The following is a 115,343-nucleotide window of genomic DNA, read 5'->3' as shown; positions in this document are numbered from 1 at the left end:
ATCGTCTTTCCCGCAAGAGAGCTTCCGAAATGATGCTGGATCTTTTGAAAAAGCACTTGCTTCTGTTCATTATTGCGATCGTCTACCGCCTGCAGCAATTTGGGATCGAACCCAGCTTTATTTGCCATGCCGATGAGTGCTTTGACGTCTTTAGGAAAGCACGATCCACCGTAGCCTGCGCCAGGGTAGATGAAGTGAAATCCGATACGGTGGTCACTACCAATTCCCAGCCGTACGTTCTCAATATCTACGTCCAAACGTTCAGCTAAGTTGGCTACTTCATTCATGAATGAAATTTTCGTCGCCAACATGGCGTTAGCCGCGTACTTGGTCAGTTCTGCATCGCGGACACCCATATATACGATGCGCGGATGGTTGCGGACGAAAGGCGCATAGAGCTCCGCCAAGACTGACTTACCTCGCTCGCTGTCGGCTCCGATGACTATTCGATCGGGACTCATGAAATCATCGACGGCTACGCCCTCCTTGAGAAATTCCGGATTCGAGACGACGTCGAAGTCCACTTGGACGTTTCTCGCAGATAACTCTTCCTGGATAGTTGCTCTGACCTTGTCGGCAGTTCCCACGGGGACTGTCGACTTGTCGACTATCACTGCATAACGCTCTAGGTGTTGACCGATCTCTTTAGCAACGTTCAAGACGTATTGAAGATCCGCTGAGCCATCTTCTGCCGGAGGCGTACCTACGGCAATAAAGCACAGATTGGATGTCTTCATTGCTTCGGGCAAGGACGTGGTAAATCGAAGCCTACCGGCCTTGTAGTTTTCCTCGACCATCTGGCCTAGACCAGGTTCGTGGATTGGCAAGATGCCTTGCTTAAGGTTGTCGATCTTCTTTTGGTCAACATCTACGCAAATGACGGCATTGCCCATTTCGGCAAAACATGCTCCGGTGACCAGCCCCACGTATCCCGTGCCAACAACGCAAATATCCATGCCTAACCCCAAGTAAAACAACAAACCAAAAATGCAAAAAAGACTTGATCACCTACCGATCAAGTCCTTGAATCCGATTACCGAAGAAGACCCATTGCCGCAACACTGCTGAGAAAAATCCTATCGGTAAATCTTCGACGTCCGTATTTCATCATGCAGAGGCAGAACTTTAATCTTCGCCAAAAACCATCTTTCTCTTCAAGAAGTTTACTCATCAAGCGAAGAGAATGGTCCTGTCTTGCCATCAAGTCGCATGCAATGAGGGCAAGTCGAATTTGCTTTGTATACCACCCAGAAGTGATGAGCTTCATTCTCTTTTTTAGCCCCTGCAGGCCTCTCGCGCCAATTTCATTGCCGCCGTGCTGCCGATATTCCATGTGAGGGGTCTGATCAAAAAACCATTTACCCCCACTAGATCGCACGATAAGGTAGGTCAACCAATCATGGTAGTGAAATTGACTCAGTACCTCGAAGTTGGCGCGCAGCTGCTTTTGTACATTCCGAAAATTTTCGCCCGGAAGAACAAAAGTACAACCTTGCCCTGCTCCTTCAAAAATAAAATCTATCGCCCTGGTCTGCGGGGACTGAGTCAATAGCTTCTGTCTTCCATCTGCCCAGAAAGCATTCACTGCGCAGGAATACCCATCGGCCTTTTCCTGGGTCAGCCAAGCTACTCCTTGGCTTAGTTTATCTTTATGCCAGATATCATCCTGATCACTGAACGCTACATAGTTAACGTCCTCCAGCTCAGCCGAGAGGATTAGCTGGTAAAAATTCCCAGCTGCCGATGCAGTGGGAAAATCTGAGTGAATAATGCGGATTCGAGCATCGGATTCTGCTTTCTTTTCCAAAAGCTCCAAGGTCGAATCGGATGATCCATCATCCCGCACATTGAGCGTTACATCGACGCCCTGCTGATTTAATACGGATTCAAGCTGCTCTTCGAGCCAAGGGCTGCCATTATAGGTTGCCATCAGCACCAAGACGCGTGGCGTCATTTTCATCTCTTTCGTTTCCACTGACTTAATAGGATCCGCGCCGAGTCAAAACAACAATTGCGGTTTTTGCCAAAATAACAAGATCACCAAACACCGTCCAGTTCAATGCGTAGTCGGCATCTAATTTCACCCGTTCACCGTAGCCCAGGTCGTTGCGGCCGCCTACCTGCCAAGGCCCAGTAATGCCGGGCTTGACGCTCATATAGTATTTGGCTTTGGTGCCATAAAACTGTTTCAGCTCACTATCCACAACAGGCCGCGGGCCAACAAGACTCATCTCACCTCGTAGTACGTTCCAGAACTGCGGCAACTCGTCCAAACTGGTTTTTCGGATGAAACGGCCAAACTTTGTCACACGAGGGTCGTCACGGAGCTTGAAATCGCGCTCCCATTCGATTTGAAGCTCTGGATTCTTCGCCAAGTGATGCTGCAATACCTCAGCAGAATTCACCACCATGGATCGGAACTTGAGACAATCGAAGTCCTTCCCCTCAAGACCCACGCGACGGTGGCGATAAATTGCGGGGGTTCCGGTCGTGTAGCGCACGCACAACCAGACTCCCAAATAAATCAACCCGTGCGAGACTAGGAACAATAGCGCGACTACGACGTCGATTGCTCTCTTAGCTTTTTTCTCCCAAATAGAATGGCTCGAGCTTCGTCTCGAATTCTGGCTGATACCTGGGTCGGAAAAATTAATTTCAAACCCATCTACAGTTTCTTCTTTTTCACCCATACATTGGCCTCGTTTGTTTCAACCGCAGCTACGCGGCACAGCCTTATTAGCGTCCGATTGGCTGCTTAATCCAGATATAAGAAGCGCGGTTTGGCGGGTCTTGCCGGCAATCATTGGATCTCCCTTGGAGCTAATTGCTTGAACTCAAGAAGAAGTGTCTAAGCTGTCGGCTCTATGTAAATTTCGGCGCAAATCTCCCTCCTCGCATCAATTTCTGCGAATTTCATGAGAGACGAGAAAGATTGCGCCGGCTGCGGGGTGGGTTTGAAGCGTGGCCGGCCACGCTATAGATCGGTACCTATCGGTATCGCACTCCCACTTCACTGCCCAAGTTCACTACCTGAGCCGAAGGCAGAATGAGGCTGACCACACGGTTCCACTTCACGAGCGGCACCGGGTCGATGTAGACCACGTCTTGCGCCTCCAGGCTGAACTGCCTGGCCAGCACCATGGCGGCTGGGTTCTTGGCGTCCAGGTGGAAGATCGCAGGCAAACCGGTGGCACCCTGGCGAATCACGTAGATCTGGCCGGGGTTGGAGGTGGTGAGCACCGGGCCGCCCGCTTCGCCGAGGGCCTCATTCAGGTTGAGGCGGCCGTTGCTGCGCACCGTGAGTGCCGATGGGCGCAGGATTTCGCCCATCACATACACCTTGGCGTCTTCGCGGTTGGCCACGCGAATGGTGTCGCCGTTCCTCAAGGGAATGTCGTTGCCGTCGCGGCCGGCCTCGCGCAGGCGCGTGAGGTCGATGTCGATGGACTTGCCGTCGCGCACCAGAGTGACGGCCGAGCGGTTGCCGTTGGCGGTGATGCCGCCAGCGCGGTTGATCGCCTCGCTCAAAGTCATGGGCACGTCTGTGAAGATCTGCGAGCCAGGTACCCGCACTTCGCCCTCAATATAGGCACGACGGCTGCGGAAGGACTGGATGCGCACGGTCACTTCAGGCTCGCGCACCTGGGTGACGATGAGCTTGGAAATCAGGTCGCCGGCCTCGGCCTCGGTGAGCCCTGCCACCCTGACGCGGCCAACGTACGGAAAGGCGATTTCGCCCGACGAATCGACGATGAAGCCTGGCGCCACGCTCACACCGGTGGGATCGGCCTGCTGCGAGATGACCGCGCCGGCGTTGGGCAGCAGCTCGGGGTGGTCATACACGATGACGCCGACCACGTCTCCAGGGCCGATGGTGTAGCGCTGCGGCTTGCCGAAAAGGGCCTGCACTTCGGGCGGCACGTTCTTGGGCGCGGCCTTGGCCAGCGTGCGCACCAGGGCTGGCGTGATGGGAGTGATCCGGTCCTCGGGCGCTGCGTCTGGCAGGTACTGGAACTTGGACGGCAGGTCTTCAGCGACCTGGTACGGCTCCACGGTACCCATGCCCGGCACGACGGCGCACCCCTGAAGCAGGGTACCCAACATTACAGCGGCGGCCCATGCCGCCGCGTTTACTTCTCGTCTCAAAACCGACCCCCTCGTTGTTGCTTCAGCTCGGCCGACCGGCCCATCGAGGTCCAGCTTGTTGCTGAATACCTCATCACGTACCGATATTTTATCTTTTGTTGCTAAACGTTTGTATTCAACAAGTGACGCGGATCACTTTTTCGAAGATATCTCACGCTTCTTACCTTTTGCTACCCATTTCATGCAAAAAATGTGATGGATGCCCTTGCTCGGACAACATTGTTACTTAGAGGAAGTTACGCGCGGTAGAGCGAAGAAACCGGCTACTTGTCATCACTCATATTGGGTAGACCGGCGGCTTTTTTGTATCGCGCCAGGGATTGACACTGGCACTCAGCGGGCGGTCAGGTGCGGCATGTCCAATGCTCCAAAAAGAGCCTTTCGGGAGGGCATTTGTTGTTTATACCCATGTACACCATCGCAATTGACACCGGAATCTTCGTAGCTGGCGCCTTCCTGGGCGTCCTGTTCATGTGCCTGCTCCACGTTTCGAGGTCCGACGACTGATGCCGCCGGCCCGGCTTCATCGAGCCGGGCATGTAACCGTTGTTGCCGCGCATCACCACGGGACACCCCTCGTGACAGCCTGCTCAGGCGCCGTTAGGCCTTTTTCCCTACGGAAATCTGTGATGAAGTTGGCAAAAGCGCTTTTAAAATGTGAGCGGCCATCTGTGACAAGCAGTACTTCCAGCTACATTTTGTAAGCCAGAAGCAGCCGCTGATCCAGCGTAGCAAGCACCGGCAGTCCCAACGGACTGCCGTTCCTCGTTGTCGATTGCTTCTGCTCGCCCGCCTCCATGCGGGTCTCGCAGCCAGAAGGAATCCGGCAGGTCCCGGTGCTCTCGGCCCCTCTGTAGGGGCCACCTTCCAGCCATTTTTCAGGCCGTTCCTCGCGGACGGGCTACCCACCCCACGCGTGCAACCACAACGCGACGGCTTGAAGCGCATCTGTTGACTTTTTGAAACCAAAGTATCAATAATTAATGGTTGAGAACTATTTAGTTACTTAGCCGGGGGCGAGTTCAGCCCTTCTTTCCAACATCTTTTCTCTAACCAGTTGGCGTTCACCATGAAAAAACTCTCCCTCATCGCAGCAGCAGCCCTTGCCGTTACCACCAGCGCCGTCCTGGCAGCCACGAACCCGGCCACTTCGACGTTCCAGGTCCTGATCACTGTCAACAAGGCCTGCTCGGTGGTCGCGGGTACCGCTTCCAACATCGACTTCGGCGCGGTCGATTCGTCGGCCACCAACCTGTCCGCCAGCAGCAACATCAGCGTGACCTGCTCCAAGACGACGCCCTACAACATCGGCCTGCAGCCCTCGCTGGCCACCAGCACCACCGGCGCCGGCGTGATGAGTTCCGTGACCACTTCGGACACGGTCGCCTACCAGCTCCGTTCGGGAAGCGCCACCGGTCCGGTCTGGGGCAGCACCGCCACGGCTACCGATGTGGGCAACGGCGTGGCCGGCACCGGCACCGGTGTGGCGCAGACGATTCCCGTGCATGCCACGGTTGCCAGCGCCAACGTGACACCTGGCGCCTACGCCGACACGGTGACGGTCCTGGTCAACTACTGATCGATTGATCGACAGCCCATGCGCCACCTGCTGCTTCGCTATACCGCTGTTCTCGCGCTTGCCCTGGCGCAGGCGGCTGCATCGGCCAGCGGGCTGCAGGTGTCTCCGGTCACGCTGACGCTGCAGGCCACGCAAAACGCCGAAGGCCTTTGGCTCAGCAACACGGGCGACACGGTGGTGCACGCGCAGGTGCGGGTGTATCAGTGGACGCAAGAGAACGGCACCGAAAAGCTGACGCCCTCGCGCGAACTGCTGGTCAGCCCGCCGATGGTGCAGTTGGCCGCCTCCGACCGGCAACTGATCCGCGTGATTCGCTCGGGCGTTCCTGCGAGCACTGTCGAAGGCTCGTATCGGGTGATCATCGACGAGCTGCCGGTGGAGGTGAAGGAGAAGAAGGGCCTGCAACTGGTGCTGCGCTATTCGGTGCCGATCTTCATCGCGGCCGCGGGCGCCCAGTCGCCTGCGCCCCAGCTCGCATGGTCGCTGCGCCGCGAAGACGGCAAGGCGGTGCTCGAGGTGGCGAACAACGGCGGCATGCATGCGCAGCTTGCCGACGTGGAATTTCTCGACACGATCGGCCGCCGCACGCCGGTGCATGCCGGCCTGCTGGGCTACGTGTTGCCGGGCGCGCGCATGCGCTGGCCGCTGAAGACTTCCGCGGAGGCCTTTGCCCTCGGCGGCATCCTGGAAACGAAGATCAATGGCAACGCGACGCAGGAAAACATCCCGCCGCTCCCACGCGCCCGCTGAGCGCCTGCTGCCACTGCTGCTTCTCTCCGGTCTGGTGTCTTTTGCCGCTCAGGCTGAGAGTGCCGCAGCCGGCGCAAGCGCACAGGTGGCCGCCTCCACGGAGGGCGACCTGGCCGGCCCGGGCGGCAGCGACCTTTATCTTGAACTGAGCCTCAATGGCAATCCGCGCGGCCTGGTGCACTTTGGCCTGCGCGGGCAGGAGCTGTGGGCCAGTGCGGCCACGCTGCGGCAGCTGGGCTTCGTGCTGCCGGCGGGCGTGTCGGATCCGGTGCGGCTCAAGAGCCTGCCCGGGGTGCAGGTGAAGTACGACGCGGCGGTGCAGAGCGTGGCCATCCATGCCACCGCCGATGTGCTGCGCCTGCCCACGACGGTGGTCGACACATCGACGACCATCGTGCCCAAGGCCAGCGCTTCGCCCGGCCTGCTGCTCAATTACGACCTGTATGGCACGCAGGGGCGCGGCAATACGTCGAGCCTCAATGCGCTCACCGAACTGCGCGCGTTCAACGGGAGCTCGGTGCTCAGCAACACGCTGATGTCGCGCGCGGCCCGCAACGATGGCGAAGGCTGGCAGCACGATTCGGTCCGGCTCGACACCACCTGGAGCAAGTCATTCCCCGAAGACATGCTGACCCTTCGCGTGGGCGACACCACCACGGCCTCGCTGCCATGGTCGCGCTCCACACGAATCGGCGGCATCCAGCTGTCGCGCAACTTTGCGCTGCAGCCCTATCGCACGACCACGCCGCTGCCGGCCTTCCTGGGATCGGCCACGCTGCCTTCGCAGGTGGAGCTGTACATCAACGGCATGCGGCAGTACACCGGCCAGGTGCCGGCGGGGCCGTTCCAGCTGAAGACGGTGCCCAGCATCAACGGTGCGGGCAATGCGCAGGTGGTGTTGACCGATGCCTTCGGGCGCGCGACGACGCTCGATTTTTCGCTGTACGACACGCAGCGGCTGCTGGAGGCGGGCCTGTCGGACTGGTCGGTGGACCTGGGCATGGTGCGCAAGAGCTACGGCCTGCGTTCGTTCGACTACGGCAACGAAGCCGCCGCCACCGGCACCTGGCGCTACGGCGTGAGCAACAGCTTCACGCTGGAAGCACACGGCGAGGCCACCAAGGGGCTGGCCAAGGGCGGCGTCGGCGGTGCCTTGCTGCTGGGCCAGAGCGGCGTGCTGACGGGCGCGGTGGCGCAGAGCAGCTACGGCGCCGAGCAGGGCTCGCTGCTCAACCTGGGCTACAGCTGGCGCGACAACCGGTTCAATTTCACGGTCGAAGGCACCCGCACGCGCGGCGAGTACCGCGACGTGGCATCGCTGTACGGCAGCGCGCCGCCACGCGGATCGGGCCGCGCGTCGATCGGCTACACCACCAACGGCTTCGGCAGCTTTGGCCTGAGCTATCTGTACCTGCGCTATCCGGCGCAGGAGGCAACGCGCCTGGCAAGCGCGTACTGGTTCATGTCGCTGGGACGCAGCGCCTCGGTGAATGTGAGCCTCAACCAGAACCTGGACAACCGGCGGGAGCGCAGCCTTTTCGTGGGCTTCACCTGGGCGCTGGACGGCAAGGTCACGACCAGCACCGGCGTGCAGCGCGATGGCGACCGCACCACCTTCTCGGCCGATGCGCAAAGCTCGACGCCAAGCGAAGGCGGCATCGGCTGGCGCGCCGGCCTGCGCCAGGGCGGCGGCCAGAACGGCGGGCAGGCCGAGCTCGACTACCTGGGCCGCTACGGCCGCGCAATGGCGGGCATCAGCATGATCGGCGACAGCCGCTATGCCTACGCCGGCGCCACGGGTTCGGTCGCGTTCATGGGCGGCCAGCCCTTTGCGGCCCGGCGCATCGACGATGCCTTTGCGGTGGTCTCCACCGACGGCATCGCGGACGTGCCGGTGAGGCTGGAGAACCGCGACATCGGCACCACCGACAGCCACGGCATGCTGCTGGTGGCGCCGCTGCGCGCCTACCAGAACAACCAGCTGTCGATCGACCCGATGCAGCTGCCCGCCGACGTGCGGATCGAGCGCGTGAAGACGGTGGCCACGCCAAGCGACCGCGCCGGCACGCTGGTGCGCTTTGGCATCACGCCGATCAATGCGGCGGCGCTGCTGCTGGCGGACGAAGCGGGCAAGCCGCTGCCGCTGGGCAGCCGCGTGCGCGTGAACGGCGGCACCGGCGAGCCGGCGCTGGTGGGCTTTGACGGCGCGGTGTACCTGGAGTCGCTGGAGCCGCGCAACACGCTCGAGGTGCAGACGCCCGCCGGCCGCTGCCGGGCCAGCTTCGACTATCGCAAGGACGGCGCGGGGATTCCGCAGATCGGGCCGCTGCGCTGCATCAGGGAGGGGAAGACGCCATGAGCTTTTCTTTGAGCCGCACTTTGCGGGCGCTGCGCCTGCCGTTGTTTTGTGGGTTGCTGTGGTGGGTGGGGGTGGGGAGTGCGCAGGCGGCGATCAGTTGCACGGCGTCGATGTCGGCCCTGAATTTCGGGCCGGTGGAACTGGTCGATGGAGGCACCCCGCCATCCTCCACGGCCACACTGGACTACACCTGCACCAATACCGGCAACTCCGCCGAGGTTGCGACGATCTGCTTCAACATTGGCGACGGCGACGAAGGTCTCACAAACTTCAATCCGCGCGTCATGAAGAGCGCCGCCGGAAACTCCCTGAAGTTCCAGCTCTATCACCCGACGGGCAACACGATCTGGGGTTCAACCGGCAACACGGCGGTGCCGAATCCCTACATCGCTACGTTGAGCGTTCCTCGCCGAGTTTCTGTTTTTACGCCAGGAACTGCATCGGGAACCGCCCTCATGCGTGGGGTGTTGCTTCCGTCCCAGGGCGGGGTACCTCCAGGCGACTACCGGGACAACTTCGGCGGAATTCACACTTCGATCAGGCTCTCGTCGAACTGCGGCACCTCGGCCTCGGACAACTTTCCCTTCGTGGTTACTGCGACCGTCGCCAAGAGCTGCCTGGTCACGGCCGACCCGCTGAACTTCGGCAGCATCGACGGCCTGCCGGGCATGGGCAACAGGGACCAGACGAGCACGATCAACGTTACCTGCTCGACGTCCACCGCCTACCAGGTCGGGTTGTCGCCATTGAATGGATCGACCGCCGGTGCTGGCGCAATGGCGCCGACGGGGGGCGTGCCGGGCAACACGGACACGGTGCCCTACCGCCTCTACCGCGATGCCGCTCGCTCGATCCCCTGGGGCAACGTCTTGAACAACAACACCCTCACGGGCACCGGCACGGGCACGGCCCAGGCGCTGACCGTGTACGGCCGGGTCCTTGGCAGCAGCGTGAACGTGCGGCCGGACAGCTATCGGGACACCGTGACGGTCACCGTGACCTACTGACGCGCCAGTGCCAGGCGAGGGGTCGCCGCCAAAAAAAAGCGCAGGCGGCCTTAATTTTCCGGCTACTCTGCCGATAACCCAGGTTGGGGCATCGATGCGATGCCCTCCACCGAGGTTGCGACGAGAGGAGGTCCCATGTCCGGAAACATGTCCCGAGCGGGTTCGGCCGGCCTGCTGCTTCCACCGCGCGCCGCACGCGCGGCGGCCGCCGTCGGCATGCTGCTGCTGTTGCCGCTGCGGCTCGGTTCCGCCGAGCCGACGCACGGCCCGCAGAGCGCCACGGCGCGCTTCAACGTGACGATGATCGTGCTCCCGACCTTCAAGGTGCTCCAGGTCACGCCGGTGAATGGCGGGCATGAGTACCGCGTCTGGACCAACATGAAGTCGGTGCTCATCAAGGGCCGCGAGTACCGCTTCGACAAGGTCGGCGAAACCGCCTTCACCGTGGCCGGCACCACCGCCGACGGCCTCGACACCCTCGACCCCACCTGGCGCGGCGCCATCGGCGCGATGGCCGCCATCACGGCCCGCGCCGGGCCGCAAACGGCTGGTGCTGCTGCTGCGGATGGAGACGGGAGCAATGCGATGAGGGTGACGGTGATTTACTGAGCGTTCATTTATTGAAGCGTTCGTCGCAACGCACGCAGCGGCGCTGTGAGGCGCCATGATTTCGACGTTTGGTGCGCCTTCAGTTCGCAGCGGATGGCATTCAGGGCGCGTTCAACTTCCGCTACCCGGGCGTTTGCCGCTTCCAGCTCCAAGGTTTTCGCCTGGACTTCGACTTTCAGTTTTGCCACGTGCTCGCTGAGGTCAGGCATTGGCGGAGCCAAGCCATGCTGCATCCGCTTCCAGCTGTCGGCAATGGCCTCCGGGTCGGTCGAGGGGCGTAGAAATACCGAGAACTCGAGCGAGTTGTACGGGGTGTCGCAAAACCCGGCGCACTCGAAATCCAGCAGCCCATACCGAGCCGCCTCGATCATCAGGGCCGCACAGCTTTGCGGCGTGAACACCCAACAGTGAACGTCGTGGTAGTTCTCCGTCGTCAACGCATCCTGCACCATGTCCATGGCCACCTCGAACGAGTGGCAGTGTTCGAGCTGTGATGGATCGAGCGGCCCTTTCCATGCCTGGTTGACATCCACATGCCGCGCATACGTCACGTGATCGAAGATGTTGGCCGGTAGCGGTCTTCTGGCACGGCGCGCATATGCATCGATCAGGTCCTGCAATGCAGTTTCCCGGCGCAGGTAGTCGAAGGTAAACCTCTTGTCCGGAACGACAAGGCGGATCTGGCCTCCTGGCTTGAGCACCGCGCGAAGTTCCTTCAGCCAGGTAATGAGATCGGGAACGTGCTCCACGACGTGCGAAGCAATGACGTAGTCGACCTGGCGCCCTGCGCATTCGAGCAAGGTATTGGCACCCCAGACCGCATCGACTTCCACGATCTGATCCACGTCGATGCCGTGCCCGACACCATACTTTTTTCGTAGCGCCCCGGTATCGACGTGATCGACGTAGACGACATCCGTTTCCGACTTGTGGAAAAAGGGGCTGCACAGAGCTCCAATTTCAAGGACGGTTGAACCGGGCGTCGGGATGCCCGCTCGCACGATGTCTCGAATATTCAAAGCTGCGCCCTCGCCAAGAAAGTCGAGCAGCGATTTTGGCGCGGTTGGCTCGGCCGAGCGCCGTGCGTTTCGACTGCTCACATCCCGTATGCGTCAGGCCACACGGCGACCGGTTGGATCAGGCGGCGAGCGCAAAGCGCTCATCGTTCCTCGTCTTTTCGGCTTGGCTCTGCTCGACGAACTTGGCCCGCTTGATCTTCACCTTGTGAAGCTTGCGCGCCTGCCACAAGTCGTGCTCCGCCTGCATGCGCAGCCAGGTCCCGGGCTCTCCAGTCAGCCACTCGGCGAGCCGTATAGCCATTTCTGCACTGATCGCAGCGCGCCCGTTGAGGACACGCGACAGCGCGGTGCGAGACACCTTCAACTGCTCAGCAGCTTCCGTTACCGTGATTCCCATGGCCGGAAGCACGTCTTCTCGGAGGATCGATCCGGGGTGCGGAGGGTTGTACATGTTCACCATATCGGATCCTTTCAGTGGTAATCCTGATAATCGACCAGGATGGCATCCCCACCCTCAAACGTATAGGTCAAGCGCCAATTTCCATTCACGGAGACTGCCCAATGTCCCGCGAGATCGCCGTTCAATGGATGCCACCCAAAACCCGGAAGGTTCATGGCCTCCGGGATTGAAGCGGCATGTAGAACAGCCATAAGCCGCAGCAGCTTGGGCGCGTGATGAGGCTGAATGCCACTCTTCTTGCCCGTCAGAAAAAATTCCTGAAGCCCCTTGTGGCGCCACGTTTTTATCATGTGCCATTGTAGCGCGTAACGCTACAGGCATCAAATTGCCGATCCAAGCCAGTGCTTGCTCGACGGCTCCGAACTCAGGGAGTAGACGGTCCTCTCCAGCCTCTATGCGGATCTGGTGCGGCGTCGCTCAATCCTGCAGCGCCGCGTCTGAACCATCCTGATGGGCGACTTGAAAACTGTCAGAAGTTCCACCATGCTTCTGCCACTCAGGATTTATCGCAATGCAGACTCTCGCCAAACAAGTGATGGAGCACGCCGCCGGGTTGCCGGAAGGCACGCCCTTGGTCGCGAAGGAACTGCTGCACCTGGGGAATCGAGCCGCCGTGGACCAGGTTCTGTCCCGCCTCGTGCAGCGCGGCGGGCTGCTGCGCGCGGGCCGCGGAATCTATGCCCTGCCAGTCGAAAGCCGCTTCGGCTCCCGGGCGCCCTCGGCTGCCAAGATGGTCGAGGCATTGGCGAGCCAGCGCGGGGAAACCATCGTGCCGCATGGTGCGTCTGCCGCCAACGCGCTTGGTCTCACTACGCAGGTACCTGTGCGGGCGGTTTATCTGACGTCGGGGCCAAGCCGTCGCTTGAAGCTGGGAGCACAAACGGTGGAGTTGCGGCATGCGCCGGTGTGGCAGTTGATCCTTCCGGGCCGCGCCGCGGGCGATGTGGTGCGGGCACTGGCATGGCTCGGGCCGGAGAAGGCCGGCAAGGCGCTGCGTGCGCTGCGCGCCAAACTACCGCCAGCCGAGTTGAAGGAGGTGGCGTCGGCACGTGCGCGCCTGCCGACCTGGATGGCCCAGGAGGTCAGTGCGCTGGTGCCGCATGACTGAGTTCTTCGAGCTCCCTGCCGACGGGGTCGATGGATAACCCCGCTGAGCCGACAGCAGCCGCGACGGCCCCCCTCGGATCATCCTGCGTTGCGAGGCACAGGCGTATTGAGCAACTGCTGCTCCCAAAGATACGCGATGCCGCTGCCGGCGAAGTGCTGGATGAGAATCTCGGTCAGCTCCTCGACATGCTCGGTGCGCGCCCAATCGCGTTGCCATTCGCCAGTGAGTGCCATCACGGTCATCACGTTTGCGCCGGCCGCGATCATTCGCTGGATGGCAACTTCGTGAGACTCCTTCGAGATCCCGCCCGACGCGTCGGTGATCACGGTCACGTCCCAGCCTTCGCCGGCGGCCTGGATGACAGGCATTGCGACGCAGACCTCGGTCCACAGGCCGGCGATGATCAGTTGCTTGCGGCCAGTCGCCTTGACGACGCTCACCACATTTTCGTCCTGCCAGGTGTTCACCCAGGTGCGATCGATGACTTCCTGGTCTGGAAATACGTCGGTGATCTGCTTGAAGAGAAGTCCGCCGCGCGCCGCGATCACGCTGGTGAGAATGGTCGGAACATTGAAGGCTTTTGCCAACTTAGCCAGCGCGGTCGTGTTGTTCACCACGGCCTGCGGGTCGTGGCTGTTCAGGTTGGAGAGCTGGTAGGGCTGGTGGTCGATAAGAACGAGTACCGAGTCTTCGGGACGAAGAAGCGAAGCCAGGCCGTTGCGAAAAGTCATTGATGGATCCTTAGTTTCGGTTGTGAACGGGACGTTGCTTGCCCCGAAGCAGGATTCTGTTGTTCCCCTCTTTGATGCGGTAGTACCATTTCGCGGCGAGCTGTGTCGCGCAACGGGGAACACCAAATTGGATATCGAAGAGCTGCAGACATTCGTGGAAGTTGCCGATGCCGGCGGGGTTTCGTCTGCTGCGCTGCGGCTTGGGGTGTCCAAGTCGATCGTCAGCCGTCGCCTCTTGCGGCTTGAAGCGGAACTGGGTGTGCAGCTGCTCGCGCGATCCACCCGCGGGGCCGCGCTCACTGAAGCCGGGGCCACCTTCCGGGACCATGCAGCCAGGGTCTGCACCGAGATCAATGTGGCCAGGGAAGCGATCCTGCCCGCCGGCGACCTTCGCGGCCGCTTGCGCGTTGCGGTGCCGTTTTCCTTGGGCCCGACTCACTTCGCTCCCATGCTCGCGGAAATGGCGCGACGCCACCCCGGGCTTCACATCCAGACTTGCTACAGCGATCGCTTCGTCGATCTCATCGCGGAGGGTTACGACTGCGCGATACGGGTCGGCTATCTACAGGACTCCAACCTGATCGCAAGGCGCATCGGCCCGGTCCATGGAAAGCTCGTCGCGAGTCCGGCCTATGTCAAGGCGCATGGCTCGCCCGAGACACCGGAGGAGCTTGCCGGCCATCAGGCCCTGATGCAGGGAACCGAGGCCTGGCAGCTCACGGATGGCGACAAGGTCATCACGGTTCGCCCGCAGGGGCGCTTCAAGGCCGACAACGGCACGGCCCTGGTCGCCGCTGCGACAGCAGGACTCGGGATCGCCTACCTGCCCGATTGGCTCACCGATGAACATGTGGCTTCCGGGGCACTCGTGCAGGTCATGACACGCCATCCGCCACCGCAGGCAGGTGCCTATGTGGTCCGGCCGCCGGGCCAGCATCCCGCACGGAAGATTCGGGTCCTCACCGAACTCCTGATCGAGTATTGCGACCCGTCTCCGCATCCGGCCCCTGCGCCGCTCCGGCATTGAAGGAAGCAACTCACTGCGAGTCGATCCTGGCCTGCAAACCCGCAGGCTTCAACCGGCTCGAAAGAAAATCCAGAAACGCACGGTGCACAGCGGTACTGTGCCGGCGCTGCAGGTACACGGCGGACAGCCACATGTCGCTGCGGACGAATTCCGACAAGACGGGCACCAGTCGACCGCTCTCGACATAAGGTTTCAGCACGACCGACGGCAGATAGACGACGCCGGCCCCCAACAGTGCTGCCTGGATCAGGGGGCCAGCTTCCGTGGCATCCAGCCTTCCACGGATCGCGACTTCGACTGGCTGGCCGTCGGCCTTGAAGTGCCATTTCGGCAGCGGATTCAGATGGGTATTGAACAGCGCTGCGTGTTGCGCGAGCTCATCGGGATGAACGGGCACGCCATGCTTGCGCCAGTACACCGGGGCCGCGCAGACGCTGAGTTCCATGGCCACGAGCTTTCGAACAATCAGGTTCTCGTTGGCTGACGCGCCGAAGCGAAGCGCGATGTCGATGCCCTCTTCTGCAAGATCGACCATGCGGTTCGTGAGCACAAGACTGATGCTGACCTCCGGATAGTGGCCAAGAAAGGTGTTGATCAGCGCCGGCAGTTCCGTCAGCTCCATGCCGAGCGGTGCCGAAATGCGCAGCCGCCCGCTTGGGACCCGCGCGCGGTCTTGAAGCTCGGCGCGTGTCACGTCGGCCAGTTCCAGTATCGGCCTGCTCCTGTCGAGCAGCAGCAGGCCTGCGTCCGTGAGGCTGACCGCGCGATTGGTCCGGTTCAGCAACCGCACGCCGAAGCGGTGCTCGAGGGCCGCGATGTATTTGCTGACGGTCCCCCGCGACAGCGCCAGGTGCTTGGCGGTGCGGGAGAAGCTTCCGGAAGAGGCCACCTCGCTGAAGGTGCGCAGGAGATCCAGGCTGTCCATGATTGTTCTCCTACAAAGCTTTCGTCCGGTCGATGTTCAGGCGAGGCCGAGTTTTTTTCTCAGGCTCGCGTCCACCGGTCCCGCAGGCATGAAGCGGCGCAGCTTCGTCAGCAAGGACGCCTCCCCCGGCGGCGTGCAGCGCATGCGCCATGGGCCGAGCGCCGCCTCGACGATGGTGCCCGCCACGCCGTGCGGCTCGGGCGCACTGTTCACGCTGTCGGCCACGGAGAGCGCCACCAGGTCGCGTTCGCGGTCATAGCCCGCGATCCGCACCTTGGTGCGCGGTGCGTTGGCATCGAGGTTGGTCCGGGTGAAGGCCGGCTGCACCAGCGTCGCGCGAATGCCGAACTGGCGCACCTCGTGGTCCAGCGATTCCGACAGTCCTTCCACCGCGTGCTTGGTGGCCGCATAGAGCCCCATGTACGGGGCGGGAAGCACACCGAGCACCGAGCTCACGTTGACGATCCGCCCGCGGCGCTGCTGGCGCATGTACGGCAGCACGGCGCGCGTCGTGCGAAGAATGCCGAAAACGTTGGTGTCGAACAGCTCCGCGGCCTCGGCCGTCGCGGTTTCCTCGACCGCGCCGATCATCATCATTCCCGCGTTGTTGACCAGCACGTCGATGCGCGTGGCCTGCTCGATGACGGATTCGATGCCCGCCTGGACCGAGCCTTCTTCGCGAACATCCATCTCGACGAACTCGACACCGGGCAGCGCAGGTGCCTTGCGCAGGTCGCGCGCGGTGCCGAACACGCGGCAGCCGCGCGCCACGAACATTTCCGCAGCGACGCGCCCGATGCCCGAGGACGCGCCCGTCACGACAACAACTGATGAACTCGACATGGCAATTCCTTCGATCTCTTGGTGAATGGTGATGAGGCGCGTCAGTGCGCGGGCTGGGCGGCGTTGCCTGGTTTGATCCTGAACCAGATCGAATACATCGCCGGCAGGAACACCAGCGTGAGGATCGTTCCCGCGAAGGTGCCGCCGATCAGCGTGTACGCCAATGCGCCCCAGAACACTGAGTGCGTCAGCGGAATGAACGCGAGGATCGCTGCCAGCGCCGTCAGGATCACGGGCCGTGCACGCTGCACGGTCGCCTCGACGACCGCATGGAACGGATCGAGCCCCTCCTGCTGGTTGTGGTGGATCTGCCCGAGCAGGATCAGCGTGTTGCGCATCAGGATGCCCGACAGCGCGATGAGCCCGACGAGCGCATTGATGCCGAAGGGCTGCTGGAACAGCAGCAGGGTCGGCACCACGCCGATCAGCCCGAGCGGGCTCGTGAGAAACACCATGACCATCGCGGAGATCGAGCGCACCTGGAAGATGATGATGAGCAGCGTGACCGCCAGCATGATGGGGAACAGCGGCAGCATCGCCGCGGTCGCCTTCTCCGATTCCTCGATGGAGCCGGCCTGCACGATGCGGTAGCCGGCCGGCAGCTTCTGCACCAGGGGCTGCAATTGCGCGGTGATCGCGGTCGATACGTCGGGCGGCTGCAGCCCGTCGGCGATGTCCCCCTGCACCGTGATCGTGGGCATGCGGTCGCGCCGCCGCATGATGGGTTCTTCCATCCGCACCTCGACCTCGCCGACCTGCGACAGCGGAATGCGCTGGCCGCCGGCACCGGCGAGCGTGAAGTCCGCGAGCTTCGCGGGATCGAGCCGGGTGCTGCCGGCCGAACGGGCCACCACCTGCACGGTGCGGATGTCCTCGCGCACGGTGGTCACCGGCGCGCCGCTCAACAGGAACTGCAGTTGCTGCGCCACGGCGCTCGAACTCAGCCCGACAGCCTGCAGGCGGTCCTGCTTCAGGGTGAAGTGCAGCGTGGGCGTGCGGGTGCCCCAGTCGGTGTTGACGGTGCGCATCATCGGGCTGGCATCCATCACCTGCCGCACCTCGGCCGCGATCCTGCGCAGCTCGTTCGCATCGGGTCCGCTGACACGGTAGGCCACGGGGAACGGCGAGTACGGCCCGAACACGAGTTGCGTCACGCGCACCCGCGCCTCGGACGCGAGGCCGTCGGCAATGGCCTGGCGCAAGCGGTGCTTGAGCGCTTCGCGCTCCTCCTGGCTGGCCGTGCGCACCACGATCTTGGCGAAGGACGGGTCGGGCAGTTCGGGCCCCATCGCGAAGTAGAAGCGGGGCGCACCCTGCCCGATGTAGGAGGTGACGATCTGCGCCTCCGGCTGCGTGGACAGCCAGGCCTCGACCTTGGCCGTGGCATCGCTGGTCTGCGTGATCGAGGTGCCGTAGGGCATCTGCACTTCGACCAGGACTTCGGGGCGGTCGGAGATCGGGAAGAACTGCTTCTTGACCACGCCCATGCCGAGGATCGACACCACGAAGAGCCCGACGACGGCGCCCGCCACCAGCCACTTGCGCGCAATGACGCGCGCCAGCACGCCCCGCAGCCGGTTGTAGCGCGGCGTGTCGTAGATGGCGGCATGGCCGCCTTCGATCTTCTTGAAGTTGGGCAGCAGCTTGACGCCCAGGTAAGGCGTGAACACCACGGCGACCACCCACGATGCGATCAGCGCGATGCCGACGATCCAGAACATGTTGCTGGTGTACTCGCCCGCGGTCGACGGTGCAAAACCGTTGGGCATGAAGCCCACTGCCGTGACCAGAGTGCCCGAGAGCATCGGCGCCGCCGTGTGGCTCCAGGCATAGGCGGACGCGGCCACGTGGCTGTAGCCCTCCTCGATCTTCACCACCATCATCTCGATGGCGATGATGGCGTCGTCCACCAAGAGGCCGAGCGCGAGGATCAGCGAGCCGAGCGTGATGCGGTCGAAGTTCTTGCCGGTCGCGGCCATCACCACGAAGACCACGGCCAGCGTCAGCGGCACGGCGGCAGCCACCACCAGGCCCGCGCGCCAGCCCATGCTCAGGAAGCTCACCAGCATGACGACCAGCAGGGCCGCGAAGAACTTGACCATGAACTCGTCGACCGACGCGCTGATGTTCACCGACTGGTCCGTGACCTTGGTGAGGCCAAGGCCCAGCGGCAGCTCGGCATTGATGGCGCGGGCTTCCACGTCCAGCGCCTTGCCCAGGTCGAGCCCGTTCCAGCCTTCCCGCATGACCACGCCGATCAGCAAGGCGGGCTCGCTGCCGTTGCGAATCATGAAGGTGGCCGGGTCTTCGTAGCCGCGCCTGACCGTGGCCACGTCCGACAGCTTCAAGGTGCGGCCCTGCGCGATCACCGGCGTGTCGCGGATCTTCTGCAGGGTGTCGAATGCGCCGTCCAGCCGAATGAACACCTGCGGACCATTGGTTTCCACAGAGCCGGCCGGGCTCAGCGCGTTCTGGCCGTTGAGCGCCGCGAACACGTCCTGCGGCCCGATGCCCAAGGTGGCCAGCCGATCGTGCGCGAACTCGACATAGATGCGCTCCGACTGCTCGCCCGCGATGTTGACCTTCTTCACGCCCGGCACATGCAAGAGGCGCTGGCGCAACGCCTCGGCGTCGCGCACCAGCACGCGCTGTGCTTCCCCCTTGGCCTTGAGCGCGAACAGGGCGAAGGTGACGTCCGCATACTCGTCGTTGATCATCGGCCCGATCACGCCGGCCGGCAGGCTGCCCGCTTCGTCGCCGAGCTTCTTGCGCGCCTGGTAGAACTGTTCCTGCACCTGGGCCGGCGGTGTGCTGTCGAGCAGCGTCAGGGTCGTGAACGCCAGGCCGGGCCGCGTGTAGGTTTCCGTGCGGTCGTAGTAGCGCAGCTCCTGCAGGCGCTTCTCGAGCTTCTCGGCGACCTGGTCCTGCATCTCCTGCGCCGTGGCGCCGGGCCAGGCGGTGATGACCGTCATCACCTTGACGGTGAAGGCCGGATCTTCCGCGCGGCCGAGCTTGAAGAACGCGACCAGCCCTGCCAGCGAGATCAGGCAGATCAGGAACAGCGTGATGGATCGCTCGCGGACGGCCAGCGCCGAGAGATTGAAGCGGCCTTCGCTCATGGGCGGGCTCCGCCCGCCGCGGCGGTCGCGGTCGAGGCCGCGACACGCACCTTCTCGCCTTCGCGCAGCAGGTGTGCGCCAAGCGCGACCACCTGGTCGCCCTGCTTGAGCTGCCCGGCCACCAGCGCACGCTCGCCGTCCAGCCGCTCGACGGCCACCGGCTGCCAGCGCACCGTTAGCGGATCGCCGCCGATGACCCAGACGCCTGTCGCCTTGCCCGTGTCGAACAGCGCGGCGATCGGCACTTGGACGCCTCCTGCCGGTACGGACTTGCCATCCGCGATATCAACCGTCACCGTCGCGCCCAGCGGTGCGCTGGCGAGCGCGCCTTCGAGCACGTAGCGCGCTTCGAAGGTGCGCGTGAGCTTGTCGGCCGCATCGGAGAGCTGCCTGAGCCTGACGGGCACGGCAGCGCCTTCCTTGCCGAACAGCGTGGCCTGCCCGCCGGAGCCGATGGCCGGGCGCAGCGTTTCGGGCAACTGGAGCACGGCCTCCCTGCGCCCGGCCTGCGCCACGCGGACCACCGGCTGCCCGGCGTTCACGACCTGGCCAGGCTCGGCCAGCGTCTCGAGCACCGTGCCGTCCGCATCGGCAACGAGTTCCGAATAGCGATTCGAATTGCGCGCGACTTCCGATTGCGCTTCGGCTGCACCGAGCTGGGCCTGCGCGGCATCCGCGGCAGCCTTGGCCTGGTCGTATGCCGAGGCGGAAATGGCGCCGGTGCCGCGCAGATCGCGGTAACGCGCTTCCTCGTCGCCGGCCTGCTTGGCGCGCGCCCGTGCGGCGCTGACCGCCTCCTGCTGCACACGCGCCGCCAGCCTCAGGTCGACCGGGTCGATGCGCATGAGCAGTTGCCCGCGCTTGACCGTCTGGCCCGCGTCGACCAGGCGCTCCAGCACCTTTCCGGAAACGCGAAAGCCCAGGTCGCTTTGAACCCGCGCGGCGACGGTGCCGGTGAACGAACGCGATGCCGACGCGGCGGCCTGGACCGTGGCGGCGCGCACCAGCGGCGTCTGGGTGCGCGGATCGGGCAGGGCCTTGTCGTCGCAGGCGGCCAGCGCGAACGGCAAGGCGCAGACGAAGGCGGATGTGAGGAAGCGGCGCGTGTGCATGAGGGGCCCATTGACGAATCGATCAGGGCCCCGATTCTGATAACAGTGACCAATTTAGTCAATGGTCACAAAGAAATTAATGTTTCAAGGCGACAAGCTGCGCAGCACCAGGCCCGACAACTGGGCTGGCGCCTGGTCCGTGTAATGGGAGCTCAGCTGCAGGATCACGGGGTTGATGTAGGGGTGCATGACCAGGTAGATGGCCGCCGCCGTCTCGTCGATGGGCGTCTTGCGCTCGAAGTCGCCCGACTCGCGCCCCTGCCTCAGCAGCTCGAGCAGCATCTGCCGGATTGACTCTTCATGCGCAATGGCCGACGGCCAGCGCTCGTTGGCCGCCGAGATCGCGATCTCGTAGAGCTTGCGGTCCTGGAAGAACAGCCGAAGGCCCGAATCGACAATGGCCTTGAACATGCGGCGTAGTTTCTCGGGCGGGCTTTCGACCCCGTCGACCGCTGCGCGGATGTCCACCTGGATCTCGCGCAGGCAGTTCGAGCAGATCATTTCGCCGATCGCCTGCTTGGACTCGAAGAACTTGTAGATGTAGGCCTTGGAGAAGCCGATGGCCTTGGCAAGGTCGGAAACCGTGGTCTTCTCGTAGCCGTACTGGCTGAAGTGCTCGGTGGCCGCCACGACGATCTGCGCCCGCACGTCGTGATCGGCCGGGCCCCGCGCGGCAGGCGGAGAAGAAGTTGCGTTGTTCATGCCGGGAGCTTAGCGCCTGGACAAACAAACGACAACAAGTGACCAAATTGAATTATAGTCACTCACTTTCTTTTGCCTTTCCGTCCACCACCCGGAGCAATCCCATGTCCCACCGTACGCTTGCCCTGCCCCTGCTGTTCAGCCTCCTTGCGGGCTGTGCTGTCGGGCCTGACTATGTCCGGCCTGTCCCGAACCTGCCGGACCGCTTCATCGGCGAGGCCGCGCTCGGCCAGCGATCGGCCACCGCCAACGCCGAACTGGTGGCGTGGTGGAGCGGCTTCGGCGATGCGCAACTGGCCGGCTATGTCGAACAGGCGCTGAAGCAGAACCTCGACCTTGCGCAGGCTTCCGCCCGCGTGGCGCAGGCCCGGGCCGGGCTTGGTGCGGCGAATGCGGCGCTGCTGCCTTCGGGCAATCTCGGCGCGCAGGCCGCCAGGGCCTACCAGTCGGTGGAGACGCCGCTGGGCCAGGTGCTGAACGCGCAGCCGGGTTTCGATCGCTACGGCAACGCCTACGAAGCGAACCTCGGCGCCAGCTGGGAGCTGGACATCTTCGGCGGGCTGCGCCGGGGACGCGAGGCCGCGCTGGCCGACTACCAGGCATCGGAGGCCGGCGCGGCCGCCACGCGCCTGGCCGTGGCTGCGCAGACCGCCGACATCTACATCACCTTGCGCGGCCTGCAAACCCGCCTGGACATTGCACGCCGGCAAGTCGCAACGCAGCAGGAACTGGTGTCGAAGATCGACCTGCGCTACGGCAAGGGGCTCGCCGCAGAGTTGCAGTTGCGCCAGGCCGAAGGTGCGCTGGCGCAGGTCCGCGCGTCGGTGCCGGCGCTCGAGGCGGGCGAGGCCGCGGCCATGAACGCGCTCGACGTGATGCTGGGCACGGCGCCGGGTGCGCACCGCGCCGAACTGGCCACGGCAGCGGCCATTCCCGTCGCACCGCGCATCGGCGTCGCCGGATCGCCCGCCGAATTGCTGCGGCGCCGGCCCGACCTGATCGCCGCCGAGCGGCGCCTGGCGGCATCGAATGCGCGCATCGGCGTGGCCGTGGCCGAGTACTACCCGAAGCTGTCGCTCGCGGGAACGCTCGGCAGCGCCACGTCGGTGGCCAGCGGCAACCTGTTCACCGGGGGCGCGAGCCAGGCAGCCGCCCTGCTCGGCCTGCGCTGGCGGCTGTTCGACTTCGGGCGCATCGATGCGCAGATCGAGCTTGCCAAGGGACAGGACGCGGAGCTGCTCGCGGCCTACCGGCTCGCCGCGCTGCGTGCGACTGAAGACGTGGAAAACGCTTTCTCCGCTCTGGTCAAGCGCGAGGAACAGGCCACCGTGCTCGCGCAAGGGGAGGCATCGCTCGGCCGTGCGCGAGGGGCATCGTTCGCGGCCTATGAGCGAGGCGTGGTCAGCCTGATCGAAGTGCTGCAGGCGGACGAGAGCCTGCTGCGCGTGGCCGATGCAAGAGCGCAGGCGCAAACGGAATCGGCGCGCGCGGCGGTCAGTGCATTCAAGGCGCTGGGTGGCGGCTGGCAGGCGAGCCAAGGAGCAGACCAACTCCCTAGAGTCAGCGGCCCCAAGGACGCCACCGGCCTAGCGTCGCGGCGACAAGGCACCCGATGACGATGCCCATGGCGTCGGCCACCAAGTCGGACACCTCGGCCGAGCGATTCGGTGTGAACGACTGCAGCACCTCGATCAACACGCCGTAGCCGACGAGCAACGGCAGCACGATGCGCTGATGCGACGGCCATGCCTCGCGCCCAAGCCAGGCCAGGACCCCAAACGCCAGCAGATGGTTGGTCTTGTCCCACCCCGTCGAGGGCAGCGGCACTGTGATGGGCATCAGGGCCAGGACGAGGATCACCGCGGCGGTGAAGAAAAAAGCGAAGCGCCAGGTGCGCGAGTCGTCGAGTAGGCCGAGCATGTGGGTCGAGGTGATTGGCGAGTGATTGTCGCCTCGCAGGGCCGCTCGCAGCCGAGACCGGCAATCCGGGCCCAGAGATCGACACACCAAAGAAAAACGGGTCAGAGCTTGTGGCCCTGACCCGTTGATCTATCTAGCAATTTGGTCGTGTGAAACCGATCGAAAGATGGGCTATGCACCGCATGAATACTGGCTCATGCCAATTCATAAAAACTTTTGTACCCCCTTTTGTACCCCCTCCGTGAGTTCCTCTCGTCTAGTCGATTTTTCGCAACATTCTTTGGGTCTTCTCGACTGAACCGCCAGACTTATGGACTGCTGGCCGCTCGACACAACGGCACGGCATAGCGGGGCGGCATGCGTCACAGGCCATGCGACCTAGAATGTCGGCAGGCTCTCCAGATTGTCCCGCGTCGACTTGTCCTTCTTGGTTTTCAAATATTCGGTCTCGACCGGCATGATTTCCAGTTGTGCGCCCGTCTGCCAGGATTTGTCAGCTTTCTGGATGATGGTCGTGAACTTGCTCCCCGCCTTGATTTTCTCGACCGCCTGCGGACGCGTCATTTCGACAGGCTTGCCCGAGCTGAATTTTCCTTCCGCGCCAACTTCAAACACTTTGAGGTGCTGGATATGAGTCTCGTCACTGTTGTAGCGAACGTGGCTGACGTAGTAGTTGCTTGCCATAAGAGTTTTGCTTTCTTTGCTGAGTAACTTGCCTTTGCGGTCCGCGCGAAGTGCGCTGCTTTCTCCCGCCGACGCGCTTCGCTCGCTAGAGAGTCGCTGGATTGACCGTGGACGGTGCTGATGGGCACCCCCATTGTGTAGGTAGGCAGATGCGGTCTGGCGCGAAGGGAGTGATTTTTTTCGCTGACAGTCACTTAGTGCGTCTACGCGCTTCTGCGCCGGAGCGCACTATGGACGTGGATTGACTGGTTTGGCGATGAAATTACCTCAGAATTACCCCACGCGAGTAGCTCAAAAACTGAGGCATAGCCAAGCGTATGGGGGCGTACTTAAACATGGCTCGCCACTACGCGCTGTACCTCGCCTGAGCATCTGTCGTGACTCCACAGAGAGCGCGAATGTAACCGTTGAAAGCCGCGTGATCCCGGGTTCGCATAGCGCGGCCTTCAGTTGCAGCATCAACGCGAGAAGAGGTCGCGAATCCTCTCGAACGGAAGGCCGGTTTCCGCCGCACGCCGAACCTTCCGGTCGATCGCGAGGTTGAGCGGCAGTTCGCGATCAAGCGCATCGAAGAGGTCGAGACCATCCATGCAGACGACGCGCTTCCCGCGTCCGAAGGCGACCAAGCCCTCTTCGGTGAAGCCGCTGTTGCTGACGAACAGCCCTCGCGCCCACGCTGCCTTCTGCTCTAGCTTCCCCTGAAATGCGTGCAGATCGGCAGCGCTGGTCTTCGCCGATTCCCACTTCGCTTCGAGCAGATAGGTCTCACCCTGCAAGACAAAGCTGCCGTCGATCTGCTCACCCTTGTTCCGAAAGGGCTCGCGGGCCTCCAACCCATAGAAATTGAAGGCATCACGCAGCCATACCTCGAATGCGTAGCCTCGCGGGTGCGGCTCCATTGCAGAAAGATCCATCAGCCGTTGCTTCAATGCGAGAACCTTCGGCAGGTCAAAGGCCGCCTTAGGCGGCTCGCCCGAAGGAACCGCATCGGGCTTGCCCTGCATGCGGTTCAAAAGCGAGAAGAATCGCCCCTCGGCATCTGACACCCATTCCTCACGTTCGCGATGCTTCCGAATCCCTTCGCGGTAATCCCACAGGGTCCGCAGCGTCTTGACCGACGTGGGCAAGTCGACCTTGTTCAAGTAACTCCGAAGTCGCTTGGCCTTTGAGGTGCCATGTGCCCGGTAAGCTTCATGGTCAATGTCGACGTTCAATTCTTCTGCGAAGAAGCGCCCCATGCTGTGGTCGGAGAAGTCGAGGACATAGCCGCTGTTCATCTCGAACAAGTCGTCGAGAAACTTCATGTCCAGTGATCGAATATTTGACATTCAGGCAGCTCCTTTGAGCTTGAGCAGGAATTCCCCCACCTTGGACAGAGCCCCGACCCGGGCGATCAGGTTGCCTAACGCGGACAGCGCGGAAAGGTCGCCTTCGGCGTTCAAGCGCTTGATGACATCGTCCACATACTGCTCCAGCTCGGCGGCGACAAGAACCGGATCTGTGGTCTGCTCATCGATGCGATAGATCGAAACGTCCTCGATGTTCTCCCCATGCACGCGAAAGAACACCATGCAAGGCGGGACCGCTTGCTCCTCAACCCCCAATGCCTCCATGAAAGTTTTGTTGAAGCTGCGCCAGTGAGCCTCGATTGCACGATCATGCAGATAGAAGAGCGTGATGTCTTTGCCGGTCTTCTCATGCAGCAGCTGGAAACCATGAGCATCGCTCAGGGCGCGACGCACGACGCCATTCGTCATGTCATAGAAGACGAATGCAAATGCTCTGGCGCGTCCTGCCTGCAAGTGTTCATGGCAGATTGCTTCAAACCTATCGATGAATGCCGTGTAGCCCATGCCGATTCCTCGGTCGCGTTCCTGAATTTGAATCGGGTGCACATCTTCTCCAGGTAATGGAATTGCCGGGCTCGCATTTTCTCGGTCACTCGGCACAAGCCCAACGCGCAGCCCCCAGCTTCGGAGGTCTGAGTGCGGCCCGCAGATGTAGGCCGTCCAGAAATCTCCTTCTGGACCGAATGAGACTCATCGCTTAGGGCCCACAGCTCCTTGGGTAATATGCCATCAAAAGATTGAAGACCTTTAGATGCTCATCGCCGCAAACATTTCCGCTTCCCATACCCGAGAATTCTGCGCCTACTTGGTTGCAGACACGGCACCCCTGATAGCGCCGTGCCGCCCGCTGCTCAACAAACCGTACAACGACTGCTTCAATGTCGTTTCAGAGCAGGTCGCCAGACACGGTGGGCAGCAGATCATTGGTTGGGCGATTTGGGAGTTATCCGGGGTTTTCATCGAGGCAGAGTTTCATGCCGTCTGGCAATCGTCAGAAGGGGAACTGCTCGATGTCGTTCCACGCGTGAGTCCGTTCACCCACATCAGTTTTCTGCCAGATGCGAACCGCAGCTACAAGAACCGGCAAGTCGACAACATCCGCAGACAACTCGTCGATGACAATGACGTCAAGCAGTTCCTCTTCCTAGCCCGACGACGCTTCGAGATCCTGAATGCCGGTCAACGCGCTCTGCAGCACGAAGTGCTGCTGCCGAAATCGGAACTGCGTGAGCTGGAGCGCAATGACAAGCTGGCCATACGCTTGGAACGACGCATCCACAAGAGGTACGAATCGAATTTCTAGACGACCAATAGCTGTGGCGCATGGCCAGCGACCGAACGCGCGAAGTACCTTCGCGCATGTCAAATGGCGATCTCCTGCACGCCAGCCTGCGCAAGTAGTTCGAACAGGTCCGCCACCTTCTCGCGCGGCCCCCGCTCCTGGCAGAAAAGGAAAAGTGCGCGCTGCTTGGCGCGCGACAACGCGACAAAGAAGGTAGCGATACCCTCTGGATTGCCGGGGACGTAGCTCCACCAAGCCCGATCGTCCAGGCCCAGGAACGCGATGGTGTCGTACTCGAGGCCTTTGCTCTTGTGCACAGTCATCAAAGGAACTTGCCCAATGCCGGCGAACGCGGCGAGACAAGCTGGCCAGTCCTGCGCCGTCTGGGCGCAGTTGGCGAAGTGCTGCGCGAAGCCTTCGGCCATGATCTGTAGCAGATCTCCATGGGCGTACTGCAGAAACGTCCGCGAGATGGCATCTCCGTCCAGAAACTCGAACACCTTGATCACCAGGTCCACCGCGCTCGCTCGACTCGGCGAAGTAGCGGTCATATCGCTGCGCAGGCCCGCCAGGAAGCGCACGAGCTTCGCCTGGCTCCGGTCTGCGCCCGCTTCGTCATCGAGATCGAGCGCACGAAGGACCTGAAGCGCACCGGAGGCACGTTGCCAGGCAGCGGGCTCTCGTCGGCTTGCTCCCAACCGAAGAAATGCGAGCACGACCTGGCTGATCTCGTCCGCGAGCAGATCTTGAACCGTCGTGCGTCCCAGCGAGCGGCTTTCGTTGCGAATACTCAATCCGGCGGCCGCAAAGGCCTCGCCCAGTTCTCCTTCGAAAACGTCCGCAGTTTGACGCACCAGCAACGCGTAGTCGCGAGGCTGCTTGCCGCGCTGCGCCATGTCGGATGCAATCCATTGCGCAAGATGGCTTGCCTCGGCCTCACGCGTGCGACTTGCCCAGATCTGGGCCACATCGCCATCCACCTGGCGCATGCCCTGCGCCTGGGTTGGTACAGCACGGGCATCCAGCGCTAGCGCTACCACGTGATGGATGCGCACGAGATCCGGCGATGAGCGGAAGTTGAACAACAGCGGAAATCGCTGCGCCTTGAAATCGGCCTCGAACCTCTCGAAAGCATCGGTTCGCGCGCCCGCCCACCCCATGATGCGCTGCTTGTGATCCCCGACGGCCGTAACCGTTGCATGGCCCGCAAAGGCGGACAAGAGTAAGTCGTACTGCGCGTAGGTCGTATCCTGGAACTCGTCCACGAATACGAATGGGTAGGTCGTGCGCATCGCCGTGCGAATGTGTGCGTTCGACCGCAGCAGCAACTCCGCAAGGCGGTTGATACCCACAAAAGTCAGCGTGGAGCGACCAGCGCCAACTAGTTGCTGGTGCCACCAGCGGCCGACGGCAAACTCGACGCCGCTTTGGGGGGCAATCCGCTCTACCTCCAAAGTTCGACTGCCCACGACTTCAGGCTCGAAGGTGAGCGGGCCAAGTCCAGCGATTTCGGCCTGCCAAGCTTGCGGCGCTGCTAAGCGCGCGCCATTGAGGAACTCATCTATCTGACGCCGTGTCGGGAAGGCAAGATCGTAGGGCTTGGTCGGCCGGCGCGACATAGGGATCGCAGACAGGAAACGGTCCACCAGCCCCTTCGTGAAGGCATCGAAGGTCATCGACACGAAACGGCTGGCCAGTTCCGGCGGGCAACGCTGACGTACGCGATCGGCGAGGTTCGCTGCCGCATCGCCCTTGAAAGAGATGGCTAACACCCGGTAGGGCGGCGGGCACAACCCCGTCTCCAGCAGGTAAACCGCCCGCTGCGCCAGGAACTCGGTCTTTCCGGAGCCCGGGCCGGCAACGACGGAGGCAGAGCCGACATGTCTGAGCGCCCACCAGGCTTGGGGTTCCAGATCGGGGATACCACGCGGACGCCAGGCATCCGGTGCAACGCGCGCCATTGTCAGATGCCGCCCGGCGCCATCGGCTCAACCTTGGCGCGCACATAGCTCAGCAGCGCCCGTAGTTCCTCGGGGGCGCCTGCAGCGAGTTGCGGTGCCGGCACGGTCGAGAGCACCCGCACGTGCGTCGTTGGCTTCCCTCGACCGAGGAACAGATAGCGGTACCAGCGTAGTGCAATATCCCAAGTTGCTGGATAAGTGCCAGGCGCCCCATCTTCGCCGAGCACAGCATCCCTAGGGTCCCCCCTTCCGGAAGGCCCGCGTTCTCCGGCCTCCAGCACTTGGTATGCCAAAGGAAAGGCATTGAACATGGAAAGGTCCAGATCGAGCGGGTACGAAAAAAAGACGCCCATTCCACGTAACCAATTGGTCCAGTTCTCGAGGCCTGCTGCGTTCACCGCCGCGTATTGGTCAAACAGGGCAAAGTTCGCCTGCGGACCTTCGGGCTGCAACTCGCTGCCGAACACCTGTCGCGGATAGAAGCCACAAGCCAGAAGTTGCTCGCAAGCTGTCTTGATCCGCCCCCACCCTCCTCCGCTCCGGCCCCAGTCCAGGTCGAGCAAGGTCGCATGCGGAATGTCGAGATCCGTGAGCAGGCGCCACAGATGGTTCACGTGCCGACCACCCAGCGGAACAATGGCTACGAAGGACCGGTCGATCGGAAAACCCATCGCTGCCGCCAGCCTCGGCAACACCACCTCTTCGGTTGCGCCCTCGCCCAGCACCACAAAGCGCGCAAAGTAGAGTTCGGGATAGCTCCTAACGGCCTCTCGCACGAATTTGGATGCCTCCTCCACGCCAGGAGGCAACTGCAGCGCGCGAACCATCGCCGTGCGGTCCAACGGATTCAAGCGGAAATGCCGCACGCCCTCGGGCTCGATGCGCGCCAAGATGCTCGCGGAGTGGCTTGACACGATGGCTTGCGCCCGATGGCCGTGGGTGAGTTCCTGAATCTGACCCACGATGCGCGACAGGTAGAACGGTGCGAGTGTGTTCTCCGGCTCCTCGACCGCGATCAGTGTTAGGGCGGGAAGCGAGACCGTGTCGACCAAGAAACCTGCAGCGGCCGGATCGGCGGCCGCCTGCGCTTCCACGTCTAGGATCGCCGCCGTCATGGCAAGGTGGAACAAGGAGCGCTGCCCATCGCTGAGGTCGTCAAGACCACGCTCACGACCCAACTCATCCGGGAAGAACATGACCTCCACTCTGCGCACGAACTCCTGCCAGCGCACGTCCACAGGCCGAAAGACGGGCGTGGTGTCCGTACCTGCCGAATGAACCTGCTGCCAGCGATGGCTGACGGCCGCGGCGATGCGGCCGACAGCAGCTTCGCCGGCGAAGGCGCCGTTCATCGTCGCTCCGGCGTGGGCCAGTGCGTCCTTGACGCCCTGCGACCAGTTGATCGCGCGCCACAGGCGCCCCTTGAGAAAAGCAGTGACCTGAGAGCCGCCGTCTCGCGTGGCTGGCACGTAGATCATTTGAATCCTGGCCCGATCCACGGCTTTCAGTTCGAAGCACTCGTCCTCTTTGAATGGTCCGAAGGTGCGCACCGCCAGCAGCTTCTGCTCCACCGCGCCCTCCAGCGAGCCGTCGTCCGTCCAGGTCGCCTGCAGCCGCAGGCGGCACTTGAGGTGGCCTTGCTCGTCGGCGGCCATTTGCTGGAAGAACTCTGGCACCGCTGCGAGGTTCGCGTTCGCTTCGAGCTCAGGGAATGCGACGATGGCCTCGACGTACAGGCTGCGCTGCGGCGCGGGAACGAATTCGTTCACAGGAATGTGGAAATCCTGTCGGCGCAGGCGACGTTGGTCCGCCGTTACGCCAAAGAGTCGAGCCAGGGCCAACAGGACAGCGGTCTTGCCGGCGCCGTTGACGCCAATGAAGGCGGTGAGGCCGCGCTCTAGCGCAATGGTGCTTTCCTGTGGGCCGAAGCATCGAAAGCCGCTCAGGTGCAATCGCTCGATGTGCATGCAGAATATGGCTGTAGCCGGATGTGATTTCAGCTTCGAGTATGACCGAGTCCCAAGGCGCCAAGACTCAGTCCACTGGAGCGAGCAACGCTATGCCGCTGCACGGCTTGCGTCCGCATCGTGACCAGACTCAAGGACGTTTCCCCTGCCGGTAGCCATACTTCAAATCACAGCGTCAAGTCGAACGAAACACTCTGCGAATTTGCCAGCGCCCCTCATTCATCTGCAACTCGAAGTCATCCCGGAAAGCCCTGCGACCAACCTCCTCCGCCGAGGTGATTGCCATCTCGAAACCCGAAGCGTCGATCCAGTGCACGCCGCTAGACCGACGGATCGGATGCACGCTGTATTGCCCTAGTCGGCCATCAGTACCAGTCAATTGTGCCCAACGCGGTGTATGCGTGAAAGGCGCGTTGTTGGGGGTACCAAGACTACGCTCCCATTTAAGAAAGTATTGGGGATCAATCCAATCCTCTCCCTCAATGTCGACGTACTCGGTTTCCATCCAAAATTCGAACTCGCGCCGGCGCTCTGCAGCTTCGTCGCGCGTACCGGCAAGGCCTTGGGCAAGGGCAAACGCAACAAAAGGGTCCAGCGTGCCCCAACGCAGCAACTCCCTAGCCCAAAAACCGAACCAAGGAAGGCCCGTGGTCTGCTTCCAATCCTCAAGCGATGGCACGGAGGACGGGGCAGTCGCTCCATCCGACCACGCGCGCGCCACCACGGCGCCAACCGTCACGCCCAGCCGAAACTCGAAGTTGTCCGACACAAAGCGCTGCCAGGCGCGCAGGTCCTCTGGTTCAGGCGACTCGGCATGACGGCTTCTCATCCACCAAGCCAGCGGTGTCGCCCACTCACGAAGCAGTGCAGCATCAGTCACCGTATCGCGACCACGAAACCCAAATCCCTGATCCTGCGCCACCAATTTCCCAAGCTTCACGAACACATCAAAGCGAGCCCGCATATCGTCTGTGCCATAGTCCTCAGCGCTCTCTAACACCGCATGAATCTTCGGCGCAATGCGTTCGAATCTTCGGCCAATGTGGGGCGAGAATCCGTATTGATAGAGACGCTGGCGTTCATCGGCATCGCTGTAGAGGTTATCGATCAGCCCATGCCCTCTTCGCACAAATGCCTGTTCAAGCCAAGCCTCCTGAGTGGCAACTGCATGGCTAAAAGACCGTTGCCAAACCCGACGAAGTAGGGCTTCAATTTCAGCATCAGAGTGCTGCTGCTCCTCAGCCAGCGTAAGTTCCTCAATGGCTGTTAGCAGGATACCGTCCAGCTCATCAAGGCTGTCGGCAAACCGCGCTCTTTCTTCAGTCTGGCCCATCCCTGCTTGGTCGCTAATGTCCTCAGGCCCGGTCACTTCCAGCCACTCCAGGAACCGCTCCCCACGCAGGCCAAGCAATCGGCCAGCGCGCTCAGCGAGCATTTCAAGCAGTAGCGCCATAGGGCTTAGTATTTCTTCGCCAGATTGATCGTCTTCGCCCAATGCCTCGAGAAGATTATCGTAATGTGATCGCATCTCCCGGATCTGCCGACGTTGCAAGGACAACTGTGCACTGGCAGTCGTGGACGGCTGTGTTGGAATGGCCACGAGAGTCATCCCCTCCATGCCCTTCGTAGCGCCGGGCCTGCCAGCGCGACCAGCGAGATTGCGAAACTCCGCCACGGACAAAGGAGACAACGTTGACCGTTGCGCCACGCTGTCGAACACTCGCCTTGTCAGGGAAGGAACGAAGATCAGATCGAAGGGAAGATTGACGCCTTCAGTCAGCGTGGCCGTCGCCACTGTGATAGGACAAATTCGTCGGTCAATCAGCTCCGTCATGAGGCGGCGCAGTCGTTGAGGCATCTGACCGTGGCTCGTGGCAATCCCGTGGTCAAGAAGCACAACCTCGTAAGCATCCTCGCCGCAATAGTCCACACAGGTGGCCCTGGCCTTGTCAAAAAGCGACCGTGCGGCCGATTCTTCAGGTACCGTAAATTTCGGAACTCCGGCCCACAAGTCCAGCTCAAGCGCTTCCTTGAACCACTTCATCGTCTGCTCGGGCTGTTGGGCGACCGAAATCAAGACTCGACGGTCTCCTTCCAGAAGGTGCATGGCAGTCCATAGCACGTTCAATTCGTTGTAGCGATACACACTATTGCGCATCGCGGCAGGCAGTTGAGGCATGGCTGGCGTACGCAACGGGATATAGACCGGATCATCCCGTCCGCGCACATGGAGCATGGCACCATTCATGATGTCGATCTGCATGCGACCGGCGCTGCCGGGAGTTCCTTCCAGCGTTCCAATGAGTTGGCGGGTGCTTCGATAGGTTGTCCCGATTGGCTCCGCGTCAGCATCGCCTTCGATCCATCGCGCCACGGGTGTGGCCGCGCCTCCCGCAACCGCAGTTAGCGCAACTCGGGCAATGTCTGGCGCCTGTACGAGTAAACGCGACACGAAGCTCTCAAGGCGCAATGCACGGCTACTGTGCTCCGCAAAATCGATGAACGATCGATCACGATCCTGAGCCACGACTTGGTGGGCTTCATCGACAATCAACAGTCGAAGCCGAGCAACGATCAGGCTGCCTACATATCGCATCAATGCGTCCGCCTTCTCCACCGTAGCAATCAGCACCGTTGGGCGGTTGGCGTTGAGCCAGTAGTCTGTAATGCCCCAATCGGTTCCACCGTACAGGCCCGTCACGACGAGATCCCTCCCTAGTTCGCTGACAAGCTTGGTTTCCACTTCACCCGCGAGGGCCCTGGATGGAACCAGATAGAGCGCCAGCGGGCCGGGCGACTCTTCGTCGCTCGCCAACATCAACTCTTTCACCAACGCCAGATTCGCAACCAATGTCTTTCCGGAGCCGGTCGGTGTGCACAGGGCGAACGAAGATGTCTCGAGCAAGCGTTCAATCCCGCGCATCTGCGACGACCACAGAATGCCTCGACCTCGTCCGAACTGGTCGCGGGCAAATCTCCGCAGCCTGGATGTCCGATCCGGGTTGATTTTCGCCAGCAGAGAAATCGGCCCGTAAATGCTTGCAGCGCTGTAGTCCTCCGCCACCGCGGTCAATAGCGAAACCAGCATGGACACGTCGTCATCCAAAGCGCGCGTCGCGATCTTGTCCAGCGCTTTCAATTTGGAGAGGCCACGCTGCATGCGGTCCACGTCCCCCTGCCTCAGAGTTGCAGCAATGAGTCCCACGCTGCGCACCATTTCCACGATGAAGTACCACTCCTGGCTTTGGGAGTCCTCACGATTGAGCAGATGCATCGAGGCACCACGTCCGGTCAGATCCTGATGTTCATGCCAAAACGCCAGCACTTCATCAATGACACCGTTGAAGTCCCCCCTCAGAAATTTCGAGAAGAGACGGATGCCAGCATCCGGCGTCTCGATCTGGCTAAGCAGCCCATTAGCCATCGCTGGCAATCCGCCCAGTTGGAATGCCGCAGCAGCCAGCAGTCCTATTGGCGCGAAACTGTGCGACAAAGCTTCTGCACGAGTAAGCCACTCAAGCAACTCGGCAGCTCGCCTGTAGCAATCCTTGGCTTCGGCCGAGGCCGGACCATCCAGTTCACGGAAGATCTCTGCAGCGTGCATCAGCCGTCGTGCGTCGGCTAGCAGCTTCTCCGATTCACTTTCGCGCCATTGAATGGCCGGCACATGCCAAGTAACCTGCAAACCACGGACGAAAGCGCGGGCCTGATCGCGCGAGAGTCGGTTTTCTGTCGCCAGACCGCGACGTAGCTGTTCCGCAAGTTCCCGTCGCTGGTCTTCGAAATCGGCCATGCCTCAGATCGCACTCCACAGGCAGTCGTAGATATCCTCGATCAGCTTGTCGCCCTCGCTCAGAAACAGTTCGACGACTTGAAGATCGTGAGGGGATTTGTACTCCGCAGGCTTTAAATTCCAATCAATCAAAGGAACGCCTTCTCCGCGTGACGGGTAGTCATTCCCACAAATGAGCACTAGATTGGTTCTTGGGATCGGTGTCGGGTGGTCGAGCAGCAAGGCCTGGTCGATCGAGTAGATCGCTGCTGCAAAGCCATCGGGGTCGCGCTCCTTGAGCAGTTTTTGAAGCTGGCGCATGCCGTGGGGCAGGTTCTTGTCGCGCTCGTTGAATTGATGCCAGATCCCCTTGCCAGAGTGAACCCTTTTTCCCTTCCCGTCGTCGACCTTCGGCCCTAACAACAATGACTCCACGACAGACCCACTCAGTACCTTTCGCCACTTCGCCTCTCCGGCGAGGTATCGCTCCACTTTTCCTTCTGCATCCAACGCTATGGCCAAAAAATCAGATCCGTGACGCCCCATGACTTCCCTCGTCAACGATGGATCCCTAGCCAATGCGAACAGATAGCTTTTCACGTCCTCGTGGTTGCGAAACAGGAAGATCGGAATTTGCCATTTGTGGTCACCGACGTATGCGTAGTGCTGAGTGACCATTCCCGCCATGACTTCTCCAAATAGCCCTCGGCGGGTCTTGGAAGGGAGGCAGTTGGGATAGATCGCATGCGCGCCAGAGGCGCCCGCATCTGGATGAAGATCAATGCCAATCTCTTCGTGAAAACGCTCTCTCGCGTCAAGGTGCGCCGATTCAAAGTACGGCCTGAACGTCTCGATTAGCGCAGCATCGCTCGCACCTAGCTGCTCCAGGAGCAAGTGCCCGTAGTTGCCCGCCGTCGAAGGATATTGCTGCAGCCATTTGTCGAGGGTGTCTCCGGGAACTTCGCACGTGTGCATGGGGTTTCGTCTCCAAATCGGCGCTTGGGCCCAACCGAAGGCTCTCAGCACCCGGATGGTAACTGAGTGTAATCACGTGCTAGTTGGGCAAATCCGATCAGGCTGATTCCAGCCGCTCGCGCGCAGCGAGCAATGCGTGCGGCGGTACCGGTTCGTGCAGCCGTGAGCAATCAGCGGTCTGATCCATCAGTATGCTCGCGCTCACCGGTGATCTTCTAACGCGGTACCGGGCACGATCTTCTCGCTCAGATCAGAGGAACTCGATCAGCAGCTGGTAGCCCACCATCTACGTGCCTAGAAATCGAACTCACGGTTGGGCCCTTGGGCCACATCGCCCCATATCCTGTTCGGCAGTTCATGGCGGCTGAAGAACACCAAGTGGTAAAGCGGCCGATTTCCTTCGTCGCGCACCAGAGGCATCCGCCGACTGATAGAAAAACCAAGGCCACGTACCAGACCACACCAGTAGTCAAAGAATGCCTCGTCGGCATCCCCGCGCACAAACGCGAGAGGATCAACATGCTGCCGCCAGCCGGGCGCAGCATCATCGAAGCGCGCACGCTCGGGGTTGTATTCCATCAGGACGTTGCGTCGAAGATCCATGGTGCTGAAATGAACAGCAAAATCGACATACTTCAGCTTCGCCAGCTTTTCGATCACCTTGAACGAAAGGTACTGGAGGTTGTAGGGATCCAGATACGCGAGGCAGAGCGCGCCCTTTGGAATCGTCCCGAGCACTTGATCCACCGTGGATTCGGCGGCACCCGGGAAAGCAGTGGCCGGCGCCCCCATGGCCCGCAATCGCTCTGCACAGGCCGATGCCCGAGCGGCATCCAGATCACCGACGAGGCAAGAGGTGAAAGCAATATCGTCGCGCAGAGAATGCTGCCATGCGACCTGAGCACCCCCGGGGCGCGTCATCGTCTCGCCTTTGACCTGAATACGGCCAGGGCCACAGAACAGATCGACGTACACACGCTGCTTGAACTTCTCCCTCGCGCGGCGCGTACCCTCCACGTACTTGGCGAGGAAGGTGTGCTTCATCTCGGGAACCCAGCTGCCAACACCATCGCCGGCACGACCATGTTCCACCGGAAGATGCGGCAACGGATCAGCATCGTGCGCGAGACGAAAACTCATTTCCCTAGCCCTACCGGAGAACTAAACAGAGAAGTTTGCCGGTTTCGTTCGATCCAATCCGTATCCCGCATGTATCGCGCAAGCCGCCGAACCGTTCCGTCCTCGGAGCGAATGACGATGTCTCTCTCACCAGACAACCGTTCCAGCGCGTCCTTGTACATGAGCGAGGTACCTGGGGACGTATTGCAGGTCGAGGCATAAAGCTCGCCAATCTGCACAGGCTGTCCTCGCCTAAAAATATTCTCAGCCAAGTGCTGTGGCAAAACGCCGGCGGACAGGCTCTGCGCCACGTCGTCGAACACGAATCCTCCTTTGAACTTCTGACGGAAGCCCATCATGTGGGTCGCAAGCATCTCAAGGCCTGCACCACCGTAGTGGATGGAATCGTTCTGGTGTTCCCAGTGCACCTGCTTCATCACATCTTGCGCACGTGGATGCCGCGAAAGATGGACAAGCCAGTACTCGCCTTGACCACTCCCCTCTCCGCGAATGAAGAATGGTGTGAAGTATTCAGCTCCGCAATCCTTCACCAAGGCATGATACAGAGCGGCTTGAATGAAGCGTCGCCAATCCGCCGAGTCCTCTTCCTTGATTTGCTCGATCGTTCGACCTCCCAGCGCTGAGCGGATGTCGATGGCCAGCTTTCCAGAGACCTTGTCCGTGAACTCATCGTTGGTGTAGGTGGCAAAAGCGGAGACATGAAACGTCAGGACCACCTCACTCTTCGGTGATTCAGCAAATATCTTTTGAATCAACGGTGCAGGCACATCGCTGTACCCATACTGATCAAGAAAGAAGAGCGCCGTGTGTGCTCGGGGGGTATGAGCCTCGATCAACCGAAACACGGCTGGCGATGCTGAGACAAAGTCGTCATGAATAACGTGAATGGATTGGCCAATTTGTGCACCGTACCCTCTGTCACGCAAGACCTGTTTCAGGTGCGACAAGGCCCGAGCATCCTTGTCGATGAAGATGTACCGCACATCTAGATCAATGGGCTTTGTTCTCTCGGCGTTGACCCGAACACTGGCCTCCCGGACCGCATCCAGCATACGCAACGGAGAACCAAGGATTTCCGTACCCATCCCTTTGAGCGTGTAGAGACCGCCCCCACAGAACCCATCCACCAGCGTGATACGCAGGCGCTCTCGTCCCCGCGCGTTGAGCGTGCGCTGTTCGAAATACCGAATCAGGTATCCAACCAGCACTTCATGCTTCGTCACACTATGCGGATCGATCTCCGCCGGTCCGTTCCTCCAATCGTAGTGACTCTGTGCCAAAAGCAAGCCTTTCTGCGGTGCTGGAAGGGATCAAGGTTACACGGTGTTTCCCGTGCTTGGAAACTGATCCCAATGGCGGCCACCCAAAGAACGGCCAGCCTTGCCTTTTCCGACAGCGGCGAGTTTGACCTCTGAGCCATCGCGTCTGACGATGTGGATCGGGGTACGGCCTGTCACGGCGTCAGCGGCTTGCTCAATGGGTGCCCAGTGCCCCCATTGCTTGAAATGGAAGGCGACGCCGGCCGCATTGCATTGTTTGCGAAGATCTTCTGGCCATTGCGGATCCATGGGACGCGAACCCGGGCCAGACTCACCGCCAGCAATCACCCAATCCACGCGCGTGCCGCCCTCCCCTACCTTCAACCACTGGCGCAGATCCAGTGGCCCAAGCAGAGGCTCGCACGACAGGAACCGGACTGCCGGCGTATCGAACTCAAGAAGGTACTTCAGCCGTTTGCCTGCGGCATCCTGGTTTTCGACGGTCGCACCCAACCAAACGTTGGAAGGCAGCTCATAGCCTTTTGGCAATTGCTTGCGCACCAGGTGGATTCGCTTGGTCAGGAGCAGCCAATCAAGATGAGGCGTTGCCGCGATGAGGTCCAAGAGACGGAGCCGATGCGGAACCAAATCCTTGCGGTTCTCGAAGACATCCGCCATGGAAGCACAAAACACACGCCGCCTGGTCTTGCTCTCCTTGGCCTCCCGGTCCCACTTCAGGGGCTCCTTCCAATGGGCATCGCCAAAAAAACGTCGCTCCGACTTGGCGCCCCAAACGTCTTCACCGAGACGCTTCGCCCAAGTCTCGGCATAGCAATGGTCACACGCATCGGACACGCGCACGCAACCCCACCATGGATTGAAGGTGTGGTGCGTCCACTCGATACGGGTGTCTTTTCCCATTGGTCACTCTCTTGGTGCATTGTAACAATGCACTGTTTTTTTGTACAGTATAGACATGCTGTCATGGGAAAGCACGGAACCCACAAGTTGGTGCGTCAAGTCCTCGACCTTCACATGACACCAATGTGTTGATGGATCCTGTCCACCAGCACCTCGAATTCCGGCTGCCCCTGGTAGTACAGCGCGGCTGTCTTGCGGTATTCCTGAGCAAAGCGCTGGCGCTGCTCGGCGTCGGCCAGCACAAAAGCAGGATTGCGGGCAATGGCCTGTTCGTCGCCGGTGCGGAACCGCTGCGCCTTGCGCGTCTGGTAAGCGGGCGTCCTCATGAAGGCCTGAACCTCCTCCAGCCCTAGCAGACAGTACACGTCGTAGTAGTGCCGCAGGAAGTTGGCGGGGAACACCTGTGTTTCGTCCAGTCGGCGGTACTTGGTGGAGATCGTCTGCAGCTTCTCGACGAAGGTGTGCGTGGGGGCATAGCACGGTACGCCCACAGCACGGTTGGCGCCCACGGCCACTCCGCGCTCCGTAGCCACATCCAGCGCCCACGACGAGATCGTGACTGGCCGATTCGGGGCGGTGTCATCGAACCCGAGTTCCAGCAGGATGCCATCCTTGACACCAGCCAGCGTGGGAACACGCGATGCGTAGATCAAGCGAATGCCGGCACTGCGCATCTTGTCGTCGTCGAACTGCGTATCACGCTCTACGATGTCGATACCCGGGATGTGGATCCGTGCTGCCAGCGCGTCGTAGTACGCACGCCGTGATTCAACATGTGCAGGCTTGTCCTGATTGCGTCCCGTCTTCACGTCCATGCCGTCGGGCGGTTCAATGCGGATGTCGATGTCTTCGGAAAAGCGGTGGATGACACCGAACCCCTTCGACAAGGACGTGCCACCCTTCAGCTCGAACTGAAAGCCCTGCGCTTGAAGGCCCCACAGGCAATGCATGATCCAGTAGTCCTTCTCGACCAGCACGGGATCAAGGCTGCGCTCGTCTGCGACCACTGCCAGCAACTGATCGAAGTCCCGTCGTTCGTGCAGGAACTCAGCCACCCGCCCACTCCCGCAGGCGCTTGCGAGTGGCCACGCTGCCAAAGCTGTCGGCTGCGCGCTGCAGACGGCTGGGATCGAATGAAAGAAGTTTGCTGCGCGCCTGACGCAAGACCGCATCACGGTCTTCCGCCAGTTCGTCCAGGTTGTTCAGCAGGTCCACGTATAGGAACTCCGGCGTCAGCTTCCTGGGGAAGCGCGGCTTCATCCGGAAGTCGAACTGCCGGTTGCCGAGTTTGAAGACGCCGTGGCGCTTGTGGTTGTAGACCAGCGTGTGGTTGTAAAGCTGGGTTGTACCCAGACCCACAGCGTTGTAAGCCGAGGGAGAGAACACCAGGAAATCCTTGTCGCGCAGGAACCCGCCCACAACCTGCTCATCGGCCGGTGGCAGCGGACCAAAGCTGGACTGTTTCGGTGCGTGGTACAGGCCTTGGGCCAGCTTCTTCAGCTTTCCGGTAGCCACCAGTTCACGCAGATGCCGATCCACCGCAGTGGACAGGCGTGCGAGATCCTCCCGGCGGTAAACGCGCCCAGCTTGAAGCTCGCCTGCGAGGTGCGCGGCAGCGCCTCGCAAAGAGGCTGCAGGAGATTGGACAGCGGTAAGCATGGCTAATTTCTCATTGAAATTTCATGCATTTTAGCGCTTTTCGGTAGCTTGCCTCCTCGTGCTCCTGAATCCCCTATCCCGCGCCATGAATGCCTCGAGCATGTGCGGCACCAGCACCGCGGCATCGACCCGCTCGCCGTAGGTCTGCGCATGCAGCGACGCATAGCGGTCCAACGTCGCCTTCAACTCCGCCGACAATATGACGGTGAGCTTGACCGGCTCGCTCTTTGGGAGTGGTCCGAGGCGCAGCTTGGCCGTGCTCATTGCGAAGCTCCTTGCTGAAAGAACAGCGGCTGGTACGGCCGCAGGATAAGGTCCTTGCTCACCATCACCCGCACCGGAAACCCCGGTCGGATCATCAGCGTCGGCTGAATGCTCGCATTGCGCTTGGTGATTTCCTGACCCACCTCGTTCACCGTGTCCTGCGCCCCCCCGCGCACGGCGATCACGAGGCGGTTGCCGTCCTGGTCCGTCCGGTTCTGCGGTGCCGCCAGCTCGGCCCCCACGCCGAGCAGCGTCGACAGCGCCGCGCCGGCCAGGATGCGGTCCCAATGCCAGTCGACGCCGTCCTCCAGCCCGGCATAGCCGGCCGGATCAATCCCCGGCAACCGGTCCAGCGCCATCGACGACGTGTCCGGCAGGATCAGCCGCGTCCACACCAACAGCACACGCCGCTGCCCGAACGCCACCTGGCTGTCGTAGCGCCCGATCAGCCTCGAGCCCTGCGGGATCAGCAGATAGCGCCCCGTGGCCGTGTCGTAGACCGCCTCGGTCACAGTGGCGCTCACCTGCCCCGGCAGGTCGGAGTTGATGCCCGTCACCAGCGCCGCCGGGATGATAGTGCCCGCCATCACCTGGTACGGCGAAGCCGGGAACTGCAGACTGCCCGGATTGCGCGTGCCCGTGTCTCCGGCGTTCGCCAGAAACGCTTCCTTGCGGTCCTGGCGGTTCTGTGCCGCCACAGGGTCGGCCGGCGAAGCCACGGCTGGGCTCATCGCGCCCATGGCATTGAGCGGCTGCTGACCCGCCGTCATCCCGGATGGATCGACGCCAATTGCGGGCATATCCCTCTCGACGACCATCCCCCGCTTCGCAGCGGCACCATCGCCGCTGCGCCGAAAGAACACCGAGGACCGCGCCGCCTCCTCGGCCGCCAACCGCTCGGCCTGCGCCGGATCGACGCCTTGCCCCACCCTCGCCTCCATCGGCTGCTGCGCCTTCGCCATGGCCGACCCGAGATCTCCCGGCAGCGGCGGCCCCAGCACCGGTGGCGCCGGCTTCGGCGCCGGCGGCATCCCGGCATAGTCCTTCGGCAACTGGTCCAGCCCATCGGCCCGGGCCACGCGGTCCACGTTGTACAGCTCGGCGGCCGGATTGCGCTCGCGCTTCTGCGACTGCAGCGACCACATCGTGCCACCCAGCACAGCTGCGGCCAGGGTGCCGGCGCCGACCGCCAGCATGCGGCGGTTGAGCCGCACGACCGGCCTCGGCTGCGCGCGCAGGGCTACCGTCTCCGGCGCGACCTTGGGCGGGGTCTGGGCCGATTGGGGCGGCAAGCTGTCTTCCACACTCATGACCCATCGCTCCGTGCACCCTGTACGCTGCCGATCGCGCCATCCGTGCGCTCGATACGCACCACCTCGGCCTTGCCGTCCTTGAAGCCGCCCAGCCGCAGCTCCGCCGCGCCGAACAGCCGGTCCACCACGTAGTACGGCGAGCGGAATCGATAGTTCACGAGCTGCCCTTCGCCCTGCGGCCCGATCACGAACAGCGGCGGCAGCTCGCCCTGCGCGATGCCGCCGGGAAACTGGATGTAGACCTTCTGCCCGTCGTCGAAGGCGCGCAGCGGCTTCCACGAAGGCGCATCGCCGCTGATCGCATAGCGGAACCGGATCTGTTCCACCGACAGGCCCGCATCCACCGGCGCCGCGGCCTGCGCCTCCCTCGCCTGCTTCTGTAGTGCCAGCATCCGATCCTTCGGATAGTCCCACGACACCGACGCCATCCAGGCCTGCGGCGTCGAGGACAGTTCCAGCAGGTAAGTGCGCTGGTTCGTGGTGATGACCAGGTTAGTCTTCAGGCCCACGCGCGTGGGTTTCACGAGCACGTGGACTCGCTGGTTTGCACCGCTGCCGCTGACCGTGTCGCCCACGATCCAGCGCACCGTGTCGCCCGCCGAGACCGCCACCAGTTCCTCGCCCTCCTGCAGCGCGACGACGGTCACGCGACCCGGACTGGTGTAGACCTGATACAGCGCGCCGTCCGTATACGGCCAGACCTGGATCGCGTTGACGTAGCCCTCGCGCGTCGGCGCGACGCGGGCCTCCTCGTTGGCCCGCGACACCCGGACTTTCTCGTCAGCGGGTTCCGGCGCCGGCTTGGCTTCCGACTCGCTCGGCAGCGCCTTCATCTGCCCGGGCAGCGGCAAGGGCCTTGGCACCTCGACCACCTCGACGGGCGGCGTCGGTTCCGGCACCGGCTGCGCGGCGGCGGCCACCGGCTCGTCCAGCGAGATTGCCGGCGGCGGCTTGCCCTGTGTGGCACAGCCGGATGCGCCCATGAAAGCGGCCGCCACCGCGACCCGCAGGATCGGCGCAAATGCGCAGTTACGGAAATCCGTCTTCATGGCTTGGTTCCTTTCACTGTGTCCGTCGCATCGAGCTCGCGGCTCCAGGACAGACCGTTGACGTAGATGCCCAGCGGGTTCCTGCGCAGCCGTTCCTCGGTGCGCGGCGCCTGCAGCACAATCGCGAGCACCGCAGTCCAGCGCTCCAGCCCGGCCGCTTCGCCGTTGACATAGCGCCGCTCCGTCCAGCGCACCTGGAATGACGAATCGCTCGCGCGCACCACGCTGTTGATCTGCACCGCCACCGAGCTCTCACCGATGCGCGAGAACGGATCGTTGGCGCGCGCGTAGTCGTTCAGCGTCGCAGCGCCACGATCGGTCGTGTATTCGTAGGCCTCGAGCCAGTTCTGCCGCACCACGATCGGATCGATCGAGAGCGAGCGCACGTCGGTGATGAAGCGCGCCAGGTGGTGCGCGATCTGCGCGTCGCTGGGCTTGTAGGGCGTGGCGGCTTCACCGACCGCGCGTACCTGGCCAGCGTTGTCGACCTCGACGACGTAGGGCGTCACGATGGACTGCGCCGAGCGCCAGACCAGCCCACCGGCCATCAACAGGGCCAGCGAGAGACAGCCGAAGGCCATCAAGCGCCAGCTCTTCGCCTGCACGCGCGCGCTGCCGATGCGCTGGTCCCAGACCTGCGTCGCAGCTTGATAAGGGGTGACGGGCTCGGGCGTGTCCGAGTACCGCACCAGGGGTCGCTTGAATCGCATCGATGGATCTCCAAAAAAAAGCCGGATCAGGCGCTGGAGTCGTCGCGCAGGCTCGGGCCCGTGCCGCTGCCGCCGTGGTCGCCCGAGCGCAGGACATGCGCCGTCGTGGAGGCCGCATGGCTCAGTTGCTGCTTGCGGCGCATCTGCCGGGCCCATGCCGGTTCGGGGGTTGGTCCGCCGGCCTCGCCCGCACCGGCAGATGCCGAATTCCCCGCAGTCGCAGGCGCAGCGGCATCGGCCACGAAGCTCGCCACGCGGTCCTTCACGGCCCTGGCGCTTGACGCGACGCGCTGGCCGACGGCGCCGGCACCGGTTTTCGCGAGATGGGCGAGGCCGGCACCGGCCGCGCGCACACCGCCACCGCTGGATGTCGCGGCGCCCGCCAGGTAGGCCGACTTCGCACCGCTCGCCAGGCCGCTGGCCGAGTGCGCAGCCGCCGCGCCGCCGCCGATGGCGGCCCGTGCTGCACCTGGCGCCATGCGCGTGCCCGCGGCCACGGCGGAACCTGCAGTTGCCACGGCCGCGCCGCCGGCGACGACCAGGCCCGCCGCCCCCAGGGCCGTACCGGCCGCCGTGCCGGCGCCGAGCTGCGGCGCGCCGGACACAAGTCCCGTCGCGATCCCCGGTCCGAAGATCCCCAGGCCCAGCATCGCGAGCGCCGCCAGCATGACCGTCAGTGCATGGTCGATGGACGGCTCGGCCCCGGACGGCGTACGGAACTCCGCAAAGAGGCCGGTGCCGATCCCCACGATCACGGCCAGCACCAGCACCTTGATGCCCGAGGACACCACGTTGCCCAGCACCTTCTCGGCCAGGAAAGCGGTCTTGTTCCACAGCGCGAAGGGCACCAGCACGAAGCCCGCCAGCGTCGTCAGCTTGAACTCGATCAGGGTGACGAAGAGTTGCACTGCGAGCACGAAGAAGCTCACGATCAGCACCAGCCAGGCCAGGAACAGCACGGCGATGGTGTCCAGATGGGCGAAGGTTTCGGGGAAGCCCGTCATCTCGCCGATCTGCTCCATGATCGGCCGGCCCGCCTCGATGCCGACTTGCGCGAGCCGGCCGGGCTGCAGGAACTGCGCCTGCGTCAGACCGGAGCCCGACGCCACCAGGCCGAGCCCCGCGAAAGAGCGGAACAGGACGCCGGCCAGCTGGTTGAAGTGGCCGATGATGAAAGCGAACGCCCCCACATAGAGCACCTTGCGGATCAGCCGCGCGATCACGTCGTCGCCCTGCCCCGTCGCGTGGCTCATGGCCCAGAACAGCCCGGCCAGCGTCATGTCGATCACGACCAGCGTGGCCGTGAGGAACGCCACCTCGCCGTGCAGCAGCCCGAACCCCGAATCGATGTAGCGCGAGAAGACGTCGAGGAAGCGATCGATGACAGCGACATCGTCCATCGCGTCAGTCCTTGGCGCCCGCGCCGATCGGCGATGAGGCGGGAGCGGCCGGCGGCGGGACCGGGTCGCTCGCGTACGGCGACTGGCCGCCACTCACGAAGCGCTGCCGCGTGGCCTCGGCCACCGCCTGGCATTGCGCATCGCCCATCCGGGCGTGGTCGGCCTTGCACTGCGCGCGCAGATCCTTCAGCCGCTCGGGATTCGCGACCAGGGCTTCGACGGACTCGATCGCGGGCCGGGAAGGCTCGGGCTTGCCACAGCCGGCGAGCAACAGGACGGCGACGGCCGTAGTGATAAGGAGCAGGTTCTTCATTGACGTCCCCTCAGCTGCCATAGAAATTCACGCTGTAGGGCGTGTACGGCGTGCCGCTGCCCATGAAACGCCGGCGCACCTCGCGCGCGCGCTCCTGCACCGCCACCTGCCGCGCCTGCTCCAACGCCGCGGCGCGGTCCTGCGTGATCTGCAGCTGCTGCGCCTGGATCGCCTGGCGCGACTGCAGCGCCAGCAGCTGGTTGGTCGCCTGCATCGCCTGCAAGGCGCCCGTAGCGGACTGGCTGCGATTCACGAGATCGGTCAGCGCCCGTTCGTCGGAAGCGAAGTTCTGCATCGCCTGCGACTGCACCTGCGTCGCGGTGCGCAGCGCTTCCAGCGAGTTGCGCCAGCGCTGCCGCGCATCGCCGGCCATCTGCGCACCGGACATCGCCGCCGAAAAGGACTCGGGATACAGCCGCTTGAACTCGTCCTCCATGCGCGAAACGTTGAACGCCAGCCCCTGCGCCTGCTGGATCAGCTGGTTCGTCGCTGCCAGCGTCGACTTGAGCTCGGACAGCGCACTGAAGTCCAGGCCCTGAAGGTTTCTCGCCTGGTTCCGCAGCATCTGCGCCTCGTTCTGCAGCTGCTCGACCTGGTTGTTGATCTGCTCCAGCGCGCGGGCCGCCGTCAGCATGTTCTGGATGAAATTGGACGCATCGAACACGGTGTCGCCGACACCGAAGATGGCATGCGCCGGCGGGGCCACACCGAAAGCGATCGCGCTGACCGCCACCAGCGCGGCGATCCGAGGCTTGAGGGAAGACTGGAGGTTCATGGCATTGGCTCCTGCGGGGTTGAGGAAAGAGATGGGGATGCAGATGGAAACGAAGGAATGAGGTCGGCCGCCCAGCCGAGCCCGCGGTGCCGCAGCCAGGTGGCCGCGAAGACCGAGGGCATCCGTGCGAACGGCGAGGCCCCGACCGAGGCCAGCACGCGGTCGAGCTCACGCTGGTCCTCGGGCGAAGCCGCGCCGGCGAAGGCCAGCGCCACCGGCCCGAGCCCGAGCTCGAAGACCCGGTTGCCCAGGCGCGATTGGTAGTAGTAGTCGCGCTTGGGCTGCGACGTGGCGACGATCTCGACCTGCCGGCGGTTGAGCCCGAAGCCCTCGTAGATCACGCGGATCTGCGGCTCCGTGGCCTGCGGGTTCGGCAGGAAGATCCGGCTCGCGCAGCTCTCCACGATCGCCGGCGCGATGCTGGAGTTCTGAATGTCGGCCAGGCTCTGCGTGGCGAAAATGACCGAGACGTTTTTCTTGCGCAGCGTCTTGAGCCACTGGCGGATGCGCGCGGCGAACACCGGGGCGTCCAGGAACAGCCAGGCCTCGTCGAGGATCAGCAGCGTCGGGGCGCCGTCGAAGCGTTCGTCGAAGCGCGCGAACAGGTAGCCCAGCACGGCCAGCACGGCCGCCTTGCTGTGCATCAGCTCCTCCATCTCGAAACACTGGATGGAGGATGCCCCCAGCCGGTCCCGGTCCGCGTCAAGCAGCCGCCCGTGCGCACCGCCGAGCACGTAGGGCGCCAGCGCCTGGCGCAGGGCATTCGACTGCAGCAGCACCGCGAGCCCCGTCATCGTGCGCTGCTCGGGCGGCGCGGTGGCGAGACTGGCCAGTGCCGACCACACCATCTCCCGCTCGGCCGGTCCGACCTCGAGGCCCTCCTGCCGGAGCCGGCCTTCCACCCACTCTGCCGCCCAGGCGCGGTAGCCGTCCTGGTCGATGCGCGCGAGCGGCTGGAAGGCGATCTCGCCATCCGTACCGAGGTCGTAATGCTCACCGCCCAGCCCCAGGATCGTGGCGCGCAAAGAGCGCCCCATGTCGAAGGCCAGGATGCGCGAGCCGGCATAGCGGCGAAACTGCAGCGCCAGCGTGGCGAGCAGCACCGACTTGCCCATGCCGGTCGGCCCGACCACGAGCGTGTGCCCGACGTCCCCGATGTGCGTGACCAGCCGGAACGGTGTGGCGCCATCGGTTCGCGTGACGATCAGCGGCGGGCCATCGAGATGCGCATTGCGCTCGGGGCCCGCCCAGACGGCCGACACCGGCATCATGTGCGCGAGGTTCAAGGTCGAGACAAGGGGCTGTCGCACGTTCGCGTAGGCATGCCCCGGGATCGACGACAGCCAGGCCTCGACCGCATTGAGGGTCTCGGGGATCGTGACGAAGCCGCGGCCCTGGATCGCGCGCTCGACCGCGCGCAGTTTCTCGTCGGCAACGGTGGCGTCGGCATCGAGCACGGTCACGGTGGCCGTCACATAGCCGAAGGCCACCTGGTCGCTCCCGAGTTCCTGCAGCGCCGCGTCCGCATCCCCCGCCTTGTTCGAGGCATCCGAATCGACCAGCGCGCTCTCCTGCTGGAAGATGGTCTCGCGCAGCAGCGCCACAATGCTCTTGCGCTTGGCGAACCACTGGCGGCGCAGGCGCACGAGCTCCTTCTCGGCCTCGGCCTTGTCCAGGCACAGGAAGCGCGTGCTCCAGCGGTAGGCGAAGCCCAGGTGGTTCAGGTCGTCGAGCAGCCCCGGCCAGGTCGCGGTCGGAAATCCGCGCACCGACAGCACGCGCAGATGCAGGCGCCCGAGCATCGGCCCCAGCCCGCCTGTCAGCGGCTCGTCGGCCAACAGCGCATCGAGGTGCATCGGCACCTCGGGCACCGCGACCGCATGCCGGCGCGTGGAGACGCAGCTGTGCAAATGGGTCAGCGTCTGCGCATCATTGAGCCACTCGATCTCGGGCATCACGCCTTCGAGCAGGCCGAGGAAGCGCTCGGTCTCGGAGACGAAGGTCTCCAGCCGCCCCTTCCAATCCGACCCGTCCGATGCCCCCGATCCATTCTGGACGTCTGTTCCTGCGCGCTCATAGAGCAGCCCCGCGGCGCGCGCCTTCGACTCCTCGGGCGGCAGATACAGCAAGGTCAAGTGGTAGCGGCTCTCGAAGTGGCTGGCGTCCTCCTCGAAGGCGGCGCGGCGCTCCTCGTCGACCAGCCAGGACAGCGCCTCGGGGAACGACGACTCGGGATAGCCGGCCGCCTCGCACCGCTCGGCCTCCACGAACAGCGCCCAGCCCGAGCCGAGCCGGCGCAGCGCGTTGTTCAACCGCGCCGAGGTGGCGACGAGTTCGCCCTGCGTGGCACTGTCCAGGTCTGGCCCGCGGAACCGTGCCGTCCGTTGAAATGAGCCATCCTTATTGAGCACGACTCCAGGGGCGACCAGCCCGGCCCAGGGCAGCCAATCGGCCAGCAGCGCCGGGCGTTTGCGGTATTCGGCGAGGTTCAGCATGGCGTCTCCCCTCCCCGCATCACGCATCCAGCAGCTGACGCTGCTTGATGTGCCGCGCGAAGACCTGCATGAACTGCGGGTCCAGGCGCGCGCCCCAGATCGCCAGTGCGTGGCTGACGACCCAGAGCGCAACACCCGGTAGCCAGAGCTGCAGCCCGAGACCGACCGCGGCGGCCAGCGTGCCATTGGCGATCGCCACGGTGCGCGGCGCGCCGCCCAGCAGGATCGGCTCGGTGAGGGACCGGTGCAGCGGAATCTCGAAGCCGGGCAAGGAAGCGGCTTGCGTATTCATTGCAGCGTCTCCGGGCCAAGCGACGTCCGGCCAGTTCGCGGAACACCGCGGAACCGGCTTTGCCGGGCCGCTGGTGTTGCCCCCGGGCGGGGGTTGGCGGACCGACACGAAGTGCGGGGAGACTGGGGGCGAGCGTCAGTCATCCCAGCACCGCCCCGCCCGAGAAGCTGAAGAAGGTCAGGAAGAAGCTGGACGCGGCGAACGCGATCGACAGGCCGAACACGATCTGGATCAGTCGGCGGAAGCCCCCCGATGTGTCGCCGAAGGCCAGCGTCAGTCCGGTCACGATGATGATGATGACCGCGACGATCTTCGCCACGGGTCCCTGGATCGAATCGAGGATCGACTGCAAAGGCGCCTCCCAGGGCATGTTCGAGCCTGCCGCCTGCGCGGGCAGCGCGACAGCTAGCAAGAGCGTTATCGCCACAGCCGCGTGCAGAAGCGGCTTTGCGGAAAGACGTGAAATCGTCATGACGGTTCTCCAGAAGACGACGGGGTTGGGGCAGGACGAAATGAAGAGAGCAGCGGAAAACCAGGTACCGCCGAGATATCGAGCTGGTAGCCCTCGCTGTCGTGGCCGACGACGCGCGCGATCTCGCGCACCCGCCGGGCGCGGCCGCGCCCGGCGATGAAGACGATGACGTGGACCGCCTCGGCTATCAGCGCGCGCGGGACGGTCATCGAGACTTCCTGCACCAGTTGCTCCAGCCGCATGAGCGCGCCCAACGCGGAGCCGGCGTGCACGGTGGCAATGCCGCCCGGATGTCCGGTGCCCCAGGCCTTGAGCAGGTCCAGCGCCTCGGCGCCGCGCACCTCGCCCACCACGATGCGGTCGGGCCGCAGCCGCAGGGTGGCGCGCACGAGGTCGGCCATCGTGGTCACGCCCGGCTCGGTGCGTAGGCTCACGTGGTCGTCGGAGCGGCACTGCAGCTCCACCGTGTCCTCGAGGATCAGCACCCGGTCGCGGGTCTCGGCAATTTCGTCGAGCAGCGCGTTCGCTAAGGTGGTCTTGCCCGTACTGGTGCCGCCGGCGACCACGATGTTCAGGCGCTCGCGCACCGCCTGCCGCAGGAACGCGGCCTGGTCCCCCGTCAGGATCCCGTCGGCCACGTATTGCGCCAGGCTCATGATGCGCAGCGCCCGCTTGCGGATCGCGAACGAGGGCGCACGCACCACCGGCGGCAGCACGCCCAGGAAACGCTCGCCGGTCTCGGGCAGTTCGGCCGAGAGGATCGGCGTACCGGCATGCACCTCGGCGCGCACGTGCGCCGCGACGAGGCGGATGATGCGTTCGGCCACAGGCGGCGGCAGCGCCGGGCCGGTCGGCGCGCGGCCGGAACCGAGCCGATCCACCCACAGCGAGCCATCGGGGTTGAGCAGCACCTCGACGACTTCCGGGTCCGCCAGCGCCGCCGCGATCTCCGGCCCCATCGCCGTACGCAGCATGCGGATTCGCCGGGCCACCGGGTTGTCCGCGGCGCCTGGCGACAACCCGGAAGAACGATCAGACGGCTGGACCATCAGCGGCCTCCTCCGGTTCATCCTGCCCTGCGTGCGTTGGCGCCGCCTCAGGCTCGATCTCCTCATGGACTTCCCTCACCAGGCTGCGCCCGCGCTGCAGGTGCCGGCCGAGTTGCTCGATGAACTGGGCGAAACGGGCCCGCCCCTGCGCCCGTGCGACGTCCTGCTGGCCTTCGGGCACTGGGATAGAGACGCTGAGGAAGTAGCGGACATAGAGCGCCACCGTCTCGATCAGGATGTTCTGGTCACGCTCCAGCCGGTCGAACTGGCGCGAAAGCCGATCCAGGCGCTTAGCGATCGCCGCCTCGCGCTGGTCGCCGCCATCGGGCGACAGGAACGAAGCCAGCGCAGCCGCGATCACGGCCGACTTCGACACACCCTTGTGCACTGCCAGCCGATCCAGGCGTTTGGCGTGCTCCGGCTCGATGAAGATATTGAGACGAGCTCGGCTCATAGCGCTATCCCGTCATCAGGGTCCAGCGCCGCGAGGCGCGCAGTCCGCGTGAGCTGACGGTCCACATCGCGCGGACGCAGCGGCACGTCGTCCTCGTCATCGAGCACCAGCAGCCCGTCGTCCTCCGGCAGCGTCAGCGTGTCGCGCGTGAGCTCCAGTTCGGGCTTGAGCTGGTGGCCGCCCTCGTCGGCGAAGCCACCCGCATCGGCTGACGACAAAGGCTCGAGCGCGGTCACCGGCGCTAGCCCGCTCCAGTCGTCCGGCCGTGTCGCAGGACGATCCGCGTAAAAGCCGTCAGCCAGTGCCGGTGGTGGCAGCACACGCCGTGTGAAGTTGCAGTCCTGGTAGTAGCGCAGCTTCCTGGCCTTGATCGGCGGATGGCCCGAGACCATCACCACCGCCTCGTCGGGAGGCAACTGCATCACCTCGCCCGGCGTGAGCAGCGGCCGCGCCGTCTCCTGGCGCGAGACCATCAGATGGCCCAGCCACGGCGCGAGCCGGTGCCCGGCGTAGTTGCGTTGCGCACGCAATTCGGTGGCCGTCCCCAGCGCCTCCGAGATGCGCTTGGCCGTGCGCTCGTCGTTGGTGGCGAACGCGACGCGCACATGGCAGTTGTCGAGGATCGAGTGATTCGAGCCATAGGCCTTGTCGATCTGATTGAGAGACTGCGCGATCAGGAAGCCGCGAAGGTCGTAGCCCGCCATGAACGCCAGTGCCGACTCGAAAAAGTCCAGCCGGCCCAGCGCCGGGAACTCGTCGAGCATCAGCAGCAGCTTGTGGAGGCGCGCGATGCCGTCGGAGCCGTCGAGCGATTCGGTGAGGCGCCGGCCAATCTGGTTGAGGATGAGGCGGATCAGCGGCTTGGTGCGGCTGATGTCCGAGGGTGGAACGACCAGGTACAGCGAAACCGGGTGCTTCGCCGAGATCAGGTCGGCGATGCGCCAATCGCACCTCGAAGTAACTTCGGCGACAGTGGGATCGCGGTACAGCCCCAGGAAGGACATGGCCGTGGACAGCACCCCGGAGCGCTCGTTGTCGCTCTTGTTCAGCACTTCGCGGGCGGCCGAGGCGACAACCGGATGGACTGCATCGCCCAGGTGCCGCGTTGTCATCATGCGACGCAGCGTGACCTCGAAGGGACAGGCCGGATCGGACAAAAAGTTGGCGACGCCGCGCAGCGTCTTGTCCTCGCCGGCATAGAGCACGTGCAGGATGGCGCCGACCAGGAGCGCGTGACTGGTCTTCTCCCAGTGGTTGCGCCGCTCCAGCGCGCCCTCGGGATCGACCAGGATGTCCGCGATGTTCTGCACGTCGCGCACCTCGTGGGCCCCGCGCCGCACTTCGAGAAGCGGGTTGTAGGCGGCCGAGCGCGCATCGGTCGGGTTGAACAGCAGGCAGTGCGAGAAGCGCGCGCGCCAGCCAGCCGTGAGATTCCAGTTCTCACCCTTGATGTCGTGGATCACGGCCGATCCGGGCCAGGACAGCAGCGTCGGCACGACCAGTCCGATGCCCTTGCCGGACCGCGTGGGCGCGAAGGCCATCACATGTTCAGGACCGTCATGACGCAAATAGGCGCCGCTCTTGTCCGAAGTCCTGCCGAGGAACACACCTGCCGACCTCGTCAGGCCGGACTTGGCGACCTCCTCGCACTCAGCCCAGCGGGCAGAACCATAGGTCGTGACGCGCTTGGCAAGACGTGAACGCCATACTGCCATGCCGATAGCGGCACCTACGGCGAACATACCGCTCGTTGCGGCGATTGCCCCACCTTGCAGGAACACGTGCGGCGCGTAGGCGTCGTAGAAGTACCACCACTCGAAGATCTTCCAGGGTTCATAGACAGGGACGCTGCCCAGACCAAACCATGCAGACCCCAGTCGCGGCTGATAGCCAAGTACAGCTGCCGTCCACTGCGTGGCCGTCCAAACGCCGCCCACGGCAACGCCTGTGACGACAGCAATCTGGCCAAGCAGGATCCCAGTGTGAGCGCTCAATGCTCTGTCCCTTGTCGCGTCGAATCGAGATGCCATGCCTGTCTGCTTCCTTTTGCGCCCGCTTGCGCCGCACATGCGCATGCAGCCATCGCACGCACCGCATGAGTCTGGATTGGAAGCGCCGCGCACGGCACCCAAACGGGAGTAGCGCAGCGTAGGCTGGCGGAGGCTCAGAACGAACGCAGGTGGATGGTCCGACGTCTTGGCAGTTGAAGACCCACGACGTCAGCCTTCCAGACGGGCGGGAAGCATCGGCGTTGCAGTACGGCGTGTCCAATGCCTATGGCGCGGACTAAGGTCGCGACTAGCGAGGTTTCGTAAGCACTACGACAAAGTACTGACGTGGGCTAGAAAACGCCGCACTGGCTCGGGGGTTCCAAAGCGCTGCTGCTTGTGCAGCACGTAGGTGATGACGTGCTCTTCCTCGACCAAAGGGAGGAACACGATCTCACTGCGGTGCAGCGTCTGCGCTTGGCCAACATCCGCCAGACCTACCCCGACTCCCGCGGCGATGCGAACGATGTAGCCCTGGGAGTTGCAAGCGACACCGGCTATGTTTGTGCGATCGCTGTGCTTGCGCACGATGCTGCGCATCTGCGCATGCAGCCCGGGCATGCGCTCCTCGCTGCACGAAATCAGCGGGAAGGCTAGCAACTCCCGCATTGGAACGGCACGTCGAATTGTCAGTTCATGGGTACGAGGAAGCATTGCCATCAAGCGATAGCGCCAGGCGGGTACCTGGACAATGGCCTCGCCATCCGGAACACCGAAGGAAAAGCCTATATCCACATCCTCATGCTTGAGGGCAAACGCAAGTTCGCGGGCGGGCATCTCCGAAAGTTCCAGAGCGATCTCAGGCACCGCTGCTTGCCAGCGTGTGAAGCACTCAACGAGCATCGGATGCGCAATTCCATCAGCAACCCCCACCCGCAAAGGAGCCCGGTGCAGCGCATGCGTTCGACGCACTACGCGCTTGACACGCTCCAAGCGGATAAACAGTTTTCGGGCCTCAACCAGCAACTGCAATCCAGCAGGTGTAAGCGCAAGACGCCGCGGCGCGCGCACTAGCAACTGCACGCCCAACCTCTCCTCAAGATCGCGCACAGCGCGCGATAGAGGAGTTTGATCGATATGAATGCGCTCAGCTGCACGAGTGAAGTTCAACTCTTCTGCCACAGCTATGAAGTAGCGCAAATGACGCAACTCAATCATTGAGCTCGAAGTCTCCAACGTGTCGTGTGGATGCATACGTCGTTAGTCGACATTCTCCACGGCGGCAGTTCTGGGGGCATCCAACTGCGCGTGCATGTTGGCTTGGCCCAATCGTCCCTTTCAAAAGTCGTAGTAACCGCCTCGCCCGCCGATACTGGCAAACTGATGTGCGTAGCAATGCGATTCAATCGCTCAACCGGAACACTCAGCAAGCCATGCTACACATGAGCAGCGAGCCAATCACAAATAAGTGGCGTTGTTCTAAACGCGACATTGTGGAAACAATGGACCCCTGCTTCTACTAGGCAGTACTCCGCGTTGGCTCCAATTCGATCTGCAATTTTCTTTGCAGCGGCCGCAGGAATTCCTGCATCGGCCTGGCCATGCATGACAAGGACAGGGCAATCGAGGCGATCACACCAGCCTTCAAGTGTGAAGCCACGAGCGACCTCACGTGCCGCAGCGATCGTTTCAACTCCAACGATATGGGCGAAGCGCCAACTGCGAATTGGGTCGTCCCAATTCATCACACCCATGTCGAAATAGCCGCTGACGGAAATGCACGCCCGAATCCTTTGGTCGGCTGCCGCGGAGTTGACCGCGAGCATGCCGCCGAAGCCGAAGCCGACGACGCCAATGCGACGTGGGTCGATGCCCTCCTCCGCCTGCACGTAGTCGATGACAGCAGAAACGGCTTCGTGGTACGAAGGCCCCATCGGCATCCAATCGGACACCTCGCCTTGGCCGGGGCCGTCGAAAGAGAGCGTTGCCATGCCTCGTGCGAGAAACTCCCTCTCAATCGCGAAGTGTTCCTCCTTGGACGAGTCGGAGCCGCAAACAAGCAGAGCCAGTGCCACCCGAGCTCCCCCCGGTGGCGACCGCAGAACCGCAGGGATCGTCCTTCCGTTGTACGGAATTGCGAGCCGCATGCCGGGGACCGGCTGCATCGGTAAAGCTCTGGTGTAGCAGGCAACTTTTGCCGCTGCAGCGCGCTTCTTTTCATCGAGATCCTCAAAGTGAAGATACTGAGCGAAGTGGTACGCGAGGGCAGCCTTTGTGAGAAGCTGCCCGGCACTCACCAAGTTCCCCTGCACGGCCGCCGCGTCGCCGAGTTCCTCAAAGTCGGCGCCTACAGCCGTCCAAACCGGAAACCAGTCGCTGTTCGAAACGATTCTTTCCATATTCGCCCGCACCAGGGAGCAATCAAGCCCCTGGTTTGTCATTCGGAACAAAGAGTGTCCGGCGGCCTTGAGCGCGAGGTAGTCTGTTTTCATGCTTCAGAGCTTCAAAACGGCACGGTGCCCTTAACGATGGTCCTATAGAGCAGCCGGCGCTGAGGAAGCGCGTAGTCGCCCACCCCTTGATGCAAGGTCAGCGCGTTGTCCCACACAACGACATCTCCTGGCGCCCATGTGTGGCGGTAGATGAAGCGGGGCTGGCGCGTGAAGGCGTACAGATAGTTAAGGAGGCGTTCGCTTTCCTCCTGTTCCATATCAAGGATTTCAGTGGTGAATCCCTCGTTCACGAAGATGGACTTCTCTCCAGTAGTGGGATGCGTCCGAATTACAGGGTGAACCACGGAGTCTTCCAACCGGGACTCGGTGTCCTTGTTCATCTTGTTGAAATGGCTGGCCCGTTGGCTTGGCTTCTTCTTCGAGGCTACGAATCGGGCCTTCCGGCCTTGCAACTGCTCCTTGATCTCTGCCGGCAGCGCATAGTAGGCTGCCGCCGTGTCGGCGAAGTCCGTTGGCCCCAGCACCCTACCGCCCTTTACCGGCACTTCGAGGGCGTAGAGAATGGACACGCGGCTGGGCGTGCGCGTATAGCAAAGGTCGCTGTGCCAATATTGGGCGGCATCCACGGCCCCAATCTGGCGACCGTCTTCGACGATGTTCGACAGCACGAAGACCTCTGGGTTGTCGGGCTTGGCGAACTGGGTCATTGCATGGATGTCTAGTTCCTTGCCAAAGTACTTGCTGAAGTGCAGCATTTGGCCGTCGTCGATTCGCTGATTGCGAAACACCAGAACTCGATGTTGATGCAGCGCAGCCTCGAGATCCCCGAGCCACTCTCCCTCAGGTAGCAGCCCCAGATCAAAGCCCTCAACAACGGCTCCAAGGGGTGCCGCAAGGGGACGTACTTCAAATTCGCTTTTCGTCTCGACAGTCATGATTCACTCCGGTTGAATATTGGCATCGCTGGCCACCTTTTTGTACACCCCAATCTCCCTGGCGATTTGCGCCTTGAAGACAGCAGGACCGACATTCAGGATCGGGTCGTACCCGTTCACTTTGAACTTTTCCTGAACTTCTGGACGCGACAGAAGTTCTTGCAGCATCGAATTCCACTTCTGGACGATCTCATCCGGAAGGTTTGCGGGCCCGAGCAGCCCGACCCATACCTCCGTCTCGAACCCCTTGACCCCCTGTTCGGCAAAGGTCGGAATATCGGCGGCAAAGGGAAGCCGCTTCGCGCTCGCCACACCCAGGGCCCTGACCTTGCCTGCCTTGATCTGGGTGAGCGCAGCCGCCGACCAGGTCGAGTCAACCTCGCCAGCAATGGCCGCCAGCAACGATTGATTCGAGCCCTTGTATGGAACGTGCAGGAATTTCGCGCCGACGATGGTCCCGAAAAATTCGCCAGCCATGTGCGGGGCTGTTCCGTTGCCAGAACTTCCAAAGGAGACGGCGCCAGGTTTTGACTTTGCCGCAGCAATGTAGTCGGCAACGGTCTTGTAGGGCGAGTTCGCGGGAACAACCAGGATATTGGGCGTGGATGCGACCAGCGTGATCGGCGAAAAATCCTTGACCGCGTCAAACTTCAAGGTGGTCCGAAGTGCCGGATTAATCGTGTGATTGTTGGCTGTCATCAGCAAGGTGTAGCCGTCCGCTTTGGATCTCGCAACCAGGTCATTGGCGATCATTCCTGCGGCTCCGGGCTTGTTGTCGATGATCACCGGCTGCTTCAGAATCTTCGAAGCTTCCTGGCCAAGCTCTCTAGCGAAGATGTCAGTGATACCTCCAGGCGCGAAGCCGATGACGATCGTCACAGGTCGACTGGGATAGCTTTGAGCATGGGCGGCGAACGGCACGAGCAACGCAACGCTCGAAGCAATAAGCGGTAGTGCCAGCAAGCGCCTGAGTCGTTGCCCCAACCGAGCTGAAAGTGCCGTCGAGGGTTGTAGAAGAGTTCTCATGATCGATGTCCTAACAGTTCAATTCAATGTCGTGATGGCAGATGCAAGCAGTCATACAAAGAGCCCAGAAACAAAGCCGCCAGCCTCATTCGGATTGGCCGGTTCGCGACTTCGTTCTCGGAGCGCGCCAGAAACTCCATGGTTGAGAGCTGCAAAGTGGCAAGCAATAGTGACGAGGGAAGGAGTTTCAGGGGCGGGTCACCTTTGGACATCATTTGAGTTGCAAAGCGCTCGTAGAGCCCGCAACCACTCAAGCCTTGTTCAGCAATCCTTTCCCAATTGCTGACAAGAAATCTTGTCAGCTTGGGATGAGCAGCAAAGAAGTCGAGGGCACACAGCAGCAAGCCATTCAGCTCCATCCGCTCCAATCCCGAGTTGTCAGCCCAAAGATGGATGTTGGACATGACCTGCGTTTTTGCCGCTTCGAAAAGGCCTTCCTTATCGTGAAAGTAGTAGTAGACGAGCTTCTTGTTCAGGCCAACGGACTCGGCCACGCCATCGATCTTGATGTCCTCGAATCCCAATCGTCCAAATTCGGCCACTGCCGCCTCAAGCAGCCTGGCCTTGGTTCTTTCCTTGTTTCGGGTGCGTGGCGGGGCAGCGGTGCTCATACGGGTAATCGATGGTGGCGGTGCATGGATCGCGGCATGGGGGGTATGCGGCTTTTCACCGCCGCATGGCCGAGGCCGCGGACCATGCGCCCTGCGCAGACGGGTGCGTCCTCCGCCCTTCCATGCGCCAGCGGCAGCTGGGCATATGCCGCACGCGTCCGCGCGCAGCGCTAGCAACGAACTTCTCAGCGGCCATCGGGCATGCATCGAAAGGACAGGTGCGGCTCAAGTCAGTGCTCGAGATCAGTCGCGGTGACGTCCTTGACCTCGCCCTTGACGTTCATCCGACCTTCATACACCGGTCGAGCGCCCGTGGTTGGGCCCTGATACTGAACAAAGAACAGCGTGCCGCCGGTTTCGGTGGTCATCGCCTCCTCATAGTGCGGATCCGCATGGAACGCCACCGTGCCCGGACCGTAGACCTTGCCGCCCATATTGAACTCACCGTCGATGACGTACCAGACCTGGGCGAAATCGTGCTTGTGCAAGCGGAAGCCCGCACCGGGCTCGTAGTGCAGGAAGCCCGCATTCGGTTCTGTCGGGCGGTCCGCGTTGGTGTGAAACAGGAACTTCGTCTTGTTCTTGAACCGACCCATCTCCCAGTCCATCGAATCGGGAGTCCGATATTCAGGGGGGTTGTGCTGGCTGAGATCAAGCTGAACCTCATTGGACATGTCATCTCCTTTGGAAAATCGCCTTCAGGCGTGTTGCAGAATTTGGGGAATGCGCGCGGCGGGCGGCGTGTTGCGGGAGCGGCCACAGCGGACCAGCCCATCGATCACTACCATGCCAACGCCGGGCAAGTCGCCGGCGGCAATGCTCTCTAGCAGGTTGGACTTGGAGGAATGCTGCGCAGTGTCGAGAAAGACGAAGTCGGCGGCGCGACCGACCTCAATGAAGCCGCAGTTGAGATTGCGTATGCGCGCGGTGTTTCCGGTCGCAAAGCAAATGGCCTGCTCGGCGGGCACCTCGCCAATGCTCGATAGCATGGCGATCAGCCGCAGGATGCCTGTGGGCTGCACACCGGACCCTGCAGGAGAATCGGTGCCCAGGATGACACGGTCCAACTGCCGCAGTTCCTTGGCCGAGCGCAGCGCAAACAGCGCGGCAAACTCATTGCCGTTGTGAACGATCTCGATCGCTCTGCCGCATCCCTCGCACAGACAGCGGATCTGCTTGGTCGACAGGGCGGTGTGACCGCCGTTGATGTGGCCGATGATGTCGGCATCGGCTTCCAACACCATCTCAGCGTCGACGTAGCCGGAACCGGGCACGGAGGGGCCGCCGGTGTGAATGGTGGACTGAATCCCGTACTTGCGTGACCACTCAACCATCTTGCGTGCGGTCGGCCCGTCCTTGACCGATCCCAGCCCGATCTCGCCAAGCAGGGTCACACCCGCCGCGGCGAGTTCCCGGAAATCCTCTTCAACCATGCCGTGTTCAATGACCGGAGCACCCGCGAGCAGCTTCACGCCTCCGGGGCGGCTGTTCGCGTAGGCGCGCTGGGCGGTGATGGCCAACGCCTTGATGCCAACGATATCGCGCGGCCTTCCCGGAAGATGAACTTCACCGGCCGAGATCATGGAGGTGACTCCGCCGTTCATAAACGATTCAATCCAGCCGATCTGGTTCTGCCTGGGAGTCCAGTCGCCGAAAACCGGATGCACGTGGCTGTCGATCAGCCCCGGGGCGAGCGCACAACCATTGGCATCGATGACCATGTCGGCTTGCTCACAGTCCAAGTCACCGAGCCGGCCGATCTCGACGATCAACCCATCTTCACAAAAGACGGCGTCGGCGTCCTTGATCGGTTCGTTCAGGTCACCCGTCAGCATGAGGCCGACGTTCTTGATGAGTAGTTTTCCAGCGGGGGCGGATGAAGATTGATCGTGCATGTTCTTAAAGGGAAAGGTACTGGCTGCGAATTTGCTTGTCAGCGATCAGCTCTCGCATGTCGCCCGAGAAGCGAACTTGACCCCGCTCGAGCACATAGGCACGGTCGGAGACCAGGTTTGCGAAGTGGATGTTCTGCTCCGACAGGAGCACGCTAAGGCCCTGCCGCTTGAGTTGCTGAATCATGTGCGCCATCTGCTCGACAATCACCGGCGCCACGCCCTCGGAGGGCTCGTCGAGCATGACCAGATAGGGGTTGCCCATCAGCGTCCTGGCCACGGTGAGCATCTGCTGCTCGCCCCCGCTCATATGGCCGCCCGGACGCTGCGGCATTTGCCCGAGGTTCGGAAACATCGCAAAGAGTTCAGCTGTCGTCCACGCGCGCATACCTTCGCGGGGCATTTGAGCGCCCACCGTCAGGTTCTCCATGACGGTCAGCTCGCTGAAGATGCGGCGCTCCTCCGGCACGAAGCCCAGGCCCAGACGGGAGATCTGGTGCGACTGGAGCATGGAGATCTCGTGGCTCCGAAAGACAACGGAGCCGCTGCGCCTGCGCACCAGGGCCATGATGCTTTTCATGGTCGTGGACTTCCCGGCGCCGTTGCGCCCCATGAGTGCCACGACCTCGCCCGCGTTGACATGCAGGTCGATGCCGAAGAGGATCTGCGCCCGACCGTAGTAGGCGTTCAGGGCCTTGACCTCCAACAGGGTTTTCGTCGTCATGCCGTGGCTCCGTCCAAGTCTTCGCTGGTGAACGTCTTTCCGGTGCCGAAGTAAGCTTCCTGCACCTGCGCATCTGCTCTGACCACCTGCGGGTCGCCCTGCGCGATGAGCTTGCCGCGTGCCAGAACAATCATCCGGTCCGCATAGCCGAACACCACATCCATGCTGTGCTCGGTGAACAGCGCCCCGATCCGCTGTTCGATCACCAGGCGCTTGGTCAGCGCAATCAGTTCGTTGCGCTCCTTCGGCCCCATGCCCGCGGTGGGCTCGTCCATCAACAGCAGTTTCGGCTTGTTGGACAACGCAATCGCCAGTTCCACCCGTTTGACGTCGCCATAGGCCAATACGCTGCAGGGCCTGTCCGCATGGTCTTGCATGCCCACCTGCTCCAGCAGCGACAAAGCCTCTTGTCTGTAGGAGTGCGACATCGCCTGCCATGCATGAAACACGCTGGACCTGTGCGAATGCAGTGCAAGCTGTACGTTTTCCATGACGGTCATGGAACCAAACGTCGCTGCGATCTGGAACGTACGGCCGACGCCATGGCTCCAGACCTGCCTTGGCGATTTGCCCACGACATCAACCCCGTCCAATATGACTTGCCCGCTGTCGGGCTTGAGCTGGCCATTGAGCATATTGAAGCAGGTGGATTTGCCCGCGCCGTTGGGTCCGATCAGCGCTAGCAGTTCACCTGCCTGCACCTCGAAGGACACATCGCATACCGCAGCCACGCCCGCGAAACGCTTGCTCAGATGGCGTACCGATAGCAAGCTCATGCCTTGACCTCCAAGGCCGACACCGGCTCCGCGACAGGCCCCTTGCGCGAGCGGGACGTTCTGAACGACTCGACCATCGCCTGCAACGAGCCGACAATCCCGGCCGGGAACACGATGACCAATGTGAGAATGATCAATCCCAACAGCGCACGCCAGTAGTCCGTGCTGCGAGCCACCGTGTCTTGCAGCCAGACGAAGACCGATGCACCGACAATGGGCCCAGCGATGGTCTGCACCCCGCCCAGGAGCACCATGACCAAGCCGTCAATGGACTTGGCCACATGGACGGCCTCTGGCGAGATACTGCCCTTCGCGAACGCGAACAGCGTACCGGCCAAGCCGCCGAATGTGCCGGCAAGAACGAAGGCTGCCCACTGCACGCGCTTGCAATCGATCCCGATTGCGCCCGCGCGCAACTCCGAGTCACGCACGGCGCGCACGGCGAAGCCGAACGGCGAGAACAGAGCCCGTCGCATGTACCAGATGCCTCCGAGGGCGAGCGCGAGCGAGAAGTAGTAATAGGCCGTGGTCGAACGCAGCCATTGCGGCGGCCGCAAACCAATCAGCCCATTGCTTCCGCCAGTTACCGCATCCCATTGGTAGACGATGGCCCAGACCAGTTGTCCGAACGCCAGGGTCAGCATGGACAGATAGACGCCGGAGAGCCGGACGCTGAACCAACCAAAGACAACCGCGCCGACCGCCGCGCCGAGGACGCCCAGGGGAAGCGCGGTCATCATGCCCAGACCCGCCGACTTCACGAATACCGCTGCGACATAGGCGCCCAGCCCGAAATACGCCGCATGGCCAAAGGAGTGCATGCCACCTGGCCCCATGATGAAATGCAGGCTCGCCGCGAACAGCATCGCGATCAGCACGTCGACGCCAAGAACCATCAGGTAGGGGAAACTGCGCTCAAGCGCGGGCAGCGCAAGCAAGACCACTGCCGCAACGATCGCAGCGTGGCGCATCCGCTCAGAGGCGGGGCGCAAGACCGGCTCCTGAGCAGCTGCCACCGAATTCGTGCTGGAGGGCCTGCCCAGCAAGCCGTGCGGGCGGAACACGAGGACGACCGCCATCACGACAAACTCCACTACGAGGGTGAACTTGAACACCGGCAGCGCAACTCCGAACAGGGTGATCGTGCCAAGTGCGATGCATAACGCCTTCAACTCGCAGATGAGGAGCGCAGCGACAAAGGCGCCCGGGATGGATCCCATCCCGCCGACCACGACCACAGCGAATGCTGTGCCAATGGTGTCCATGTCGAGTGCCAAGTTGGCGGGCATGCGCGGTCCTTGCAAGGCGCCTCCGAGGCCAGCCAGCAGGCAGCCCAACGCAAACACCGCAGTGAACAGGCGTCCCTGGTTGACGCCGAGCGCGCCCACCATCTCTCGATCCTGTGTAGCGGCACGCACCAGCACGCCCCAACGGGTGCGCTTGAACAGGAGCCAAAGCGCACCGAGCAGCGCCGGCCCCAATGCGATCATGAAGATGTCGTAGGAGGGAAAGAGCGTGCCCAAGATGGACACGGCGCCTTCCAGCCCGGGCGCTCGCGGCGCGAACAACTCGTCAGCACCCCATAGCCACAGCGCGGCATCCTTGATGATGAGCACCAAGGCGAACGTGGCCAACAGTTGGAACAGCTCCGGAGCGCTGTAGATCCGGCGCAGGATGGTCAGCTCAACGAGTGCACCTAGGAGCCCCACCAGCAGCGCCGCCAACAGGGTGCTGATCCAGAAGCCGAGCGCACCGCCCCCAATGGCAGTCACCAGGCTGTAAGCCAGGTAGATGCCGACCATGAAGAATGAGCCGTGCGCGAAATTGACGATGCGAGTGACGCCGAAGATCAGCGATAGGCCCGACGCGATAAGAAAGATCACCGATGCGTCGGCCAATCCATTGATCAGCTGAGGAAGAAGGCTCTGCAAGGTCATGGCCAGGCCTACTTGGCGGGACGCAGCTTCGAAACTTCGCTGTCCGACGGCACGACACTCGCGCCGTCGATGTAGCGGTAGTCAACCATATAGCCCTTGCCATCCTTCAATGCGACTTTGCCGATATAGGCACCCATGGTCGACTGGTTGTCTTGGGCACGGAAAACGACCGGCCCCATGGGCGTGTCGACGCCTAATCCCTTGAAGGAGGTCACCACCGCCTCGGGATCGGCCGATCCGGCCTTACGCAGTCCTTGCGCGAGGGCATGCAGCGTCGAGTACCCGACCAGCGAGCCCATGCGCGGGAAGTCGCTGAATTTCTTCCGATAAGCCTCCACGAATTTCTTGCTCTCCGGCGTACCGAGGGAGTACCAGGGGTAGCCAGTCACGATCCATCCCTGCGGCGCCTCGGCGCCGAGCGGATCCAGGTACTCCGGCCGGCCGGTCAGCATGGAATAGACCTGAACAGAATCAAACAGCTTGCGGCTGTTGCCCTCACGAACGAACCTACCCAGGTCGGCTCCGAAGAGGACGTTGAAGATCGCGTCCGGCTTGGCATCGAGCAGCGCCTGCGCAATGGCACCCGCATCTACCTTGCCCAGCGGCGGCGCCTGCTCCGCAACGAATTCAACGTCTGGCTGTTGGCTCTTCAGAAGCTTTTTGAACGTAGCGGCTGCGGATTGCCCGAGTTCGTAATTGGGGTACACGAGCGCCCATCGCTTCTTATTCTGTTTGGCTGCCTCGTTGGCCAGCATGGCGACCGACATATAGGTGGATGGGCCCAGCCTGTAGACGTAGCGATTGCCCTCGGACCAGATCACACGGTCTGTGCCGGGCTCGCCAAAGAGATAGAGCACCTGACGGTTTTTCGCGAAGTCCCCCAGGGCCACAGCCACGTTCGAAAGGAAGCCTCCGAAGTACAGGCGGACGCCTTCACGCGAGTACAGCTCTTCGGCCACACGAACGGCATCGCCGGGGTTGCCGTTGTCATCGCGCGAGATCACCTCGAGCTTGCGGCCAAGCACTCCTCCCGAGCCGTTGATTTCGTCCAGCGCCAATTGCCAACCGCGCTTGTAGTGGTCGAGGTACGAGGGCGTGACCTTGTAGCTGTTGACCTCACCAATCTTTATGACGCCCTGCGCATGAGATGCGCCAGCGACCGCCACAGCGAGTGCGGCCAGCCAGCTCCGCGAGAAGAAGTTCATGATGCCGATCCTTCAAAAAAAGTGCAGAACATATTAAATATGGATCCATCCGCAGGTTCCATGCCAGTCTACGCCTAGCTTTCTACGACTCGCTCTCGGGTTAACCCTCATCATAAGCGCAGAATCGCAATTTCTGGATCCATTTTTTAAACGGTGGGCCCCAGTCTGCGCTTAAATGCCACGACTCCGTGCGCTGCCTTCAATCTTTGGCTGCATTTTGGTGCTCAGCACACACCGAACGCACCCACATCGGCACGAAATACGCAAAGTCGGGCCAGCATTGCCAGGCATGCGTTTTGCTTTTGCTTTTATGGATCCAACCAAGATACTTAAGGATGCACTATGCGAAAAACCATATACACCACCTGCACACTCGACTGCCCTGACGGCTGCGGAATCCGCGCCCACGTCGAGGACGGTCGGATCGTGAAGCTCGAGGGCCATCCGGAGCACCCCATCACGCGTGGCTATCTGTGTGGCAAGACTTACCGGTTCCCGGAACGCGTCTACAGCGAGGAGCGTCAGCTGTACCCCATGCGTCGGGACGGCGGCCATCGAGCGGGGGCGTGGGTACGGATAGGCTGGGAGGAGGCGCTGGCGCTGGCAGCGGACAGGATTCGCCGGTTCATTGCGCAGGACGGCAGTCTTTCTCTCATGCACTACCAGCGCACTGGCTCATGGGGCGCAACCAAGCATCTGAGCCGTCGGTTTTGGAATCTCCTGGGTGGCGTGACAACGACCAGCGGCTCCCTTTGCAGTGGGGCCGCGCGCGCCGGACAAGCCATGGACTTCGGCATACGGCTTGGTCACGATCCGTCGGATCTCGTCAACAGCAAACTCGTGCTCCTGTGGGGACGGAATCCCATGGCGACCAACCTACACACCGTACCCCTACTCAAGGAAGTCCGCGCGGCGGGCGGCAAGGTCATCCTGATCGACCCAGTGCGCAGCGAGTCCGCGACGATCTGCGATTCCCATATCCAGCCTCGCGTGGCGCGTGACGCCGAGTTGGCTCTGGCGATGGCAAAAGCCGTCCTCGACGCGGGCCTGGAAGACAAGGGGTTCATTGCAAACCATTGCACCAACGTCGAGGCTTATCTTCAGCTTCTGGAGCGGCACTCGATGCACGATCTATGTGAAGCTTGCGGTCTGTCGGAGGACACGGTGCGTGCCCTGGCCGTGGAGTACGCCACGGCGCGTCCCGCAGCCATCCTGTTTGGCTGGGGCCTCAATAAGTACAAGCATAGCGCCGAGATCTTCCGCTGTGTGGACGCCCTGGCCGCCCTGTGCGGCTACATCGGTGTGCCTGGGGGGGGCGCCACCCTGGGGTTCCAGACCCAGCGCCACTTCGACAAGAAGGTCGAGGCTGCGGATCGGGCCACCGCGGCGCGAGCCATCCCAGAGCCTCTGCTTGGCCAATGTCTGCTCGATACGCAGGACCCGCCCGTGCGCATGATGTTCGTCAATGGCGGCAATCCGATCAACCAGTCGCCGAACTCGAACCTTGTGGCGAAGGCCTTCGACCGGCTGGAGTTCACGGTTGTTGTAGACATGTTCCTGAACGATACGTCGGACTACGCGGACCTGTTTCTGCCCACCACCACCTTCCTGGAGGAGGAGGATCTCCTGGTCTCCTGGGGCCACAACATCATCGGCGGCGTTAATCCGGTCATCGCCCCGGTCGGCGAGGCTCGCTCGGATCTCTGGATCTTCCAGGAGTTGGCCAAGCGCCTCGGCATCGGCGAAGAGATGGCAGGTTCTCCGCGCGAATGGCTGCAGCGCATGCTCAAGCCGATGGAGGCGCAAGGCCTGTCCGTCGAGCGCGTCATGCAGGGGCCGGTGCGCTGCCCGACGGCACCACAGGTCCCGTTTGCGGACAAGAAATTTCCGACCCCGTCAGGCCGATTCCAGTTTATCGACGACATCGAGCTACAGCAACGCGAGGTGCAAGGCTATCCCCTCACCTTCGTAACCAACTTCAGCAAAACATGGCTGCTCTCACAGATGACCTCCGCCGAGCACCCGGGACCCTTCGTGCGCATTGGCACCGACACCGCCGAGCGGTACGGCGTGAAGGACAAGGACGAGATCATCGTCCGGTCCGCGGTCGGGCAGTTGCGATTGACCGCGAATGTCGACGCACGCGTCGGCCCCGGGATGGTGGTGATGCCGGTGGGAACCTGGATCAAGCGCGGGGGTGGTGCGAACGTGCTGACCGAAGACGTGCTGAGTAACTTCGGCGAAATGGCCGCCTACGGCGATACGCGTGTCGCCATCGAACTCGCCAGCCCTGCCCTCTAAACCCACGAATTGGAGATCCGAAGTGACCGTCGTAGTGACCGAAAACTGTGAAAACTGCCGCTTTGCAGAGTGCGTGGCAGTGTGTCCCGTGGCATGCTTCCACGGCGACGAGAAGATGCTGTATGTCGACTCGGACACATGCGTGGATTGCGGCGCGTGCGTTCCAGTGTGCCCTGTCAAGGCTATCTATTTTGAGCACGACCTGCCCGCGCCGATGTCGCACTGGCTGGACATCAACCGCGAGCGCGCATCCATGCTCCCCAGCGTCACGGAGCCGTCCGAGGCCTTGCCAGGCGCATGGGAAAAGCGCGCGTCGCTCGGCTTCTGAGGCAGTCCGTGCAGAGTACCTTCACCTCACCTCCCGAGATTGCCATCGTCGGCGCCGGGCCGAGTGGCTTTTATGCAGCCGAGGCACTGCTCAAGCTGGGCATCAACGTGGCACTGATTGAGCGGCTTCCCGCCCCCTTCGGTTTAGTGCGCTACGGCGTGGCACCGGATCACCAGAAGCTCAAGACGACCGTCGCCGCGTACGAGCGCATCGCGCAATCTTCGCGCTTGCACTTCTTCGGCAACGTGCAGGTCGGCAGGGACGTCAGTGTGGACAACTTGCGCAAGATGTTCCATGCCGTAATCTTCGCCCATGGCGCGCACGGCGACCGTACGCTCGGCATCAGCGGAGAAGATTTGGGGGGCTGCCATGGGGCATCGGCCTTCGTCGGGTGGTACAACGCCCACCCGGACTGCCGGGACCACGCCTTCGATCTGAGCCAGCCCGCTGCGGTCATCCTCGGCAACGGGAACGTTGCCCTTGATATCGCCCGCATTCTTGCCAAACCGGTCGAGGCACTGGCCGCCTCCGACATTGCGGACCACGCCCTACAGGCGCTGGCCGCAAGCAATATCCGGGATATCCATATCGTCGGACGACGCGGCCCTTCGCAAGCCAAGTTCTCCGCCAACGAGCTGAGGGAATTGGCGCAGATCGAGGACTGCTCCATTCATTTTGATGCACGGGATCTCGCCGAGGCAAACCCGCCCAACTCCACCGTCGCGTGGCTCAGCTCGCTCGCGCACAGCGCCGTGGACAGCCATCGTCGCCGGATCCATTTCCATTTCTTCAAGCGGCCCGTGCGTGTGGAGGGTACCCAGCGCATGAGCTCAATGGTGCTCGAAAAAACCCTGGCCTGCGAAGCGGATCCGTCGAGGGTTACGGGAACCGGGGAGGAGTGCCAGATCCCGGCCGGCCTTCTCTTCAAGGCAGTGGGCTACCGCGGCCACGCCATCCCAGGCCTGCCGTTCGACCATGAGCGGGGCGTGGTACCAACACTTCAGGACAGAGTATTGGGAGACGAAGGGCAGGCGATCCCACGCCTCTATGCAACGGGGTGGGTCAAGCGCGGGCCGTCCGGTGTGATCGGCACAAATCGTGCCGACAGCGTTGCAGTGACGCGCCGAGTCGCGGAGGACCTGGCGGCGGAACATCTCGGCGATGTTGGAGGCGTGCAGGCCTTACAAGACCACTTGTGCGGACGAACGATCATTGCCTTCAAGGACTGGCTTCGAATCGACCAGGCCGAAATCGCGGCCGGCCTCGTAGCATCCAAACCCCGTGAAAAATTCACGCGCGTCCAAGAGTTACTTGCGGCTGCGCAGTAGAGGCTCCTATGCATCCAACTATCCCGCACGATCTCGAGAGTTCCGATCACGACGCTCCGGAGCTAAGTCGCCCGGACTTCCCAACGGTGCCAGCAAGCCTGACAACATTGCTCACGCGGCGCTCGGCTGGTCCCCGCCACCTAGCGCTTCCTGCTCCAAACGATGCGCATCTGACGGTCATGGCACTGGCCGCTCTGCGCGCCCCCGACCACGGCGCATTGACGCCCTATCGCTTCACCGTCGTCGAATCCGACTCGGTCGACCTGCTTGCCGACCTGTTCGGTGAGGCCGCCCGAGCCGAGGGCGCGTCGAGCGAAGCTGCCGCCATTGAGACCGAGCGCGCGCGCCGAGCGCCCTTGACCATCGCAGTGATTTCCAACCTTTCCGTCGAGCGCCCCATCCCGGCGCACGAACAGTGGATGGCCGTCGGCGGCGCGATCACGAACTTCTTGAACGCGGCGCATGCCCTCGGCTTTGCGGGCAAGATGCTGAGCGGACGCAAGGTCCTCAGCCCCTGCCTTGCGCGCACCTTCTGCAAGGAGGGCGAGTATCTCGTCGGCTGGATCGTTCTTGGCACACTAAATTCGGGGTGGACTCCCCCGAAAGCTCGGCACCCGCATTCCATCCTGTCCAAATGGCCTTGTTCGCAGCGCCCCGGCGCTCAGGATCGGGCGTGAGCCTGGTTCTCCAGCCAAGCAGCCACGAACTCACCGGACTCCACCACGTGCGCCGACATCGCCTGCCGCGCGGCCATGTCATCGCGCGCCTCCAACGCGGCGAGGATCGCCTCATGATGCGCGATGTTTTTTTCCATCCGGTGCTTGTACATACCAAGCGCCGAAGAAGCGATCACGCCGCGCGAGGAGCCCAGTTCGAGATCCGCAATGATCTTTTGCAGGTACGCGTTGCACGACGCCTGAAAGATGATCGCGTGGAACTCGCTGTTCGTGGTGACCCATTCCTTACGGGCCGCCTGGTAGGCGCTCGTTTCAGCGTGACCCGCGGGACTGTCCGCCCGCAGGCGGTTCAGGTCCGTGACAGCCTGCACAAACCGCTCGTGAATCCTCCTCAGCTCGATCAGCTGGTGGTCGGTGATCCATTGCGCGGCTAATTGCGCCGCCAGGCCCTCCACCTCCGAGCGAACGCGATAGATATCCCTCACGTCCTTGGAACTCTGGGACTTGACCACCGCGCCGGTCTGACTCTGATCGACGATCCCCCGAGCAGCAAGCTGGGACAACGCCTGTCGCACAGGCGTGCGACTCACTTGGAAAGTGTTTGCAAGTGCCACCTGCTTCAACTTCTGGCCGGGCAGGTATTCGCCCGTTGCGATCTTGTGCTGGATCTGATCTGCGAGCTGATCGACCAGCTTATCTTCTGCCGAAAAAGCCATATTGCCTTTGGTTGTTGCGATTATTTCGCACCATTTTAGCTGGAATGGGATCCACAATAGATGTTTTCGGGACCCCGGCCTGCGAAGAGGTCGGGTTCCGTTTGCCAGGCCCTTGGGACCTACGGGAGAGCACATGACCTCACTGCACCTCAGCCACTATGCCTTGCTTCAGGTCGGGCTCGATGCGGGTAAGCAGGAAATCGAGCAGGCCTATCTCCAGCGTCTCGCACGCCTTCCCAGGGGCCGTTGGCGCCGCCAGTTGTGGTTGTGGGCTACTGGCGAGGACGAGCAAAGCCTTCAGCTTGCCCGAGACACTCTCCAAAACCAGAGCACCAGGAAACACTATGACCGGAAACTGGCCTTGGAGCGCTGGCATTGGATCCCGATGACGTGAATCAGTGATTGGTGGTCCAAAGCATACCTGCGCGTCACGATGCTCGGTCAGCTCTCCGCAGCTGGAAATGCCCGACAACCCACCCGAATCTGATGGCAACTCCGCGCCAGACCCTGGCCCGAACACCGGATGCAGCGACAACGCCGGGCCTGAAAGACGGCAGCGTTGGTTCGCCAATCACTGGCGCGCCGAGTGAGAGAGTTGAAACACTCGTGAAATCCTCCGCGACTTCCACGACGCCGCATCACCTCGTACCGCCGCGCCGAACGGCTGTGGAGCCCCGCCGATGGCAGGGTAGAAGACACCTTGAATCCCATGCCGAGCGGGCAGCACACACCACGCTCGCGCTTAGCCGCGACCATCCGTTCAAGGACGCGGGGCCTAAGACCAATGTAATCCAACTCGGATCCATAGCACGGATCCGTCACCTAGGTTTACAGACCAAAGCCCGACATGGAGGGTTTACCCCAGCGACACCCTAGCTACAAATTGGTATAAAATCCAATATACGTTTTTATGGATCCATATCAATCTAGGATGTATCCGGCAAATTCAGAAGCTTTCAGGCAGCCAGGAACGGCATCGCAGCAGCATCCATCGACAGCGCACTCGCTGAATGGCCCCTCGATCCTTCTGCCGCCGTCCTTTTCCCGAAATCATTCGCCAGCCCATTAGTTCGAAGCAAAGGAGATCGCAATGAGTGAGCAAGTTCAACTGGACCTGAGCAGACACAACCCGCCCGAGTACAAAACCCCCGACTCGATGGAGTGGGAAATGGGCCGCTTCAAGAACAAGACGAAGTTCCTGTTCCACACCAACGCGGATCGCCCGACGGAACCGAATGCGGGCTTCTTGCACTATGAGCCCGGCGCGGGCTTCCGCTTGCACAAGCACGATTTCGCCCAGGTCTGGTACGTCATCGACGGTGAGTTCAATATGGGCGGCAAGGTCTACGGTCCGGGCACGGTGGCGTTCCATGCGGATCCGCACTATGAGGAGGCGATGACCACCGAAACCGGCGGCACGCTGTTCTTTGTTCAGTATCAGGGCCCAACCACGGGCGCTCGACCGGTGTACGAAGGTCGGATGAACGTCAAGGGCGAGGTCAAGGAAATCACTGCGTCCGACCTGGAGCGCTGAGCGCTATCACACATGGTTAAGCAAATGGACGTCATACCTGTCATCGACATCGCTCCCTTCAGAACAGGTTCGAGCGAGGACAAGGCCCAGGTCGCAGCAGCCGTCAAGGCCGCCTGCGAGGACACTGGATTTTTCGTGATCACCGGCCATGGAGTCGACCCCAAGACGGTCACTTCTCTTCAGGAAGATTCACGCAGGTTCTTTGATCTTCCCTTCGAATACAAGAACACCTATAAGAAGACTGAAGGTACGGACTACAAAGGCTACAGCGCGAAGGGCATCCGCACGATTGGACGCGCGATGGACAGTTCGCTCAAGCCTTCGCTTGTCGAAAGCTTCGCCATCGGCATGCCGGATGTGCCTGATGAGCCATATTTCCAAACGGCCGCGGCAGGAACGGAGTTCCTTCCGAACAAGTATCCGGATCGTCCGGCGGGCTTGGAGAAGAGCTTTCGCACTTACTACTCGGCGATGCGCGAGGTCGCGGACGTGCTGATGACGATCTTCGCTGAAGCTCTCAAGGTCGCACCTAGCTATTTCCTCGGAAAGCTGGATCGGCAGATCAGCATCTTGCGAGTCAACAACTACATGGCGCTGGAATCACCACCAGCACCCGGAGAAGAGCGCTCAGGGATTCACACCGACACGGGTGCGTTCACGATCCTGAATATCGACGATGTTGGCGGCCTGCAAGTCAAGGCCAGCCAAGGCGGCTGGATCGACGTGCACCACGTCCCGGACGCATTTGTGATCAACATTGGCGACACGCTCATGCGCTGGACCAACGATCACTGGAAGTCGACCCTGCATCGAGTATTGACGCGGCCGGATGAGAACGGGCGCACGCCTCGACGGATGTCCATCCCGTTCTTCTGCCAGCCCAACTACGATGCCGTGATCGAATGCGTGCCGGGCTGCAGTTCGGCCGAGGACCCGCCCAAATACGCCCCGATCACCTCAGGAGAGATCCTGCGCGCCCGCCACGTTTCGTCCTTCGGCCTGGACAAGGCCAAGGCGACTGAGGAGGCCTGACCATGCTGGTCGAGCAGCGCACGTTCAATTTGCACCCCGGCAAGGTCCCGCCCTACCTCGCCTTGTATCGCGATGAAGGCCGTGCGATCCAGGAGAGGTACCTTGGAGAGTCCCTCGGGGTCTTCGTCACGGAATGCGGTCCGCTGAATCAGGTCACTGTGCTTTGGCGTTTCGACTCCTTTGCACACCGAGACGAGGTACGCAGTCGCATGAAGGTCGACCCCGAGTGGAAGGCATATCTCGGCAAGATTCATCCACTCATGGTGTCAATGGAGAACCGAATCCTGGTTCCAGCAGATGTCGGCAGGCATGTGGAATCTTCTTCTACAAGAATCATCTGAGCGAAATAGCAATGAAGCAATCCAAACGAAATTGGTGTCGTGCGGCACTTGCCGTTCTCGCCTCGACCATGATGTCGGCTCCGGCATTTGCGCAGAATCAAGTGACCCTCGTCGTGCCCTACGCACCTGGTGGAATCACCGACATTCTGGCCCGATTGATCAGCAAAAAGTTGGGCGACGAGTTGCAGTCCACGATAGTCGTGGAGAACAAGCCTGGCGCAGGCACTGCAATTGGGGCGGCATACGTTGCCAAGGCTCCGCCCGACGGTCGTACGATTCTTCTCACCACCGTATCCACGACCATGATCATCAACCCGTTGATCATGGAGAAGCCTCCTTACTCTCCGCAGGAACTCGTGCCGGTGGCGCCGATTGCGTCCGCTCCCTTCGTGCTGTTGGCGCCGGCCGGGTTTACCGCTTCCAATCTGCAAGACCTTCAGGCCATGAGCAAGAAGGGACAGAATCTCAACTGTGCCACGGTCGGACCCGGGTCGACCGGGCACCTCACCAATGCGATGTTCCGTCAGCTCACCGGCATCAACTGCACGGACATTCATTACAAGGGAAGCGGTCCGGCCACGACCGACGTCATCGCTGGCACGGTGCAACTTTACTTCGACGGGCTCTCTTCGGCGGTCCCTCGCGTCAAGAGCGGACAGTTGAAGGCGATCGCAGTCACTGGCAGCAAGCGCAGCCCTGCCTTGCCTAACGTTCCCACAGCTGTGGAGCTGGGCTTTCCGAGGTTTGTGTCGGAGAGCACTTTCGGTATGGTCGCACCTGCTAAAACGCCGCAAGCAACTCTGAAAAAGCTTCATGCTGCGATCTCCAAAGTGATTGCGGAGCCCGAGATTCGAAGCAAGTTGTCGGAGCTTGGTGCGGAAGTCGAAGCGTCGGCCGGCGTTGCCGAGTACCGCCAACAGATCGCCACGGACGCCGCTGCCTGGAAGGCGATTGTCGGGGGAATGGATCTGACTTCCTTGCGATGATCCAATGTCGAGGTGCGGGTTGACACTGGAACTGGGCTCACGCGGTCAGCCATGACTCTCTCAATATTCATGGGACTGAGAGCCAAGGGACATCTTGGCGATGAGCAAACCGTCTTTCATCCCAGACCACACGCACAATCCTCTCCGAGATCGCAAGGCCTGTTCGGCAAGTGACGCCTGAGTCTGGGGCCGTCGTGGCAGCGCGGGTTCAGCTCGAAGATGCCGGTGATGGCTGCGACGCAGAGCAAGGCGCTTAGCTCGCTTCATGCGGTGTCGGTGCTGGAGATCGACGTCGCCGCGCCGCGGAACCTTGGGACACAGCAAGCCTCAGGCGATGCGAACGCCGGTCGTCTTTCGCGACCCGCTACGCAGAGGCTTTTCCGAATCAAACACTCTGCGCATTGCATCGCGCAACTGCGCACGCAGCCAGATGTGCGCGTTGTCGGTATCGTACCGTTGATGCCACGCCTGATACACGGGCACCGGTGCCATCTTGAGCGGCAGAGGCAGGGTCTGAAGCCCCAACGCAGTCACGACCGAACGGCACATCCGCTCGGGCACGGCTACCACGAGATCGCTGTGCCGCACGAACATCAAGGCGGCCGCGCTCGTAGGTGCAGATGCGACGACCCGTCGGCGCATGCCGATTGCAGCGAGTGCCTTGTCGACCGGATCGCTGAGCCGACCACGGCGTGACACCGTGAGATGCTCCGCGCTCGCATAGCGCGCCAGAGCGGCCTTGCCGCTCGTCAGCGAGTGACCACTGCGCACGGCGAGCACCAGACGATCCTCGCCGATGGTCTCATGGCGGATTTCAGGCTGGGCAGGCGCGGCCGCTCCGACCTCCAGATCGACCTGCCCGTGACGCAGGTCGTTGGTGTCATTGGCCGCTTCGGCCAACAAGCGCAGTGCCACCCCTGGTGCTCGGGCCTGCACGATGGCCAGCAACGCGGGACCGATTGCGGTGCTGATCGCGTCGTGGCACTGCAGCGTGAAGGTGCGCTCGAGTTGCTCCAGATCCAATGGCCGCTGCGGTGCGAGCACAGCGGTCGCCTGCTGCACCAACGCATGCACCTCACTGCGAACTGCCATTGCATGCGGTGTGGGCGTCATGGTCCAGCCCGTACGCACAAGGATCTGGTCGCCAGTGGCACGGCGAATACGCCCGAGCGTGCGGCTCATGGCTGGTGCCGACACATGCATGCGCGCCGCTGCGCCGGCCACGCTGCCCTCCTCGAGCAGGGCATCGAGTGCGCTCAGCAAGTTCAAATCCAATTGCATTGAGGTAACTCCATTCCTACCAAAGATGCATTCGAGGTTAACTGATATTGTTTCGGCCATTGAATATTCGAGGAGCTTCGATGCCCTTAGCCACTAATACTCCGACGACCGACCAACTGCTGCTTCCCGTCGCCATCAGAGCCGTTCATGCGGCCGGCGCACGATTGCTCCAACGCTTCGGCCACGCAGCACCGCTCGCCACCTTTGACGATGTCGTGACGGCCATCCATGCCAACGACGCTGCCTCGCTTGACAGCCTGCGTGATGCACTTCGCGCGGCGCGACCCGGCGCGGGCTGGGTCGAGGACGAACTCGAAGGAGGCGCCCTGCCGATGGGCGAGTGGTGGATCACCGATCCGGTCGAAGGCAACATCAACCATGTGCACGGTCAATTCGACTGGGGCGTGACGGCCACGCTGATCCGCGACAACGTTCCGGTGCTGACTGTCGCGCATGTGCCGCTTGAGGGACGCACCTACACCGCCCTGCGCGGCGGTGGCGCCTTTGTTGACGGCGTGCGGCTTCGGCCGTCGGCCAAGACCGAGTTGCGCAGCGCCATGGTGGCAACCGGCCAGGCCCGCCCCGGCGAGAGCAGCGAGACTCACCGTCGCATCGGCCGATCCGTGACTGCGATGCTTGGAACGGCTCTGGTGGTGCGTGTCACCGTGCCCGCGACCTTCCAGTTGGCGATGGTAGCCGGAGGGCGGATGGATGCGTTTTGGCAGCATAGCAATGTGCGCTCGGGTCTCGTGTCAGGCGCCCTGCTGGTCCAGGAAGCCGGTGGCGTGGTCAGCGACCTGCACGGAAGGCCCTGGGGCCTGGACAGCGAGGACTTCCTGGCGACCGCGCCAGGACTGCATGACGAGGCAGTACGGACGCTCTCAGTCGTCCCCTGAGGCTCGCTCCATCCCTTTCATCTTCTCTCATTCCACACATCGTGAAATCCATGAACAACATCAGCATTCTCGGCTCGGGCCGCGTCGCCAGCGCACTTGCACGCAAGCTCGTCGCCAGCGGCCATGACATCACCATCGGCTCGCGCGATCCCTTCGCCTCAGCCGCCAAATGGACCGGCCCCGCAGTGCGCCACATGGATCCGCGCGCGGCGACCGCAGGCGCGCAGATTGTCCTCAACGCCACGCCAGGCGACAGCGCGCTAGCGCGACTGGGTGAACTGCGTGCCGAACTCGAAGGCAAGATCCTCATCGACATCTCGAACGCCTCGGCGCGCGGGGCCGACGGCATGCCTGCCGGGCTGCTCTACACGGATGGCAGCCTGGGCGAACGCCTCCAGCAGGCTCTACCCGGCACGCGCGTCGTGAAGACGCTGAACACCATGTTATTCAGCGTCATGGTCGACCCACGCAGTCTTTCCGTTCCGGCGAGCGTATTTGTCTCGGGCAACGACGAAAGCGCGAAGACGACAGTAACGGTACTGCTCGGCGATCTGGGCTGGCCCGTCGACTGGATCGTCGACTTGGGCGACATCACAAGCGCGCGCGCCACTGAAGCTCTGATGCTCATGGTCCCGCACGTGCTGCGTCGATACGGGTTCAAGCCTTTCGCATTGAGCCTTGCTCGCTGAGCGCTGCCCAAGCCACGCCTCGCTGCGCAAATAGACGTTCAACATGCAGGTGCGGATCGATAGCGCTAGCCCAGTCGCGATCTCCCTGCATTTCGCACACGCGCCCATCGAAGAAGTTCGCCGCGGGTGGTCTGCTGTATTTGCTATCCCCTTTTTTCTGGAGAAACGACTTGAAGATTGTTATGGTCCTGACCTCGCACGATCAACTCGGCAACACCGGCCGCAAGACCGGTTTCTGGCTCGAGGAACTGGCAGCCCCGTACTACGCGTTCAAGGCGGCTGGTGCAGAGATCGTGCTCGCCTCGCCCAAGGGCGGCCAGCCACCGCTGGACCCAAAGAGCAACGAGCCATCCTTCCAGACCGACCTGACACGGCGCTTCGAAGCCGATGCACAAGCGACGGCACAACTCGCCACCACCGTGCGCCTGGACAGTGTTTCGCAGGCCGACTTCGACACGGTCTTCTATCCAGGCGGTCACGGCCCGCTCTGGGACCTGGCCGAAGACAAGCACTCGATCGCGCTGATCGAATCGTTCATCGCTGCGGGGAAGTACGTGGCCCTCGTGTGCCACGCGCCGGGTGTGCTGCGTCATGTGAAGCGCGCCGACGGCAAGCCGCTCGTCGACGGCAAGAACGTGACCGGATTCACCAACACCGAAGAGGAAGCAGTGGGCCTGACGAAGGTGGTGCCCTTCCTCGTCGAAGACGAGCTCAAGACCAAGGGCGGCCTGTATTCCAAGGGTGCTGACTGGGCGTCCTATGTCGTCGCAGACGGGCTGCTCATCACCGGACAGAACCCCGGGTCCTCTGCCGAGGCAGCTCAGTTGCTGCTGAGCAAGGTCGGCAGCTGAGGCCTCCACCCAACCGGGGTCTCTACCGATCCGAAGCAGTACCCATGCAAAACGATTTCATGCCGACAAACCCCGCGCGCCGACACCTGTTGGCCAGCGGCACCGCTGCCGCCGTTGCCCTCGGCCTGCCCATGGCAGCCTGGGCAGCGAGCAGCACCAGTACATCCCACAACACCGTTCCCCTTCCATTCAGCCAACAAGAGCGCAAGACCATGAGCACGATCACCACCAAAGACGGCACGCAGATCTACTACAAGGACTGGGGTCCCAAGACCGCGCAGGCGATCGTGTTCCATCACGGCTGGCCGCTGAGCGCCGACGACTGGGATGCGCAGATGCTGTACTTCCTCGGCCAGGGCTTCCGCGTCATCGCGCATGACCGCCGTGGCCACGGCCGCTCGTCGCAGACGGACACCGGCAACGAGATGAACACCTACGCCGCCGACGTCGCCGCACTCACTGCCCATCTCGATCTGAAGAACGCCTTTCACGTTGGCCACTCCACCGGTGGCGGCGAAGTGGCGCGCTACGTTGCGCTGCACGGTGACCGCGTCGCCAAGGCAGTGTTGATCGGTTCGGTGACACCCATCATGCTGAAGTCCGCAGCCAACCCCGGCGGCCTGCCGATGGAAGTGTTCGACGGCTTCCGTGCGCAGCTGGCCGCCAATCGCGCGCAGTTCTATCAGGACGTGCCGGTCCCCTTCTATGGCTACAACCGTCCCGATGCCAAGGTGTCCGAGGGCATCAAGGCCAACTGGTGGCGCCAGGGAATGATGGGCGGTGCCAAAGCCCACTTCGACTGCATCAAGGCCTTCTCCGAGACCGACTTCACCGAAGACCTGAAGAAGATCAACGTGCCCACCCTCGTGATGCACGGCGACGACGACCAGATCGTGCCCATCACCGACAGCGCCTTGCTCGCGGTCAAGCTGCTCAAGAAGGGCTCGCTCAAGGTCTACCCGGGGCTGCCTCATGGAATGTGCACCACGCACGCCGCACTGATCAATGCTGATCTGCTCGCCTTCTTCAAGGCCTGAACTCAACAGCTGCCCGGCCTACGCAAACCCATCTGGCATTCACTGGGGATTTCTCATGACGATCCACAACATCCTTTCATCCGTCGCACTCGCCACCGCAGCCTTTCTCGGCGGCAATGCCTTCGCAGCTGACTTGCCGTCGGTCGTTCTCGTCCACGGCGCGTTCGCCGACGGGTCCGACTGGGCCAAGGTGATCCCGCTGCTCCAGGCCAAGGGGATCCATGTGACGGCGGTGCAGAACGGTCTCGAGTCGCTTGCCGGCGACGTGGCGGCCACCCGTCGCGCCATCGACAACCAGAAGGGCAAGGTGGTGCTGGTGGGACACTCGTGGGCCGGCACCGTGATCACCGAAGCAGGCGAGAACGACAAGGTGGCCGGACTGGTTTATGTGGCGGCCTTCGCGCCGGACGCGGGCGAGTCGACCGCCGAACTGGGCAAGGACTATCCGCCGTCACCTGGCGTCAAGCGGCTGGTGGCCGACGCCAAGGGCTGGCTCACGCTGCCGCCCCAGGCGGTCGCCGAGGACTTCGCTCCCGACGTGCCGCGCGCGCAGGCCGCGGTCATGGCCGTCACGCAAGGCCCGCTCCAGGCCAAAGCGCTTGATGACAGGACGACCGTCGCCGCGTGGAAGGCGCGCCCTTCGTGGTTCATCGTCAGCGCCAACGACCGCATCATCTCGCCCGACCTCGAGCGCGCCATGGCCAAAAAGATCGGCGCGACCACGACAACATTGCCGACGAGCCACGTGCCGCAGCAGTCGCGCCCCAAGGACGTCGCGGCCGTGATCATCGCGGCCGTCAACGCCAGCTCCAGGTGAGCGTGCCAAACCGCGCAATAGTACTGCCATGACCGATCCCCGCCCAAAGACCCCGCTGACCACCGCCTTCGGCACCCCCGTGGTCGACAACCAGAACAGCCTCACCGCCGGCTCGCGCGGGCCCCTGCTGATGCAGGACGTGTGGCTGATCGAGAAGCTCGCCAACCTCAACCGCGAAATCATTCCGGAGCGCCGCATGCACGCCAAGGGCTCGGGCGCCTTCGGCACCTTCACCGCCACGCACGACATCACGAAATTTACCCGCGCAAAGCTCTTCTCGGCCGTGGGCAAGAAGACCGAGATGTTCGCCCGCTTCACCACCGTGGCCGGCGAGCGCGGCGCCGCCGACGCCGAACGCGACATCCGTGGCTTCGCGCTCAAGTTCTACACCGAAGAGGGAAACTGGGACCTGGTGGGCAACAACACGCCGGTGTTCTTCCTGCGCGATCCGCGCAAGTTCCCGGACCTGAACAAGGCCGTGAAGCGCGACCCGAAGACCAACATGCGCAGCGCCACCAACAACTGGGACTTCTGGACGCTGCTGCCCGAGGCGCTGCACCAGGTCACCATCGTGATGAGCGACCGCGGCATTCCGGCCAGCTACCGCCACATGCACGGCTTCGGCTCGCACACCTACAGCTTCATCAACGCGGACAATGAGCGCTTCTGGGTCAAGTTCCACTTCAAGACGCAGCAAGGCATCAGGAACCTGACGGACGCCGAAGCCGCCGCCGTGGTGGGCGGCGACCGCGAGAGCCACCAGCGTGACCTGTTCGATGCGATCGAGCGGGGCGACTTCCCCAAGTGGACGCTGTACGTGCAGGTCATGCCCGAGGCCGACGCCGAGAAGGTGCCCTACCACCCCTTCGACCTCACCAAGGTGTGGCCCAAGAAGGACTGCCCGCTAATCGAGGTGGGCGTGATGGAGCTCAACCGCAACTCCGAGAACTTCTTCGCCGACGTGGAACAGAGCGCCTTCGCGCCCAACAACCTGGTGCCGGGCATCGGCGTGTCGCCCGATAAGATGCTGCAGGCGCGCATGTTCGCCTACTCGGACGCACAGCGCTACCGGCTGGGCGTGAACCACCACCAGATCCCGGTGAACGCCGCGCGCTGCCCGGTGCACAGCAACCACCGCGACGGAGCCATGCGCGTGGACGGCAACTACAGCGGCCTGCCCCACTACGAACCCAACAGCTTCGGCCAGTGGCAGGAGCAGCCCGACTACCGCGAGCCGCCGCTCAAGCTGCGCGGCGATGCGGACTTCTGGAATTTCCGCGAGGACGATGCCGACTACTACAAGCAGCCCGGCGACCTGTTCCGGCTGATGAGGCCCGAGCAGCGCAAGGCGCTGTTCGACAACACCGCGCGCGCGATGGGCGATGCGCCGGAGTTCATCAAGCGCCGCCACATCGACAATTGCACCAAGGCCGACCCGGCCTACGGCGCGGGGGTTGCTCAGGCACTGTTACTTTGAGGACACGTCCAGTGTGCCGTCTTCGGTGGCTAGTCACCAACTGGGCAAACCGGCTTGCGCCGACAGAGTGAGCATGAATCCCGGGGTGAGCAGCGCTCGGTCAAGACCTTGCGGCTACATGCCGGACAGCCTCTCCTAAGCGGGTCGCGGCTGTCTGCAGTAGCCTCCGGTCGTAGCCAGTGAATCCGATGTCCAGCCCTGAACGCCCGCCCCCCTCAAGATACAGGGGACTGATCGGACGGACCACGACACCCCGGCGCAGGGCTTCCTGTGCGACCTCGCGGTCGTCGATTCCCTCGGCCAAGTAGGCGACAAAGCGCATCCCGCACTCGGGCATGTTCACCGTCGCCAGGTTGCCCAATGCGTCCCGCAGGCAGGGCACGATCTCATCCAAGATTGATCGGTAGCGTTGCCGCATGCGTCCGACATGACTGGTGAAGAAGCCCTCTCGCATGAACTCTTCAAGCACACCCTGATGCGCAATCGGCGGGCCGCGATCGCTCAGATGGCGAGCGCCGCGATAGGCCTGCACCAAGTCCAGCGGAATCACCATGAAGCCGGTACGCAGCCCCGGAAACAGCACTTTGCTCAACGTCCCAACGTAGATGACCCGCGCCGATTGATCGAGTCCTTGGAGGGACGGCAATGGATTCCCGGTGTAGCGGAACTCGCTGTCGTAGTCGTCCTCGATGATCCATGCGTCAGCCCGGTTCGCGGCGTGCAGCAAGTCGTAACGACGATCGATGGCCATCACCGCACCGGTGGGGTACTGGTGAGAGGGCGTGACGAATATGGCGCGGGGTGCGGGCTCCTTCTCGACGGCGATATCGACCCTCAACCCGCTTTCATCGACCGGCACGGGAACGGCGATCACATTGGCCGACCGGAGCGCGTGTTGCGTCGCCTGGTAGCCGGGGTCCTCGATCCATACAGATTCGCCCGGATTGATCAGCACGCGGATCGAAAGATCGATCGCCTGCTGCGCGCCCGAAGTGATGATGATTTGCTCCGCCGTGCAATTCACCGAGCGAAACACCCGAAGGTACTCTGCAACGACCTGTCGAAACGACTCCCTTCCGAACGGATCACCATAGCCCAGCACGTCCGGCGCGATCGATCTGGCCTGCCTGACGGTGATCTGCCGCCAGGCTTCGATCGTCGGCAGATCGACCGAACAGCGCCCCGGACTGAAGGGGCGATCGATCAGCGGGACACTGTCGCGCAAGACCTCGTGGAAACGATAGCCCGCATCCGACAGCCGTCGCAGCGACGCGGTGTTGCCGACTGGTTGATGAACTGTCCCGGCCTCGGCCTGGCCCGGCAGATTGGTTGCGATGAATGTGCCGGAACCCTTCCTGCCTTCTATGTAGCCCTCGGACAACAATGCGTCGTAGGCTGCGACCACCGACGTGCGGGAGACGTGCAGCCGCTCCGAGAGTTGGCGCGACGAGGGTATGCGGCTGCCCGCCGGCAGGACCTGCGCCACGATGGATTGCCGGAGCTGAAGATAGATCTGGCGGGCAATGGGAACGACTGCCGCTCGATCGACTGCGATGTTCAGTAGCTCCGCCCACTTTGTCTCTTTGTTTCGCTTCATCGTCTTTTCGGACCGCAAAAAATATCTGCGATGCTAAGTTGCATTTTGGCAGGAGCATCTTGGGCCCCGGAAAGGACCTCATTCTTGGCACTCGGTCGATGTAGCTAGCAGCGAAAATCGTGCCAAGCGCCCTCCCGACCCACCTTGTGAAGCGAAAGGCGGCCGCGGCGCTGGACACCGGCGTGCGCTCCGTTGCATGTGCAACACCCTTGCCGTTACATCTTCCTGCAGACGCTCGGCCGATCGGCGGCCCTGCTCCGATGCCGCGATACCCCGCAACGTGCACGGAGAGGAACAGGTGGTCCGAAGGAAGCGCACGCGAGTGGCTATATGAGAACGAACGCATCAACGGCTTAATCCAGCCGTTCCTCCTGTGGCAAAGCCCTGCCGATGCCACGCCAACACGTTCGAACTCAAGGTAGCCCCATGAAATTTCGCATCCCCTTACCGCATCACCTGTTCGCCATTGCCGCGTCCGTGCTCATCGCAGCATCTGGAACCGCCCATGCACAGGAGAAGACCCTGCGTGTGGTTCCAGGCACGAACCTGTCCGTGCTCGATCCCATCTGGACTACCGCATCGCCGGTACGCATCCACGGATTCATGATCTACGACACGCTCTTCGGCACCGATGAGCATGGCCAGGTCAAGCCGCAGATGGTGGACAGCTGGACGACGAGTCCTGACGGCAAACTGTGGACTTTCACGCTGCGCAAGGGGCTCGAGTTCCACGACGGACAGCCCGTTACCGGTGAAGACGTGAAGGCATCGCTGGACCGCTGGTCAAAGCGAGACAACATGGGACAGACGCTGTACTCCTTCGTCGAGAAAGTCGATGTTCCGAAGCCAGACACCTTCCGCATCTTCCTCAAGGAGCCCGCGGGATTCATGCTCGAGGCGCTGGGCAAGCCGTCGTCGAACGTGCCTTTCATCATGCCCAAGCGCGTCGCATCGACGGACCCGTTCACGCAGATCGACGACTACGTGGGCTCGGGCCCCTACGTTTTCAAGCGCGATGAATTCAAGCCGGGCGACAAGGCTGTCTACACCAAGTTCGCCCGCTACGTACCGCGCAAGGAGCCGCCATCCGGAACCACCGGCGGCAAGAACGTCTTCATCGACCGGGTCGAGTGGAACCTGGCATTGCGCGATCCCCAAGCGCAGGTCAACGCGCTTGTCAACGGCGAGGTCGACATGATCGAACAGCCTGCCTTCCAATCGTATGCCGCGCTCGCCAACGACAAGCAACTCAAGCTGGTCACCGGCAATACGCTCGGCTCACAATTCATCGTGCGCTTCAATCATCTGCAGGCGCCGTTCAACAACATGAAGGTTCGCCAGGCGGCCGCCGCCGCGCTGAGCAACCAGGAGGCATTCCTCAAGGCACAGGTTGGCATAAAGGAGTACTCCAAGCCTTGCGTGGAAATGTTCGTCTGCGGTACGCCGTACGGCACCGACAAGGGTGCACAGCTGCTCGCCGGTTCAAACATCAAACGCGCGCAGGAGCTGCTCAAAACCTCGGGTTACGACGGCACGCCGGTCGTCATTCTGAAGCCAACCGACCTCCCCTGCTGCGACAAGCTGCCCGATGTAGCTGCTCAGTTGCTGCGACTGGCTGGCTTCAAGGTCGAGGTCTTGGCGATGGACTGGAACTCGGTGCTCGCGCGACGGGCCAAGAAGGATCCCGCGTCGGCGGGCGGCTGGAGCCTGTTTGCGACCTACCTCACTGCACCTGAAGCCTGGAACCCGCTGTCGAGCATTCCCCTGCCGGCGGCCGGCGAAAAATCGTGGTTTGGCTGGCCGGACGACCCAACCTTGGAAGCGCTTCGCATGCGCTTTGCCAGGGAGCTCAACCAGGACAAGCGCGTCGCGCTCGCCGCCGAGATCCAGTCGAGAGCCTATGAGGTCGTCACGCACGTGCCGGTCGGGCAGTACATCAACCCGACGGCCATGCGCAAAGACGTCAGCGGCCTCGTGCTCGGACCGGGGAACTTCTACTGGAATCTGAAGAAATGAAATCCACGCGCAAAGTAAAGGAGCACCCGAAATGCTGGCTCTGCTTCTGAGGCGTGTGGCGGCTACGCTGCCCGTGGTACTGATCGTGGCGTTCGCGGTATTCATGTTGCTGCGCCTGACGCCGGGCGACCCGGCCAGCATCATCGCGGGCGACGCTGCGTCACCGGAGAATGTTGAGCGCATCCGATCGGCGCTCGGGCTCTCGAAACCTCTGCCCGCGCAGTTCGGCATCTGGATCCGCAACGTGCTGGCCGGCGACCTGGGACAGTCCTACTTCTACAAATCCGAAGTGACGGCGCTGATCCTGCATCGACTGGAACCCACAGTGGCGCTGTCCCTGTGCACCATCGTCCTTGCCGTCGCCGTCGCGGTGCCGCTGGGCGTTGTTGCCGCCTGGCGACAGGGCGGCTGGCTCGACCGCGCGCTGATGAGTTTCTCCGTGATCGGCTTCTCGATTCCGGTGTTCGTTCTCGGCTATGCGCTCATCTGGCTGGTATCTCTGAAATTCGGCTGGCTGCCGGTCCAGGGCTACCGTAGGCTGGCAGACGGATTGGGTCCTTTTCTCAGCCATCTGATCCTGCCCTCCCTGACCCTGTCTGTGGTGTACATCGCCCTGATTGCGCGCGTGACGCGGGCCAGTGTTCAGGAGGTCCTGTCGCAGGACCACATCCGCACGGCCCGCGCCAAAGGCCTGCGCGAAGCCAGAGTGCTTGCAGTGCATGCGCTGTCGAATGCTGCGGTGCCTATCGTCACCGTCATCGGACTGGGCATCGCGCTACTGCTCGGAGGCGTAGTTGTCACAGAGTCCGTATTCGGTATTCCCGGCCTGGGCCGGCTGACAGTCGACGCAGTGCTGGCGCGTGACTTCCCGACAGTGCAGGGCGTCATTCTGCTGTTCTCACTGGCCTACCTCCTGATCAACCTGCTCATCGACATCTCCTACGTTTTTCTCGATCCACGCATTCGCTACTGATACCTCAACATGAACCATCTCACGATTGCGGCCGGCGATGCCGATGCGGCTGCTGACGAAGTACGGCCGGATGCGCCGCGCAAGCCCAGCGGGACACTGTGGCGGCGGATTTGGCGCAATTGGGCGGTGCGCATCGGCGCGGCCGTTCTTGGCGCCATGCTGTGCGTGGCAATCGCCACGCCGTGGCTCGGAACCGTCGACCCTATGCTGTTCGACACCGCCAGCCGGGATCTGCTGCCGGGCGCGACCGGTGAAATTGTCTCTGAGACCGGCGACACCGTTGCACACCGATTCTGGATGGGCTCGGATGCCCTCGGGCGCGACATCTACAGCCGAGTGCTCTACGGCACCCGCATCTCGCTGGCAGTCGGCAGCGCCTGCGCGCTGCTGGCCCTGAGCTTCGGTTTGCTCGCAGGCCTCGGCGCCGGGTACTTCCGCTGGCTCGAGATGCCGGTGATGCGGGTGATGGACGGAATCATGGCCGTGCCGGGCGTGCTGGTGGCTATCGCGTTGGTCTCACTCTGGAGCGGGTCGTTGACGACCGTGATTATCGCGGTCGCGATTCCCGAGATTCCACGCGTCACGCGTCTGGTACGTTCCCTCATGCTGTCGCTGCGCGAGGAGCCGTATGTCGAGGCCGCGATCTCGCTCGGCACAGGGTCTCTGCGCATCATCGTCCGCCATCTTCTGCCCAACACCGTCGCGCCATTGATCGTGCAGGGCACGTACATCTGCGCGTCGGCGATGCTCACCGAGGCCGCGCTGTCATTCCTTGGCGTCGGTTTGCCGGCAGAGATGCCTACGTGGGGAAACATCATGGCCGAGGGGCGTTCGCAGTTTCAGCAGTACCCGCACAACGTGCTGTTCGCCGGCTTCTTCCTCGCGGCCACAGTGCTGGCCGTGAACATGCTGGGCGACGGCTTGCGGGATACGCTAGACCCCAAGATGGTGAAGCAGCCATGAGCGCGCTACTCGACATCCGCGACCTAAGCGTCGGCTTGCCACGCGGCGGCGACAGGAAGCATGCGGTGACGAACATTTCGTTGACCGTTGCACCCGGCGAGATCGTCTGCCTGGTCGGCGAGTCCGGCTCCGGCAAGTCGGTCATCGCGCACACCGTCATGGGGCTCTCGCCCAAGGAACTGCCCGTGACAGCAGGCGAGATTCTTCTTGAAGGAGAGAACATCCTTCAAGCCAGCCCCGCCAGGCTGCGGGCCCTGCGCTGCGTCCGCATGTCCATGGTGTTCCAGGAACCGATGACGGCGTTGAATCCCGTGATGCGCTGTGGTGATCAGCTCGACGAGGTGCTGCGCATGCACACGCCATGGCCGGCGGCAGAACGCCGCAGGCGTGTGCTCGAAATCATCGGCGAGGTGCACCTGCCCGACCCGCAACGCATGGTCGACTCCTTTCCGCACCAGCTCTCGGGTGGACAGCGGCAACGCATCATGATTGCCATGGCGATGATCATGGAACCCGCGCTGCTGATCGCGGACGAGCCGACGACGGCCCTCGATGTCACTACCCAGGCTCAGATCTTGCACTTGATCCGCGAGCTCCAGCGCAAGAAGGGAACGGGAGTCCTTTTCATCACCCACGATTTGGGTGTGGTGGCCGACATTGCCGATCGTGTCGTGGTGCTCCGTCTCGGGGACATGGTGGAGATGCAGTCGAAGCAGGCGTTGTTCGCAGCACCCCGCAGTACGTACACTCGCCGACTCATCGCGGCCGTGCCCTCGCTGGCTCCGCGCAAGCGCCCCACGCAAGTGGCGCTGCCCGAAGTATTGAAGGTGACCCGGCTCGTCAAGACCTATGGGGGCAGGTGGGCCAAGGGTTCGCTGCGTGCGGTCGACGAGGTGTCACTGGAAGTTCGCCGAGGACAAACGCTTGGAATTGTCGGCGAGTCAGGCTCGGGCAAGTCGACGGTGGCGCGGTGCATCGCGCGGCTGATCGATCCAACGGGAGGTTCCGTCCGGCTACAGGGCAGGGAGATCTCGACCATGAGCGCCACTGCCTTGCGCCCACTTCGGCAACGCGTGCAGATGGTTTTTCAGGACCCCTACCGCAGCCTGAATCCACGGTGGACCGTGGGTGACTCCATCATCGAGGGTCCATTGAACTTCGGCGTCCCTAGGCCGCAAGCGCTCACGCATGCGCGCGAGCTCATGGAGACGGTGCAACTCGACGCCCGGGCGCTGGACCGATTTCCGCACCAGTTCTCGGGGGGGCAACGCCAGAGGATCTGCATCGCGCGAGCGCTGGCAATGCGGCCGGAACTTCTGATCGCCGATGAGGCCGTATCCGCGCTCGACGTCTCGGTACAGGCACAGGTTCTGGCGTTGCTGGACGAGATCCAGCAAAAGATGCACTTGGCCATGCTGTTCATCACCCACGATCTGCGGGTGGCGGCGCAGATCTGCGACCACGTCGCGGTCATGTCAGAGGGACGCCTGGTGGAGTACGGTTCCACGTTTGACGTGTTCTCCAAGCCGCAGCATCCCTACACCCAAGCCCTTTTTTCCGCGGCGCCCGGCAAGGACTACGCATTCGGCGATCCCGATGAAAGTACGTGGATCGACACGCCGCTGATATCGCATGAACACTGATTGAACCAACTCCGCGATCCTGCTCAAGTAGGCGCAGGAACATCGAATCGTCCAGAGCCACTTGTGGCTTCAGGTGCAGTCCACTCTGTGATTGTTTCTTCGCCGATGCAGACGAATTGACTAGCGAAGCGGCGGCGTGTTAGCCTGCCGAAAATTTGTGTGCCTGCTGCCAATGTTGCCAGCACGGCGCAAGGCAATAGAGCCCTGTTAAGACGGTGTCACCGTCTTCGCAGGGCTTTTTTCATTGCGGCTTCGCATTTGCGATCGGAAAGATCGCGCACATAGACCCGACGTTCATTCACGAGAGCAACCATGATCCAAGCAGCGTTGACCAACACACCGGAACGGCTCCCCACGCGATATCGCCCGACAGACCGTGCGGCTGGGACGGCGCGGCGCGGTTCAGCGGGTGCTTTCCTTTCGATCGTCGTGAACAGGGACAGCGCGACGCCGCTTTTCCTGCAGGTTTACCACCAAGTTCGCGAGGGCATCGAATCGGGCCGCATTCCGGTCGCGACACGCCTTCCCTCGAGCAGGCAGTTCGCCATTGAGCTGGGCGTCTCCAGGATCACGATCACGATCGCCTACGAGCAATTGATCTCCGAAGGCTATGCCGAGGGACATCGCGGCTCGGCGGTTCTGGCCTGCAATCCCGCGCCGGTTCCGCGTCAGGAGCAAAGCGGTAGCGGCATCGCTTGCCGCATGCCTTCGATGGTCCCGTCGTACGGCAAGTCCATCGTCGATCTGGGATTTCCGGACATGCGCTCCTTTCCGTACAAGATCTGGAGCCGGTGCATCACCCGCGCCGCCCGGGATGACCTCTTCGAATTGCTTCCCGATGCACCGATCCTCGGCGACGCGCAACTGAGGTCCGAGATCGCGAGACATTTGCTCGAGTGGCGCGGCTTGAAGGTGACGGCGGAGCAGGTCATCGTCACAGCAGGTTCGGGCGACGCGCTGGAGCTGATCCTCCACACGCTGACAAAAAGCGGCGATGCGGTTGCGCTCGAGAACCCAGGTTACCCCTCGCTGCGCCGACATGTCGAGCGGCTGGGCCTCCAGCCACGCTACATGCGCATCGACAACCAGGGCGCGGAACTGCTTAAGACGCCGCGCGGCGAGGAGCCCGCCTTGACGGTGTTGACGCCGTCGCACCAGTTTCCGCTGGGCGGCGCCATGACGTTGGCGCGGCGCAACGAGTTCCTGAAGTATGCGGCGTCAACGAGTGGGTGGATCGTGGAGGACGACTACGACAGCGAATTCGTCTATGCAGGACAACGCCTTCCCGCGCTGGCGAGCTTGCCGGGACGGGAGCGTGTCATCTATGTAGGCACGTTCTCGAAGGCGTTTGGTAGTGGCTTGCGGCTTGGCTATATGGTCGTGCCGAGTTCGCTTCTGGAGAGATTCGCGGCCAGCATCACGTCAGTCGGACTGACCGCATCGGCCATGACGCAGCGACCCCTGGCGATGATGATCCGCGACGGCGAACTGCACCGGCACCTGCGCACCATGAGACGTCTGTATTCGCAACGGTATGCGGCCTTTGTCGCTGCACTGCGTTCGGAACTCGAAGGGCTTGCCACCTTCACCGACCACCGCGCCGGCATGCAGTTTGCGTTGCACCTGCCGCACCATTGCTGCGACGCAGCCATTGCCGAGGCGGCGAATCGCAAGGGCATTGCTTGCAAGCCGCTGAGTTCGTACTACGCGACGCCGGATGCGGCGCCCGGGTTGCTGCTTGGCTTCTGCAACACGGGTCCGGAGGAATCTGCGAAGGTTGTCAGGACGCTGCGAGAAATCGTCGAGCTCTATTCGATGCAGCCCGCAGCGCATGCGTTCAGTTGAGAAGGAAGCTGCCTTGACCGGCCGAGACGCATTGCGAAGAAGTGGCCTGCTCATGTCTCGTTGAAGTGGTCATTTTTTTTGACCCTTCCCTTCCCTACCATCGTTGTTGCTTCAAACCCGCGAGCACCAACCTTCAACTAGGACACATCATGCGCAAAGACATCTTCAGCAAGATCGACTACGTCACAGCCGACAAGCTCGAGCAAGGCCCCATCACGCCGGGCCAGAACCGCCTCAAAGCTTTTGCTTCGGAAGGACTATGGGTGGGCCAGTGTCACGTCACGGCTCTGGACGCTCCCAGCCAATGGCATCACCATGCGAACTACGAAAGCGTCATGTACATGCTCTCGGGACGAATCCGCGTCGATCACGGACCCAACGGAGAGAAGTCATTCGAGATCGGTGCCGGCGACTACGCATTCTTTCCGCGCGGCATGATCCATCGCGCACAGATCCTCGAAGGCGGGGATGAAGTGCGCTATGTGTTCGTCCGTCTTGGTAGCGGAGAATCCGTTGTGAACGTTGACGGCCCGGGATTTGCCGATCCCGCGACGTATCTTCCAAAGGAAAATTAAGTTCGTCATTGAGTTCGTCATTGAGTCGCGCTGCGTCAAGCATCGGACGAATTCGGAGCCCGAGGTTCTAGATCTCAGCTGCCTCGCCTTCGCAGGCAGCCACTGTTCTCGAGCAGCATTGGAGCCAGGCACGCGCCGCTTGCACGGAATGACTCCGTTCAAGCGGCGCCGAAAGGTCGATCAGATCTTCCGGCGGGCGGTTCCTTCGGCACAAGAGTTTGGGCATGGAGCATGCATGCGTCGACCATGCATCGGTCGCAGTACATCGTTGACCATAGGTAAGCCGCCCAGGTTTCCGAGACTGAATGATATGCAGCCAGCGTCCATCGGCTCACGCTCGCGACAGGCCGCACAGGGCCTGATGTCAGCCTCAGCCTTATCCACCGACCAGTTCCTTTTTTCTCAAACCTTCTTCAGGAATCACGCTATGAGACATGGTGATATTTCGAGCAGCAACGATTGCGTCGGCGTCGCGGTCGTCAACTACAAGATGCCCCGCCTTCACACCAAGGCCGAGGTGCTGGACAACGCCCGCAAGATCGGCGAGATGCTGGTTGGCATGAAAAAGGGCCTGCCGGGCATGGACCTGGTGATCTTTCCCGAGTACTCCACGCACGGGATCATGTACGACTCGAAGGAGATGTACGACACCGCCGCCACGGTGCCCGGCGAGGAGACCGCGATCTTCGCGGACGCCTGCCGCCGCGCCAACGTGTGGGGCGTGTTCTCGCTCACCGGCGAGCGCCATGAAGAGCACCCGAACAAGGCGCCCTACAACACGCTGATCCTCATGAACAACCAGGGCGAGATCGTCCAGAAGTACCGGAAGATCATGCCGTGGGTGCCCATCGAAGGCTGGTACCCGGGCGATTGCACTTACGTGAGCGACGGCCCCAAGGGCATGAAGATGAGCCTGATCATCTGCGACGACGGCAACTACCCCGAGATCTGGCGCGACTGCGCGATGCGCGGTGCCGAACTCATCATCCGCTGCCAGGGCTACATGTATCCGGCCAAGGAGCAGCAGATCATGGTGTCCAAGGCCATGGCCTTCATGAACAACACCTACGTGGCGGTGGCCAATGCGGCGGGCTTCGACGGCGTGTACTCGTACTTCGGCCACTCCGCGCTCATCGGCTTCGACGGCCGCACGCTCGGCGAATGCGGCGAGGAGGAGATGGGCATCAACTACGCCGAGCTCTCGATGGGCCTGATCCGCGATGCGCGCAAGAACGGCCAGTCGCAGAACCACCTCTTCAAGCTGGTGCACCGCGGCTACACCGGCACCATCAACTCGGGCGACGGCGACAAGGGCGTGGCCGCCTGCCCCTACAACTTCTATACGCAGTGGATCAACGACCCCGAGGGCACGCGCGAGATGGTGGAGTCGTTCACGCGCAGCACGGTCGGCACGCCCGAGTGCCCGATCGAGGGCATTCCGAACGAGCCGGCAAAGCACCGTTGAGGAAAGGCAGTCGAGACACGCCATGAACGCGCCCGTCCCCGATCCGCTCGCGAGCTACCGCATCGAGACCGAGCCCTTCTACCGGCCCGCGGGCAACGAGGTGGCGCTCTACCGGCAGGCTTACCGCCACCGCATGCCGCTGATCCTGAAAGGGCCCACCGGCTGCGGCAAGACGCGCTTCGTGGAGCACATGGCGTGGTCGCTCGGGCGGCCGCTGGTCACGCTCGCCTGCAACGAGGACATGACGGCGTCCGACCTCGTGGGCCGCTACCTGCTCGATGCGAACGGCACCGCATGGCACGACGGGCCGCTGACGCTCGCCGTGCGCCACGGCGGCATCTGCTACCTGGACGAAGTGGTGGAGGCGCGGCAGGACACCACCGTGGTCATCCACCCGCTGACCGATGCGCGCCGCATCCTGCCGCTCGACAAGAAGGGCGAGCTGGTGCGCGCGCATCCGGACTTCCAGCTCGTGGTGTCGTACAACCCCGGCTACCAGAGCAGTGCGAAGGACATGAAGCCTTCGACCCGCCAGCGCTTCGCAGCGCTGGAGTTCGACTACCCCGACAGCACGCTCGAAGCGGAGATCGTCGCGCACGAGGCCGAGGTCGCCATCGAGCTGGCGGCCAAGCTGGTGGCGATTGCGCGGTGCTCCCGCGAGCTCAAGCACCGCGGGCTCGACGAAGGCGTGTCCACGCGCATGCTGATCTACGCGGGCGTGCTGATTCGCGACGGCGTGTCGCCGCGCGACAGCTGCGACATGACGATGACGCGCGCACTCACCGACGACCCCGACATGGCGAGCGCGCTGCAGGGGTTCGTCCAGGCGCAGTTCGGATGAAGGACAGCCACGCGTCGCTGGCCCTGCTTGCCCGTGGGCTGGCGGGTGTGGATGTGCAGGTGCAGCCGCTCGAAGGGAGCGCCGGCACGCGCGCGGTGCTCGTGAGCACGCGACTGCTGCTGCCCGCGAGCGCCGACGCGCGGCTGCACCGCGCCATGGTCGCGCATGCCGTCGCGCACCTGCTCCACTCGGTGCCGGCACGACCCGCGCGCACGCTCAAGCCGATGGGCATCGCGGTTGTCTCGGCCATCGAGGATGCGCGCGTCGAGCGGCTGCTGCGGCGCGACTTTCCCGGCCTGCACGGCTGGTTCGCCGAATCGCTCGCACCCCCGCCGGACCCGCTGGACCTGGGCTTCGCGGCCCTCGTCTCACGCATGGACCGCATGCTGATGCTGCCCGCGTGGCAGGACGACAACCACTGGGTCAACAAGGCGCGCCGCCTGTTCGACGAGACGGCGGCTTCCGCGGGACTGGAGGACTACGACGCCTTCCGCGCCATCGCGTCGATCCTCGCCAACGACCTCGGCCAGATGCGCGTGCGCTTCGATCCGCAGCACTACACGGTGCCCACGCCGTACCGCGACGACAACAGCTACCTCTGGGATTTCGGCGACGCCGAGACGCCGCCCGACGAAGCGATCGCGCTGCAGCAGTCCGGCGCACGGCCGCCGCCTGCCGGCAATGGCGGGTCGCCTCCCGAGGGCAGCGCGGAAATGGAGCTGGGCCGCTACAGCTATCCCGAATGGGACCGCAAGCTCGAACGCCTGCGCCCCGACTGGTGCACCGTGATCGAGAAGCTGCCCGCATGGCAAGGCCTCGCTGCAATGCACGAGCAGGCATCGGCACCAGGCAGCGAGCGCTTCACCCCCCTCGCCCTGCATCGCTCGCGCCACCTCGACCGCACGCACCGCCTGCGCCGCCAGTGGGAGGGCGACGACGTCGACCTGAACGCTGCCATCGAAGTGCTGGTCGATCGGCGCCTGCGGCTGCGCCCCGACCCGCGCCTGTTCATGCGTCCCGGCAACGGCCCGCGCCCCACGAGCCTGCTCGTGCTGCTCGACCTGTCGGCATCGGCGAACGACTCGGGCCCACACGAGATCTCGCTGCTCGACATTGAAAAGCGGGCCGCCCTGCTGCTCGCCGCATCGAATACGCAGGACGACATCGACCGACTCGCGATTCACGGCTTCTCGTCGAACACGCGCGCTGAGGTCTACTACTACCGCCTGCTCGACTTCGGCCAGCAGCTCGACGCCGCATCGCGCGCCACCATCGGCGCCGTCCAAGGGCGCTACTCCACGCGCATGGGCGCCGCCCTGCGCCATGCCAGTTCCTACCTGCGCGGTGAGACGGCGGATCAGCGCGCGATCCTGCTCGTGACCGACGGCGAACCCTCCGACATCGACGTGCATGACCCCAAATACCTGATCGAAGACGCGCGCCAAGCCGTGGCCCAGGCGCGCAAAGCCGGCGTGCGCACCGCTTGCCTTTCGGTAGATGGCTCGGCCGATGTTTACTTGCGACGCATCTTCGGCTGGCGCAACCACGCCATCGCCGACGATGTACACACCCTCCCCCAGCGCCTGAAGCACATGAGTGCCCGGCTGAGGGCCGCAAGCTGAGAAGACAAATAGTTCAGACACGTAGGAACCCTCTCATGGCTGATAAGGCCCCCATTAGCGTAGGTGTCCTTTACTCGGAAACCGGCGTCACTTCGACCATCGGTACTTCGCAACTGCAGGGCACACTGCTCGCCATTGAGGAGATCAACGCAGCCGGCGGCGTGGACGGCCGCGAGATCGTGGCCATGCGATACGACCCGCAGTCCAACCCCGAGCGCTACGCCCATCTGGCCGAGAAGCTGATCGTGCAAGACCAGGTGAACGTGATCTTCGGCTGCTACATGTCAAGCAGTCGAAAGGCTGTGATCCCGGTGATCGAGAAGTGGAACAAGCTGCTGTTCTACCCCACCCTTTATGAGGGCTTCGAGTATTCGGGCAACGTGATCTACACCGGTGCTGCGCCCAATCAGAACAGCGTGCAGCTGGCCGAGTTCATGACCACGAATTTCGGTTCTCGTGTCTATCTGATCGGCTCCGACTACATCTACCCCTACGAGTCGAATCGCATCATGGGCGAACTGGTGATGCAGCGTCAGGGCAGCGAGAAGCTCGGTGAGCGCTACGTGGCGCTGAACGCCAGCGAGAAAGACTACCGTGCGATCATGGCCGACATCCGCGACAAGCGGCCAGACTTCATCTTCTCGACGGTGGTGGGCGATTCCACGGCAAGCCTGTATCGTGCTTATGCCGATGCGGGCTTCGATCCCAGCATCATGCCGATCGCGAGCCTCACGACTTCGGAAGCCGAGGTTTCGCAGATGGGACATGGTGTGGCCACGGGGCATTTCACCGCGGCGCCGTATTTCCAGTCGATCGACTCGGCGGCCAACCGGCGATGCCTGGCGCGACTGCGCGAACGCTTCGGTGATGGCTGCATGCCAAATCTGTGCTGGGAGGCGTCCTACTTCCAACTGCATATCTTCGCCAACGCTTACCGTCTTGCGGGGAGCGACCGCATTGGAGAGATCCTCCCGCACATCCTGGGGAGCGAGTTTGACGCACCGCAGGGACTCGTGAAGATCGACCCCTCAAACCACCACACATGCCTCTACCCGCGCATCGGTCGAGTCGACGCACGCGGCCAGTTCACCATCGTGCGACAGGCTACGCGCGCGGTGAGCCCGGACCCCTACCTTGTCACCCATTCTCTCGGCGATTGGATGGCGAAGCTCGACACCCTGCAGGCTTGACCTGAGCCCTCCCTCCGATCCATCGTGGAATTCGTGTCATTGCACCGCGCACAGCACATTGGGCTGGGCCAAGCCCGCTGCATGGTGCTCTTGCTTCGTGTTCCGGGGCGGCTTGGCCTCACGCGAGCTGGATGCGCCTCGGTAGCCAGCTGCGATCCTGCGTCTCCTGAGAGACCTGAACATGATTGAAGGCCCGACCCTCAGAAGAAGCACGCTGCGTATGACGCCTCCCCAACTCAAGGAGCTGCGCCTGCTGAGAATCGCTGTGATTCATCCTGACGACGGCGACGGCCGGCAGCTCACCCAGCAGCTGCAGCGCATCGGTTGCCAAGTGCAGGCTTTTTGGCCACCGGTACAGACCCTGCCCGAGGGCATAGATGTCGCCTTCATCGCCGTTCAACCCGACTCCACTCACCTGCGTCCGGAATGGACCCAGGGCGACGAGGCCCCCACCATCATCGCGATCGTCACCTACGAGAACCCCACCATCATCGAGGCTGTCCTGGAGATTGGCGCCAAGGCCGTTCTGCCTTCGCCGGTACGCTCATTCGGGCTCTTGTCGGCACTAGTGCTAGCGCGGCAGGCGCATAAAGAGAACCGCGCACTCGCACGGCAGCTGCGCAAGGTCGAAGCCAAGCTCCTGGGGGCGCGACGCATTGCCGAGGCCAAAACGATCCTGATGAAGACCCACGATGTGTCCGAAGCTCAAGCCTACGACATGATCCGCGATCAGGCGATGAGCAGGCGCACGACCACCGAAGAAATCTCGGTGGCCATCGTCAATGCGAACGCGCTTCTTTCGCTAGCACCTCTCAAGCGCTGAAGCGCGGGCTTCCACAAAGGAATCGCCGCGCAGGGTCTTCTTTCGCGAGCATCTCCGACCTTCGCGCCGACAACTCGAGCCCCCCACCTGTCCCAACCGTTGATACATCCGCGCGTGCATCCTGCCGTGCTCTGCGTGTCCGTCTAACGGGACCCGTCCGCTTCGTGCTGTCGTGCTCTCGCTTCGTCAATCCTCGTGCCGATGCGGCGGTACTGGACTGACCGGTAGGGCTGAAGTGGCTCTTGGCTCTGCACCCTGCGCTCAATAAATTGTGTCTCGTCCATCAGGGTCAACACGACTGTTGCCAGACCATTCAACTCCAGTCTGCCGTCGATTTACATCTGAAGAAGCTTCGTTCTCGGAAACGAACAAGTCAGGAGACAAACGAAAATGCATATGACAACGACGATTGCCAACGGTTTGCTGGCAATCTCATTGCTGACGGCCGCCGCCGGCCACGCGAAAGACGCACCGCTCACGCAGTTCAGGGTTGCAGGTCTGCAGGAGGCCGCGGAGATCGTGGTCGACCGATGGGGCATTCCGCACATCTACGCCAAGAGCCAGCAGGACGCTTTCTTCGTGCAAGGGTTCAACGCCGCGCGCGATCGCCTCTGGCAAATGGATTTCTGGCGCAAACGAGGCCTTGGGGAACTTTCGAAGACTTTCGGCCCGGCCTATGTCGAGAACGACCGGGCAGCGCGGCTCTTCCTGTACCGCGGCGACATGTACCGCGAATGGCTGGCCTACGGCTCCGACGCCAAACGAATTGCAGAATCCTTTGCAGCCGGCATCAATGCGTTCGTTCGGGCCACGCGCGAGAACCCGCGGCTACTGCCAGTTGAATTCCGGAAGTTGGGCTACGAGCCTGCGCTCTGGAGCGCCGATGACATCGTTCGCATTCGCGCGCACGGGCTGACCCGCAACGCCAGCAGCGAGGTCGCCCGCGCGCGCACCGCATGCAAGGGGGACGTGGGCATCGATGAACTTCGAAGCGGCCTGCAGCCCGCGTGGCGACCAAGCATGCCGGCGGGGCTCGATCCGTGCACGGTGCCTGCCGCCATGATGCGGACGTACACGCTCGCCACGTCGGAGATCGACTTCAAAAAGCCGGCGGCCGACAGCGCCCATGCGCTAGGCATCGACATCGTCAGCATGCTTGCGGCGGGCGAGCGCACCGAACAGGGTGTCGGCAGCAACAACTGGGTCATCGCGCCCTCGCGCACCTCCACGGGCCGCCCGATTCTTGCGAACGACCCTCACCGCGCTTACTCGGCGCCGTCGCTTCGCTATATCGCGCACATTGCGGCGCCGGGCATGGACGTGATCGGTGCTGGCGAGCCGTTCCTGCCGGGCATCTCGATCGGCCATAACGGCCGGATCGCCTTCGGCCTGACGATCTTCCGAGCCGACCAAGAGGACGTCTACGTGTACGAGACCAACCCGGACAACCGCAACGAATACCGCTATCAAGGGCGCTGGGAGCCGATGACGATGGTAAAGGAAACCATCACCGCTAAGGGCGCTGCGCCGCGCGAGGTCGAGCTAAAGTTCACCCGCCACGGCCCCGTCGTTTTCGAAGATGCGAGCAAGGGCACCGCATTTTCCTTGCGCCTTGCCTGGCTGGATCAAGGCATGGCGCCCTACTTCGGCAGCATCGACTTCATGCGCGCGCGAAACTGGGAGCAATTCAGCGCCTCCATGAACCGCTGGGGTGCGCCATCGGAGAACCAAGTCTATGCGGACACCTCAGGAAACATTGGCTGGGTCCCGGGCGGGCTGATTCCGGTGCGCCCCAACTGGGACGGCCTGTTGCCTGTGCCCGGCGACGGCCGCTATGAATGGGCCGGCTACAGGCACAACGACGAGCTGCCGCACGAACACAACCCTGCTCGCGGGTGGATTGCGACCGCGAACAACAAGACAGTGCCCGAAGGCCACCTACTCGAAAGCAAGATCGGCTTCGAGTGGGCGGACCCGTCTCGCATCGACCGAATTTCGCAAGTACTCGAGAGCTCCAAGCGGCAAAGTCTCCTGGACTCAATGCGGCTGCAGACCGACTACCGGTCGAGCCACGCGCGCCGGCTGGTTGCGCTGCTCGCCGGTCTCAAGCCCGACGATGAAGCCGCACAGCGCGCGCTCCAGCTTCTCATTGCCTGGGATTTCGAGGTGCGCAAGGACTCGGCACCCGCGGCCCTCTACGAGGTTTGGTTCTCGCGACATCTCAAGGCCGCGGTGATCGCACAGATGGCGCCAGCTGACCGGCAAGTTCTGCTTGGAGAAGGCGATTCGCGCGTGATCCTCGGCATTCTCGAACAGCCCGATGCAAAGCTCGGCGTTGATCCATTCGCTACGCGCGACCGCATCCTGAGCACCAGCCTGGTTGCGGCACTTGACGACACCGTCAGGCTGCTCGGCAACGACCCGGGCATGTGGGAATGGGGCAAGCTGCACCATGCGCTGTTCGTTCATCCCTTGGCCGGTCTGCTCGACGCGACGGTGGACGCCACCGTCGGGCCGATCGCGAAGTCAGGCGATGAGTTCACCGTCAACTCGTCAACCTATCGGCGCAAAGACTTCCGTCTGATCAGCGGACCGTCGTTCCGCATGGTGCTCGACGTGGGTGCATGGAACAATTCGCGCGTCATCAACACGCCGGGGCAGTCGGGCGACCCGGCCAGTCCTCACTATCGCGACATGGCGGCGGACTGGGAGGCGGGGCGCTATGTGCCGCTGCTCTACAGCCGCAAGGCGGTTGAGCGCGCGGCCAGTGCGCGCATAAGGCTCACTCCGGAAGCAGCAGGCAACTGAGCAACGTGATCTCATGCGAATCGCACGAGAGGTACCTGACGATCACCGCTCCGCGACAGACGTTGGCCTGTGGCCACGCGCCGCGCGAGCCCACTCGAGCCGCAACGCCGTGCGGCTCGGCTTTGGTGGGGAGAGCTTCCTTTGCTTCCGTCGGACACGGCCCCATCGGCACCATGGCTGACGCTTGGACGCCTGCCAATCCGCTTCGGCCGCGGCGTCTAAGCTTCGGAGGACATACCGCCTGCGTCCGACTCGTTCATCATCGAAGGGATAAAAGCGTCAGGAGGACGCCCTATGCCGCGACATTGAGCGTCAGCAGATGCGCCAAGCCCCGGCTCTGCAGCCCAATCCTAGCGCCTGTGCCAGAGCGTTGATGCCCGCGGCGATCTCGATCTCATCGAGCGAGCTGTAGCCCAGCAGGAGGCCCGCCGACGGCGGCGGCCCGTGGTACAGCGGTGCGATAGAGTAGACGCCGATACCTTTTGAAGCGGCTTTCTCGACGATCGAATCAATCTCGGACGCAGGCAGATCACGGAACCATACGGTGACGTGAAGGCCAGCGTTTTCCCCCTGGACGGAAATCCTGTCCCCGAAGGCGGAATGAAGTGCCTTAAGCAGTGCTTTGCGACGCGAATCATTGCGAGCACGCGAGCGCCGCATATGCCGTTCGAACTGCCCGCTGGACAGGAACGTCGCAAGTACCTGCTGGCCTAGCAACGGTGCGTGACGGTCGGCGATGGATTTCACGCACAGCAATATCTCGGTAAGTGCTGGCGGCGAGATCAGATAGCCCAGGCGCAGCGACGGCGCGAGAATCTTCGAAAAGGTGCCGGAATAGATCACTTGCCCGAACGTATCAAGGGCAGCAATCGCTTCGATCGGACGACCTTCAAATCGGTACTCACTGTCATAGTCATCCTCCAGTACATACGTGCCGGAGTCGTGCGCCCACTGCAGAAACGAGAGGCGTCGCGGCAGCAGCATGGTGCCCCCCGTGGGGAACTGATGGGAGGGAGTGGTGTAGGCGAGTTTGAACCGGTGTGGCAGCCGCAGCACCTGCTGTACATCCAACCCGTTGTTGTCCACCTGACTATGGTGGATCTTGGCGCCGGTTGCCTGAAACACCGCGCGTGCGCCAGGATAAGTCGGATTCTCCATGAGCACCCGGTCGCCTGGGTCGAGCAGAGCCCGCCCAACGAGATCCAGCGCCTGCTGAGAGCCGCCCACGACGATCACGTCGCGCGCATTGCAATGAATGCCGCGATGCTCGCGCACATAGTCCACGATCGCTTCGCGCAAAGGGCCGTAGCCGCCCGCCTCAGAGTAATTCAACGATGTCTTGTCGATCTTGCGCAGGTGCTTGATCGTGATCGCGCGCCACTCTGCCGATGGGAAGTCGGCGACATTTGCCGCGCCATAGCGGAAATCGACGCGCAGCTTTTCGTTGGGCCTCACTCCAACAGGCGCTTGCTCAAGCGCGCGGCACGCATAGCCTGAAATTCTGGTCTCCGCGCTGGCGCCTGCATGCTTCAGCCTCTTGCCCAGTTCGCCATGCACGGCCATCAACTCATCAGGCACAAATGCAGCCACAAATGTGCCCCAGCCGAGTCTTCCCTCCAGATAGCCCTCTGCGCGCAACTGCTCATAGGCTTGAACGACGGTGTTGCGCGAGACCCGCAACTCCAAAGCCAAGTCCCGGCTCGAGGGCAATCTTTTTCCGGGCCGGAGACGGCCAGAGAGTACGCCGCGGCGGATGCTCTTGTAGACCTGCAGATAGAGCGGACCACTGTGATCCAGTTCGTCGGGAATGATCATGCGTTCCCAGGCAGCGGCGGCTGCGATTGCAAATACAGAGCGGACCTAGATCCCGGTCCGAAAAAGACCAAGGCCTTGCATGTCCAGTCAGAAGACTTGCGCGCTCTATGGGGCTAGTTCAGTCCGCGCGCAAACGGAAGCCGCTACCCATATGCCCGGTGGCAGCTTCTCCTTGAATAGCCGCAGCATCTGGGACGCCCGCCATGGCGGCTTGCTCCTACGGCTGGCTCTCATTGATCTGAGCGGTTCGACAAGGTTGGCACGGCACCACACCGTTCGTCACCCGGTTAACGCTGCAGCCCATCCTTAGGATACAAGGAATAACTCTCGATGTATGCCTCAGCCAGTGCGTCCTCCAGGGTACGACCTGCCACATAGCTGCGGACGGATGCATGGCGGGAGATCCCAGGCACAAGGCGCGGGCAAGGCATCGGATCGCCGATCACCGTTTTCACCGGAATCACTTCCGCGTAGATCGGCAGGCCCCAGTCGTCGTCTTCGTCGACCACGCCACGCGCGCGAATCTTTGCCGAAGCACGCTCAATGTCCATGTAGATGACGGAACTGCCTTTGACTTCCTGCCGGGTGCTCTGACGCAGGTCTTCTGTCCGCTTGGGGAAAAGACGGTCCACCATCATCGTCAAGGCCTTCTCTTTTTCCACTTGATCCTCGACCAGGCGGGCAGTGCCAAAAGCCATCACCGAACGGTAATCAGCTGAGTGGTTGAAGGGAGAGCGAGCGACCACAAGCGAATCCAAATGCGTCACCGTCAAGCAAGCGGGCTCCCCAGCTTCCAAGTTGCGTAGCATTCGACTTGCCGCGCTTCCATGCCAGTAAAGGCGGGTTCCTTCGCGCCAGTAGAACGTCGGCGTGCAGAACGGTCGGCCTTCGATGACGTAGGCCACGTGGCAGAGCATTGCGGAGTCCAACAGTGCGTGGATGGTCTCAAAATCATAGTGACCGCGATCGTGACGGCGTTTCACACGATTTACGTTGTCCACCTTGTAGCTGGAAGCTTGTTCGTCAATTTCGGACATGATGCGCTGACAGAGAGAAAGGGTAAGGGGAACGAGAATGAGATTCAGACTGCGGCAGTTACTGCAATCTCGACCAGCCAAGCCGGGTCAGCCAATTTCGACTCCACGCACGCGCGTGCAGGCAGGTTCGCCTTGTCTGACCAGAGGTTCCAAGCCTCGTTCATCTGTGGCCGGGTGGAAATTTTCGGAAGCCAAATAGATGCCGTGAGAATCTTAGACTTATGGGTACCGCACAGGGCCAGCAGGCGGTCGATTTCATCAAGAACCTGGACCGTCTGGCCCTTTACGTCAGCACTCGTGTCCGCCGCTGTTATGCCCGCCAGATAGACCACGCCGTTGTGCACAACAGCATTGCAAAGAATAGAAGATGGTTCGTGGCGGACTATGCTCATAGCGTTTTGGATCAGCAGCTTCGGATGGCTGCCCAGAAGCTAGGAAAGCGCATTTGGGTCAGTGGCTTGACTATAGGCGCCAGCCACACCGTGTCGAAAGTACCAATTCAGCCTTTCGAATGAGACCACTGGCGCAATCCGATTCGCACCTGGGGAAGAACTGCGGCTCAAGCACATGGCGTCCGCCGGTCACATGAGCGCTTCGGTTTCACCGGCGGTTCGACGCGACTTTTAAGCCAGCGCTGTATAACGCGAGGAGGCTCCGGGTCGATCGCGAACGCCTCATTTCCTGCAGTTCGCAAGCCTTAGCGATCCACAGAAGAAGCCGCTGAACGAAAAGCTTGAGGGACTGCTCTGGGTGGCGATCCGGCAAATTGGTGCCCTTGAGATTTGTGTAAATGGCTCTCTGCGAGCGCCTCTGATTGCCATGTAATCGGGCCACTTTCTCTGATGGAGTTGCCCTATGAAAGTCACAGATTCGACCAATCCTGCCGCCCAGGCGATTGACGCAGCAGACCCCTCTTCGCAGACCAGCCGGTTCATGCCAAGGCCGTGGAGACGCTTCTATGTCACCCTGCTGCGCGGCCTGTTAGTGCTGAATGCCGGGCTCGCGAACTGTGTGGTCCATGCGCAGGCCAGCTATCCCGACCGGATGATCACCATCGTTGTGCCGTACCCGGCCGGTGGCACCACGGACATGTTGGCGCGTTCGGTCGCCGATGTCTTGCGAAGGCGCAGCGGCCAGAACGTGGTGGTCGACAACCAGCCGGGTGCAGGAGGCTCGTTAGCCGGCAAGCGCGTCATCAGTGCGACGCCGGACGGCTACACCCTACTCATGACCTCGAGTGGGATCAATTCAGTGGTGCCGACAACGTACAAGGATTTCAAACCGCTTGAAGGGCTGACCCAGGTGAGCGTATTGGTCGATGTGCCCTTCGTCATGGTGGTTAACAACGAATTTCCAGCCAAAACGCTTGGCGATTTCATGAACTATGCCAAGAAGGCGCCTGGCCAGGTCAGCGTCGGCAACGTTGGCCTTGGAAGCCATGGCCACTTGGCTCAGTTGCTGTTCGGCAAAGCCATCGGCGCCGACCTTCTGCCGGTCCCATACAAGGGGAGCACTCCGGCGATCAATGACCTGCTGGGAGGCCAGATCGACGCGATTCTGGACAACGTGGGTGTGCAAAAACCCTTCATCGAAACCCACAAAGTAACACCGCTATTCGTCACCAGCGCACGACGGTCTCCCGCCTTGCCCCTGGTGCCGACGGCCGTTGAACTTGGGGTGTCCTTCGAGTCCACCGCCTGGTTCGGTTTGGCCGCGCCCCGCGCCACCCCACCGGCCGTTGTGCTCTACCTTCGCGACACGATTGTGGCCGGTCTCCAAACCCCGGAACAATTGTCGAGACTGACCTTGGCCGGTCTGACGCCTGTCTTCAGCACTCCCGCGCAAGCCAACGCGCGCGCAGCTACTGACACCCATACGCTTGCCCCGCTTGCAGCGTCACTCAATCTACCCGTCAATTGAAACCAGACCGAGGGAACTTAATATCAAGGCCATCCAGATGAACTCGGGCGCCGACTGCGCCGCCAATTTGCAGCCGGCAGCCGCGCTGATGGAGAAGGCGCTTCGAACGGATGCGCCCGATTTGATCATGCTGCGCGAAGACCCTGATTTCTACGGCGGAGTGACGGAGGGCAAGATCGAGCATGATTAACGGTTGGCTGGCGGTGCGGCGTGTGTCGGCGAACAGTGGGTGTAGGTGAACCCACGACGTCTCCGGGTTATGGCGCCACAGGGCATGGCGTTGCAAGGTGGCGATCTCTTGGAGCAATTCAGCGAAGGGGCGCGCTAAACCGTCGCCGCTCACGTCCTGAACGTTTGGATGACTTCTTCGCCGCTTGGCTGGAGAAGCAGGCTCGCACCCGAAATTGGCCATCCGGGCGTTGTTTAAGGCGATCCACTGTTGAATTCCAGCGATCTCTGACCCCGGTTCAGCTATTAGCGGCATTTACAGCCGCATAGGTAGAGACGCAAGCCCCGCGATCCTCGGCGCTGGCAAGTCGGGTCAGTAGCACAACTGGGCAGTTTAAGACGTTGTATTCGGGCTAGGATTTTTTTCGGTCAAGCAAGAGAGGCTGCCACGCGCAATGCATGAAGCTCCATATTATGAAGCCGCTACAATTGGCAAGTCCAAGAGCTTCAACATGCCTGCACACCTGCACGACACCCTGCCGTTTCTTCTCAACCGGATTGCTGCCAGGATCACGGAGGCGGTCAATCGGGAGTTCCGCCCGCTCGGCTTGAACGTTTTTTCTGGCCGCGTCCTCACCTTGCTGTACCTGGATGAAGCTAGTACCGTGGGCGAACTAGCTGAGAAGGCGGCCCTCGACCAGTCAACCCTCTCGCACATTCTGCGCCGCCTACAAGCCGATGGCCTGCTGCGCAAAGAGCGGCTCGACCACGACAACCGCTCCGTGATGGTTTTGCTCACCGAGCGGGGCCAGGAAGCCGCCGCGCTCTGCTGGGACGCTATACAGACCCACGACGCCATGATCCGCAAGGGTCTGGATTCCGCCAACGTCAAGGTGCTCAAGCATCTATTGGTTCGCATGTACGACAATGTGCCCGCCTTCAAGGGCCGGGCGCTGGAGGTGGGCGAAGGAACCGAGTCACGGAAAGCCGTGGCGCGCAAGCGGCCCACCCCCGGGCCCCATTAGGTCGGATCGGCGGGTGAGCAGCACTCCCTGCGGATCGTCCCGATCACACGTTCACAAATTTCGTTGATCTTGAAAATTGCGAACGGCGAAGCTCAACTCCCCGAGACATGCAGCTCTAGTCCAATCTAGGTGCCTATCAAAGATCGAGTTCCGATCGTGGATCAGGTACTGATCGTTGCCGGCATCTGCAACGACCTGTCTCACGCTGCTGCGGCGTCCGTCTGCGCTCGGGCGGCGGTTGCGCTCGAGCACAGCACACGCCCTCTGCCGCACGTGAACGCGCGTCGCGGCTTCAAGCCACCTCGGCTGCCCGCCCCGCTCGATGAATAAAGCCTGTTCACGGCGCAGGAAGGAACTTTCATCGCGCACAGCTTCGGAGACCGCGGCGTGCCGAATACCGGTAGGTCGCGCGACACAGCCGGCGGTTGTATTTGACAAACATATGGCGCGCCATATAATGGACCAACATATACAAAGCACAACCGCAGGAGACATGCAGTGAGCCTTCCAACATCGTTCCCACCGACCGCGAAACCCTTGCCCGAGGGCGCCGCCGCGGTGCCGCTGTTCGACTACATGCCGCAGCTGTCGCTGCAGGAGCGTGACCGGCGTTGGGACAAGGCCCGCAAGAGAATGCTGATGTCGGGTTTCGACGCATTGGTTTTCCTTGGCAACGACATCTACTGGGGCATGGGCATGGCCAACCTGCGCTACATGCTGCAGGTCGATTCGCAGATCGGGGCAGACGCACTATTTCCGCTGGTTGGCGAGCCGGTGGTGTGGAACGCGGTCGCGCACATGAATCGTCCCACCAATATGTACCTGTCGATCCAAAAGTGGGTAAAGGATTTCCGCACCCGCGGTGGCATGCCCGCCGTGGCGGACGAGCTTCGCCAACGCGGGCTGGACCGCGCGAGGATCGGCTTTATCGGCTTTTCTTCCACCATCCAGACTACCTCGACCTTGCTGCATGCCGATGTGCTTGCGCTGCAAAAGTTACTTCCGGGGGCTGAGTTCGTGGACGCCAGCGCCTTGTTGCAAGAGATGCGCATGGTCAAGAGCGAGGAAGAAATCGGCATGCTGCGCAAAGCAGGGAAGATCGCCCGCAAGGTGGTCGATGCAATGGCCAACACCGCGCGGCCCGGCGTGACCGATGCTGCGGTCTACGCCGAAATGGTACGTACCCAGATCGCCAACGGCGCCGAGCCCAACATCTTCAACCTGTTCGCCGCCGGGCCGGTCGAGCACCCAACCAGCGAGCTGTGGCACCTGCTGCACGGCTGCGAGCAGCCGCTAACGCCGAGCATGCGTCCGCTGCAGGACGGCGACATCATCGTCAGCGAATGGCACACCAAGTACGGCGGCTACCGTTGCCATACTGAATACACGGTGTACGTCGGCAAGCGCGCGCCCAAGGAACTGCTACACATCTGGGACGTGTCCGTCGAATGTCTGCACGCCAGCAAGGAGGCGCTCACGGCCGGCCGGACCATCGGCGAGGCGCTGGAGATCATCCGTAGGCCGGCGCGGAAGGCTGGGCTGGACTGGGTAGAGCTGGGCTTCCACGCCATGGGTACCGCATCGCCGGAATTCCCCGCCGTGGTCTATGAAAACGGCTATGGCAGCAACACCCTCAACGGCCACCGCATCGCCGACATGGTGCTGGAGGAGGGCATGTGCTTCGGCAACAACATCGACCTGCACGATTCACGCTGGAAGCCGGACGTGGGCTGCATGCTGTCCGACTTCATGGTGGTGCGGCCGGGCCAAGCCGAGTGCCTGATCGGCACGCCGCTCGAGTTCGCGCAGGTCGGCTGACCCCTTACATCGCTCCTCAATCCATTGGGCAGAACCCATGAGCTTTAAATCGCTGGCAGGCGCCCTAGCGCTCGCCTCAATGTGGGCCGCCGCGCCCGCGCATGCCCAGGACTTCCCGACCCGCACGGTGCGCATCATCAGCGCCTTCCCCGCCGGCAGCGGGCCTGACGCCGCCGCCCGCGTGCTAGCGCAGACACTCGCCCGCTACTGGGGTCAGCAGGTCATCGTCGACCCTCGCCCCGGGGGCAGCGGCTTCATCGCTGCCGGAGCGGTAAAGAACAGTGCGCCCGACGGGCATGACCTGCTTATCACCGACGACGGGCAGATCACCATCAACCCCAGCCTCTACAAGAAGATGCCGTTTGACGTCGAGCGTGATTTCGACGCCGCCGCGGCGTTCTTCCGCACGCCGTTCTTCATCGCCGTCGCGGCCAACGGGCCGATCACAACCGCCAAAGACCTCACCGCACTGGCCTCCGCGAATCCAGACACCGTGTCCTTTGGGTCGCCGCGCATCGGCAGCCCCTCGCATTTGGGGGGCGCGCTGTACGCAATGCTGACGAACACCAAGATGCTCCATGTTCCATTCACCGAAACCACTCAGTTGTTCACGGCGGTTGCGAGCGGGGACGTGACTTGGGGCTTGGGCACAGTGGCTACGACCGGCGCCCTAGTGCGTAGCGGCAAGGCTCGCCTGATTGCCGTCGCGGCGGAGAAACGGGTTGCGGACCAGCCGGACATTCCCACCGTCGTGGAGTCAGGCGGCCCCGCCGGCTTTGAGGTGACCGCCTGGGTCGGTTTCCTAGCGCGCCAGGGCACGCCGAAAGGCACGTTGGACAAGATCAACCGCGACATCCAGCGCGCCCTGCGTGAGCCAGAGTTGCAGGTCTTCCTTGGCAAGGTTGGCTATGAGCCCGTGTACGCAAGCCGCGACGAGTTCATCGCCTTGATCCGTTCTGACACCAAGAAAAACGCCGAACGTGTCGCCCGCGCGGGCGCCAAAGCAGAGTAGGCGCCACACCATGAAGAGCCACGTCGCAGAAGTTCCGGTCCTGATTGTCGGCGCCGGCCCAATCGGTCTGGCCCTGGCTGCCTACCTGGGGCAGCAGGGCATAGAGACGCTGCTAGTCGAGCGCCGCGAGGAGAAGATGGAATCGGCCAAGATGATCGTGGTGAGCGTACGGACAATGGAGTTCTGCCGCCGCCTGGGCATAGCCCAAGCCGTGCGCGACTGGGGCTTTCCTCTGGACCATGGCCTGGACAGTGTCTTCGTCACGGGCATGCAGGGGCATGAGTTGGGTCGGGTCGAAACTCCGCCGTTGCGAGTGGAATTCGACTCGCCATTCAGCCCCGAACGCGAACGCCCCTGCCCGCAGACTTGGTTCGATCCCATCCTCAAGCGCGAAGCCCGATCGCACTCCAGCGTCTCCTTGCGGTACCGGACAGCGCTGGAGAGTTTCGAGCAAGACGAGAACGGGGTGACCGCGCTCTTAGCCAACATGAATACTGGCGAGCGCCGGACAGTGCGCGCCGCCTATCTGGTCGGCAGCGACGGCTACTCCAGTACGGTGCGCAAGCTGCTGGGCATCGAGGTGCGCGGCAATAAGCACCTGGATACGTCAATGAGCGTGTACGTGACCATCCCCGATCTGCTGGCGCGGCACCGCCATGGTGATGCTTATCGCTACGTCTTCGTAGGCGACGAGGGCGTTTGGGCGGTGCTCACCACCATTGACGGCAAGGACTACTACCGAGTGCAGTTTATCGGAGGGGTCGGCGCGGACGCGACTCGAAACGAGTTGGACAGCGCCCTTCGCCGCTGCTTGGGCGAGGGCATCGACTACCGAATCGAGGACGTCAGCACCTGGGTGCGCAAATCGACTGTGGCGGATCGTTTTCGCGACGGCCGCGTGTTCCTGGCGGGAGACGCGGCGCATGCGCATCCGCCCAATGGCGGGCTGGGCATGAACACAGGCATATTGGACGCTTGGGATCTTGGCTGGAAGCTCTCCGCCGTCATTCAGCGTTGGGGTGGCGACACTCTACTTGAAAGCTACGACTGGGAACGCCGACCCGCAGCGGCCCGCGCGACAGAGGAATCGGTGCGCAACTACGTCCGCCTGATTCACGGTAACGCCTACGCGGGCATCACCGTGGCCGGTGCCGCGGGTCAGGCCCTGCGCGAGCAGTTGGGCGCCAAGTTGGTGGAGGTGAACCGACACGCCTGGCACCCGGTGGGCATTCATCTGGGTCATGTATATGCGCCGTCGCCGGTGGTTGCCGACGACGGGTCATGCGCGCCAACGGAGGCCGACGAGTATGTTCCGTCAGCCCGGCCGGGGGCACGCGCGCCGCATGCCTGGCTGACGGACGGTCGCAGCACACTGGACCTGTTCGGCGTGGGCTTCACGCTGCTCAAGCTAGGCAATGCAGACACCGCGCCGTTAGAGGCAGCAGCTGCCCAGCGCGGTGTGCCCATGACCGTTCACGCACTGGACTCAGCTGAGCTTGTCGCACTGTATGAGCGTCGCCTGGTCCTGGTTCGCCCGGACGGCCATGTGGCTTGGCGTGGTGACCGCTGCCCGCACGACGCGCTGGAACTGATAGACCAAGTGCGCGGCGTCGGCTCGCGCATCGCCGCTCGCCGCCGCGCGAACGAATCCCATAAATAAAGGAGATTCTGATGCGATTTCTGAAGATGCCCCTGCTTTGTGTCTGCGCCGCGCTGTGCCTGCCGGCCGCCGCGGCCGACGCCCTCATCAACAAACCGGTCAAACTAATCGTGCCCAGCCCGCCCGGCGGTGTGACCGATACGGTGGCGCGCGCGCTGGGCGAGCGGCTCAGCACTGTCTGGGGCCAGCCAGTGGTCGTGGAGAATCGAGCCGGCGCCAACCAGACCTTGGGCGCGGATTTCGTGGCAAAGGCCCCGGCCGATGGCCACACGCTGCTGGTGTTCGAAAGTGCGGCGCTCACCATTAGCCCGTACCTGTATCGCAAGCTTCCGTTCGACGCGAGCCGCGACTTCACTCCTGTTTCGCTCCTTGGGTTTCTGTCGCCAGTAATTGTGGTCCACCCGTCGGTGCCGGCGCGCACAGTGGCGGAATTTATTGCCCTGGCGAAAGCCAAACCCAACAGCCTCAGCTACGGATCGTTCGGCAACGGCTCCTATGCGCACGTTGCGATGGAGCAGTTCAAGCGCGATGCCGGTGTCGAGCTGTTGCATGTGCCGTACAAAGGCTCGACGCCGGCCGTCACCGACCTGCTGGGCGGCCAGATCTCGGCAATGCTCGTCACGGTGAACATCGTGGAGAACCATGCCAAGGCCGGCAAGCTGCGCCTGCTGGCCACCGCCACTCCCAAGCGCCTGCCCTCGCAGCCAGACCTGCCCACCGTCGGCGATTCGGGCCTGCCTGGCTTCGAGCCCAAGACCTGGCTGGGCCTGGCCGGCCCCAGGGGGTTGCCGGCGCTCGTGCTGAAAAAGATTCATGCCGACGTCGCGGCAATCCTGGCCGACCCCCAGTTCCAGGCAAAGACCATCACGGCGCTCGGCCTTCAACCGGCCGCCGTCACGCCCGCAGAGTTCCAGGCCTTCCTGGGCACCGAGTCGGTTCGCTGGGCCCGAGCGGTGAAGGCCGCCAACGTCACCCCCGAATAAGGAGTACACATGGCACGGGTTCCCGATGTCGCCCCAGAGGGCATGAGTGATGAGCAAAAGAGATTGGCTGAAATCATCGGCGGTTCGCGCGGCGGCGTGGTGCGCGGCCCTTTCGCCATCTGGCTGCGGCAGCCCGCGCTAGCCGCGGCAGCCAACCAGTTGGGCAACACGCTGCGGCTGGATGGGAAGCTGGACCGCAGCCTATTCGAACTTGCCATCCTGCTGGTGGCGCGCAAATGGAAAGCGCAGTACGAATGGTTTGCTCACGAAAAAGCGGCGCTCGAAGCCGGCCTGCCGGCCTCGGTGATCGAGGCCATCCGCATTGGCCAGCCGGTGCCCTACGAAACAGAGGACCAGCGCGTGGTCGCCGCGATGGTGGCTGACCTGCATGCCAGCGGAAAGGTGTCCGACGCGGTCTATGCCCGGACCGAAAAACACTTCGGCTTGAACCTCATGATTGAGCTGGTCTCGGTGATGGGCTTCTACACCATGGTCGCTGTCGTGCTGAACGCCTTCGATGCGCCGGTGCCTGACGGCCTGCAGCCGTTGCCAGAACTAGATGGGGCCTTCGTATGACTTCGCGCAAGGCACCGCAGCTGCGCCGCATCGTCACGACGGCCGAAGCCAGCGGCAAATCGGTGCTGTGGATGGACGGTCTGGCGGCCAACCACAAGTTCCCCAACGAGCACGCCAGCTCTACGCTGATCTGGTCCACCGACCGGTCGCCCGCTCCATTCACCGGCGACGAGGACGCGGGGGCGCGCATCCTGGGCACGGCGCCGCCGGACCATGGCACGCGCTTCGCCGTGGTTGAGCTGCAGCCAAACGCCCATGTGCCGGACCAGCACCGCACCGACACGCTGGACTATGTGATCTGCATGGCCGGCGAGGTGACGATGTACATCGACGACGGCAAGGTGGAGATGAAGGCCGGCGATGTGATGGTCCAGCGCGGCACTAGCCACGCCTGGGCCAATCATGGCAGCGAGATCGCACGCATCGCCTTCGTGCTGATCGACGGAGAGCCCAAGCGCGAGGGCTCGTTGCATGGCACGGTGAACGCCCGATAACTGCGCGCAGAAGTTTATCGAAGCGATGCAAAAGAGCGCCGACGGTTCGTCGGCGCCATAACCAGGAGACGAAGCAATGAACCTCAATGTGAACGGCCAGCGGCACCAAGTCAACGCCGATCCCGCCACCCCGCTGCTGTACGTGCTAGCGGATGACCTGGGCCTGACCGGCCCGCGCTTCGGCTGCGGCCTGGCGCAGTGCGGATCCTGCTCGGTGCTGCTGGACGGCCAGGAGATCCGCTCCTGCGTCATGCCCGCGTCGGCCGCGGTCGGTCGAAAGGTGATCACCCTAGAGGGCGTGCCGGCCTGGTATGCGGCCCGCAACAAGAAGGCAGGGGCGCCGTCGTTGCACCCGGTGCAGCAGGCGCTGATCGACGAGCAAGCGCCGCAATGCGGCTATTGCTTCAACGGCGTGGTCGTCAAGGCCGTCGCGTTCCTCAGCGAGCATCCGCGGCCCACCGATGCGCAGATCCGCGAGGCAATGGACACCCACCTGTGCCGCTGCGGCACCTATCCCCGCATTCACGCCGCAATCCGTCGCGCGTCGGACGCCATGGCAAAGGGCTCATGATGGACGCACTACCTGTCTCCGCTCAGCGGCGCACGCTGCTCAAGACCGGCGGTGCCATGATCGTCGCCATCGGCATCCCGGCCACCGGCCAAACGCAAGCCGCCTCCGCGCCGCAGGTCGATCCCAAGCGCCTGGACTCGTGGTTGGCGATTCACCAGGACAACACGGCCACCGTTTACCTTGGGAAGGTGGAGTTGGGCCAGGGCTCCAGCACCACGATGTTGCAGATCGTAGCCGAGGAGCTGGACTTCGGCCTGTCACAGGTGACCGCAGCCCAGGTTGACACTGTGCGCTCCGTCAACCAGGGAGCTACCGTCTCAAGTTCATCGATCGAACGCGCCGGCGTCCAGCTGCGCAATGCGGCGGCCGAGGCCCGGCAGGAACTGCTTCGCCGCGCTTCGGGACAACTCGGGACGCCGGTCGAGCAGCTTACGGTCGACCGCGGCCGCGTCATCGGCGGGGGCCGGATGGTCACCTACGGCGCGCTGGTCGGAGACAGGCCATTCCAACTCGCGGTCACCGGCGCGGCGCCCGTGAAGGACCCGCGCAGCTATCGTCTGGTGGGCACCAAGGTACCGCGCCGCGATATCCCGGCCAAGGTTGCCGGCAGCTATCGTTACGTGCAGCACGCCACGATGCCCGGCATGCTGCACGGACGCGTCGTTCGCCCGCGCGGACAGGGGGCCTATGGTCCCGTGCCCAAGGTGCTGGCGGTGGACGAATCGTCGATCCGCCACCTGACGCAGGTGCGCTTGGTGCGCCGCGGCGCCTTTCTCGGCGTGGTGGCGCCGCGGCAATGGGACGCGGTGCGCGCCGCAGAGGCGTTGAAAGTCAGCTGGGACATGCCGCCTCGGCTGCCGGGCGACGCCGGGCTGCACGACAAAATGCGCAAGGCCAAGACAGTGGACACCGACATTCTGGCCGAAGGCGACGCCGGCAAGGCGCTTGTTGCGGCCGCGCACGTGGCAAGCGGCCAGTACCGCGCGCCCTACCAGGGCCATGCGTCGTTCGCGCCGAGCTGCGCGCTCGCGGACGTAGGTCCCAGGAGCGCCACCATCATCTGTTCCAGCCAGGACGTATTCGCGCTGCGCGACCGCGGCGCCACCGTACTCAACCTACCGGACGAGAGCGTTCGCGTGCAATACATGGAGGGATCGGGCTGTTACGGCCACAACGGTCAGGACGACGTGGCGCTGGCGGCCGCGCTCATGTCGCAGGCGGTGGGCAAGCCGGTACGGGTGCAGTTCATGCGTTGGGACGAGCATGGCTGGGACAACTATGGCCCCGCCCACGTGGGCGAAGTGAGGATCGGAGCCGACAGCGACGGCCGGCTGGTGGGCTATGAATACCACGGCTGGCATCACGGTTGGCATATCGAGGAAACGTCCGAGCAGATGGCCGGAGACAAGCCCGCACACGAGCTAAGCAAAGGTCCGGGCTCCCTGGTGGTCAATAAGTTCGACCTCGGCGGCATGTACGAAATCCCGAACTGGCATCTGGTCAACCACGCGGTGGACGGACTGGCCGGCTACCTCAAGGGCGCAAACCTGCGCGCTCCAATGGACCTGGCCTATTCGTTCGCCTCCGAGCAGGCGATGGACGAGCTGGCGCGCCGGGTGGGCATGGACCCGGTGGCGTTCCGCCGCCTGAACATCAAGAACGCGCGCTGGCTTGGCGTGCTGGACGCGGTGGCGAAGGCCTCGAACTGGCAACCGCGCGCGGCCGTGGCCCGGCCCCAGGCGGGTCTTGCACGCGGGCGCGGCGTCGCGCTGGGCACCCATCGGGCGTCGATGGGCGGTGCGGTAACGGATGTCGAGGTTGACCTGGCCACCGGCGCGGTGACCGTCAAGCAAGTGTTCGCGGCGATGGACTGCGGCACTGCCATCAACCCGGGCGTGGTGGAGAGCCAGATCATCGGCATGGCGATGCAGGGCGTCAGCCGCGTGCTGCTGGAAGCCGTGCAGTTCTCCACCACGGAGGTCACCAGCGTGGACTGGAACAGCTATCCGGTACTTCGTTTCGGTGCCCACCCGGCCGTCACGCCGATCGTGATTACCAACACCGGACCGCCGCTGGGCGCCGGGGAAGAGGTGCTGCCGGCCGTTGGCGCCGCAGTGGCGAACGCGGTGGCCGACGCCTGCGGCGTGCGCTTGCAGGAATTCCCGCTCACCCCGGCGCGGGTGCTGCAGGCCTTGAGGCAGAGCACCAAGGCCGCGGGCGGGGCTCAGAGGTGACCAACTTTCGCTACGGCATCGGCGGCATCGGCGGCATCGGCGGCATCGGCGGCATCAGCGGCATCAGCGGCATCAGCGGCATCGGGCATTTGCATCGCAACCGTAGCGATTGCCAGACCGGATTCGACGACCTGAGGAACGCCCTCCCCATCCCACCTCCGGTGATTGCCGGCACTTCTTTCCTCTGGTCCGTCGTCGGTGGCATGGCCGCCATTACGCGCAACACCACTGGCACCGGCCGGCGAGCGCAGGAGCAGGAGCAGGAGCAGGAGCAGGAGCAGGAGCAGAGAAGTACCAGTCACGGCGAGTCCTACAAACCGGATCCTTATTTTTTCACCTTGGAGAAACCTGCGATGAGAATATCTCTAGTTGCGTTGGCTGCCCTGCCTGTTGCCAGTTCGGCGGCAGCTCAGTCGTCCGTAACCGTTTTCGGCGTGGTCGACGCAGCCGTCAGCGGCTACTCGAACAAGTCGGAGATTGTTGGCTTTCCGACGCCTGCCAACCCTTTGTTCTTCGATAGCGCCAAGGTAAGTCGCACCGCGCTGTCGAACTCCGGCTACAACACCAGCCGTCTGGGCTTCAGAGGTACTGAAGACCTGGGCGGTGGCCTGGCAGCCAGCTTCTGGCTCGAGACTCCGATCACCAACGACGACGGCCAGACCGGCATCTCGACTTTCGCGAGACGCTCGACCGTAAGCCTGTCTGGTCCATTCGGTGAAGTTCGCCTTGGGCGCGACTTCGCCCCGCTGTACTGGAACGACACCATGTTCGATCCGTTCGGAGCCAACGGCGTAGGCGCCAGCGTGGTCTTCACCGCCAATGGGGCGTTCAACACCTTCAACCCACCTGCACCTCCGGCA

General features: G+C 62.7%; 105 protein-coding genes (2 of these 105 cut by a window edge). 49 read left to right on the top strand and 56 right to left on the bottom strand.

The genetic code is table 11. The features are described 5' to 3' along the window. The 4 genes from RZE77_RS10175 to RZE77_RS10160 form a co-directional block, all read right to left on the bottom strand. Positions 1-956 carry the 5' portion of a UDP-glucose dehydrogenase family protein gene (locus RZE77_RS10175; RefSeq protein ID WP_319441715.1) on the bottom strand. 388 nt of this gene lie to the left of the window's left edge, so the window shows 956 of its 1,344 coding nt (coding positions 1-956); its start codon is at positions 954-956; its stop codon lies beyond the left edge, outside the window. Positions 957-1,033: 77 nt separating this feature from the next. Continuing rightward, positions 1,034-1,954: a glycosyltransferase gene (locus tag RZE77_RS10170; protein WP_319441714.1), complete on the bottom strand. Its 921-nt coding sequence runs from the start codon at positions 1,952-1,954 to the stop codon at positions 1,034-1,036. Between the two features lie 25 nt (positions 1,955-1,979). Then, positions 1,980-2,690, bottom strand: coding sequence for a sugar transferase (locus tag RZE77_RS10165; RefSeq protein WP_319441713.1), 711 nt, complete (start codon positions 2,688-2,690; stop codon positions 1,980-1,982). Positions 2,691-2,988: 298 nt separating this feature from the next. Continuing rightward, positions 2,989-4,062, bottom strand: coding sequence for a polysaccharide biosynthesis/export family protein (locus RZE77_RS10160; protein ID WP_319441712.1), 1,074 nt, complete (start codon positions 4,060-4,062; stop codon positions 2,989-2,991). A gap of 492 nt (positions 4,063-4,554) precedes the next feature. Between RZE77_RS10160 and RZE77_RS33345 the strand changes: the two genes are divergently transcribed. The 6 genes from RZE77_RS33345 (at position 4,555) to RZE77_RS10135 (ending at position 10,450) form a co-directional block, all read left to right on the top strand. Then, positions 4,555-4,653 (top strand): DUF3789 domain-containing protein, encoded by a 99-nt coding sequence (locus RZE77_RS33345; protein ID WP_405547346.1) that lies wholly within the window; start codon positions 4,555-4,557, stop codon positions 4,651-4,653. Between the two features lie 562 nt (positions 4,654-5,215). Continuing rightward, the gene (locus RZE77_RS10155; protein ID WP_319441711.1) at positions 5,216-5,725 is read left to right on the top strand and encodes a Csu type fimbrial protein; all 510 of its coding nucleotides are present in this window, start codon (positions 5,216-5,218) and stop codon (positions 5,723-5,725) included. A gap of 18 nt (positions 5,726-5,743) precedes the next feature. Next, a complete protein-coding gene (locus RZE77_RS10150; RefSeq protein ID WP_319441710.1) occupies positions 5,744-6,475 on the top strand; it encodes a fimbrial biogenesis chaperone in 732 nt (243 codons plus the stop codon). 85 nt (positions 6,476-6,560) lie between these two features. Then, positions 6,561-8,834 carry a fimbria/pilus outer membrane usher protein gene (locus RZE77_RS10145; RefSeq protein WP_319441709.1) on the top strand — a complete coding sequence of 758 codons (2,274 nt, stop codon included), beginning with the start codon at positions 6,561-6,563 and terminating at the stop codon, positions 8,832-8,834. Further along, entirely contained in the window at positions 8,831-9,841 is a 1,011-nt protein-coding gene (locus RZE77_RS10140; protein WP_319441708.1) for a Csu type fimbrial protein, read from the top strand. Before RZE77_RS10145 ends, RZE77_RS10140 begins: the two co-directional genes overlap by 4 nt. A 135-nt stretch (positions 9,842-9,976) precedes the next feature. Further along, positions 9,977-10,450 (top strand): hypothetical protein, encoded by a 474-nt coding sequence (locus RZE77_RS10135; RefSeq protein WP_319441707.1) that lies wholly within the window; start codon positions 9,977-9,979, stop codon positions 10,448-10,450. Positions 10,451-10,458: 8 nt separating this feature from the next. Here RZE77_RS10135 and RZE77_RS10130 read toward each other — a convergent pair whose 3' ends face one another. Genes RZE77_RS10130 through RZE77_RS10120 form a run of 3 tightly spaced genes read right to left on the bottom strand, consistent with a single transcriptional unit; the run spans position 10,459 to position 12,219 of the window. After that, complete coding sequence (locus RZE77_RS10130) at positions 10,459-11,550, bottom strand: class I SAM-dependent methyltransferase (protein ID WP_319441706.1); 1,092 nt, start codon at positions 11,548-11,550, stop codon at positions 10,459-10,461. Positions 11,551-11,587: 37 nt separating this feature from the next. After that, positions 11,588-11,929: a HigA family addiction module antitoxin gene (locus tag RZE77_RS10125; RefSeq protein ID WP_319441705.1), complete on the bottom strand. Its 342-nt coding sequence runs from the start codon at positions 11,927-11,929 to the stop codon at positions 11,588-11,590. 11 nt (positions 11,930-11,940) lie between these two features. Continuing rightward, positions 11,941-12,219 carry a type II toxin-antitoxin system RelE/ParE family toxin gene (locus RZE77_RS10120; RefSeq protein WP_319441704.1) on the bottom strand — a complete coding sequence of 93 codons (279 nt, stop codon included), beginning with the start codon at positions 12,217-12,219 and terminating at the stop codon, positions 11,941-11,943. 221 nt (positions 12,220-12,440) lie between these two features. Between RZE77_RS10120 and RZE77_RS10115 the strand changes: the two genes are divergently transcribed. Next, entirely contained in the window at positions 12,441-13,037 is a 597-nt protein-coding gene (locus tag RZE77_RS10115) for a DUF6088 family protein (protein WP_319441703.1), read from the top strand. Positions 13,038-13,114: 77 nt separating this feature from the next. Here RZE77_RS10115 and RZE77_RS10110 read toward each other — a convergent pair whose 3' ends face one another. Beyond that, positions 13,115-13,768 carry a hydrolase gene (locus RZE77_RS10110; RefSeq protein ID WP_319441702.1) on the bottom strand — a complete coding sequence of 218 codons (654 nt, stop codon included), beginning with the start codon at positions 13,766-13,768 and terminating at the stop codon, positions 13,115-13,117. A gap of 127 nt (positions 13,769-13,895) precedes the next feature. Here RZE77_RS10110 and RZE77_RS10105 point away from each other — a divergent pair, with 127 nt between their 5' ends. Continuing rightward, positions 13,896-14,795 carry a LysR family transcriptional regulator gene (locus RZE77_RS10105; protein ID WP_319441701.1) on the top strand — a complete coding sequence of 300 codons (900 nt, stop codon included), beginning with the start codon at positions 13,896-13,898 and terminating at the stop codon, positions 14,793-14,795. 10 nt (positions 14,796-14,805) lie between these two features. Here the strand turns inward: RZE77_RS10105 and RZE77_RS10100 are convergent, their stop codons facing one another. The 5 genes from RZE77_RS10100 to RZE77_RS10080 form a co-directional block, all read right to left on the bottom strand. After that, complete coding sequence (locus RZE77_RS10100; protein ID WP_319441700.1) at positions 14,806-15,720, bottom strand: LysR family transcriptional regulator; 915 nt, start codon at positions 15,718-15,720, stop codon at positions 14,806-14,808. Positions 15,721-15,756: 36 nt separating this feature from the next. Further along, positions 15,757-16,563 carry an oxidoreductase gene (locus tag RZE77_RS10095; protein WP_319441699.1) on the bottom strand — a complete coding sequence of 269 codons (807 nt, stop codon included), beginning with the start codon at positions 16,561-16,563 and terminating at the stop codon, positions 15,757-15,759. A 41-nt stretch (positions 16,564-16,604) separates the two neighbouring features. Next, positions 16,605-19,682, bottom strand: a complete 3,078-nt coding sequence (locus tag RZE77_RS10090) for an efflux RND transporter permease subunit (protein ID WP_319441698.1) — start codon at positions 19,680-19,682, stop codon at positions 16,605-16,607. Further along, complete coding sequence (locus RZE77_RS10085) at positions 19,679-20,794, bottom strand: efflux RND transporter periplasmic adaptor subunit (protein WP_319441697.1); 1,116 nt, start codon at positions 20,792-20,794, stop codon at positions 19,679-19,681. Before RZE77_RS10085 ends, RZE77_RS10090 begins: the two co-directional genes overlap by 4 nt. Before the next feature lie 84 nt (positions 20,795-20,878). Next, positions 20,879-21,496: a TetR/AcrR family transcriptional regulator gene (locus RZE77_RS10080; RefSeq protein WP_319441696.1), complete on the bottom strand. Its 618-nt coding sequence runs from the start codon at positions 21,494-21,496 to the stop codon at positions 20,879-20,881. 104 nt (positions 21,497-21,600) lie between these two features. Between RZE77_RS10080 and RZE77_RS10075 the strand changes: the two genes are divergently transcribed. Then, the gene (locus tag RZE77_RS10075) at positions 21,601-23,112 is read left to right on the top strand and encodes an efflux transporter outer membrane subunit (protein WP_319441695.1); all 1,512 of its coding nucleotides are present in this window, start codon (positions 21,601-21,603) and stop codon (positions 23,110-23,112) included. On the opposite strand, the gene RZE77_RS10070 is transcribed toward RZE77_RS10075, so the two are convergent. The 4 genes from RZE77_RS10070 to RZE77_RS10055 form a co-directional block, all read right to left on the bottom strand. Then, positions 23,057-23,416, bottom strand: coding sequence for a VanZ family protein (locus RZE77_RS10070; protein WP_319441694.1), 360 nt, complete (start codon positions 23,414-23,416; stop codon positions 23,057-23,059). The genes RZE77_RS10075 and RZE77_RS10070 overlap by 56 nt on opposite strands. A gap of 378 nt (positions 23,417-23,794) precedes the next feature. Further along, on the bottom strand, positions 23,795-24,100 hold the full coding sequence (locus RZE77_RS10065) for a DUF3892 domain-containing protein (protein ID WP_319441693.1): 306 nt from the start codon (positions 24,098-24,100) through the stop codon (positions 23,795-23,797). Positions 24,101-24,558: 458 nt separating this feature from the next. Then, positions 24,559-25,404: a restriction endonuclease gene (locus tag RZE77_RS10060; RefSeq protein WP_319441692.1), complete on the bottom strand. Its 846-nt coding sequence runs from the start codon at positions 25,402-25,404 to the stop codon at positions 24,559-24,561. A gap of 24 nt (positions 25,405-25,428) precedes the next feature. Next, the gene (locus RZE77_RS10055; RefSeq protein WP_319441691.1) at positions 25,429-25,995 is read right to left on the bottom strand and encodes a hypothetical protein; all 567 of its coding nucleotides are present in this window, start codon (positions 25,993-25,995) and stop codon (positions 25,429-25,431) included. 205 nt (positions 25,996-26,200) lie between these two features. Here RZE77_RS10055 and RZE77_RS10050 point away from each other — a divergent pair, with 205 nt between their 5' ends. After that, positions 26,201-26,752, top strand: a complete 552-nt coding sequence (locus tag RZE77_RS10050; RefSeq protein WP_319441690.1) for a hypothetical protein — start codon at positions 26,201-26,203, stop codon at positions 26,750-26,752. Between the two features lie 59 nt (positions 26,753-26,811). Here RZE77_RS10050 and RZE77_RS10045 read toward each other — a convergent pair whose 3' ends face one another. The 33 genes from RZE77_RS10045 to RZE77_RS09885 form a co-directional block, all read right to left on the bottom strand. Beyond that, the gene (locus tag RZE77_RS10045) at positions 26,812-28,692 is read right to left on the bottom strand and encodes an ATP-dependent helicase (RefSeq protein WP_319441689.1); all 1,881 of its coding nucleotides are present in this window, start codon (positions 28,690-28,692) and stop codon (positions 26,812-26,814) included. Between the two features lie 2 nt (positions 28,693-28,694). After that, positions 28,695-30,659 carry an ATP-dependent nuclease gene (locus tag RZE77_RS10040; protein ID WP_319441688.1) on the bottom strand — a complete coding sequence of 655 codons (1,965 nt, stop codon included), beginning with the start codon at positions 30,657-30,659 and terminating at the stop codon, positions 28,695-28,697. Between the two features lie 175 nt (positions 30,660-30,834). Then, positions 30,835-34,452 carry a DEAD/DEAH box helicase gene (locus RZE77_RS10035; RefSeq protein ID WP_319441687.1) on the bottom strand — a complete coding sequence of 1,206 codons (3,618 nt, stop codon included), beginning with the start codon at positions 34,450-34,452 and terminating at the stop codon, positions 30,835-30,837. Positions 34,453-34,455: 3 nt separating this feature from the next. After that, positions 34,456-35,406: a hypothetical protein gene (locus tag RZE77_RS10030; protein WP_319441686.1), complete on the bottom strand. Its 951-nt coding sequence runs from the start codon at positions 35,404-35,406 to the stop codon at positions 34,456-34,458. Positions 35,407-35,700: 294 nt separating this feature from the next. Continuing rightward, positions 35,701-36,546: a three-Cys-motif partner protein TcmP gene (locus RZE77_RS10025; RefSeq protein WP_319441685.1), complete on the bottom strand. Its 846-nt coding sequence runs from the start codon at positions 36,544-36,546 to the stop codon at positions 35,701-35,703. Then, positions 36,543-37,826, bottom strand: a complete 1,284-nt coding sequence (locus RZE77_RS10020; protein ID WP_319442333.1) for a three-Cys-motif partner protein TcmP — start codon at positions 37,824-37,826, stop codon at positions 36,543-36,545. Before RZE77_RS10020 ends, RZE77_RS10025 begins: the two co-directional genes overlap by 4 nt. A gap of 36 nt (positions 37,827-37,862) precedes the next feature. After that, a complete protein-coding gene (locus tag RZE77_RS10015; protein WP_209535104.1) occupies positions 37,863-38,726 on the bottom strand; it encodes a DUF5131 family protein in 864 nt (287 codons plus the stop codon). Between the two features lie 110 nt (positions 38,727-38,836). Then, the gene (locus tag RZE77_RS10010) at positions 38,837-39,781 is read right to left on the bottom strand and encodes a nucleotidyl transferase AbiEii/AbiGii toxin family protein (protein WP_319441684.1); all 945 of its coding nucleotides are present in this window, start codon (positions 39,779-39,781) and stop codon (positions 38,837-38,839) included. Further along, positions 39,774-40,385, bottom strand: a complete 612-nt coding sequence (locus tag RZE77_RS10005; protein WP_319441683.1) for a hypothetical protein — start codon at positions 40,383-40,385, stop codon at positions 39,774-39,776. The genes RZE77_RS10010 and RZE77_RS10005 overlap by 8 nt, the downstream gene beginning before the upstream one ends. Before the next feature lie 30 nt (positions 40,386-40,415). Continuing rightward, positions 40,416-40,649, bottom strand: coding sequence for a DUF2274 domain-containing protein (locus tag RZE77_RS10000; RefSeq protein WP_319441682.1), 234 nt, complete (start codon positions 40,647-40,649; stop codon positions 40,416-40,418). After that, positions 40,646-41,959, bottom strand: coding sequence for a TraB/TrbI/VirB10 family type IV secretion system protein (locus tag RZE77_RS09995; protein ID WP_319441681.1), 1,314 nt, complete (start codon positions 41,957-41,959; stop codon positions 40,646-40,648). Before RZE77_RS09995 ends, RZE77_RS10000 begins: the two co-directional genes overlap by 4 nt. Continuing rightward, positions 41,956-43,011, bottom strand: a complete 1,056-nt coding sequence (trbG, locus tag RZE77_RS09990; RefSeq protein ID WP_405547333.1) for a P-type conjugative transfer protein TrbG — start codon at positions 43,009-43,011, stop codon at positions 41,956-41,958. Before trbG ends, RZE77_RS09995 begins: the two co-directional genes overlap by 4 nt. After that, on the bottom strand, positions 43,008-43,721 hold the full coding sequence (gene trbF / locus RZE77_RS09985; protein WP_319441680.1) for a conjugal transfer protein TrbF: 714 nt from the start codon (positions 43,719-43,721) through the stop codon (positions 43,008-43,010). The genes trbG and trbF overlap by 4 nt, the downstream gene beginning before the upstream one ends. Positions 43,722-43,747: 26 nt before the next feature. After that, entirely contained in the window at positions 43,748-45,121 is a 1,374-nt protein-coding gene (trbL, locus tag RZE77_RS09980) for a P-type conjugative transfer protein TrbL (RefSeq protein WP_319441679.1), read from the bottom strand. Between the two features lie 4 nt (positions 45,122-45,125). Further along, positions 45,126-45,434, bottom strand: coding sequence for an EexN family lipoprotein (locus RZE77_RS09975; RefSeq protein WP_319441678.1), 309 nt, complete (start codon positions 45,432-45,434; stop codon positions 45,126-45,128). Between the two features lie 10 nt (positions 45,435-45,444). Further along, positions 45,445-46,209, bottom strand: coding sequence for a P-type conjugative transfer protein TrbJ (trbJ, locus tag RZE77_RS09970; RefSeq protein WP_319441677.1), 765 nt, complete (start codon positions 46,207-46,209; stop codon positions 45,445-45,447). After that, on the bottom strand, positions 46,206-48,704 hold the full coding sequence (gene trbE, locus RZE77_RS09965) for a conjugal transfer protein TrbE (RefSeq protein WP_319441676.1): 2,499 nt from the start codon (positions 48,702-48,704) through the stop codon (positions 46,206-46,208). The genes trbJ and trbE overlap by 4 nt, the downstream gene beginning before the upstream one ends. A 19-nt stretch (positions 48,705-48,723) precedes the next feature. Further along, complete coding sequence (locus tag RZE77_RS09960; protein ID WP_319441675.1) at positions 48,724-48,996, bottom strand: VirB3 family type IV secretion system protein; 273 nt, start codon at positions 48,994-48,996, stop codon at positions 48,724-48,726. Between the two features lie 139 nt (positions 48,997-49,135). Further along, on the bottom strand, positions 49,136-49,468 hold the full coding sequence (locus tag RZE77_RS09955) for a TrbC/VirB2 family type IV secretion system protein (RefSeq protein ID WP_319441674.1): 333 nt from the start codon (positions 49,466-49,468) through the stop codon (positions 49,136-49,138). Continuing rightward, a complete protein-coding gene (gene trbB / locus RZE77_RS09950) occupies positions 49,465-50,442 on the bottom strand; it encodes a P-type conjugative transfer ATPase TrbB (protein ID WP_130423042.1) in 978 nt (325 codons plus the stop codon). Before trbB ends, RZE77_RS09955 begins: the two co-directional genes overlap by 4 nt. Positions 50,443-50,500: 58 nt before the next feature. After that, positions 50,501-50,971: a CopG family transcriptional regulator gene (locus tag RZE77_RS09945; RefSeq protein ID WP_319441673.1), complete on the bottom strand. Its 471-nt coding sequence runs from the start codon at positions 50,969-50,971 to the stop codon at positions 50,501-50,503. Further along, positions 50,968-52,965, bottom strand: coding sequence for a conjugal transfer protein TraG (locus tag RZE77_RS09940; protein ID WP_405547329.1), 1,998 nt, complete (start codon positions 52,963-52,965; stop codon positions 50,968-50,970). The genes RZE77_RS09945 and RZE77_RS09940 overlap by 4 nt, the downstream gene beginning before the upstream one ends. A gap of 324 nt (positions 52,966-53,289) precedes the next feature. Continuing rightward, positions 53,290-54,177, bottom strand: coding sequence for a LysR family transcriptional regulator (locus RZE77_RS09935; RefSeq protein WP_130422617.1), 888 nt, complete (start codon positions 54,175-54,177; stop codon positions 53,290-53,292). 218 nt (positions 54,178-54,395) lie between these two features. Beyond that, a complete protein-coding gene (locus RZE77_RS09930; protein ID WP_130422615.1) occupies positions 54,396-55,451 on the bottom strand; it encodes an alpha/beta hydrolase family protein in 1,056 nt (351 codons plus the stop codon). 11 nt (positions 55,452-55,462) lie between these two features. Next, positions 55,463-56,347 carry a TauD/TfdA dioxygenase family protein gene (locus RZE77_RS09925; RefSeq protein WP_130422613.1) on the bottom strand — a complete coding sequence of 295 codons (885 nt, stop codon included), beginning with the start codon at positions 56,345-56,347 and terminating at the stop codon, positions 55,463-55,465. Between the two features lie 3 nt (positions 56,348-56,350). Further along, the gene (locus RZE77_RS09920) at positions 56,351-57,310 is read right to left on the bottom strand and encodes a Bug family tripartite tricarboxylate transporter substrate binding protein (RefSeq protein ID WP_319441671.1); all 960 of its coding nucleotides are present in this window, start codon (positions 57,308-57,310) and stop codon (positions 56,351-56,353) included. Between the two features lie 86 nt (positions 57,311-57,396). Next, positions 57,397-57,984 (bottom strand): TetR/AcrR family transcriptional regulator, encoded by a 588-nt coding sequence (locus RZE77_RS09915; RefSeq protein WP_319441670.1) that lies wholly within the window; start codon positions 57,982-57,984, stop codon positions 57,397-57,399. Between the two features lie 230 nt (positions 57,985-58,214). Then, positions 58,215-58,658 carry a cupin domain-containing protein gene (locus RZE77_RS09910; protein WP_319441669.1) on the bottom strand — a complete coding sequence of 148 codons (444 nt, stop codon included), beginning with the start codon at positions 58,656-58,658 and terminating at the stop codon, positions 58,215-58,217. A gap of 24 nt (positions 58,659-58,682) precedes the next feature. After that, positions 58,683-59,879, bottom strand: coding sequence for an amidohydrolase family protein (locus tag RZE77_RS09905; protein WP_319441668.1), 1,197 nt, complete (start codon positions 59,877-59,879; stop codon positions 58,683-58,685). A 4-nt stretch (positions 59,880-59,883) separates the two neighbouring features. Next, positions 59,884-60,600, bottom strand: a complete 717-nt coding sequence (locus RZE77_RS09900; protein ID WP_319441667.1) for an ABC transporter ATP-binding protein — start codon at positions 60,598-60,600, stop codon at positions 59,884-59,886. Then, entirely contained in the window at positions 60,597-61,376 is a 780-nt protein-coding gene (locus RZE77_RS09895; protein WP_319441666.1) for an ABC transporter ATP-binding protein, read from the bottom strand. Before RZE77_RS09895 ends, RZE77_RS09900 begins: the two co-directional genes overlap by 4 nt. Beyond that, positions 61,373-63,313: an ABC transporter permease gene (locus RZE77_RS09890; RefSeq protein WP_319441665.1), complete on the bottom strand. Its 1,941-nt coding sequence runs from the start codon at positions 63,311-63,313 to the stop codon at positions 61,373-61,375. Before RZE77_RS09890 ends, RZE77_RS09895 begins: the two co-directional genes overlap by 4 nt. A gap of 8 nt (positions 63,314-63,321) precedes the next feature. Next, positions 63,322-64,518 (bottom strand): ABC transporter substrate-binding protein, encoded by a 1,197-nt coding sequence (locus tag RZE77_RS09885; protein ID WP_319441664.1) that lies wholly within the window; start codon positions 64,516-64,518, stop codon positions 63,322-63,324. A gap of 342 nt (positions 64,519-64,860) precedes the next feature. Here RZE77_RS09885 and RZE77_RS09880 point away from each other — a divergent pair, with 342 nt between their 5' ends. Genes RZE77_RS09880 through RZE77_RS09865 form a run of 4 tightly spaced genes read left to right on the top strand, consistent with a single transcriptional unit; the run spans position 64,861 to position 69,152 of the window. Then, the gene (locus RZE77_RS09880) at positions 64,861-66,819 is read left to right on the top strand and encodes a molybdopterin-containing oxidoreductase family protein (RefSeq protein WP_319441663.1); all 1,959 of its coding nucleotides are present in this window, start codon (positions 64,861-64,863) and stop codon (positions 66,817-66,819) included. A gap of 22 nt (positions 66,820-66,841) precedes the next feature. Then, entirely contained in the window at positions 66,842-67,147 is a 306-nt protein-coding gene (locus tag RZE77_RS09875; protein WP_130422593.1) for a ferredoxin family protein, read from the top strand. Positions 67,148-67,155: 8 nt separating this feature from the next. Next, positions 67,156-68,475: an FAD-dependent oxidoreductase gene (locus tag RZE77_RS09870; RefSeq protein WP_319441662.1), complete on the top strand. Its 1,320-nt coding sequence runs from the start codon at positions 67,156-67,158 to the stop codon at positions 68,473-68,475. Between the two features lie 8 nt (positions 68,476-68,483). Continuing rightward, positions 68,484-69,152, top strand: coding sequence for a nitroreductase family protein (locus RZE77_RS09865; protein WP_130422589.1), 669 nt, complete (start codon positions 68,484-68,486; stop codon positions 69,150-69,152). Here the strand turns inward: RZE77_RS09865 and RZE77_RS09860 are convergent. After that, positions 69,137-69,868, bottom strand: a complete 732-nt coding sequence (locus tag RZE77_RS09860; RefSeq protein ID WP_165403207.1) for a GntR family transcriptional regulator — start codon at positions 69,866-69,868, stop codon at positions 69,137-69,139. The two genes, RZE77_RS09865 and RZE77_RS09860, sit on opposite strands and share 16 nt — an antisense overlap. Before the next feature lie 133 nt (positions 69,869-70,001). On the opposite strand from RZE77_RS09860, the gene RZE77_RS09855 reads away from it, so the two are divergent. The 5 genes from RZE77_RS09855 to RZE77_RS09835 all read left to right on the top strand — a co-directional run bounded on the left by RZE77_RS09855 (position 70,002) and on the right by RZE77_RS09835 (position 73,761). Further along, positions 70,002-70,262: a hypothetical protein gene (locus RZE77_RS09855; RefSeq protein WP_130422585.1), complete on the top strand. Its 261-nt coding sequence runs from the start codon at positions 70,002-70,004 to the stop codon at positions 70,260-70,262. 696 nt (positions 70,263-70,958) lie between these two features. Beyond that, positions 70,959-71,402 carry a cupin domain-containing protein gene (locus RZE77_RS09850; protein WP_319441661.1) on the top strand — a complete coding sequence of 148 codons (444 nt, stop codon included), beginning with the start codon at positions 70,959-70,961 and terminating at the stop codon, positions 71,400-71,402. A 24-nt stretch (positions 71,403-71,426) separates the two neighbouring features. Beyond that, positions 71,427-72,434: an isopenicillin N synthase family dioxygenase gene (locus tag RZE77_RS09845; protein ID WP_319441660.1), complete on the top strand. Its 1,008-nt coding sequence runs from the start codon at positions 71,427-71,429 to the stop codon at positions 72,432-72,434. Positions 72,435-72,436: 2 nt separating this feature from the next. After that, positions 72,437-72,775, top strand: coding sequence for an NIPSNAP family protein (locus tag RZE77_RS09840; RefSeq protein WP_130422579.1), 339 nt, complete (start codon positions 72,437-72,439; stop codon positions 72,773-72,775). 11 nt (positions 72,776-72,786) lie between these two features. Continuing rightward, on the top strand, positions 72,787-73,761 hold the full coding sequence (locus RZE77_RS09835; RefSeq protein ID WP_319441659.1) for a Bug family tripartite tricarboxylate transporter substrate binding protein: 975 nt from the start codon (positions 72,787-72,789) through the stop codon (positions 73,759-73,761). Between the two features lie 327 nt (positions 73,762-74,088). Here the strand turns inward: RZE77_RS09835 and RZE77_RS09830 are convergent, their stop codons facing one another. Continuing rightward, a complete protein-coding gene (locus RZE77_RS09830) occupies positions 74,089-75,042 on the bottom strand; it encodes a LysR family transcriptional regulator (protein WP_130422575.1) in 954 nt (317 codons plus the stop codon). Positions 75,043-75,122: 80 nt separating this feature from the next. On the opposite strand from RZE77_RS09830, the gene RZE77_RS09825 reads away from it, so the two are divergent. The 6 genes from RZE77_RS09825 (at position 75,123) to RZE77_RS09800 (ending at position 80,809) form a co-directional block, all read left to right on the top strand. Continuing rightward, entirely contained in the window at positions 75,123-75,938 is an 816-nt protein-coding gene (locus RZE77_RS09825) for an inositol monophosphatase family protein (protein WP_319441658.1), read from the top strand. 50 nt (positions 75,939-75,988) lie between these two features. Beyond that, positions 75,989-76,627: an NADPH-dependent F420 reductase gene (locus RZE77_RS09820; RefSeq protein WP_130422571.1), complete on the top strand. Its 639-nt coding sequence runs from the start codon at positions 75,989-75,991 to the stop codon at positions 76,625-76,627. Positions 76,628-76,797: 170 nt separating this feature from the next. Beyond that, on the top strand, positions 76,798-77,478 hold the full coding sequence (locus RZE77_RS09815; protein ID WP_130422569.1) for a type 1 glutamine amidotransferase domain-containing protein: 681 nt from the start codon (positions 76,798-76,800) through the stop codon (positions 77,476-77,478). Positions 77,479-77,690: 212 nt separating this feature from the next. Continuing rightward, positions 77,691-78,515, top strand: coding sequence for an alpha/beta fold hydrolase (locus tag RZE77_RS09810; protein ID WP_207220144.1), 825 nt, complete (start codon positions 77,691-77,693; stop codon positions 78,513-78,515). 55 nt (positions 78,516-78,570) lie between these two features. Continuing rightward, a complete protein-coding gene (locus tag RZE77_RS09805; protein WP_319441657.1) occupies positions 78,571-79,332 on the top strand; it encodes an alpha/beta fold hydrolase in 762 nt (253 codons plus the stop codon). Between the two features lie 28 nt (positions 79,333-79,360). Then, positions 79,361-80,809, top strand: coding sequence for a catalase (locus RZE77_RS09800; protein ID WP_319441656.1), 1,449 nt, complete (start codon positions 79,361-79,363; stop codon positions 80,807-80,809). A gap of 100 nt (positions 80,810-80,909) precedes the next feature. Here RZE77_RS09800 and pdxR (RZE77_RS09795) read toward each other — a convergent pair whose 3' ends face one another. Next, the gene (gene pdxR, locus RZE77_RS09795) at positions 80,910-82,406 is read right to left on the bottom strand and encodes a MocR-like pyridoxine biosynthesis transcription factor PdxR (protein ID WP_319441655.1); all 1,497 of its coding nucleotides are present in this window, start codon (positions 82,404-82,406) and stop codon (positions 80,910-80,912) included. A gap of 426 nt (positions 82,407-82,832) precedes the next feature. Here pdxR (RZE77_RS09795) and RZE77_RS09790 point away from each other — a divergent pair, with 426 nt between their 5' ends. The 12 genes from RZE77_RS09790 to RZE77_RS09735 all read left to right on the top strand — a co-directional run bounded on the left by RZE77_RS09790 (position 82,833) and on the right by RZE77_RS09735 (position 99,170). Continuing rightward, entirely contained in the window at positions 82,833-84,422 is a 1,590-nt protein-coding gene (locus RZE77_RS09790; RefSeq protein WP_319441654.1) for an ABC transporter substrate-binding protein, read from the top strand. A gap of 31 nt (positions 84,423-84,453) precedes the next feature. Beyond that, complete coding sequence (locus RZE77_RS09785; protein ID WP_130422557.1) at positions 84,454-85,395, top strand: ABC transporter permease; 942 nt, start codon at positions 84,454-84,456, stop codon at positions 85,393-85,395. A 9-nt stretch (positions 85,396-85,404) separates the two neighbouring features. Then, complete coding sequence (locus RZE77_RS09780; RefSeq protein ID WP_319441653.1) at positions 85,405-86,358, top strand: ABC transporter permease; 954 nt, start codon at positions 85,405-85,407, stop codon at positions 86,356-86,358. Further along, on the top strand, positions 86,355-88,001 hold the full coding sequence (locus RZE77_RS09775) for an ABC transporter ATP-binding protein (protein ID WP_319441652.1): 1,647 nt from the start codon (positions 86,355-86,357) through the stop codon (positions 87,999-88,001). The genes RZE77_RS09780 and RZE77_RS09775 overlap by 4 nt, the downstream gene beginning before the upstream one ends. A gap of 312 nt (positions 88,002-88,313) precedes the next feature. Further along, positions 88,314-89,846 (top strand): MocR-like pyridoxine biosynthesis transcription factor PdxR, encoded by a 1,533-nt coding sequence (gene pdxR / locus RZE77_RS09770; protein ID WP_319441651.1) that lies wholly within the window; start codon positions 88,314-88,316, stop codon positions 89,844-89,846. Positions 89,847-89,995: 149 nt separating this feature from the next. Continuing rightward, a complete protein-coding gene (locus RZE77_RS09765) occupies positions 89,996-90,421 on the top strand; it encodes a cupin domain-containing protein (protein ID WP_130422549.1) in 426 nt (141 codons plus the stop codon). Between the two features lie 427 nt (positions 90,422-90,848). Beyond that, positions 90,849-91,886: an aliphatic amidase gene (locus RZE77_RS09760; protein WP_130422547.1), complete on the top strand. Its 1,038-nt coding sequence runs from the start codon at positions 90,849-90,851 to the stop codon at positions 91,884-91,886. A gap of 22 nt (positions 91,887-91,908) precedes the next feature. Continuing rightward, entirely contained in the window at positions 91,909-92,727 is an 819-nt protein-coding gene (locus tag RZE77_RS09755; RefSeq protein ID WP_319441650.1) for a CbbQ/NirQ/NorQ/GpvN family protein, read from the top strand. Continuing rightward, the gene (locus RZE77_RS09750) at positions 92,724-94,349 is read left to right on the top strand and encodes a nitric oxide reductase activation protein NorD (RefSeq protein WP_319441649.1); all 1,626 of its coding nucleotides are present in this window, start codon (positions 92,724-92,726) and stop codon (positions 94,347-94,349) included. Before RZE77_RS09755 ends, RZE77_RS09750 begins: the two co-directional genes overlap by 4 nt. Before the next feature lie 35 nt (positions 94,350-94,384). Then, a complete protein-coding gene (locus RZE77_RS09745; protein ID WP_319441648.1) occupies positions 94,385-95,539 on the top strand; it encodes a transporter substrate-binding domain-containing protein in 1,155 nt (384 codons plus the stop codon). A gap of 181 nt (positions 95,540-95,720) precedes the next feature. Beyond that, entirely contained in the window at positions 95,721-96,362 is a 642-nt protein-coding gene (locus RZE77_RS09740) for an ANTAR domain-containing response regulator (RefSeq protein WP_319441647.1), read from the top strand. A gap of 396 nt (positions 96,363-96,758) precedes the next feature. Further along, positions 96,759-99,170 carry a penicillin acylase family protein gene (locus tag RZE77_RS09735; RefSeq protein ID WP_319441646.1) on the top strand — a complete coding sequence of 804 codons (2,412 nt, stop codon included), beginning with the start codon at positions 96,759-96,761 and terminating at the stop codon, positions 99,168-99,170. A 312-nt stretch (positions 99,171-99,482) separates the two neighbouring features. On the opposite strand, the gene pdxR (RZE77_RS09730) is transcribed toward RZE77_RS09735, so the two are convergent. The 3 genes from pdxR (RZE77_RS09730) to RZE77_RS09720 all read right to left on the bottom strand — a co-directional run bounded on the left by pdxR (RZE77_RS09730) (position 99,483) and on the right by RZE77_RS09720 (position 102,414). Beyond that, positions 99,483-100,985, bottom strand: a complete 1,503-nt coding sequence (pdxR, locus tag RZE77_RS09730) for a MocR-like pyridoxine biosynthesis transcription factor PdxR (RefSeq protein ID WP_319441645.1) — start codon at positions 100,983-100,985, stop codon at positions 99,483-99,485. 287 nt (positions 100,986-101,272) lie between these two features. Then, positions 101,273-102,022: a pyridoxamine 5'-phosphate oxidase family protein gene (locus tag RZE77_RS09725; protein ID WP_130422533.1), complete on the bottom strand. Its 750-nt coding sequence runs from the start codon at positions 102,020-102,022 to the stop codon at positions 101,273-101,275. Between the two features lie 44 nt (positions 102,023-102,066). Beyond that, entirely contained in the window at positions 102,067-102,414 is a 348-nt protein-coding gene (locus RZE77_RS09720) for a RidA family protein (RefSeq protein WP_130422532.1), read from the bottom strand. Between the two features lie 463 nt (positions 102,415-102,877). Between RZE77_RS09720 and RZE77_RS09715 the strand changes: the two genes are divergently transcribed. The 12 genes from RZE77_RS09715 to RZE77_RS09660 form a co-directional block, all read left to right on the top strand. After that, entirely contained in the window at positions 102,878-103,942 is a 1,065-nt protein-coding gene (locus tag RZE77_RS09715; RefSeq protein ID WP_319441644.1) for a Bug family tripartite tricarboxylate transporter substrate binding protein, read from the top strand. 37 nt (positions 103,943-103,979) lie between these two features. After that, positions 103,980-104,132, top strand: a complete 153-nt coding sequence (locus RZE77_RS09710; protein WP_165403205.1) for a hypothetical protein — start codon at positions 103,980-103,982, stop codon at positions 104,130-104,132. Positions 104,133-104,622: 490 nt separating this feature from the next. Then, positions 104,623-105,135: a MarR family winged helix-turn-helix transcriptional regulator gene (locus RZE77_RS09705; protein WP_165403204.1), complete on the top strand. Its 513-nt coding sequence runs from the start codon at positions 104,623-104,625 to the stop codon at positions 105,133-105,135. Positions 105,136-105,633: 498 nt separating this feature from the next. Beyond that, positions 105,634-106,953, top strand: a complete 1,320-nt coding sequence (locus RZE77_RS09700) for a Xaa-Pro peptidase family protein (protein ID WP_319441643.1) — start codon at positions 105,634-105,636, stop codon at positions 106,951-106,953. A gap of 37 nt (positions 106,954-106,990) precedes the next feature. Further along, positions 106,991-107,965, top strand: a complete 975-nt coding sequence (locus RZE77_RS09695; protein ID WP_319441642.1) for a Bug family tripartite tricarboxylate transporter substrate binding protein — start codon at positions 106,991-106,993, stop codon at positions 107,963-107,965. Positions 107,966-107,975: 10 nt separating this feature from the next. Further along, positions 107,976-109,625 (top strand): FAD-dependent monooxygenase, encoded by a 1,650-nt coding sequence (locus RZE77_RS09690; protein ID WP_319441641.1) that lies wholly within the window; start codon positions 107,976-107,978, stop codon positions 109,623-109,625. Between the two features lie 11 nt (positions 109,626-109,636). Continuing rightward, on the top strand, positions 109,637-110,608 hold the full coding sequence (locus RZE77_RS09685; protein ID WP_130422523.1) for a Bug family tripartite tricarboxylate transporter substrate binding protein: 972 nt from the start codon (positions 109,637-109,639) through the stop codon (positions 110,606-110,608). A 9-nt stretch (positions 110,609-110,617) separates the two neighbouring features. Continuing rightward, on the top strand, positions 110,618-111,184 hold the full coding sequence (locus tag RZE77_RS09680; RefSeq protein ID WP_130422521.1) for a carboxymuconolactone decarboxylase family protein: 567 nt from the start codon (positions 110,618-110,620) through the stop codon (positions 111,182-111,184). After that, positions 111,181-111,678 carry a cupin domain-containing protein gene (locus RZE77_RS09675; RefSeq protein WP_130422519.1) on the top strand — a complete coding sequence of 166 codons (498 nt, stop codon included), beginning with the start codon at positions 111,181-111,183 and terminating at the stop codon, positions 111,676-111,678. The genes RZE77_RS09680 and RZE77_RS09675 overlap by 4 nt, the downstream gene beginning before the upstream one ends. A gap of 76 nt (positions 111,679-111,754) precedes the next feature. Further along, positions 111,755-112,249 carry a (2Fe-2S)-binding protein gene (locus RZE77_RS09670; RefSeq protein WP_130422517.1) on the top strand — a complete coding sequence of 165 codons (495 nt, stop codon included), beginning with the start codon at positions 111,755-111,757 and terminating at the stop codon, positions 112,247-112,249. Continuing rightward, positions 112,246-114,483, top strand: coding sequence for a xanthine dehydrogenase family protein molybdopterin-binding subunit (locus RZE77_RS09665; RefSeq protein ID WP_130422515.1), 2,238 nt, complete (start codon positions 112,246-112,248; stop codon positions 114,481-114,483). The genes RZE77_RS09670 and RZE77_RS09665 overlap by 4 nt, the downstream gene beginning before the upstream one ends. Positions 114,484-114,836: 353 nt before the next feature. Then, a protein-coding gene (locus RZE77_RS09660; protein ID WP_319442331.1) for a porin crosses the window boundary here: on the top strand, positions 114,837-115,343 show its 5' end (the start). 720 nt of this gene lie beyond the right edge of the window; 507 of the gene's 1,227 nt are visible here — the first part of the coding sequence; the start codon lies at positions 114,837-114,839; the stop codon falls past the right edge of the window.

Origin of the sequence: Variovorax sp. SPNA7, assembly GCF_033807855.1 — a bacterium.
GTDB lineage: Bacteria > Pseudomonadota > Gammaproteobacteria > Burkholderiales > Burkholderiaceae_C > Variovorax > Variovorax beijingensis.
This window is presented reverse-complemented; position numbering and strand designations above follow the sequence as displayed.

Bases quoted from the DNA above. Each gene is read 5' to 3' on its own strand.
- RZE77_RS10170 (WP_319441714.1), bottom strand. From the start codon at position 1,954: ATGACGCCACGCGTCTTGGTGCTGATGGCAACCTATAATGGCAGCCCT.
- RZE77_RS10165 (WP_319441713.1), bottom strand. From the start codon at position 2,690: ATGGGTGAAAAAGAAGAAACTGTAGATGGGTTTGAAATTAATTTTTCC.
- RZE77_RS10160 (WP_319441712.1), bottom strand. From the start codon at position 4,062: ATGGGTACCGTGGAGCCGTACCAGGTCGCTGAAGACCTGCCGTCCAAG.
- RZE77_RS33345 (WP_405547346.1), top strand. From the start codon at position 4,555: ATGTACACCATCGCAATTGACACCGGAATCTTCGTAGCTGGCGCCTTC.
- RZE77_RS10155 (WP_319441711.1), top strand. From the start codon at position 5,216: ATGAAAAAACTCTCCCTCATCGCAGCAGCAGCCCTTGCCGTTACCACC.
- RZE77_RS10150 (WP_319441710.1), top strand. From the start codon at position 5,744: ATGCGCCACCTGCTGCTTCGCTATACCGCTGTTCTCGCGCTTGCCCTG.
- RZE77_RS10140 (WP_319441708.1), top strand. From the start codon at position 8,831: ATGAGCTTTTCTTTGAGCCGCACTTTGCGGGCGCTGCGCCTGCCGTTG.
- RZE77_RS10135 (WP_319441707.1), top strand. From the start codon at position 9,977: ATGTCCGGAAACATGTCCCGAGCGGGTTCGGCCGGCCTGCTGCTTCCA.
- RZE77_RS10125 (WP_319441705.1), bottom strand. From the start codon at position 11,929: ATGGTGAACATGTACAACCCTCCGCACCCCGGATCGATCCTCCGAGAA.
- RZE77_RS10120 (WP_319441704.1), bottom strand. From the start codon at position 12,219: ATGATAAAAACGTGGCGCCACAAGGGGCTTCAGGAATTTTTTCTGACG.
- RZE77_RS10115 (WP_319441703.1), top strand. From the start codon at position 12,441: ATGCAGACTCTCGCCAAACAAGTGATGGAGCACGCCGCCGGGTTGCCG.
- RZE77_RS10110 (WP_319441702.1), bottom strand. From the start codon at position 13,768: ATGACTTTTCGCAACGGCCTGGCTTCGCTTCTTCGTCCCGAAGACTCG.
- RZE77_RS10100 (WP_319441700.1), bottom strand. From the start codon at position 15,720: ATGGACAGCCTGGATCTCCTGCGCACCTTCAGCGAGGTGGCCTCTTCC.
- RZE77_RS10095 (WP_319441699.1), bottom strand. From the start codon at position 16,563: ATGTCGAGTTCATCAGTTGTTGTCGTGACGGGCGCGTCCTCGGGCATC.
- RZE77_RS10090 (WP_319441698.1), bottom strand. From the start codon at position 19,682: ATGAGCGAAGGCCGCTTCAATCTCTCGGCGCTGGCCGTCCGCGAGCGA.
- RZE77_RS10085 (WP_319441697.1), bottom strand. From the start codon at position 20,794: ATGCACACGCGCCGCTTCCTCACATCCGCCTTCGTCTGCGCCTTGCCG.
- RZE77_RS10080 (WP_319441696.1), bottom strand. From the start codon at position 21,496: ATGAACAACGCAACTTCTTCTCCGCCTGCCGCGCGGGGCCCGGCCGAT.
- RZE77_RS10075 (WP_319441695.1), top strand. From the start codon at position 21,601: ATGTCCCACCGTACGCTTGCCCTGCCCCTGCTGTTCAGCCTCCTTGCG.
- RZE77_RS10070 (WP_319441694.1), bottom strand. From the start codon at position 23,416: ATGCTCGGCCTACTCGACGACTCGCGCACCTGGCGCTTCGCTTTTTTC.
- RZE77_RS10065 (WP_319441693.1), bottom strand. From the start codon at position 24,100: ATGGCAAGCAACTACTACGTCAGCCACGTTCGCTACAACAGTGACGAG.
- RZE77_RS10060 (WP_319441692.1), bottom strand. From the start codon at position 25,404: ATGAAGTTTCTCGACGACTTGTTCGAGATGAACAGCGGCTATGTCCTC.
- RZE77_RS10050 (WP_319441690.1), top strand. From the start codon at position 26,201: ATGCTCATCGCCGCAAACATTTCCGCTTCCCATACCCGAGAATTCTGC.
- RZE77_RS10045 (WP_319441689.1), bottom strand. From the start codon at position 28,692: ATGGCGCGCGTTGCACCGGATGCCTGGCGTCCGCGTGGTATCCCCGAT.
- RZE77_RS10040 (WP_319441688.1), bottom strand. From the start codon at position 30,659: ATGCACATCGAGCGATTGCACCTGAGCGGCTTTCGATGCTTCGGCCCA.
- RZE77_RS10035 (WP_319441687.1), bottom strand. From the start codon at position 34,452: ATGGCCGATTTCGAAGACCAGCGACGGGAACTTGCGGAACAGCTACGT.
- RZE77_RS10030 (WP_319441686.1), bottom strand. From the start codon at position 35,406: ATGCACACGTGCGAAGTTCCCGGAGACACCCTCGACAAATGGCTGCAG.
- RZE77_RS10025 (WP_319441685.1), bottom strand. From the start codon at position 36,546: ATGAGTTTTCGTCTCGCGCACGATGCTGATCCGTTGCCGCATCTTCCG.
- RZE77_RS10015 (WP_209535104.1), bottom strand. From the start codon at position 38,726: ATGGGAAAAGACACCCGTATCGAGTGGACGCACCACACCTTCAATCCA.
- RZE77_RS10005 (WP_319441683.1), bottom strand. From the start codon at position 40,385: ATGCTTACCGCTGTCCAATCTCCTGCAGCCTCTTTGCGAGGCGCTGCC.
- RZE77_RS10000 (WP_319441682.1), bottom strand. From the start codon at position 40,649: ATGAGCACGGCCAAGCTGCGCCTCGGACCACTCCCAAAGAGCGAGCCG.
- RZE77_RS09995 (WP_319441681.1), bottom strand. From the start codon at position 41,959: ATGAGTGTGGAAGACAGCTTGCCGCCCCAATCGGCCCAGACCCCGCCC.
- trbG (WP_405547333.1), bottom strand. From the start codon at position 43,011: ATGAAGACGGATTTCCGTAACTGCGCATTTGCGCCGATCCTGCGGGTC.
- trbF (WP_319441680.1), bottom strand. From the start codon at position 43,721: ATGCGATTCAAGCGACCCCTGGTGCGGTACTCGGACACGCCCGAGCCC.
- trbL (WP_319441679.1), bottom strand. From the start codon at position 45,121: ATGGACGATGTCGCTGTCATCGATCGCTTCCTCGACGTCTTCTCGCGC.
- RZE77_RS09975 (WP_319441678.1), bottom strand. From the start codon at position 45,434: ATGAAGAACCTGCTCCTTATCACTACGGCCGTCGCCGTCCTGTTGCTC.
- trbJ (WP_319441677.1), bottom strand. From the start codon at position 46,209: ATGAACCTCCAGTCTTCCCTCAAGCCTCGGATCGCCGCGCTGGTGGCG.
- trbE (WP_319441676.1), bottom strand. From the start codon at position 48,704: ATGCTGAACCTCGCCGAATACCGCAAACGCCCGGCGCTGCTGGCCGAT.
- RZE77_RS09960 (WP_319441675.1), bottom strand. From the start codon at position 48,996: ATGAATACGCAAGCCGCTTCCTTGCCCGGCTTCGAGATTCCGCTGCAC.
- RZE77_RS09955 (WP_319441674.1), bottom strand. From the start codon at position 49,468: ATGACGATTTCACGTCTTTCCGCAAAGCCGCTTCTGCACGCGGCTGTG.
- trbB (WP_130423042.1), bottom strand. From the start codon at position 50,442: ATGCTGCGTACGGCGATGGGGCCGGAGATCGCGGCGGCGCTGGCGGAC.
- RZE77_RS09945 (WP_319441673.1), bottom strand. From the start codon at position 50,971: ATGAGCCGAGCTCGTCTCAATATCTTCATCGAGCCGGAGCACGCCAAA.
- RZE77_RS09935 (WP_130422617.1), bottom strand. From the start codon at position 54,177: ATGATTGAGTTGCGTCATTTGCGCTACTTCATAGCTGTGGCAGAAGAG.
- RZE77_RS09930 (WP_130422615.1), bottom strand. From the start codon at position 55,451: ATGAAAACAGACTACCTCGCGCTCAAGGCCGCCGGACACTCTTTGTTC.
- RZE77_RS09925 (WP_130422613.1), bottom strand. From the start codon at position 56,347: ATGACTGTCGAGACGAAAAGCGAATTTGAAGTACGTCCCCTTGCGGCA.
- RZE77_RS09915 (WP_319441670.1), bottom strand. From the start codon at position 57,984: ATGAGCACCGCTGCCCCGCCACGCACCCGAAACAAGGAAAGAACCAAG.
- RZE77_RS09910 (WP_319441669.1), bottom strand. From the start codon at position 58,658: ATGTCCAATGAGGTTCAGCTTGATCTCAGCCAGCACAACCCCCCTGAA.
- RZE77_RS09905 (WP_319441668.1), bottom strand. From the start codon at position 59,879: ATGCACGATCAATCTTCATCCGCCCCCGCTGGAAAACTACTCATCAAG.
- RZE77_RS09900 (WP_319441667.1), bottom strand. From the start codon at position 60,600: ATGACGACGAAAACCCTGTTGGAGGTCAAGGCCCTGAACGCCTACTAC.
- RZE77_RS09895 (WP_319441666.1), bottom strand. From the start codon at position 61,376: ATGAGCTTGCTATCGGTACGCCATCTGAGCAAGCGTTTCGCGGGCGTG.
- RZE77_RS09890 (WP_319441665.1), bottom strand. From the start codon at position 63,313: ATGACCTTGCAGAGCCTTCTTCCTCAGCTGATCAATGGATTGGCCGAC.
- RZE77_RS09885 (WP_319441664.1), bottom strand. From the start codon at position 64,518: ATGAACTTCTTCTCGCGGAGCTGGCTGGCCGCACTCGCTGTGGCGGTC.
- RZE77_RS09880 (WP_319441663.1), top strand. From the start codon at position 64,861: ATGCGAAAAACCATATACACCACCTGCACACTCGACTGCCCTGACGGC.
- RZE77_RS09865 (WP_130422589.1), top strand. From the start codon at position 68,484: ATGCATCCAACTATCCCGCACGATCTCGAGAGTTCCGATCACGACGCT.
- RZE77_RS09860 (WP_165403207.1), bottom strand. From the start codon at position 69,868: ATGGCTTTTTCGGCAGAAGATAAGCTGGTCGATCAGCTCGCAGATCAG.
- RZE77_RS09855 (WP_130422585.1), top strand. From the start codon at position 70,002: ATGACCTCACTGCACCTCAGCCACTATGCCTTGCTTCAGGTCGGGCTC.
- RZE77_RS09850 (WP_319441661.1), top strand. From the start codon at position 70,959: ATGAGTGAGCAAGTTCAACTGGACCTGAGCAGACACAACCCGCCCGAG.
- RZE77_RS09845 (WP_319441660.1), top strand. From the start codon at position 71,427: ATGGACGTCATACCTGTCATCGACATCGCTCCCTTCAGAACAGGTTCG.
- RZE77_RS09840 (WP_130422579.1), top strand. From the start codon at position 72,437: ATGCTGGTCGAGCAGCGCACGTTCAATTTGCACCCCGGCAAGGTCCCG.
- RZE77_RS09835 (WP_319441659.1), top strand. From the start codon at position 72,787: ATGAAGCAATCCAAACGAAATTGGTGTCGTGCGGCACTTGCCGTTCTC.
- RZE77_RS09830 (WP_130422575.1), bottom strand. From the start codon at position 75,042: ATGCAATTGGATTTGAACTTGCTGAGCGCACTCGATGCCCTGCTCGAG.
- RZE77_RS09825 (WP_319441658.1), top strand. From the start codon at position 75,123: ATGCCCTTAGCCACTAATACTCCGACGACCGACCAACTGCTGCTTCCC.
- RZE77_RS09820 (WP_130422571.1), top strand. From the start codon at position 75,989: ATGAACAACATCAGCATTCTCGGCTCGGGCCGCGTCGCCAGCGCACTT.
- RZE77_RS09810 (WP_207220144.1), top strand. From the start codon at position 77,691: ATGAGCACGATCACCACCAAAGACGGCACGCAGATCTACTACAAGGAC.
- RZE77_RS09805 (WP_319441657.1), top strand. From the start codon at position 78,571: ATGACGATCCACAACATCCTTTCATCCGTCGCACTCGCCACCGCAGCC.
- RZE77_RS09800 (WP_319441656.1), top strand. From the start codon at position 79,361: ATGACCGATCCCCGCCCAAAGACCCCGCTGACCACCGCCTTCGGCACC.
- pdxR (WP_319441655.1), bottom strand. From the start codon at position 82,406: ATGAAGCGAAACAAAGAGACAAAGTGGGCGGAGCTACTGAACATCGCA.
- RZE77_RS09790 (WP_319441654.1), top strand. From the start codon at position 82,833: ATGAAATTTCGCATCCCCTTACCGCATCACCTGTTCGCCATTGCCGCG.
- RZE77_RS09785 (WP_130422557.1), top strand. From the start codon at position 84,454: ATGCTGGCTCTGCTTCTGAGGCGTGTGGCGGCTACGCTGCCCGTGGTA.
- RZE77_RS09780 (WP_319441653.1), top strand. From the start codon at position 85,405: ATGAACCATCTCACGATTGCGGCCGGCGATGCCGATGCGGCTGCTGAC.
- RZE77_RS09775 (WP_319441652.1), top strand. From the start codon at position 86,355: ATGAGCGCGCTACTCGACATCCGCGACCTAAGCGTCGGCTTGCCACGC.
- pdxR (WP_319441651.1), top strand. From the start codon at position 88,314: ATGATCCAAGCAGCGTTGACCAACACACCGGAACGGCTCCCCACGCGA.
- RZE77_RS09765 (WP_130422549.1), top strand. From the start codon at position 89,996: ATGCGCAAAGACATCTTCAGCAAGATCGACTACGTCACAGCCGACAAG.
- RZE77_RS09760 (WP_130422547.1), top strand. From the start codon at position 90,849: ATGAGACATGGTGATATTTCGAGCAGCAACGATTGCGTCGGCGTCGCG.
- RZE77_RS09755 (WP_319441650.1), top strand. From the start codon at position 91,909: ATGAACGCGCCCGTCCCCGATCCGCTCGCGAGCTACCGCATCGAGACC.
- RZE77_RS09750 (WP_319441649.1), top strand. From the start codon at position 92,724: ATGAAGGACAGCCACGCGTCGCTGGCCCTGCTTGCCCGTGGGCTGGCG.
- RZE77_RS09745 (WP_319441648.1), top strand. From the start codon at position 94,385: ATGGCTGATAAGGCCCCCATTAGCGTAGGTGTCCTTTACTCGGAAACC.
- RZE77_RS09740 (WP_319441647.1), top strand. From the start codon at position 95,721: ATGATTGAAGGCCCGACCCTCAGAAGAAGCACGCTGCGTATGACGCCT.
- RZE77_RS09735 (WP_319441646.1), top strand. From the start codon at position 96,759: ATGACAACGACGATTGCCAACGGTTTGCTGGCAATCTCATTGCTGACG.
- pdxR (WP_319441645.1), bottom strand. From the start codon at position 100,985: ATGATCATTCCCGACGAACTGGATCACAGTGGTCCGCTCTATCTGCAG.
- RZE77_RS09725 (WP_130422533.1), bottom strand. From the start codon at position 102,022: ATGTCCGAAATTGACGAACAAGCTTCCAGCTACAAGGTGGACAACGTA.
- RZE77_RS09720 (WP_130422532.1), bottom strand. From the start codon at position 102,414: ATGAGCATAGTCCGCCACGAACCATCTTCTATTCTTTGCAATGCTGTT.
- RZE77_RS09715 (WP_319441644.1), top strand. From the start codon at position 102,878: ATGAAAGTCACAGATTCGACCAATCCTGCCGCCCAGGCGATTGACGCA.
- RZE77_RS09710 (WP_165403205.1), top strand. From the start codon at position 103,980: ATGAACTCGGGCGCCGACTGCGCCGCCAATTTGCAGCCGGCAGCCGCG.
- RZE77_RS09705 (WP_165403204.1), top strand. From the start codon at position 104,623: ATGCCTGCACACCTGCACGACACCCTGCCGTTTCTTCTCAACCGGATT.
- RZE77_RS09695 (WP_319441642.1), top strand. From the start codon at position 106,991: ATGAGCTTTAAATCGCTGGCAGGCGCCCTAGCGCTCGCCTCAATGTGG.
- RZE77_RS09690 (WP_319441641.1), top strand. From the start codon at position 107,976: ATGAAGAGCCACGTCGCAGAAGTTCCGGTCCTGATTGTCGGCGCCGGC.
- RZE77_RS09685 (WP_130422523.1), top strand. From the start codon at position 109,637: ATGCGATTTCTGAAGATGCCCCTGCTTTGTGTCTGCGCCGCGCTGTGC.
- RZE77_RS09680 (WP_130422521.1), top strand. From the start codon at position 110,618: ATGGCACGGGTTCCCGATGTCGCCCCAGAGGGCATGAGTGATGAGCAA.
- RZE77_RS09675 (WP_130422519.1), top strand. From the start codon at position 111,181: ATGACTTCGCGCAAGGCACCGCAGCTGCGCCGCATCGTCACGACGGCC.
- RZE77_RS09670 (WP_130422517.1), top strand. From the start codon at position 111,755: ATGAACCTCAATGTGAACGGCCAGCGGCACCAAGTCAACGCCGATCCC.
- RZE77_RS09665 (WP_130422515.1), top strand. From the start codon at position 112,246: ATGATGGACGCACTACCTGTCTCCGCTCAGCGGCGCACGCTGCTCAAG.